Source organism: Amycolatopsis sp. 505 (genome assembly GCF_031625235.1).
Lineage (GTDB): Bacteria > Actinomycetota > Actinomycetes > Mycobacteriales > Pseudonocardiaceae > Amycolatopsis.
Genome location: NZ_JACKQP010000013.1, coordinates 55,021 through 168,708, shown reverse-complemented (window position 1 = coordinate 168,708; position 113,688 = coordinate 55,021). Strand labels below are relative to the sequence as shown.

Here is a 113,688-nt window from a genome sequence, read left to right as displayed (position 1 = left end):
TTCACCTTCCCGCTGTCCACATCGGACGGTGACTACACCGTTCCGCTGCGGCTGGCCGGGCAGGACGCCAAGTACCTGGTCGCGAACTTCGACGTCGCGGGCCAGCACCTGGTGTACTCGACGTCGGAGCTGATGGCCCGGGCCGCCGGCACCGTGCTGCTGCACGGCCGGCCGGGGGAGACCGGCGAGACGGTGCTGCGGTACGCGACGCGGCCGCGGGTGGACGTCCTCGCCGGAAATGTCACGAGCACCTGGTCGGGCCACGACCTGCGCCTGGACTACCGCCACGACGGCCTCGCGCGGGTCCGGATCAGCGGCGGCGGCCGCCCGGCCGTCACGCTGCTGCTCGCCGACGACGCGACCGCCGACACGTTCTGGCCGGTGGACGGCCTGCTCGTGCGGGGGCCGGACCTGGTGCGGACCGCCCACGCCGGGATCGTGCTGACCGGCGACACGAAGGCGCCGAGGGACCTCGAAGTGTGGGGCGCCCGCGGTCCGCTGCTGTGGTGGAACGGCGCCCCGGTGCCGGTGCGGCCCACCGCGTCGGGCAGCGTGGTCGCGTTCCGGCCGGTGCCGGGACCGGCCGGCCCGCGCCTGCCGGAGCTCACCGGCTGGCGCTCGGCCCCCGGCTCCCCGGAGGCCGAGCCGGGGTACGACGACTCGGCGTGGCCGCAGGCGGACCGGACGACGACGAACAGCACGACCCCGCCGCCGGCCGGGCAGCCGGTGCTGACCGCGGACGACTACGGCTTCGGCGTCGGCGACGTCTGGTACCGAGGGCGGTTCACCGGGACGCCGGGGGAGCAGCTCGGCCTCCGCTACGGCGGCGGGGGCGCCGGGATGCTCCAGGCGTGGCTGGACGGGCAGTACCTCGGCCAGCACGTCCTGCCGTCCGCGCTGGCCGCGCCGCCGACCACCGGCACCGCGGTGTTCACCGTGCCGGAGGGCCTGCGCGGCGACGGCTCGCACGTGCTGTCGGTGATGGTCCGCAACAACGGCCACAACGAAGACGGCGGCGTCAACGACGCGCACAAGGAAGGCCGGGGGCTGATCTCTTCGTCGCTGACCGGGGTGGCGTGGAAGCTGCAGGGCGGGACGGCGGACCCGGTGCGCGGCCCGCTGAACAACGGCGGGCTCGCGGGCGAACGCGCCGGCTGGCACCTGCCGGGCTTCCCGGACCGCGAGTGGACGCCGGCGGCGGTGCCCGCACCGGCGGCCGACCCGGGGACGACGTGGTACCGCACGACGTTCTCGTTGCGGATCCCGCGCGACCAGGACACCTCGGTGGGCCTGACGATCGGCGACCCGGCGAGGCCCCGCTCCGGCGGCCGCTACCGGGTGCTGGTGTTCCTCAACGGCTGGAACGTCGGCCAGTACATCGGGGACGTCGGCCCGCAGCACACGTTCGTGCTGCCGACCGGGATCCTCGACCCGCACGGCCGCAACACCCTGGCGCTGGCGGTGACCAGCGACGGCGGCCCGGGCAACGGCCTGGAGAAGGTCGCGCTGACCGACCTGGGCACGGCGCGCGGAGGGGTCGCGGTCCGGCCGGTGTCGTCACCGGGCCGGCGGCGGTGAAAGCGCTTTGCCGCGGGCGACGATGTGGCCCGCCTTGACGACCAGGTCGCGCGGCGGGCGGGTCACGACGGCGTGGGCCGGGGTCTCCGCGTCGACCACCACGAGGTCGGCCGGCGCGCCCTCGGCGAGGCCGTAGCCGGTCAGGCCGAGGGCTTTCGCGCCGCCGTAGGTGACGGCTTCCAGGGCCATTTCGATGTCCTCGTCCCGGCGGAAGGTGCTGCGGTAGGCCAGGTGCATCGCCCGGTCGAGGAGGTCGCCGCTGCCGTAGGGGCTCCACAGGTCCCGGATGTCGTCGTGCCCGCACGCCACGTTCACCCCGGCCGCGCGCAGCTTCTGCACCGGCGGGACCGGGAAGTCGAAGACGGCGGCCGTGGTGATCGTGATGCCCGCTTCGGCCAGCCCGGCGGCCAGCCGGTCCTGCGTCGCGGCGTCGGCCTGGCCGAGGGCGTAGGCGTGGCTGACCGTCACCCGCCCGGCGAGACCGGCCGCCCGGGTCCGGTCGATGATCAGCTCGAGCTCGAACACCCCGAGCGAGCCGGGGTCGTGCAGGTGCAGGTCGATCCGCACGCCATGGCGTTCGGCGAGGCCGAAGACGACGTCGAGGTGGCGGACCGGATCGCGGTCCATCCCGGCCGGGTCGATCCCGCCGACGGCGTGCACGCCGAGCTTGATCGCCTCTTCCAGCAGCGCGGCCGTGCCCGGGTTGCCGAGGATGCCGCTCTGCGGGAAGGCGACCTGCTCGACGCTGATCCGCCCGGCCAGCCGCGCGGCGGCATCGCGGACGACCTCGACCCCGGTGAGGCCGGTCCCGGCGTAGACGTCGGTGTGCGTGCGGACGTGCGTGGTCCCGGCGGCGGCCATGGTTTCCAGCAGCGCGCTGACCCGGGCGGGATCGGGCAGCCCGAGTTCGGTGCGGCGGAGGCGTTCGTCGGCGATCCGGTCGGCCAGCGCGGGCCCGGCGGAGTGCGGCCGCCAGGGGCCGCCGTAAAGGGTCTTGTCGAGGTGGCAGTGCGCTTCGACGAGTCCCGGCAGGACGAGCCGGCCGCCGAGCTCGACCACTTCGGCGTCCCCGGCGTCTTCGGCGCCGATACCGGGGCCGATGGCGGTGATGACGCCGTCGCGGACGAGGAGGTCCGCGGGGCCGGTGGTTCTCCAAGGACGGCCGTCGCGCAGCAGAAGTCCGGGCATCGTCGCTCCTCACAGTCGTTTCCGAGCTTCACACACTTCGGTCGGTTTGGGGGCCGCGGCCGCGGGGTAGAGGTGATCATCAACGCTGAACCCGTGGAAGGAGCACCCCGATGAGCGCCCCCGACCTGTCCGCCATGCTGCTGACGGCGACGACCGCGGAGCCCCGCCCGGGAACGCTGCGGGTCACGGTCACGGGCGAGATCGACATGGCCACCCGCCCCCGCCTCGACGAGGAACTCGACCGCGCGGTGGCGGCGGATCCCCGGCGGCTGGTGGTCGACCTCCTGGGCGTGGGGTTCTGCGGGGTGACGGGCGTGGCGTCACTGGGCCGCCTGCGGTCCCGCTGTGCGGAGCAGGGCATCGAGCTGGCGCTGAAGTGCTCGGTGGTGGTGCGGCGCGCCCTGGACCGGGCCGCGATCGCCCCGCTGTTCCGGATGGAGGGCCGGCCGGAGCAGCTCATCGCCCGGTAACGGCAACCGGCGGCACTCCCGGGCCTCTTCGGCAGCGGCGGAGCGCCCGGCCGGAGCACCTCACCGCCCGCCGAACGTCTTCGCCTCCTCGTCCGCCGCGGCCCACTCGCGGTCCGCCGCCGCCCGGTCGCCCGGTTCCCCGCGGCGGACCAGCGCCTCGGCGTGCCGGCGCCGCGAAAACACCACCGCCGGCCAGTGGGCGAGCGCCAGGTTGTGCCGCACCGCGGCGCGCAGGTGCGTCACCGCCCGGCCGGGGTCGCCGGCCGTCAACGCCGTCGTCCCGAGCGGGTGGTGGACCGAGCCGAAGCACGCGACGCCCAGGCTCGCCATCGCCGGCAACGGCCCGAACGGCGCCAGCAGTTCGTAGACCCGCGCTGCCGTCGCGCGGTCGTCGAGCAGGTACGCCGTTTCCGCGGCCCCCGACAACGACGTCAGCCAGGTGCTCGACCGCGGCAGCGCCCCCAGGTCTTCGCCGCACAGACGGGCCAGCGCGCCCGCGGCCGTGCGGCGGTCGCCGGCCGAGGCGGCCGCCACCGCGAGGGCGGCGTAGTACGAGTTGTCGATCGGGCTGAGCGTCGGGGAGTGCATCAGGCCGTCCAGCACCGGGACCAGCTCGCCGAGCCGGCCCTGGAACCACCGGATCGCCACCAGCTGCGCGCCGTACCAACCCAGCGCGTCGAAGTCGCCCGCGGCCTGGCCGACTTCGGCGCAGGCCTGCGCCCCGGCTTCGGCCTCGCGGAACCGGCCGGCGCGGATGGCCAGCATGACCTTGAGCGCGTCGGCCACGAACCCCGCAGCCAGGTGCTTGCGCTCGGCCAGGAGGTCGTCGAGCTCGCCGAGGCGCCGCTCGGCGTGCGGGTCGCCGGCCAGGAACCGGTCGACGGTGTCCCACAGCACGCCCATCACCAGGTCGGTGCGCCGGCCCGTGCGCACCCCGACGAGTTCGGTGGCCAGGGCCTGCCGCCGCGCGGTGTGGTCCGGGCCGAGCAGGCAGTGGTGGGCCAGGCTCAGCGCCTCGGCGTGCGCGACCGGGTCGCCCGCCGCCCGCGTTCGCGCGGCCGCCGCGAGGACGCGGTCGTGGGTGCCGGCCTCGTAGTCCAGTTCGGCTGCGAGCCGGGCCTGCAGCCGGAATTCCAGCGCCGAGCCGGGAGCCACCTGATCCAGGGCGTGCCGCAACCGGGTCAGCAGGGACGCCGCGGCGACGGCCGTCCGGTGTTCGTGCACCCACACCCCGCCCAGGCCGAGGGCCGCGCGGGCGAGGGCGGTCGCGTCCCCGGCCCGCTCGGCCCGCACGTAGGCGGTTTCGAAGTGCTCCCGGCTGGTCCGGAGGTCGCCGTCCTCGAGCAGGGCGTGCTCGCCCGCGGTGAGGGCGTCGTCGGTCACCACCGCGGCCGCCCGGGTGGCGAGCAGCGCCGGGTGGTGGGCGAGCACCCGGCGGTGCACCTGGGCCAGCACCGGGGACGGCTCCACCCCGGACGCGGTGATCAGCCCGTGCCGCGCCCGGCGGAACGCTTCCAGGGCGTCGCTCTGCCGCCCGGCCCGGTAGAGCGCCGTCATCAGCTGCCCCCATAGCCGTTCGTGGCCGGGGAACGCGGCGGTCAGCGCTTCCAGCTCGGCGATCAGCCCGGTGTCCTCGCCGAGCGCGAGGTCGGCGTCGATCCGGTCCTGGACGGCGTTGTGCCGCAGCCGGTCGAGCCGCATCCCCTCCGCCGCCAGGGTTTCGACGTCGCCGAACTCCTCGTAGGCGGCGTGGCCGCGCCACAGGTCCAGCGCGGCGGCCAGCCGCTGCCGGGCGGCCGCGGGCTCCCCGGCGGCCAGCTCCCGCCGTCCCTCGGCGGCGAGGTGTTCGAACCGCGCGGCGTCGAGGGCCTCCGGCGCGAGGTGCAGGGCGTACCCCGGCGGCCGGGTGCGGATCGCCTCCGCGCCGACCGTGCCGCGCAGCCGAGAGAGGTACGTCCGCACCGTGCGGTCCGCGTGTGCGGGAGCCTCCTCGCCCCACAGCGCGCGGCTCAGGGCGGGAACGCTGACCACACGGCCCGCCTCCGCCGTCAGCACGGCCAGCAGGGTCCGCAGGCGCGGGCCGCCGACGTCCCGCGGCTCGCCGTCCAGCCGCACTTCGAACGGTCCCAGCACCCCGAGGTCCACCCCGCCCATGCCCGCCCCTCCGCGACGCGGTTATCCCGCGCGCTCCGGCGTACAGGAGCGGGCCGGACGCCGTGGGATACATCCGACGCCCGAGTGAACCTGCGTCGACGAACTGTCGATGGATTGTCGACGGAGGCTGCGAAGCTCGGCAGGCGCGGACCGGGAGGGTCCGCGGCCACCGGTTCTTCGGGAGGAAGTCCATGAAACGCATGATTCGGGGTCTCGCACCGGTTTTCGCCCTCGCGGCGACGGGCGCGGCGGTGCTGGCGGGCGCGCCGGCGGCGAGCGCCGCGCCGGCGCACACCGCGGCGGTCCTCGAGGTGAAAAGTGCCACTTGGGGTCAGCTGCACGTCGGAGACTGCGAGCAGGACAACGGCACCATGATCATCCGGTCGGACGGCACGGGTGACTGGAGCGCGACGACGCTGACGTTCCAGACGCACTCCGGCGACGTTTGGCACTCCAGCTTCGACTTCAAGACCACGGCCGGGACGAAGCTGTTCTCGGCGGGCACGTTCGACAGCCCGCGGATGGACGACGGCAACCCGCCGCCGCGCTACTTCTGGACGAAGCACTTCACTTACGACGCGTCGCTCTTCAGCGCTGTCAACATCTTCAAGACCATCCAGCACTCGAGCTGCTGAACCACGGAACCGCCCCGGGTCACGGTCCGCCGGGGCCCAGGGCGGTGCCCGCCACGGCGCCGCCGGGGCGGGGCTCCTTGAGTTCGACGAACATCGCGTGCGTCGGCGTGGCGCCGACGTTCTCGCCCGCGTGCTCCTGGGCCGCGACCCAGCGCACCGCACCGGCGGGCAGTTCGACGCCGACCTCGCGGCCGCCGGCGGAGATCCGGCGGCTGAACGCGCTCAGCGTGACCATCACCGTGTCGGGGTGGCGGTGCGGGGCGGTCCGGTCGCCGGGGGTGTCCTGGTACTCCAGGACCCGCACCCGCTCGTTCTCGAAGACCACGCGGTACAGCTCGGGATTCGTTTCGGCCGGGTCACCGGTCATGGCCGCCTCCTTCGTGGGACGTGAGTACCATGATGGCATGGAGGTACCGTATGAGTCCACGGGCCGGAGCCGGCAGAAGGGCCGGACGCGCGCGGCACTGGTCGCGGCGGCGCACGAACTGCTCGCGAACGGCGTTTCCCCGACGGTCGAGGACGCCGCCGAGGCGGCCGGGATCTCCCGCACCACGGCCTACCGGTACTTCCCGAACCAGCGCGCGCTGCTGCTGGCCGCGTACCCGGAGATCTCCGGCGACGCGGGCCTGCTGCCCCCGGACGCGCCCGCCGACCCGGTCGCCCGCCTCGACCTGGTGATGCGGGCGTTCCTCGAGTTCACCCTGCGCTGGGAGCCCCAGCTGCGTGCACAGCTGAGGCTGTCCCTGGAGCCCGGCGCGCCGCAACCGGTGCTGCGGCGCGGCCGGGCGATCCGCTGGATCGAGGAGGCACTGGCCCCGCTGGCGGACACGCTGGACGTCCACGCGCTGGCGGTGGCCATCCGCTCGGCGACGGGCATCGAGTCCCTGGTGTGGCTCACCGACATCGGCGGCCTCGACCGCCCCCAGGCGGCCGCGGTCCTGGCCGGTTCGGCCCGCGCGATCCTGCGCGCGGCCCTCGAGCAGGCGGCTAGCTGATCGGCACCGTCGCGGTGCAGGAGCTCGTGCCGTTGTCGAAGGTCGCCGCCGCGGTGCCGGCGTACATGGTCGGCACGGCGGTGGTCGACGGCATCGTGAAGGTGGTGTTCCCGGTCGTCGCCGCCGTTTGGGAGTACACCGTGTGCGTCGCCGAGCCGGCGCGGTAGGAGATCCGCAGGGAGACCTTGCCCGCGACGTCACCGATGTACGGGCCCGACGTGGTGTACCCGCTGAGGATGCGGTGGTAGCTGCCGTCGGTCTCGTACCGGAGCGTGAACGTGCCGCTGAAGCCGCCCGCCTTGCAGATGGCCGTCCGCTGGACGATCGTCGCCGCCTCGGCCGGGGTTGCCAGCACCGTCGTGCCGGCCAGCAACGCGACCAGCCCGGCCTGTACCGCAGTCTTCATCTTTCTTCCTCCCTCTCGCATCTTGTGATCCTGCCCGGTGCCGCTTCCGTTCCGCTTCCCTTCAGGTGGTGGTGCGGACCAGGTGGACGGGGCAGGCGGCGTGGTGCAGCAGGGCCTGCCCGGTGGAGCCGAGCAGCAGCCCGGGGAAGCCACCGCGGCCGCGGTCGCCGACGACGACCAGCTGGGCGGCGCCGCTGCGTTCGAGCAGTTCCTTGCGCGGATGGGCGTGGACGACGATCTGCTCGACGGCGACGTCCCCGGTGTCGTGGGCGTCCACCCGTTCGCCGAGCAGCCGGCGCCCGGCCTCGGTGACGCACCGGGGATCCCGGTGCGGCGGCGGGCTGTCCGCCCAGGCGTGCAGGACGATCAGCGGAGCTCGCCGCGCCCGCGCTTCGGCGACGGCGGTCGCCAGGACGCGGCCACCGGCCTCGCTGCCGTCGATCCCGGTGACGACGGGCCGCGCGGAGGCGCCGGGCTCGTCCCAGCTGTCCCCGCGCACGACGACGGTGTCACACCGAGCATGCGTCCCGACGGCGGCGGCGACCGACCCGGCGAGCAGGCTGGTGAGCCTGCCGTGCCCGCTCGACCCGACGACGAGCAGCGCGGCGGACCGCGAGGCCTCGACCAAGGCCTGGGCCGCCCGGTCCGGATCGAGCCGCGTGGCGGCGTCGGACACCCCTTGCGCGGCGGCGAGTTCCCGGGCGGTCCGCAGCGCCCGCCGCCCGCGGGCCCGCAGGGCATCGACCATCTCCTCGGGCGGAGGCACAACACCCCCGGCGAGAAGCGCGGAGACATCGAGGGCGTGCACGATCTCGAGCGGAGCACCCCGAAGCCGGGCGGCCCGAGCACCCCACCGCACGGCATCAAGCGACTCGGCCGACCCGTCCACCCCGGCAACAACCTTCAACCCGGCAGCGGCGGTCATTTCCAAGACTGTAGGCCCGCACGCCCACCCCCGGGGCGCTTTTGCCGCGGCCGGCCCACCCAGCCTGCCGCCCACCCCGGCTCGCCGCCCGCCCCGGCCTGCCGAGCCCACCGCCACACGTGCCGGACCCGCCGCCGCACCTCCGGGCCTGCCACGGCGCCCCAACCTGCCGCCGCGCACCCCGCCTGCCGCCGCCAGCCGAGCCCACCGCCACACGGACCGGACCCGCCGCCGAGCCCATCGCCTCGTACCCGGCCTGCCACGGCGCTCCCAACTCGCCGCCGCACGGCGCGGCCAGCCCGCCGCCGCGCGGCCCATCGCCGCCCGCCCCACCACCGCCCCGCCCCAGGCCGCCGCTTCGCATACCCAGGCGGTCGGCTTGCGTACCTGCGCGGACGACACGCGTACTTGGATGGACGACTCGCGTACCTGCGCGGACGACACGCGTACTTGGATGGACGACACGCGTGATTGGAGGGTCGGCTCGCGTGATTGGAGGGTCGACACGGGCGGTCGGCGTGTCGTCCGGCTGGGTACGCGTGTCGTCCATCCAGGGCGGGTGGTGTCCGGTCGCGGGGCGGGGGTGGGTCCGGCAAGATCGGCGGCGGTCCCAACCCCGGAGGAGCCGATGGCGGTGCTGGTCGTGGCGGCGGCGGTGCTCGGCCTGGTCGTCGGGTCGTTCCTCAACGTCGTGGTCCACCGGGTGCCGCGCGGCGAGTCCGTGGTCCGCCCGCCGTCGCGCTGTCCCGGCTGCGGGCAGGCCGTCAAGGCCCGGCACAACGTCCCCGTCTTCGGCTGGCTCGTGCTGCGCGGCCGGTGCGCCGCCTGCGGTACCCGGATCAGCGTCCGGTACCCCCTCGTCGAGCTCGCCACCGCAGTCCTCTTCGCGCTCCTGGCCCTGCGGCTCGACCCACCGGACCTGCCCGCCTTCCTCTACTTCGGCGCGATCGGCATCGCGCTCGCCCTCATCGACCTCGACTGCCGCCGCCTGCCGAACGCGATCGTGCTGCCGTCCTACCCCGTCCTGGTGGTCCTGCTGACGGCGTCGGCCTGGTACCGCGGCGACTGGTGGTCGCTCGCCCGCGCCGGCATCGGCGGCGCCGCGCTGTTCGCCTTCTACCTCCTCCTCGCGCTGGCCTACCCGGCCGGCATGGGCTTCGGCGACGTCCGGCTCGCGGGCCTCCTCGGCGGGATCCTCGCCTACCTCTCCTGGGGCACCCTGCTGATCGGGGCGTTCGGCGGCTTCCTGCTCGGTGCCCTCGCCGGCGTCGTCGTGCTGGCCGCCGGCAAGGGCGGCCGCAAGACCGCGCTGCCGTTCGGGCCGTTCATGATCGCCGCCGCCCTCCTGGCGATCTTCGCGGCCGGCCCGCTCGGCGACGCCTACCAGCGGCTGACCGGCCTGGCCTGACCGGTCACCGGTTCCCCGACCAGCTCAGCACCGACACCTGACGCGCTCCCGGCACCGGATTCGTCGGATCACCGTCCACATAGGCCACCCGCGCCCGGGCGGCCGGAACACCACCCGGCGCACAGGTGGCCGACCCCGGGCACACGTACGCCGAGAGGTAGACCCCGAAGACGAACCCGGGCGAGTCGTCCGGCACCTCGATGACCGCCCCGGTGAACGTCACGCTCCCGGTCTCCTTCACCCACAACGACCGCGCGATGACGCCGAAGCGGAAGATCGGCTCGGTCGCGTTGTTCAGCGTGACGTCCAGGACGGCCTTGGGCGCGTACGTCGTTCCCTGCACGTAGAACCGGTTCCCGGAGTTGTTCACCGTCGTGACCAGCGCACACGCCGCGCTGCTGCTGTACGCCAGCTGGGTGCACCCGCTTTCCGCACGCAACGCGGGCGGGGTGTAGGTGAGCTCCAGCTGCAGCGCATCCACCAGTTCCGTGCCCTCGTGCTTCACGGTCACGCCGTAGCTCAGCTGCCCGCCGCTGAGGGTGCCGTCGTACACCGCCTGCGCCAGCTGGTTCGTCACGTCGGTGACGTCGGTCGCGGGCGTGCCATCGCTCGGCGTGGACAAGCTCAGCGTGATCGGCGAGCTGCCCGCGGGAGTGAACTGGGCGGTGCGGGTGTCCTTGTTCGCGCCCTGGTCGTTGCGGTGGGTGACGCGGATCTTCGCCGAGGTCAGGATCGTCCCGGCGGGCGGCACCGCGGCGGGGGCGAAGCCGGTCGCGGTCAGTGCGGCACTGCCGCCACCCTTGCCCGGCGAAACCCAGGCCGCACCGGTTCCGTCCACTGTGGACAGAGAGGCGGCCGTACCGGTGAAGCCGCCGGTCACCGAACCGGGAACGAGCGTCGCCGTCACCGGGGATTCCGCGCCCGAGGTCAGGCCGTACACGGCCACCGGCGGCCGGTCCGCACTGTAGGTCCCGCAGATCTCCGCCTGGCCCGCCTTCACCGCCAGCCGGCTGTCGCCGCCGAAGACGAACTGGACGCCGACCGCCTTCGCGTCGTCGATCGGGTTGTCACAGGCCCCGGGGATCTTCGCCGGGACCGGCGGCTTGGCGATGATCCGCCCGCTCTCGTCCACCGGCGTGCCCGCGACCACGTATCCGTTGTCGATCGTCCACACGTCCTCGCCGGCGAGCAGCGACGGCGGCCGGACCGGAGCACTGTTGCGGAAGTCGAAGTAGTACGTGCCGGGCGTGAACCAGAACGTGCTGTCCTTGCACTTGCTGCTGCTCGACATCATCGCCGACAGCCCGGCCGCGTCGTCGTAGAACCCGGGCTGGAATGTCACCAGCGAGCCGGACTTGGTGCACGGCGGCAATGCCTGGCGCGGCGGTACGGACGTCAACGCCGGCGCGTAGCCGGGGTCCGCGCCGAGGCTCGACCCGCCGTAGCCGCAGGACGCCGCGGGCGTGCTCCGGATCGTGCCCGAGCAGGCGCCGCGGGCGTACACCGCGGTGTTCGTGTCGAGCGCCCCGTTGACCACGCGGATGTTCGAGTTCGAGGACACGATGCCGTGCACCTTGAACGACGACCCGGTCGGCTGCTGGATGTTGAGCCCGTCCTCGCCGCCGGTCCCGAGGGTGAGGATCGCGTTGCCCGGCCGGTTGCACACGCTCAGGGACGGGCACTGGATCTGCACCTTCGCCGGATCGGCGGTGCACGACACGGCGGCCGAGCCGGCGCCGCCGAAGTTCGGCAGCGTCAGCGTGTCCGACGCGCCGAAGCAGTGTTCGCCGGCCGCGCCGGTGAACGTGCTGGTGCGGATCGCGTTGATCCCCGCCTGCAGCGCCCCGTCGGCCGTGTAGGCCGACGCTGCTTGGTCGCGCAGGTTCACCGTGGTGCGGACGCTGGTGTCGGCGAACGACAGCAGCGCGCCGAGCACCACCGCGATCACCGTGACCAGCACGAGCACCAGCGGCAGCGCGGCTCCGGTGTCGTCGCTCTTCCACCGGCGGGTCATGTCTGCCTCCGTTGCCCGAACAGGGTGATGGGGTAGGGGTCGGCGCGGGGCGCCACGGCGGTGAAGGTGAACTTCACCCACAGCGGGACGGCCGCGGCGGTGCACGGGCTCGAGCAGGTGATCGCGGGTGTGCCCGGGGCGACGTGGTGTGCGACGACCGAGTCCGACGAAGCCGCGGAATCCAGGCAGCGCAGGCGGTGCAGCTCGGTCCCGGCGAGGTAGTAGGCGACGATCGCGGTCCGCCGGGTCGCGACCGGCGTGCCGGTGTCCCAGTCGTCGGACAGCAGGCGCACCACCGAAACCGGCGTCGCGGCCGTGCCGCACACCTGCCCGCCGCTGTCGTAGGCGGCGCCGAGCTGGATCGACGGCGAGTACGGGACCTGGCCGTTCGCGACCTGGCCCGAGTAGTCGCGCAGCCCGACCGCGGCGACGTCCTGGGCGAAGAACGCCGAGCTCTGCTGGGCGTCGTGCGACACGGCCAAGCGAGCGGACGTCGCGTCGGTGTTGCGGATCGAGACGATCACCGCGTTGGCGATCGGCGCGGCGACCACCCCGAGGATCACGACGACGACCAGCAGCTCGATGAGCGTGAACCCGGCGTCGGACCGGCGGCTCAGCACAGCGCCTCCCCGAGCCCGCACCGCTTGCGCACCACGACCTCCAGGCGTTCGCTCGCCCGCCCGTCGACGCTGGCGACCTGGAGGGTCACCTGCTGCAGCCCGCTGTCGGTGCCGCAGGTCGCCGACCACGCCGAGCCGGTCCAGTACTTCACCGACGTCACCGAGCCGGTGAACCCGGACGGCACGGTGAACCCGGCGGGCGCGGCGTACTTCGCGGGCGCGGCGCACGGGAAGTACCCGCCCGCCAGGACGGCCTCGCCGAAGTCGCGCACCCCGGCCCCGGCCGTCGCCTGCTTGCGGTGGACGTCGGACATGAACACGCTCACCCCGATCCCGCCGACGACCGCGAGGACGGCGACCCCCAGGATCGCCACCGCGACCAGCAGTTCGAGGAGGCTCTCGCCCCGGTCGTCCGTGCTCATCGGAGGCCGCCCATCAGAGGTGCACCTGGCCGAAGATGCCGTACATCGCCGAGACGAGCGCGACCGCGACGAACCCGACGACCAGCCCCATCACGACGATGACGGCCGGCTCGAACAGCGCGGTGAGCTTCTTCAGCCGGTAGTCCAGCTCGCTCTCGTAGTACTGGGCGGTCACCTCGAGCTGGGTGTCGAGCGTGCCGGTGTCCTCGCCGACGCGGATCATCTGCGCGGCGGTCACCGGGAACAGCCCCGAGCCGGTGAGCGGGCGGGCCAGGCCCTCGCCGTTGAGCACCGCCTGCGCGACCCGGCCGAGCGCGCGCATGAACACGCGGTTGCGCAGCGAGTCCGTCGCGACCCGCAGGGCCTCCGGCAGCGGCACCCCGGCGCTCACCATCGACGACAGGATCCGGCAGAACCGCTCGACCAGCGCGTGCCGCACGGTCGGGCCGATCGCCGGGACGCCGAGCAGCGCGCGGTCGCGGGCGTACCGGCCGCCGGGCGTGCGCACGGCGACCAGGTACCCCGCGATGCCGGCGAACAGCCCGGCCAGCAGCGCCCACCACCACTGGCCGAGGAAGTCGGTGACGGCCAGCAGCATCCGCGTCGGCAGCGGCAGCCTCGCGTTCAGGCTGGCGAAGAACGACTTGAACCGGGGGAGGACGAAGGTGGCGAGCACGACGACGGTGACAACCGACATCAGCGCGATCATCGCCGGGTAGATCAGCGCGGCCTTGATCTTGCGCCGGGCTTCGAGGTCGCGCTCGAGGTAGCCGGCGAGCTGGTCGAGGACGACGTCGAGCTGCCCGGTGAGCTCCGCCGAGCGCAGGATCTCGCGGTAGAACTCGGGGAAGATCTTCGGGTGCCGGTCGATGCAGTCCGACAGCCGGTCGCCGCCGCGCAGGCCCTGCCCGACGTCCCGCAGCATCCGGGCCACCGAGGAGTTCGCGGCCTCCTCGCCGAGGATGTGGACCGCGTCGATCAGCGGGAGCCCGGCCCGGACGAACGCGCCGAGCTGGCGGGAGAGGTGCATGACGACCTCGCGCTTGACCCGTGGCGCGGTCAGCTCCAGGCTCAGCACGCTCTTCTTCTCGGTGATCTCGATGTCGCGCAGTTCGCGTTCGTACAGCGCGAGGACGGCGGAATCGGCGTCGGCGGCCTTCTGCACCCCGCGGGTGCGCTGCCCGTCCGGGCCGGTGGCGACGTAGGCGTACCGGTTCATCGCGCCCCTCCGGTGAGGTAGATCGACCGCAGGACCTCGGCCGGGGTGGTGACGCCCTCGGCCACCAGCCGCAGGGCCTCGTCCTGCAGCGTCCGCATGCCTTCCTTGCGGGCCAGCTCGTGCACCTCGCGGTGCGGCGCGCTCTCCAGCACCAGCGTGCGGATGCCTTCGCTGACCGGCATCAGCTCGTAGACGCCGGTGCGGTCGAGGAACCCGGTCTGCGCGCAGAAGTTGCAGCCGGCCCCGCGGACGAACCCGCCCGCCGGGCCGTCCGCACCCAGGGCGTCCAAAAAGGACATCTCCTCGGCGGACGGTTCGTAGTACTCGCTGCAGCGCGCGCAGATCCGCCGGACGAGCCGCTGGGCGAGCACCGCGGTGACCGAGGACGCCACGAGGAAGTTCTCGATCCCCATGTCCAGCAGCCGGTGCAGTGCCGACGCGGCGTCGGTGGCGTGCAGCGACGAGAGCACGAAGTGGCCGGTGAGCGCGGACTGGACGGCGATGCGCGCGGTGTCGACGTCCCGGACCTCGCCGACCAGGATGACGTCCGGGTCCTGGCGCAGGATCGACTTGAGGCCGTCGGCGAAGGTGACCCCGGTCTGCTCGTTGATCTGGATCTGGTTGATCGAGGACATGGTGTACTCCACCGGGTCCTCGATGGTCATGATGTTGCGCTCGCTGCTGTCGAGCTCGCTCAGCGAGCCGTAGAGCGTCGTGGTCTTGCCGCTGCCGGTGGGCCCGGCGCAGATCACCATTCCGTAGGGCGACTGCAACGCCGCCGTGTAGCGCGCGGCCATCTCCTCCGGCATCCCGAGCTGGCGCAGCCGGAACAGCGGGCGGCTCTTGTCCAGCAGCCGCAGCACGACCTTCTCGCCGCCGACGACCGGCGTGCTCGCCACCCGGATGTCCACCGGGCGGTCTTCGACGTCCATGCTGATCTGGCCGTCCTGCGGGCGGCGGCGCTCGACGATGTTCATGCCGGCGAGGATCTTGATCCGGCTGGTCACCGCGGGCCCCATCGAGCCGGGCAGGTCGAGGACGTCGTGGAGGACACCGTCGATGCGGTAGCGGACGCGGATCCGCTCGGCCTGCGGCTCGACGTGGATGTCGGACGCGCGGTCGCGCAGCGCCTGCTTGATCATCAGGGCGACGACGTGCACGACGGGCGCATCGTCGTTCGCGGTGGCCGGCGCTTCGGTGCGGGCCGCGTCGCGGCGGACGGCGTCGCGGGCTTCGAACGCTTTGACCTGCTGGTCGACGCCGGTGAGCGCGCGGTAGGTGCGGCCGATGGTGGCCAGGATGTCCGCGCGTTCGGCAACGGCGACGGTCACCGGCCGGCCGAGCGCCTGCTGCAGCGCCGGGGCGGTGGCGGCGTCGGCCACCGCGACCAGCACGGTGTCTTCGCGGACGGCCAGGGGGATGGCGCAGAGTTCGCGGGCCTGCGCCTCGCCGAGCAGGTCGGCGGCGGCGCGGTCCGGGGTCACCGTGCGGAGGTCGACGGTCCGGGTGCGGAGTCTCATGCCGGCACGCTCCGGGGCCGCGGGGCGATGTCCTGCGGGTGGAGGCTGCGCGCGGCGGCGTCGGCGGGGGTGACGAGCCCGGCGGCGACGAGCTGGGACAGCGACTGCTCCAGCGTCACCATGCCTTCGCGGCGCCCGGTCACCAGCGCGTTGCGCAGCTGGTGCGGCTTGCCCTCCTTGATGAGGTTGCGGACGGCGGTGTTGGCCACCAGGACCTCGAAGGCGGCGACGAGCCCGCCGCCGATGCGGGGGAGCAGCCGCTGGTACACGATCCCGGTGAGGGCGGCGGCGAGCTGCACGCGGACCTGCTCCTGCTGCCCGGCCGGGAAGACGTCGATCATCCGCGCGAGGGACTGCGCGGTGTCGTTGGTGTGCAAGGTGGCGAAGACGAGGTGCCCGGTCTCGGCGATGGTGAGGGCGAAGCGGATCGACTCGAGGTCGCGCATCTCGCCGACCAGCAGGACGTCGGGGTCCTCGCGCAGGGCGCTGCGCAGCGCCGCGGGGAAGGACTCGGTGTCGGTGCCGACCTCGCGCTGGTTGACCGCGGAGCGCCGGTGCTCGTGGACGTACTCGATCGGGTCCTCGACGGTGAGGATGTGGCAGGCGCGTTCGGAGTTGATCCGGTCGATGACGGCGGCGAGCGTGGTCGACTTCCCGGAGCCGGTCGGCCCGGTGACGAGCACGAGACCCTGGTGCCGGCGGGCGAAGTCGGCGAGGACGGGCGGCAGGCCGAGGTCGGCCATGCCGGGGATGCGGCGCGGGATCATCCGCAGCGCGACGACGGTCTCGCCGCGCTGGGTGAAGGCGTTCCCGCGGACGCGGGCTTCGTCGCGCCAGCCGAAGGAGAAGTCGAATTCGCGGGTGGCGCGCCAGGCGAGGGCCTGGTCGTCGGTGAGGAGCTCGGTGAGCAGGGCGCGGGTGTCCTCACCGGTGAGGACGGGCTGGCCGGGGACCGCGGAGAGGTCGCCGTGCACGCGCAGCTGGGGCGGCAGTCCGGCGGTGAGCAGCAGGTCGGTGCCACGCGCCTGCCACAAGGCCTCGAGCAGGCCGTCGACGCGGCTGCCGATCTGGGTGGGCATGGTTTCCCTCCGGGGCGAGGTGCGTCCGTGGGGGTGGGTCACCCACCCCCACGGAACGGTTCAGTGGGTGCAGGCACCGGCGGCCGTGACGACCCCGGCGGTGATGGAGATCGTGTAGCCGTTGGTGGTCGACGGCTCATCCTTCAGGTAACCGGCGGTCTTCAGCGCGGCCGGGCTGGCGGCGTAGCTGCCGGTCTTGGCGTAGTAGGCCTCGTTGGCGGTCTCGACGCTCTTCCAGTCCGCGTTGCACGCGGCGGCCTTGCCGTCGCCGTTGAACGCCTGCACGGCGAACACGACGACCCCGGCGAGCACGCCCAGGATCACGACGACGATGAGCAGTTCGATCAGGGTGAAGCCGTCTTCGTGGGCGCGGACGGCGCGCAGTCTTTCCAGCATGGTTCTTTCCTTTGCGTTGCAGGGTTCGAGGGGTGTTCCGGAATCAGCAGGCGGCCACCTCCGGAGATCGCGTCCCCTTCCAGGAACCGGCCGTGGCGCGCACGCTCACGTAGACCTTGTTGTTGCCGGGCAGGGGGATGGTGGCCGAAGTGGTCGTGGCGGTGCCCGCGGTGGAAACCGGGCCGCCCGCCGTGGTCGCGGTGAGGAGCTCGAACCCGGGCGGCAACGGGGTCGGGTAGGTCCAGTGGAGCGTGGCCGAGGGACCGCTGCCGTTGCCGTTGTTGCACTTCGCCGAGTCGACGACCGGCTGGCCGGGCGTCTGCAGCTTGAGCCCCGCCGCATACCCGGTGCCAGGGCCGGACTTCAGCCAGGCCGCCTCCGCTCGCGCCGCGCCGATCGCGGTCAAGCCGGTGATCACCGTGGTCCACGCGGCCGCCACCATCGCGGCCGCGAAGACCACCCTGGGCGCGCTCATCCGCTCACCACCGTGACCGTCACCGGGATCGTGAACACCGCGCCCTGGCAGCCGTCGTCGGAAGCCGTGATCATCGACACCGCACCCGTCAGCGTGAGGGTCGTGCTTCCGCCCGCGGGCACCGGCGCGTTGGGCGACTGCGCGGTCCAGCTCACGCCGGTCGTCGTGCAGGTGCCGGTGCCGTTGGCTCCCGTCGGCGTCCCGTTCGCCACGATCGTGCTGACCTTGACCGGGTACGGGTTCGGGTTGCCGACCAGGATCTTGGCGTCGCCCACCGGACCGCCGGGGTAGAGCGGGCCGGTCGTGAGGGCCGAGGCCGGCACCGTCCCGGTCGTCGGCGCGGCCGCCGTTCCGGCCTTCGCGTTCGCCGCCCCGGAACCGGAGCTCGTCCACGCCGCGACGGCGATCCCGCCGCCCAGCGTCGCGCCGACCACCGTGGTGACCACGAGCACGCGGCGCAGGGTCGGGTTCTTCATGGCTTGACCGCCGTTCCTGTGTACGTCAGGGGAAAGGTGAGCGATCGGCACGCCTCGGGGGTGCCGGGCAGCATGCGGGTGGTGAGGGCGACGTCGGCGGTGCCGTCACGGGGCACCGTCACCGGCCGGGCGAGCGGGTCGACCTGCACCGAGGCCGCCGGGCAGGCCGGGACCGGGCGGCCCCGGCTGTCGACGGGTTTGCCGACCGCGGCCGTCACGGTCTGGACGAGGATGGGGAAGTTCTCGGCGTTGGCCAGCCGGATCCACCGGGTCCCGGTCGCGCCGGGCACCAGCGCGGTGGCCCGGCCGGGCACGTCGGCGATGCCGAACTGCTTGATGCCGTTGCCGTTCGCGGTGTTCGCCACCGGCGCGGGGCCGATCGCGAACCACGTGACCACGACGGCCGCGAGCGCGCCCGCCGGAACACCGCTCCGCCACCTGGACATCGGGGTCCTTCCGGGGAAGGGCGGGGCGGTGGTTGGCGCACCGCCCCGCCGTGGATCAGGAGGCGTTCGAGGCGAGGGTGGCGGTGAGCGGCAGCACGAAGGTCTGGCTCTTGCAGGCGTCGGTGGCGTTGGCGTTCATCGTCGCGTGCAGGGTGTAGGTCTTGGAGCCACCGGCCGCGATGGTGCCGGTGGTGTCCGCGGGGACGGCGCTCGTGACGGTGCCCGCGGCGCAGCCGTTGACCGCGTTCGAGGAGCCGGCGCTGATCCCGGTGACCACGACGGGGTAGCTGTTCGGGTTGTCGACGGTCACGGTGAAGTCGGTGCCGCCGCCCGGGTAGAGGGCGCTGCCGGAGCCCGCGGGCGTGATCGTCGAATTGACCGACGTGGTCGACGACACCGAGCCGGTGCCGCTGCCGGTGCTCGTCCAGGCCGCGTAGGCGACACCGGCGACGACCACCGCTCCGGCGGCACCGAGGACGATCGCGGACCGCTTGCTGATCTTGCGCATGAGGTTCTCCTGGGAGCTGTTCCGTCGGGAAGGCCGGGCTCGGTCGCGGTCCGGCTGGTCCGGTGTGGACCGTCACGATGAGTGTGCGAACTCCCCGGCGATCTTCTCCCCGGGCGACCGGCCCGACTGCGAAGGTCCGAGGTCTCTTGTCCTCGAGGGCCCGTCGTGTTACGCGCGCAGGATGCGACGTCCTCCCCAGCGAGTAAAGCTCTGATGCAGGAGTGTGACCTGTGGTTATCCAAACCCGTTCGGCCGAATGGCGGAGACCTCCTCGTGATCTTCCGAAGGGGTCTTCGGTGGTCTTGGCGCCTCTTGGGGTGGTGGTTGAGGCTCGCATTGCGGTGATTACTCCCAGTCATAATTGAACATGTTCAACTCCTGCGGTACGGTCGAGAACATGAAGGTTGTGATTCCGGGCGGCACCGGCCACCTGGGCCGGGTACTGAGCCGCGCGCTGGTCGAGCAGGGGCACGAGACCGTGGTGCTGACCCGGCGGGAGGCCCGGCCGGAGCCGGGCGTGCGGCACGTCCTCTGGGACGGCCGCGGCCCGGGGCCCTGGACGGCGGAGGTCGACGGCAGCGACGTCGTCCTCAACCTGGCCGGCCGGTCGGTGAACTGCCGGTACACCCCGGCGAACCTGCGCGAGATGCGGAACTCCCGCGTCGACTCGGCGCGGGTGGTCGGCGGCGCGATCGCCCGCGCGGCCCGGCCGCCGCGGGTGTGGCTGCAGATGAGCACGGCCACGATCTACGCGCACCGGTTCGACGCGCCGAACGACGAAACCACCGGAGTGCTGGGCGGCGACGAGCCGGACGTGCCGGCCTACTGGTCGTACAGCGTCGACATCGCCAAGGCGTGGGAACGCGAGCAGCGCGAGGCGGAGACCCCGGGCACCCGCAAGGTGGCGCTGCGCACGGCGATGGTGATGAGCCCGGAGCCCGGCGGAGCGCTGGCGATGCTCCTGCGCCTGACGCGCCTGGGCCTCGGCGGCCCGGTCGCGGGCGGCGGCCAGTACATGTCGTGGATCCACGAGGACGACCTGGTCCGCGCGATCGGCTTCCTGATCGAGCGGGAGGAGATCAGCGGCCCGGTGAACGTGGCGGCCCCGCAACCGTTGCCGTACCGCGACTTCCTGCGCGCTCTGCGAGCGGCGGCGGGGATGCCGGTGGGATTGCCGGCGACGAAGTGGATGGCGGAGATCGGCGCGTTCGTCCTCCGCAGCGACACGGAACTGCTGCTGAAGAGCCGTCGCGTGATCCCGGGCCGGTTGACGGAGGCGGGATTCTCGTTCGGGTACCCGGAATGGCCGGCCGCTGCGGAGGACCTGGTGCGCCGGTCACGCCGGCCGTCGAGGGTGGGCTGAGTCCGGTGCGGACCGGTGGACGCCGGGTCGACGTTGTTCCAGAGCTCGCCGAGTCCACTCGGGACGGTCGGCCGAGGCGGGCGTTGTCCGGGTTGCCGGGTCCACTGAGGACGGTGCGGACCTGTCGGGGTGTCCTCCGGGGGTCTGGCGCGGGCGTTGTCCCGGAGCTGCCGGGTCCGCTCGGGGCGGGTCAGCCGAGGTCGGCGTTGTCCCGCAGGCGCCGCAGCACCAGGGCCAGGTGGAGGCGGAACCGTCCGGCCGGCGAGTCGACCTCGAAGCCCAGCACCGCTTCCGCGCGGGCGAGCCGGGCCGGCATCGTGCTGTGGTGGCGGTGCAGGGCCGCGGCGGCCTTGCGGGCCGAGCCCGTCGCGCACAAGGCGTCCAACGCCGCCAGTGTGTCCGCCCCGTGGGGTTCGGCCGCGAGGCGGTCGAGGGCCCGGACGTCGGCCAGCTCCGCGAGTTCCGCGGGGGCCAGCTTGTCCGCGAGCGCGGCCAGCCCGCCGAGCCGTTCCCACCACACGACCGGCTCCGCCGCGGAGGTGAACCGCAGCGCCGTCCGGGCGGCCGCCCACGAACGGGCGACCTCGATGGCCGGCCCCGCCGGCCCGACACCCGCGCGGGCGCCCTCCGGCAGCGAGGCGACCTCGCCCGGCAGCAGGACGGCACGCACCCCACCCAGCCGCGCCGAACGGCCCGCGAGCGCGTCGACGCCGGTGCCCGCGAGCACCCGCAGCCGGGTCGCGGGGCCGAAGCCGAGCAGGTGCAGGGCGCGGGACCGTTCGACGGTGCCGGTGTCCTCGGACAGCACCAGCTCGACCAGCGCCGGATCCCCGAGTTCGGGCCGCGGCACCCCGGAGTGCTCCAGCAGGATCGCGGCGGCGATGGCGAACCGTTCGAGCAGCATGTCATCGAGGGGGAGGGGCGCACCGTCCCGCGCCACCCACACGACGACGCCGCCTTCGAGCGTCCGCGCGGCGGCGCCCACCGGCGCCGCACCCAGGGTGACGACGTCGTGGCCCGGCGCCGCCCGCAGCGACAAGCCCCGGCCGGGAGCATGCACGCCGACGGGACACCCGGCGAGCTCGGCGGTGCTGCGCACCAGAGCATCGACTCCGGAGCGGCCGGTGATCAGGCGGTCGAAGAACCCGATCACCCGCACGGCGTTCTCGGCGTCGGCATCGAGCCCGGACAGCCGCAGCAGCAGGCCTTTCATCCCGCCACGATAGGCGCGCCCACCACCGGATGGCGAGCTCTGCCCAGGCAACGCACCGCGACGGCGAGCGAGGTCCGGCCGGGCAAGGCCTCCGCCCGCCAAGCGCCCCGCCGCCGGACCCGCCCGCCCGATCCACCAGCGCCCGGCCGACACCGCAAAGCCGCCCACCCCCGCCGGTCCGCTCACCAAGCGCCGCCGGACCCTGCGCGCCCAAGCCACCAGCGCCCGGCCGACACCGCAAAGCCGCCCACCCCCGCCGGTCCGCTCACCAAGCGCCGCCGGACCCCGCGCGCCCAACCCACCAGCGCCCGGCCAACCCCCGCGCGACTTCGGCCCATCAACCGCGTCGGCCTGCGCCGACCCCGCTCACCTGCCCCTCCGCCGGGTGGCGAGGTTCCTCCCCGCAACCCCCGCCGCGTGGCGGTGGCCCGGCCGGACGGCCGGCGCCGATGATCGGAGCATGACCTACGCCATCGATCCCGAGCTGCTGCCCTGGCTCGACATGCTCCCCGCCGTCACCCTCACCGACCACGCCTCGCTCGTGGCCGCGCGGTCCTCGATGGGGCAGCTCAGCGAAATCCTGCCGTCCTACGAACCCGCCAACCCCGTCGACGTGCAGGACATCGCCGTGCCCGGGCCGTCCGATGCGCCCGATGTCCCCGTGCGGATCTACTCTCCGGCGAACCGCACCTCCGCCGTGCCCGGGCTGCTCTACATCCACGGTGGCGGGTTCGTCATGGGCGATCTCGACATGTTCCACCCCGCCCTGCTGCGCCTCGTCGACGAGCTCGGCATCGTGATCGTCTCGGTCGACTACCGGCTGGCCCCCGAGCACCCCTTCCCGGCCCCCGTCGAGGACTGCTACGCCGCCCTGGCCTGGGTCGCGGCCAAGGCCGACGAGCTGGGCATCGATCCCGCCCGCCTCGGCGTGGCCGGCGAGAGTGCCGGCGGTGGCCTGTCGGCCGCGGTGGCGCTGCTGGCCCGCGACCGCGGTGGTCCCCAGCTCTGCTTCCAGTACCTCGGCATTCCGGAACTCGACGACCGCCTGGACACCCCGTCGATGCGGGACTACACCGACACGCCGATCTGGAACCGGCCCAACGCCATCCACAGCTGGACGAGCTACCTCGGCGCGGAACCGGGCGGCGCGGACGTCTCGCCCTACGCCGCCCCGGCGCGGGCCACCGACCTGGCCGGGCTGCCGCCCGCGTTCGTCACCACCTGCCAGTTCGACCCCCTCCGCGACGAAGGCATCGCCTACGCCCAGCGGCTCGCCCACGCGGGCGTGCCCGTCGACCTGAGGCACTACCCGGGCACCTTCCACGGTTCCTCGATGGTCGAAACGGCCGGGATCTCCCGGCGCATGTTCGCCGACGAGGTCGACGCCCTGCGCCGCGGCCTGCGCATCGACGGCTGAACTCGACGACCTGCCACCGGCCGTGGTCGCGGACCGGCGGCCGGCGGAGGCCGCAAAGTCCTGGCCGGCTTTCCGGTCTCGTGACAGGAAAGCCGGTCAGGACGCGTGCAGCCCGCCCGGCTCAGTCGGCCGGACCGACGTCGATCAGCACCTTCCCCGTGATCCCGTCCTCCGAGGCCGCGTGCGCCTTCGCCGTTTCCGCCAGCGGGAAGCGGTGGAGCGGCACCCCGCGGTCCTCACCGAGCCGCAACGCGCCCTCGGCCATGGCCGCCGTGATGTCCTCCGCGCCCGCGCGCAGCTTGTCCTCGCCCACCGTGTACAGCACCAGGAACTGGTACCGCGCGTTCAGCCACAGGTTCGTCCCGAAGTCGAGGCTCACCGTCCCGGTGCCCCGGTCGTCGCCGTACGTCGCGACCGTGCCCCTCGGCCGCAGCACCTCCGTGTGCAGCTTCGCGTTGACCCCCATCGCCACCTCGACCACCAGATCCACGCCATCGGGGGCGACCGAGCGGATTTGCGCGCCCAGCGAAGAGTCGGGGTAACGCAGCACGTGCTGCGCCCCGGCGGCCCGGGCCAGTGCCTCCTTCTCCGCGCTGCTGACCGTCGCGATCACCGTCGCCCCGGCCCAGCGGGCGAGCTGGATGGCCGCGTTGCCGACCGCACCCGCTCCGCCGCTGACCAGGACCGTGCGACCGGTCAACGCTCCGGGGGAGAGCCGGGCCGGGCCGTCCTCGGCGACCGTCAGCGCGCGGTGGGCCGTCAGGGCCGGGATGCCGAGGCCGGCGCCCTCGTCGAACCCGGCGCCGTCCGGCAGCCGGACCAGCTTCGAGGCCGGCAGCACCGTGTACTCCTGCGCCGTCCCCGACGCGGGCCCGTACGCCCCCGCGATGATCAGCCACACGCGGTCGCCGGGGGCGAACTCCGTCACGTCCGGGCCGACCGCGTCGACCACGCCCGCGCCGTCCTGGTTGGGCACGGTTTCCGGGATTTCGGCACCGGGCTCGGCGCGCAGCCCGCTGCGGGCCTTCCAGTCCGTGGGGTTGACCGCGGACACCACGACCCGGACCCGCACCTCGCCCGGTCCCGGGTCCGCGACGGCCCGCTCCGACAGTTCCAGCACCTCGGGTCCGCCGTGGCGGCGGTAGACGACTGCCTTCATACCCGGTGCAATCCGCGGACCGCCCGGGATATTCCCCGCATCTGCGGAAATGCGCGCGGGAAATCGTTTTTCGGCACTGGGAAAGCGCGAAAACAAGATCCCCCGGCCGGGCGATTTTCCGGGTTCGTTCCAGCGGAATCGGCGGTCGTCCCAGAAACTGGGCGCGTGGGAGAGGAAAAGAGTGACGAGCGGCCGAAGCGCGACGACGGTGAGCCGACGCCGATCTTCGACGCCGTGTTCAATGCGACGCGCGCGAAGGCGAATCCGCCGAATCCGCCGCGGGAACCGGACAAATCCGCGCGGTGACGTGCAGCAGGTTGTTCGCCGTCCGCGACGGACATGTAGCATCCCGGGTGCCCGAGCACCCGTGGCCGAGGAGGGGACCGTGGCCGGCGTCGTCAACAGCATGATCGCCGCCGAGTACGCGGCGGGAGCGTCGATCTCCGAGCTCGCCGAGCGCTGGGGGATCGACCCCCGGCAGGTCGTCGAGCGGATCTCGGCGGCCACCCGTTCCTGAGCGCGGCTCAGATCGCGCGTTCCCCCTTGCCCAGCACGACGATGCCGCCCTCGCTGACGTGGTAGTGGCCGCGGTCGCGGGCCAGGTCGACGCCGATGTGCGCCCCGGCGGGGACCACGACGTTCTTGTCCAGGATCGCCCGCCGCACCACCGCGCCGCGGCCGACGCGGGCGCCGTCGAGCAGCACCGAGCCCTGCACCACCGCGCCCTGCTCGACGATGACGTCGGGGGAGAGCACCGAGTCGACCACCTGGGCCCCGGAGATGATGCAGCCGTTGCTGACGATCGACTGGTTCGCCGAGCCGCCCTCGACGAACTTCGCCGCCGCCCGCTGGCCGGGGTGGGCCAGGATCGGCCACCGCCGGTTGTAGAGGTTGAAGATCGGGTGCGTCGAAATGAGGTCGGTGTGCGCCTCGTAGTAGCTGTCGATGGTCCCGACGTCGCGCCAGTAACCGTGGTCGCGTTCGGTTTCGCCGGGCACCACATTGGTGTTGAAGTCGTAGACGGCGGCTTCGCCCGATTTGACCAGCGCCGGGATGATGTCGCGGCCCATGTCGTGGTGCGAGGCGGCGTTTTCGGCGTCGGCGTAGAGCGCTTCCAGCATCACCTTCGTGGTGAAGATGTAGTTGCCCATGGACACGTACGCCTCTTCGGGCGAGTCCGGCAGGCCCGGCGGGTCCGCGGGCTTCTCCATGAACGCGTCGATCAGCAGGCCGTCGGTGGTCCGGATGACCCCGAACGAGCTCGCCTCCTTCCGCGGGACCCGGATGCCGGCGACGGTGACGCCCGCACCGGAGGCGATGTGCGCCTCCAGCATCTGCCGCGGGTCCATCCGGTAGATGTTGTCCGCGCCGAACACCGCGATGTACTCCGGGTTCTCGTCGTGGACGAGGTTGAGGCTCTGGTGGATGGCGTCGGCGCTGCCCTGGTACCAGCGCGGGCCCAGCCGCTGCTGCGCGGGCACCGGCGTGACGTACTCGCCGGTCAGCGACGACAGCCGCCACGTCGTCGAGATGTGCCGGTCGAGCGAGTGCGACTTGTACTGCGTCAGCACGCACAGCCGCCGGATGCCGCCGTGCACCAGGTTGGAAAGCACGAAGTCGATCAGCCGGTGGGTGCCGCCGAAGGGCACCGCCGGTTTCGCCCGGTCCGCCGTCAGCGGCATCAGGCGCTTGCCTTCCCCACCCGCGAGCACGATGCCCAGGACATGGCATTCGCTGTTCACAGCGACCTCCCGCACGCCTCGTAGAGGGCGACCGTCCGCTCGGCGATCGCCTTCCAGCCGAACTCGCCGACCGCGCGCTCGCGGCCGGCGGTGCCCATCGCGGCGGCCCGCTCCGGGGAGCCGACCACTTCGTTCAGCGCGGCGGCCAGCCCCGCCTCGAACCCCTGCGGGTCCTGTTCGTCGTAGTGCACCAGCAGCCCGGTGCGGCCGGCGTCGACGACCTCGGGGATGCCGCCGACGTCACTGGCCACCACCGGCGTGCCGCACGCCATCGCCTCCAGGTTCACGATGCCGAGCGGCTCGTAGACCGACGGGCAGGCGAACACGGCGGCGTGCGTGAGCAGCTGCACGACCTCGCCGCGCGGCAGCATCTCCGGGATCCAGCGGACGCCGGTGCGGGTCTTCTCCAGCTCGGCGACCAGCCCGCGGAACTCGGCGTCGAGCTCGGGCGTGTCGGCGCCGCCCGCGCACAGCACCAGCTGGACGCCGGGGTCCAGCGAAGCGCCGGCCCGGACGAGGTGCGGGACGCCCTTCTGCCGGGTGATCCGGCCGACGAACAGCACGTACGGCCGGTCCGGGTCGATGCCGTGCTTGGCCAGGGCCTCGGTGCCCGGGTCGGGGCGGTAGAGCGTGGTGTCGATGCCGTTGTGGATCACGTGCACGCGCTCGGGCGGCACCGCGGGGTAGGCGGCGAGCACGTCCCGGCGCATGCCGCCGCTGACCGCGACGATCGCGTCCGCGGCTTCGTAGGCCTCGCGCTCGATCCAGGAGGAGACGCGGTAGCCGCCGCCGAGCTGCTCGGCCTTCCACGGCCGCAGCGGCTCCAGCGAGTGGGCGGTGACGACGTGCGGGATGCCGTGCGTCATCTTCGCCAGGTGCCCGGCGAGGTTCGCGTACCAGGTGTGGCTGTGCGCGAGGTCGTGGCCTTCGAGCGCGTTCGCCATGGAGACCGCGATGTCCATGGTCGTGAACGCCGGCTGCCGGTAGCCGTGCGGATCGGTGTGCCCGGTGGCGTCGGGGCGGTCCGCGCCCCAGCAGTGCACGTCGAGGTCGACCAGCGGTCGCAACTCCCGGGCGAGGAACTCCACGTGGACCCCGGCGCCGCCGTAGACCTCCGGCGGGTATTCGCGGGTGAGCAGGCCGACCTTCATGATGCGAACCCTAGGGCCTCCCGGGCCCGTGGCGCAGTCTGGCGGACAGGGGAATTCGGCGAGTTTTCCGTCACTGCCGGGGTGATCGCGACGCCGGAGCGGCCGGCGCCCCCGGTGACCCGGCGCGCGGCCGGGCCACCGGGCGAGGTCAGCGCTGGTACCGGAGAGCCCAGTCTTCCCCGCAGTACCAACAGGTGCCGACGGTGACGGACGCGCCGTCCGCGCCGAACGGGCGCCAGCCGTCGATGCGCACGATGTACGGGCCGGCCGGGACGGTCCCGAAGGCCACGTGCCCCTGGGCGTCCGACACGGCGGTCGCGGTGACCGCGCCGTCGACCCGGTCGACCAGCTCGGCCGTCGCACCGGTGATCGCCTCACCCGGGTCGACCGCGTAATTGGCGTTGTCGTCGTGGTAGAGCACTCCACCGGTGGCGGCCGGCGGGGCCGCGACGTGGGCGTACAGGTCGACCTCGGGCCGCCCGTCGAGCGGACCGGGGTCGATCCCGAAGTCGCAGGCCGCGTAGAAGCCGCCGTAGGTGGGGGCGGCCGAGGGCACGGTGCCGGTTTCGGTGAACGTCCGCGTCTCGCCGGCGGCGAGGTCGAACGAGCCGGGGGCGGTGATGTCGTTCCAGCCGTCCCACCCGAGCAGGTGGTCGGGGCCTCCGAAGCGGTCGCACCCGAGGGTGATCCCGTGCAGGTCGCCGGCGCTGACGTTGGTCACCGTGAAGGTGACCTGGACGCTGTCGCCGACCTGGTAGGTACCGCGGTCGAACGAGCCGGTCGCGTGCAGCTTCTCGGAGAACGGCCGGACCGCGCGCAGCTGGACGACCGGCCCGGGGTCGCTGCCGTCGACGTCGAGGCGCTGCTCGGTGGCGGCCTCGTAGACCCAGCCGTCCGGCAGGTTCCGGCTGGAGATCCCGTAGCGCTGGGCGGGCAGGCCGGTGAAGGCGAACCGGCCGTCGGCGTCCGTGGTGACCTCGATCGGGTTGCCGGAGCTCGTGCCGTACAGGTAGGCGATGGCGCCGGGCAGGCCCTCGCCCGCGTCGAAGGCGCCGTTCTCGTTCCGGTCGCCGTAGAGCACACCGGATGCCGGGCCCTGCGTCGTCGTCGGGTCGACCATCGGGACGGCCAGCTCGCCACCCTCGGCGTCGGGCCCGCGGAACCGGTCCTGCGGCGCGCCGTTCCAGCTCCAGACGGCGGCGGTGATCGTGAACGTCCGGGTGGCCCCGGCGTCGATCGTGACACCGGCCTGCGGGCTGCCGCCGAGGCCGGCCCAGTCCTGGATCGACAGCCACGAGCCCGCGAGGTGCTCGTCCCAGAGCGTGACCTTGGTCAGCGGCTGGTCGGTCGTGTTGGTGAGCGTCAGCGTGATCGGGAACGGCTTGGCGACCAGCTGCGGCCCGGCGCCGACCGAGGCGGTGATGAGCAGCGACGGCCCGTCGGCGTGGGCGGCCGGCGCGACGAAGGCGCCGGCGGTGAGCACGGTGGCGAGCACGGCGCAGAGCCGTCTCACCCCGCGCAGGGGTGTTCTGGACACGGTGGATCCCCCTGGAAACGGCCGGACCGGCGGCTCCCCGCGGCGCCGCCCGGCGATGGCGCAGAAAAACTGCGATCACCGTCAAGCTAGCGAACGCGGAGGCCCCGGACCAGGGCCGACGGGGTGATCGCCACCCCTATGCGGTCTCCCGCGGCCGCAGCGGCCGCCCCGCGACGGCCGCCTGGGCGGCGTCGAGCCCGGGGTGCAGCGGCAGCAGCGCGTCCAGGCCGAGGATCTGCAGCGGCCGGTGGACCGCGGTCTCCTCCGCGGCGATGGCGTAGGGCACGTTCCGGGCAGTGGCCTCGCGGTGGGCCTCGACCAGCACGCTGAAGACGGTCGAGTCGCAGTAGGTCGTTTCGGTCAGGTCCGCGACGACCCCGCGGGCGCCGGCGCGGATGGGCCCCAGCAGGGCTTCCCGGAGCTCGGGCGTGCGAGCGAGGTCGAGCTCGCCCGCGCGACGGACGATCACCACTCCGGCGTCGGTCGGGCCGGTGGATTCGGTCATGGTTCACTCCTCATCGGGCACCGGGACAGAAATACCCAACCGCGGGCGAATTCACTCGTGACGTCCGGCGCCGGGGCCTGCGTGTCTTCGCCGTTCGGCCGCCGCGGGGATCGGTAAACTTCGGCAGTTCGCGGTCCGCGAGGCGAAGGGGCACGGTGGAACCCGACAACGACGCACCGCCCGGGGCCTGGGCGCCCGGCAAGGTCGCCGAGCTGCTCGGGGTGTCGCCGGTGACGCTGCGCAGCTGGAGCGCGCGGTACGGGATCGGGCCGCCCGCCGGCGCCGGGCGCCACCGCCGCTATTCGGACGCGGACGTCCGCCGCCTCCAGCACATGCAGCGCCTGGTCGCCCGCGGGATGCCGGTCCGGGAGGCGGCCGAGGCGGCGTTCGGCCACGCCCCGGCCGGGCTCGAGGTGCCGGCCTCGCGGCGCGCGCGCGAGCTGACGGATGCCGCGGACGAGCTCCGGTACGCGTCGGTGGCGGGCCTGCTGGACGAAACGCTGGGCACCTTGGGCCCGGCGGCGGCCTGGACCGACGTGCTGGCCCCGGTCCTGCGCGGCCTGGGCGACCGCTGGCAGCGCGGCGACGCGTGCTTCGCCTCGGAGTGGGCGCTGACGTCGGAGATTTCCCTGGCGTTCGAGCGGTTCAGCGGCCGCTTCCCGGCGGCGGTGCCGGGCCGCCCGGTGCTGCTGGCGTGCTGCCCGGCGGAGAGGCACTCGCTGCCGATCGAGGCCTTGCGGGCGACGCTGGCCGAGGCGGCGGTCCCGGTGACGTACCTGGGACAGCTGGTCCCGGCGGAGACGGTGGCGGACCTGGCGGCCCGGATCGACCCGGTCCTGGTGGTGCTGTGGTCGATGGCCCCGACAACGGCCGACGACCTCCTGGCGGCGCGGCTCCGGACCCTGGGGTGCGAAGTGGGCACGGCGGGCCCGGGCTGGGCGCACCTGGCGGACCGCGGCTTCCGGTGGGTGAACGACCTGGGGGCCGCGGTGGAGCTGGCCGTGGCGCACGCGGAGTTCTGAGTCGGCCGTTCGTCCGTGCTTGACCACCGGCCGGCGAGGTCGCGAATGACTCATTCGCGGCTTCTGGTGTCCCGAATGAGTCATTCGCGACGTCCGCCGCCGGGTGGGCCGGGGTTGCACGGGCCCGGCCCACCCGGCCAGGCCGGTCAGCCAGCCCGGGTCGAGGCGGCCCGGGCCAGGCTTGCGCCCGGCCTGGCTTCGGCCCTGGGGTCGAGGCGGTCCCGCCCGGCCTTGCGTCGGCTTAGCTGGCCCAGCCCGAGCCGGGGCCAGGCTTGCGCCCGGCTCGGCCTCGCTCTGGGCTCGCGGTGGCCCTTCCCGGCCTTGCGTCGGCTTAGCCCCAGCGCGGCCGGGCCAGGCTTGCGCCCAGCCCAGCCCAGCCCAGCTCAGCCAGCCGGGGTCAGCCCAGCCCAGCCCCGGGTCAGCCAGCCCAGCCCAGCTGGGGCCAGCCCAGCCGGGGCGAGCCCAGCCCGGGCCAGCCCGGGTCAGGCCAGGCCAGGCTTGCACCCGGCCCCGGACTCGCTTCGTCCCGGGCTCGCAACAGCCCGGCGTCGCACCGACCCTGCCCAGTCTGGCCTCGCGCCCGGCCCACCCCAGCCCTGCGCTACCGCGACCAGCCCGGCCAGCCCCGCCCCACCGCGGCCGGCCCCGGCCCCGCACAAGCCCATCCCGGGCGAAGCGCGGACATCGATGTCATTAATCCGAATTCTTGTCTTCCTTGTCTTCTTGACGCTCTCCAGGCCCACAGCGGAAGCTTCCTGGCAACGTTGTCAGCTTCCCGGCACCCCACCCCGCCAGGTCCTCGGTTGCCGCCTGAAGAACGGAGTCCGCATGGCGGAGGAGAACGCGCGCGCGGAGGTGTCGGCCATGTCCCGTCGGCACGTCCTGACGGCGGGAACCGGCTTGCTGGCCGGCTTCGGCCTCGCCGCCGTCCTGCCCGGGGTTGCCTCGGCGGCACCGGCCGCTCCCGAGAGCCGCAAGAGCGATCTCGCCCTGTTCCGGCCGGTCCAGGTGTCCTCGACCGCCTACGCCGCGACCCCGGCCGAGTTCGCCGTCGACGGGCTGGCCCAGGTCGGCGTCCGCGGCTCCGGCTGGCGCGCCGCCCAGGGGGACGGCCAGTGGATCGTCGTCGACCTGCAGGCGCCCTGCGCCATCGAATCCGTCGTCCTCACCTTCGAGGCGCAGCCCGGCGATCCGGCCTTCGACGCCGGTGCCTCCCGGTCCCGCACCAGCGGCTTCGAGGTCCAGTCCAGCTACGCGACGGCGTTCGACCTCGACGTCTCCGGCGACGGCAAAGCGTGGCGCACCGTCCACCACACCGACGCCGGCACCGGTGGTGTCGTCACGATCCCGGTGGCCGTCACCGCGCGCTGGGTCCGCTTCACCGCGAGCCGCCGCTCGACGAGCAACCCCCTGGGGCTCAACGGCTTCCAGGTCTTCGGCACCAGCCGTCCGGCCCGGCCCGCCGTCCGCGGCTGGACGAGCTTCCCGGTGCGGCCGAACGACGAGCCGCCGGCCCTCGCCGTGGCGGCCGACGGCACCGTGCCGCTCGAATCCGGCTGGGTGCTCACCATGGACGACTGGGCGCCCACCGGCGACGGCAAGGCCCTCTCGGCGACCACTGTGGACACCCGCGGCTGGCTGCCGGCGACCGTGCCCGGCACCGTGCTGGCCTCGCTCGTCGAGCAGGGGCAGCTGCCGGATCCGGTGGCCGGGATGAACAACCTGCACGTCCCGGAAGCGCTCTCCCGCCACGCGTGGTGGTACCGCCGCCGCTTCGCCCTCCCGCGCGGCCTGGACACCTCCCCGGGCCGGCACGTCTGGCTGGAGTTCGACGGCGTCAACCACGAAGCGCAGATCTGGCTCAACGGAGCCCAAATCGCCACCCAGAGCCACCCGTTCGGCCGCGGTGTCCACGACGTGACCGCCGCGCTGCGCCGGACCGGCGAGCAGGTCCTGGCCGTCAAGATCTCGCCGATGCCGCGGCCGGGCAGCCCCGGGGACAAGGGCGCCGACGGCAGCTCCTGGGTCGACGCGGGCGGCACGATGTTCGACAACTCGCCGACCTACCTCGCCGTCTCCGGCTGGGACTGGATGCCCGCGGTGCGCGACCGCGCGTCCGGCCTCTGGGACCACGTTCGCCTGCGCTCGACCGGCGCCGCCGTGCTCGGCGACGTCCGCGTCGACACGAAGGTGCCCGACGGAAAGACCGCCGAGGTGACGCTCACCGTCCCGGTGCGCAACGCCGCCGCGACCGCCCAGCGCGTCAAGGTCACCGCCGCGTTCGGCCCGGTCACCCTGGCGGCCACGGTGACCGTCCCGGCCGGGCAGAGCACCGACGTCGTGTTCCCGAAGCAGCGGGTCGAGAACGCGAAGCTGTGGTGGCCCAACGGCTACGGCGACCCGAACCTCTACGACCTGACGCTCACCGCGGCGATCGGCGCCGCCACGAGCGACCGCCGGACGGTCAAGATCGGCCTGCGCGAAATCGGCTACGTCTACGACCTGCCGATCGTCATCGCCGACGGCCGCGCCACCCAGACCGTCGACCTCGCGCCGCAGAACGCCCGGTTCGTCCGCATGCAGGGCCTCAAGCGCGCCACCGGCTGGGGGTTCTCGCTCTGGACGATGTCCGTGCTGAACGGCTCGGGCCCCGATCTGGCCCAGGGCAAGCCGTCGTCGTCCCAGTCGGTGGCCGACGGCAACCCGCCCGAGCGCGCCTTCGACGGCGACCCGAACACCCGCTGGACGTCGGAATACAGCGACAACCAGTGGCTCCAGGTCGACCTCGGCGCCCCGACGGCGTTCGACCGGGTCGTGCTGACCTGGGAAACCGCCTACGCGGCGACGTTCAAGATCCAGGTGTCGCAGGACGGCGACACCTGGACCGACGTCGCGTCGGTGGACAACAGCCCGAAGCCGCTGACCTTCCTGGTCAACGGCGTCAAGATCTTCGCCCGCGGCGGGAGCTGGGGCTGGGACGAGCTGCTGCGCCGGATGCCCGCCGAACGGGCCGACGCCGTCGTCGCGATGCACCGCGACATGAACTTCACGCTGATCCGCAACTGGGTCGGGTCGTCGTACCGGCCGGAACTGTTCGACGCCTGCGACAAGTACGGCATCCTGCTGTGGAACGAGTTCTGGGACGGCTGGTCGACCGACCCGGCCAACCACGACATCTTCCTGGCGCAGGCGAAGGACACCGTGCTGCGCTACCGCCACCACGCGTGCGCGACGGTCTGGTTCGGCTGCAACGAGGGCACCCCGCCGCCGGTGATCGACAACGCGCTGCGGGACATCGTGCACGGCAACACCGACCTGCTCTACCAGGGCAATTCGGCGGGCGGCGTGATCACCGGCGACGGGCCGTACTACTGGCAGGACCCGAAACGGTACTTCACCGGCGAGGCGACCGGCGGCAAAGCCGGGTTCTGGAGCGAGATCGGCCTCCCGACGGTGTCGGTCGTGGAGAGCATGCGCAACCTCGTCGGCAAGGACGACCCCGGCTGGCCGATCGGCGCGCCCTGGTTCCTGCACGACTGGTCCACGAACGGCAACCAGTCGCCGCAGAGCTACCTGGCGGCGATCGACGCGCGGCTGGCGCCGTCGACGAGCCTGGCCGAGTTCTGCCGCAAGGCGCAGTTCGTCAACTACGAGAGCATGCGCGCGATCTTCGAGGCGTGGAACGCGAAGCTGTGGAACGACGCCACCGGCGTGCTGCTGTGGATGTCGCACCCGGCGTGGCACAGCACGGTCTGGCAGACCTACGACTACGACCTCGACGTCAACGGCAGCTACTACGGCGCGCGCAAGGGCTGCGAGGCCCGGCACGTCCAGGCCGACCTGACGACGTGGCAGGTGCGCGTGGTCAACCACACGCCGGCCGCGCTCACCGGCGTGACCGCCACGGCCCGGCTGTACGGCCTCGACGGGACGGCACTCGGCCAGGCGCAGCAGCAGAAGCTCGACGTGGCGCCGGTTTCGGCCGCCGCGGCGTTCACGGTCCCGTTCGACGCCGGCCGGCCGGACCTGCACCTGCTCCGGCTGACCCTGACCGACGGCCGGGGGACGGTGCTGTCGGAGAACACGTACTGGCGCTACCGGACGGACACGGCGATGCGCGCGCTCAACCAGCTCGCGGGTGCGCGCCTCACGACGTCGCTGCGGTCCGACGGCGACGCGTACACGGCGACGGTCCGCAACGACGGCCGCACGGTGGCGGCGATGATCCGGCTGTCGCTGCGGGAGAAGAACGGCACCGACCGCGTGCTGCCGACCCGCTACGGCGACAACTACTTCTGGCTGCTGCCGGGGGAGAGCCGCACGGTCCGCGTCGAGCCACGCCGGCGGGTGCCGAACGCGAAACTGCTGGTGGAGGCGTACAACGTGGCGGCGAAGCTGATCTAGCCGCGGTTTGTCGGACCCCGTCGCTACGCTCGCGGGGCCTGCGAACGAGGAGTGCCGGTGCGGGGGAGGGGCGGCGGCCTTCGTGGCCGGCGGCTGGAGCGGGGCGAGCACGGGATGTCGCGGCAGGTGATCGCGTCGGTGCTGTGCCGTGCGGACGACCCGGGGCATCTGCTGGCGTACGACGACGGCGGGCACCACTTCGAGCTGGTTTCGTCCGGGGCGATCTCCCGCGGCACGGAAGCATCGGCACGCCCCGGCCCTTGCGGTTCGGCGCGGTGATCCGGCTCGTGCATCCGCGGGCCCGCGATCGGGCGCAGGGTGATCTGTTCCGGTACGCGCTGGCCCGGCGGCACGGAAAGGTCCGGACCTTGCCGCTGGTGCGCCGCCGGGCCGGGTACGGTGGCGCGGTCGGGCACCGGCCGCTCGCCGGCTCTCTGGATCCTCACCGGCACCGGCCCCCACCCGCGCAACGGCTCGCGCAGCTTCATCGCGTCGGGACCGGCCCGCACGCCGATACCGTTGTCGCCGCCCTGCCCCTGGTCGACCTGCTCACTCAGCCCGGCGGCCTTGCCCGCCTGGAACCCCTGATCCCGCACCTGCCCCTCTCCGTCCTCCTCGCCCACCGGATCGTCCCCGGCGGCGGGCGGTTCCCGCTCGACCCGGACGAATCCCCGCTGCACGCCCTGATCCGCTGGCATTCCGGGGAACCCCGCGCCGCCGGCGGCACAGCGTGCACGAACACGAGCCGGACTTCCCGCCCGGCTCGCGGCGCCTGTTCCCCCGCGGGCTCGGCGACGCCTCCTGCCGGATCATCCCCTGGTGGGAGGAGTTCGTCGGAGACGACCAAAGCAGATACTGAATTCGTCCGCCGCGACGAACTACGCTAGCGGCGTCGCGCCTAGCTTCGGGAGGTGCTCGTCTCCATGAACCTGCGCCCGCACGCCGGCCTCGGCCGCGTCCTCGACGACCTGGGCGGCACGCTCCTGGACCTCGTCCTCGGCGACGGTGAGCGCCCGGGCGGCATCGGCGGTGTCGCCATCCACGATCCGCTCGACGAGCCCGCGCTGCCGCAGCACGCCCTCGTGCTGGGCGTCGGCCTCGCCGACCCGGACGAGGTCGTGCGGCAGCTGCGGACGCTGGCCCGGCACGACGCGGCGGGGCTCGTGGTGCGCGCGCCGGTCAAGGTGACTCCGGCGATCACCGCCGCCGTCGACGAGACCGGCGTCGCCCTGCTGAGCCTCGCCCGGGGTGCGTCCTGGGCCCAGCTCGCCGCGATGCTGCGGTCGCTGCTGGCCGAGGGCGACGTCGGGGACGCGCAGCGCGAGACCCTGGCCGGGCTGCCGTCCGGCGACCTGTTCGCCGTGGCCAACGCGATCGCCGCGCTGATCGACGCGCCCGTCACCATCGAGGACCGGCGTTCCCGCGTGCTCGCCTTCTCCGGACGGCAGGACGAAGCCGACCCCTCGCGCGTCGAGACCATCCTGGGGCGGCGGGTACCCGAGCGGTTCGCGCGGATGCTCGCCGAGCGCGGGGTGTTCCGCGAGCTCTACCGCAGCGAGCAGCCGGTCTACGTCGACCGCCCGCCGGAAAGCCCGGAGGGGTTCATGATCCCGCGCGTCGCCGTCGCGGTCCGGGCGGGCGACGAGATCCTCGGCTCGATCTGGGCCGCGGTGAGCGCCCCGCTGACGCCCGACCGCGCGCAGGCCCTGCGCGACGCGGCCCGCCTGGTGGCCCTGCACCTGCTGCGCATCCGGGCCGGGGCCGACGTCGAACGGCGGCTGCGGGCGGACCTGCTGAGCACCGCCCTCGAAGGGGGGACCGGCGCGCGTGAGGCGCTGAGCCGGCTGGGCCTGGCCGATCAGCCCGTCGTCGTGCTGGCGCTCGCCGTGCTCGGGACCGGAGCCGCCGACGCCGAGCTCGCCGCCGACCGGCAGCGCCTCAGCGACGGGCTGGCGATGCACCTGAGCGCGGTCCACCCGCGGTGCGCCGCCGCGCTCGTCGGCGACACGGCCTACGGGCTGGTGCCGGTGACCCGCGACACCGACGCCGAGCAGCGCGCCCTGCGGATCGCCACCGATTTCCTCGACCGGGTCGGCGACCGGGCCCGCGCCGTGGTCGGCATCGGCCCGGTGGCCCGCAGCGCGGCCGAGCTGCCGGAAGCCCGCGGCAGCGCGGACCGGGCGTTGCGGGTGCTGCGCTCGGGCAGCGGCGCCGGCCGCCGGGTCGCCCTGCTGGCCGACGTGCACGTCGAGGCCCTCCTGCTGGAGCTGCAGGACCTGGTCGCCGCCCGCGGCGACCGCCCGACCGGCGTCGTCGCCCGCCTGCTCGACTACGACGCCCAGCACCACGCCCACCTCGTGGAGACGCTCCGAGCCTGGCTGGACGCCTTCGGCGACGTCATCGCCGCCTCCGCGGCGGTCCACGTCCACCCGAACACCTTCCGCTACCGTCTCCGCCGCCTCGCCGAGGTCGGCGGCTTCGACCTGACGGACCCGCAGGCCAGGTTCGCGGCCATGCTCCAGCTCCGCGTAGTCGCCCCACCCGCCCCCTGACACCGTGATTGAAGGGTCGACACGCGTGATTGAAGGGTCGACACGGCGGAACCCGCGGCCGGCCGGCGTGTCGACCTCCTGATCACGTGTGTCGGCTCCCTGATCACGCGTGTCGACCCTTCAGACACGCGGAAATTGCGTTGGCCGGCGGGCGGGGGGTCGTTACCCTTCGCGGGAACTCGCCTGCCGCGTCGATCGAAGGGAGCCGGCCGTGCGTTGTCGCGTCGCCGTCGCTGCCCGGTCGCGGTCCGAGGTGATCCTGGTGTCTTCGCGTCCCCGGTGCCTGCCGCGCGGCCTGCACCGGACTCCGTGACGCGTTCCTGACGACCGTCGCGGGGAATCGCGCCGCCCTGGTCACTTCGTCCACAAAGGACACCACTGTGCGCAACCTCCGCAACCTCGGCATCCTCGCCCACGTCGACGCGGGCAAGACCACCATCACCGAGCGGATCCTGCACCGCACCGGCGCCACCCACAAGACCGGCGAGGTCCACGACGGCACCACCGTCACCGACTTCGACCCGCAGGAACGCGACCGCGGCATCACCATCTTCGCCGCGGCCGTCAGCTGCACGTGGGACGGCCACCGGCTCACCCTGATCGACACGCCCGGCCACGTCGACTTCACCGCCGAGGTCGAGCGTTCCCTGCGGGTGCTCGACGGCGCCGTCGCCGTGTTCGACGCCGTCGCCGGGGTCGAGCCGCAGAGCGAAACCGTGTGGCGCCAAGCCGATCGGTACGGCGTGCCGCGGATCGCGTTCGTCAACAAACTCGACCGCGCGGGCGCCGACCTCGACACCGCCGTCGCGTCCATCCGGGCGCGGCTGCACCCGGCACCGCTGGTCGTGCAGCTGCCGATCGGCCGGGAGGACGGCTTCACCGGCGTCGTCGACCTGCTGCGCCCGCACGACGTGCCGGCCGAGCTCGTCGCCGAGGCCCACCGCCGTCGCCGGGAGCTGGAGGAGGCCGTCGCCGAACTGCACCCGGTGGCCCTCGACGAGTTCTGCGCCACCGGCCGGATCTCGGCGGAGACCCTGGAGAAGGCGCTGCGGGAGCTGACCCTCAGCGGCGACGGGCTCGTCGTGCTGTGCGGCGCGGCCTACCGCGATCGCGGGATCGAGCCTCTGCTCGACGCCGTCGTCGCGTACCTGCCGTCGCCGGCCGACGTCCCGCCGGTGCGGCCCGACCGGCCCGCCGACCCGGCGGCGCCCCTGGCCGCACTGGTGTTCAAGGTCGTCTCGACGACCACGGGACGGCTGACGTACCTGCGGGTGTACTCGGGAACGCTGCGGAAGGGAGATCGGGTGACGGACGCGGAACGCACCGAGCGCATCGCGCGCGTGCTGCGCGTGCAGGCCGACCGGCATTCCGAAGTGGACAGTGCGGTGGCCGGTGACATCGTCGCGGTCGCCGGGCCGAAGGCGGCGCGCGTCGGCGCCACCCTCTGCGCGCCCGGCGCTCCGGTGCTGCTGGAGCCGCCGGCGACGGCGGACCCGGTGGTCTCGGTGGCGGTCGAGGCCCGGCGCGACGGCGACCGGCTCACGGCGGGGCTGGCCTGGCTGGCCGAGGAGGACCCGTCGCTGGTCGTGCGGGTCGATCCGGAGACCGGCCAGACGGTGCTGTCCGGGCTGGGCGAGCTGCACCTGGAGGTGTCGGTGGAGAAGCTGCGGCGGGACCGCGGCCTCGAGGTCGCGGTGGGGCGTCCTTCGGTGGCCTACCGCGAGACGGTGGTCAGCGGGGTGACCGGGCTGGTCTACCGCCACGTCAAGCAGGACGGCGGGGCGGGCCAGTTCGCCCACGTGGTCCTCGACGTCGCCCCGGCGGCCGAGGGCTTCGAGTTCGCTTCGGCGGTCGTCGGCGGCCGGGTGCCGCGGGAGTACGTCCGCGCGGTCGAGGCCGGCTGCCGGGACGCGCTGGCCGAGGGACCGCTGGGCGGGCACCCGGTGACGGGCCTGCGCGTGACGCTGACCGACGGGGCGACGCACCCGAAGGACTCGTCGGACCTGGCGTTCCGCACGGCGGGCCGCCTCGGGCTGCGGGAAGCGCTGCGGTCGTCGGAGCTGCGGCTGCTCGAGCCGGTGGCCGAGGTGGCGGTGACGGTTCCGCCCGACGCCGTCGGTGGCGTGCTCGGCGACCTGGCGGCCCGCCGGGGCCGGGTGGCCGGTTCGGCGGTCCGGCAGGGGACGGCGGTGGTGACGGCGACGGTGCCGGTGGCGGAGCTGTTCGGCTACGCGACCCGGCTGCGCAGCCGCACGCAGGGCCGTGGCACGTTCACCGCCCGCCCGGTGGGCTTCGCGCCGGTGCCGTGAGCGCCGACGCCCCACCGCGGTGACGCCGCGAATGACTCATTCGGGACCTCTGGTGTCCCGAATGAGTCATTCGCGGCACGCCGCGGGGCGCCGGTCAGCCGCGCGGGAGGGACGCCACCCCGGCCAGCAGCCGGTCGACGTCGTCCTCCGTGGTGTACGGCGCGATCCCGGCCCGGACCGCTCCCGTGTCACCCAGCCCCAGGTGCCGTGAGCACTCCAGCGCGTAGAAACTCCCCGCCGGAGCGTTCACCCCGTGCGCGCCGAGGTGCTCGTACACCGCCTGCGACGCCACCCCGGCCACCGAGAACAGCACCGTCGGAGTCCGGTGCCGCTCCGGTGCCCCGTACCGCGTGACGTCCGGAAGCGCGGCCAGACCGGCGTCGAGCCGGGCCAGCAGCGCGTTCTCGTGCTCCTCCAGCCGCGCCATCGACTCCTGCAGCCGCGCCCGGCGCGTCCCCGTCCCCGGCACCAGCCCGGCGAGGAAACCGATCGCCGCGGTCGTGCCCGCCAACAGCTCGTAGGGCAGCGTGCCCAGCTCGAACCGCTCCGGGACGGCGTTGGTCGAGGGCAGCAGCTTGTCCGGGTGCAGCGTCTCGAGCAACGCCGGCGCCGCCGCGACCACGCCGAGGTGCGGCCCGAGGAACTTGTACGGCGAGCAGGCGTAGAAGTCAGCCCCGAGCGCCGTGATGTCCACCAGAGCGTGCGGGGTCAGGTGGACGCCGTCGACGTAGAGCAGCGCACCGGCGTCGTGCACCTGCGCCGCGATGGCCGGGATGTCCGGCCGGGTGCCGAGCAGGTTCGACGCCGCCGTCACCGCGACCAGCCGCGTCCGCTCCGACAGCAGCGCGCCGATCGGCGCGAGTTCTCCGGTGGCCGGGTCGAAGTCCGCCCAGCGCACGGTGGCCCCGGCCGCCGCCGCGGCCTGGACCCACGGGCGGATGTTGGCGTCGTGGTCGAGGCGGGTCACCACGACTTCGTCGCCGGGGCCCCACTTCTGGGACAGCGTCCGGGAGAAGTCGTACGTCAGCTGCGTCATGCTCCGGCCGAAGACGACGCCCGCCGGGTCGGCGGCGAGCAGGTCGGCGACGGCTTCGCGGGCTTCGGCGACGACCGAGCTCGCTCGCCGCTCGGCCGCGGTGACGACGCCGCGGTTGGCGATCGCCGCGCACAGCGTGCCGGCCACCGCTTCCCCGACGACGGCGGGGACCTGCGAACCACCCGGTCCGTCGAAGTGGGCCGCGCCGCCGTCGAGGGCGGGGAAGTGCGCTCGGATGGTCTGAACGTCGTAGGTCACGCCGCCAGCATGCCGAACGGCGGCCACCGGCCTCAAGATCCCCTGGTCGGGAAGTCAGCGCCCCCGGTTGCGCGGGTGCTCACGCGCCCGGCGTTCGTTGCCGTGCTTGTAGTTGCCCGTCACCTTGGCCATCAGCAGCTGCTGGTCATCGCCGCGGGCCACCGCGGCCAGGAAGCGGGCGGCCGCGGTCCCGCGCAGTGTCCCCGCGGGCCGGCCGTGGTGCGTGATGGTCACGGTGCCGTGCTCGTCGCGGTAGGCGAAGCCCTCCGGTGTCCCCATGCGCCCCAGGGTGACACGGGCGGCAACCGGTTTTCCCCGGGTCGGACCCGGGGGGTTCCCGGATGGTGCCCGGGCCCGGACCCGACAGAATGCGAGGATGACCGGAGGGGGAGCGGGGCTGCGGGCCCGGCTGGGGAACAGGTACGTGCTGCTCGGCGCGCAAGTGCTCGTGCTGGTGGCGGTGCTCGTGTCGTACAACGGCGGCCGGTGGCGGTTCCCCGCCTACCGCGTCGACCTCGACGTCTACCGGCTCGGCTCGTCGGCGCTGCTGCACGGCCAGGCGCTGTACGGCACGCTGCCGCCCACCGGCGACGGCCAGTTGCTGCTCTTCACCTACCCGCCGTTCGCGGCGATCGTGCTGGCCCCGCTGGCGGTGCTGCCGTACTGGGCCGGCTGCCTCGCGCTCACCCTGCTGACCCTCGGGGTCCTGGCGGCAGTCCTGGTGACCGTGCTGCGCGCCCTCGGCGCGCGCTGCGACTCGCGGCGCGTGGTGACGCTGCTGCTGGCCGCCGAAGTGCTGGAGCCGGTCCTGCGCACGCTGTACGCCGGTCAGATCGACCTGCTGCTGCTCGCGCTGGTCGTGCTGGACGTCCTGGTGGACCACCCGCGCTGGCCGCGCGGCCTGCTGATCGGCCTCGCCGCCGCGGTCAAGCTGACCCCGGCGGTGTTCCTCCTGTACTTCCTGCTCCGCCGCGACACCCGGGCCGCGGTGACCGCCGGGGTGACCTTCCTGGCCGCGACGGCGCTGGGGTTCCTGCTCGCCGGCACCGACTCGGTCCGGTACTGGACGGGTGCACTGTGGGACACCGGCCGCGTCGGCGAGCCGACCTACGCCGGCGACCAGTCGCTGCTCGGGCTGCTGGCCAGGGCCGGGGTGCCGCCGGAGGCGCGGACGGCGTGGTGGCTGCCGCTGGTGGCGGTGGTGCTCGTGCTGACGGCGTGGGGCGTGCGACGCGCGCTCGCGGCGGGGGAGCCGACCATCGCGCTCGGCCTGAACGCGCTCGGCGGACTGCTGGTCTCGCCCATTTCGTGGACCCACCACTGGGTGTGGGCCGTGGTGGTCCTGCTCGGCTGGGCGGAGCTGGCCCGCCGCACCCGGCGGCGGGGGTTCGCGGTCCTGGCCGGGACGGGCGCGGTGCTCTTCGTCGCCGGGCCGCAGTGGTGGTGGCCGCGTGGCGGGGAGGTGGAGCGGCACTGGAACTTCGTCCAGCAGCTCACCGGCAACGGCTATGTCCTGTTCGGACTGGCGGTGCTGCTCACCGCGGTGCTGGTGCGGTTCCCGCGCCGGGACGGCCTCGTCAGCGACGTCGTGCCGGCCCACGCCGGAGCCAGCCCGCTCCCAGGATGAGCATCGCCGTGCCGAGCGCCAGGTCGAAGCAGATGCCGGCGGTGTTCCACGGCAGCGTGTCGGTGACCGCGGACGGCAGCGGGAGCAGCCCGGCGAAGCCGGCCACGACGTAGCCGACACCGGCGGTGACCAGGAACCGCGCGGCCCAGCGCGACGAGCGCGTGCAGAACACCGCGGCGGCGCCGGTCAGCAGGTGCACCAGCGTCCACACCCCGGAGACGGCGAGCACACCGAACAGCACGCGCGGCCCGCCGCCGTCCGCGACCCCGGCCATCAGCTCCAGCGCGGCGAGGACGAGGAACAGCAGGCCGATCAGCATGCCCATGCCCTGCACGGGGGCGGGGCCCCGCCGGGGTGCCCGGGTCTCGGGTTCGGTGGCCGTCATGTTTCCGGGGTTCCCCGCGCGCACCCTTTTAATGCACCGCATCCGGGGTATCCGGGCACGATCCGGACGCCGACGAGGAGTGACACGATGACCGAGTACCGCCACAGCGCGACCGCCGACATCCCCGCGGACGAGCTGTTCGCCTTCCTGAGCCACCCGGAGAACCTGCCCCGGTACTTCCCGGAGATGAAGGTCGCCGAGCCGAAGGGCGGCGACAGCGTCCACGTCGAGGCCGAGGTGCACGGCGAACGGGTGGCCAGTGAGGCGTGGCTGCACACCGACCCGGCGACGAGGTCGCTGACGTGGGGTGCCGAGGGCCCCGACGACTACCACGGCGAACTCCGCATCCGCGACGACGGCCCGGCGTCCTCGGAGATCACGGTGACGCTGCACAGCGTCCGCGAAGCCGACGGCGACGAGGTCCAGCAGGGCCTGGAACGCACGATCGCGGCGATGACGCACGCCGCGTCGTCCGACGCCGACGTCGAAGCCGCCGAAGGCCAGGGCGGCTGGACCTCCTACGACGACAAGAGGGACACGTCCAGCTGAGGCGGTAGCGGCCCGTAGGCGTTGCCGCGGGCGCCGCGGGTGCGCACGGCCGGCACGGCGAACAGGTACTTGAGCAGCTTCGGCGGGGCGGCGCCGCGCCCGCGGGCCCGCGCGGCGGCCGCCCGCCGCTCGACGCGCACCTGGTCGGCCTGCACCCGCTCGATCGCCCGGATCCGGTCGGCCTGGACTCCCGCCAGGTCCGCGGGCGTGACACCGCCGCGGCGGAACGCGGGAACCAGCCGGTTCGCCGCGGCGACGGCGTCCTGGATCGCCATCAGGATGCCGTTGCCGCCGACCGGCGAGATGACGTGCGCGGCGTCGCCGAGCAGCAACAGGCCCGGCCGGGACCAGTGGTCCACCCGCGAGATGTCGACCGACAGGAGCGTCGTCTGCGCGAAGTCCGTGAGCAGGTGGGCGCGGTCGGCCAGCCACGGGACGCGCTCGCGCACGAACGCCCGGATCGGCTCCACCCCGCGTTCGCGCAACGCCGGGTACGAGCCCTTTTCAATGCTGTAGCCGACCTGCCAGTCGTGGACGCCGCCGAGGACTCCGACGTAGGCGTCGCGGCCGAAGTACAGGTCGAGGTCCGCGTCCGGCGGGTCGCCGGGGGAGCGGGGCAGCCGGAACCACAGCAGGTCGGTGGTCGCGCCGAGCGACCGGGCTTCGAGCCCGGCCAGGCGCCGCACGGTGGAAAACCGGCCGTCGGCGCCGACGACGACGGACGCGGCGAGCTCGCCGCCGCGGTGGCGGACGCCGGTCACCACGCCGTCGGCCTCGAGCAGCCCGGTGACCTTGGCGCCGGTGCGCAACGTGAAGGACGGCAGCACGCTCGCCCGCTCGGCGAGGAAGTCGAGGAACCGCACCTGGGGCATCAGGGCGATGTAGCCGAACGGCGTCCGGAGGCGGTCGTAGTCGGCGGCGCGGTAGACGCCGTCCGGGGTGTGGAAGCGGAACGAGCGCGCCTTGAAGTGGTCGAGCTCCAGCAGGTCGCCGGCCAGGCCGAGGCGGTCGAGCAGTTCGAGGGTGTAGGGGTGCAGCGAGTCGCCGCGGAAGTCGCGGTCGAAGTCGGACCGCGATTCGAGCACGGTGACCTCGATCCCGGCCCGGGCCAGGAGGTAGCCGAGCAACAGCCCGCCGGGCCCGCCGCCGGCGATCGCCACGCTCATGCCGTGTCCACAGTGGAGAGACGGAACACCGCCATGGTGGGCAGGTGCTCCAGGATCCGGGCCGGGGTCGCGTCCTGGGGGACCGGGAACGCCCGGATCGCCCACGGCACCGACATCGCGGCCAGGTAGGCGGCGACGACCGCGGCCGCTTCCTCGCCGCCGGTCTCGTCGGCTCGCCGGTCTTCGCGGTGGCCGTGGGACAGCAGCGCGCACACCGGCGTGGCCAGGAGGTTCTCCACCCAGTCGCGGTCGCGGACGGGGGAGACGAGGTACTGCCCGCCGTCGTGCGCGACCACGGCGAGGGGGACGCGCCTCGGCTCGCCGGTGCGGCGGCCGCGCGTCTCGACGACGCGCAGGGCGTACCCGCCGTCCGGTGGGGCCTCGGCGGGGGCGTCGATCAGCTTCGCGGTCATTTCGGCGTTCATCGCTCGGACATCCACGTTTCCACGGTAGCAAAACTAGCTAGATTGTCTAGCTAACTTAGAATGACCAGGTGGAAGACATCCCCGTCGCGCTCCGGGTGAACCTCGCGCTCCGCGAGCTCCTCGCGCTCGCCCACGACGTGCAGATCGCCCTGGCCCGGCGGCTCGGTCTCGGCGCGACCGACGTCCAGGCGCTGCAGCACCTGTCCGCCGGCACGCCGATGGGCACGGTCGACCTCGCACACGCGCTGAAGATCCGGTCCGCGTCGGCGACCGTGCTGGTCGACCGGCTCGAAGCGGCCGGTCACGTCCGTCGCGGCCCGCACCCGCGCGACGGGCGGCGGGTCACCCTCGTCGTCAGCGAGGCGGCCCGAGCCGAAGTCCGGGCCGCGCTGGCGCCGCTCGTCGACGCCATCACCCGGTTGACGGACGGCCTGCCGCCCGGGCAGGCGGAGGTCGTGGCGCAGTTCCTCGGGGACACCACGGAGATCCTCCGTGCTTACGCTGCGGAGCCGCCGGAGGCGGGTTAGCGTTCCGCGCATGCGAGACGAGCCCGCGCTGTGGCTGTTCGCCGACCAGCTCGGGCCCCACTTCCACAGCACACCCGAGCACCGCGGTCGTGACGTGCTGCTGATCCGGTCGGCCGCCGCCTTCGCCGCGAAACCGTTCCACCGGCAGAAACTGCACCTGGTCCAGGCGGCGCTGTACCGGCTCGCGGCCGACCTCGGCGACCGAGTCACCCTGATCGACGCGCCTGACTACCGCACCGGCCTGCGGCGCTTCGGGCGGCCGGTCGTGGTGCACGAGCCGACGTCGCACGCGGCCGACGCCTTCGTCCGGCGGCTGCGCGACGAAGGCGTCGTCACGGAGATCGTGCCCACGCCCGGCTTCTTGCTGTCCAAAGAGGACTTCGCCGCCTGGGCGGCCGGGCGGACGCGGTTCGTCATGGAGGACTTCTACCGCGACCAGCGCCGGAAGTTCGGCGTGCTGCTCGAAGCCGACGGCGAACCCGAAGGCGGGCACTGGAACTACGACCACGACAATCGGCAGCCGCCGCCGAAGACCACCCGGCTCGGCGTCCCGGCGCCGTGGCACCCGCGCGAAAACGAGCTCGACGACCGGGTCCGCGCCGAACTCGACGCGGCCGAGCGCGCCGGGAAGATCCGGCCGGTCGGCGTGGACGGGCCACGGCAGTTCGCCGTCGGGCACGACGAGGCGAACCGGGCGCTGCGCCGGTTCCTCGACCACCGGCTGTCGTTCTTCGGGCCACATCAGGACGCGATGCTCACCCACGACTGGGCGATGGCGCACGCCCTGCTGTCGGTGCCGCTGAACCTCGGGCTGCTCGACCCGCGCGACGTCGTCCGGCGGGCCGAGGACCGGTACCGGGCGGGGGAGGCGCCGCTGAGCAGCGTCGAGGGGTTCGTCCGGCAGGTGCTCGGCTGGCGCGAATGGGTGTGGCACCTCTACTGGCACCAAGGGCCGGACTACCTGCGCCGCAACGCGCTGCAAGCCCGCCGCGCCCTGCCGCAGTGGTGGCGCTCGCTCGACGCCGACGCGGTCGAAGCGGCGTGCCTGCGCACCGCGCTGGCCGGGGTCCGCGACCGCGGCTACGCCCACCACATCGAACGCCTGATGGTGCTCGGCAACCACGGGCTCCAGCGCGGCTACGACCCGGCCGCGCTGACCCGCTGGTTCGCGACGGCCTTCGTCGACGGCTTCCCCTGGGTGATGCCGGCGAACGTGATCGGCATGAGCCAGTACGCCGACGGCGGGCTCGTCGCGACCAAGCCGTACGCCGCCGGCGGCGCCTACATCAGCCGGATGAGCGACCACTGCGGCGGCTGCGTCTTCGACCCGAAGAAGCGGACCGGGCCGGACGCGTGCCCGTTCACCGCGGGGTACTGGGCGTTCCTGGACCGGAACGCCGAGCGGCTGCGCGGCAACCACCGGATGCGCCAGGCCCTCGGCGGGCTCGAACGGCTCGCCGATCGCGCCGAGGTCGTCGCCCACGAGGCCGGCCGCGAACACTTCTGATCGTATAACGACCTATACGGCGAGGGACGATCGAAACCATCGTCGCGAGGGTGAACAGACCACACGCAACGAGCGCGGCAGCCTGCACGCTCTCGGTGCAGGCTGCCCGAGCGGCCGCGAGAAGCTCGGCAGCTTGCGCCAGGCCGTGCGACGCCGTTTGCGCTTGGGCCGGTCCGGCGGAGGCCAGGCGCGTCACCGCTTCCGGCACGCCGGGTGGCACCACCAGGTGCGCCGCGTAGACGGCGGCCGCCAGGGAGCCGAACGCCGTCGTGCCCAGGCCCGCCCCCAGCTCGTAGCCGGTCTTCTCGACCGCGGCCGCGCCTCCGGCCCGGTCAGGGGGCGCGGCGGACAGCAGCGTGTCCGTGCTCGACGTCAGCGCGAGCGCCATGCCCAACCCCGAGCCGACGAGCGCACTGCCGAGCCACCACGGCGACGGCAGGCCGCCCACCGCCGGGATGCCGAGGGACGCTGCCGCCAGGGCGAATCCTGCGGTGCGAACGCGGGTGTTGCCGTACCGCTCCAAAAGTGCCGGAGCGACCACGCTGCCGGCCGCCGACGCGCCGAGGACGAGCAGCAGCCGCGCCGCCGCGGCCGTCGGGGAGAGGCCGAGCACCACCTGGAGGTACTGGGCGAGCAGCAGGCCCAGCCCGACGAGGGTGCTCATCACCAGCAGCACCCCGCCGACCGCGCCGGGTACGCCCGGCCGCCGGAACAGGGTGAGGTCCAGTAGGGGAGTGGCCGCACGCCGCTGGCGGCGCACGAAGAGCACGAGGAGGACGCACCCGGCCGCCCCCGCGACGAAGCCGCCCCCCGACGGCCCGACGGCGAAGGCGATGCCGAGCACGCCACCGGCCGCGAGCACCGCGCTGAGCGCGTCCCACGGCTCGCGCCCGGGCGGGCTGCGCGGCAGCCACCGCAGCGCCGCCACCAGGGCGGCCAGGATGACCGGCGGGTTGACCAGGAACGTCGCCCGCCACCCCCACGCTTCGACGAGCAGCCCGCCGAGGACCGGCCCGAACACCGAGCCGGTCCCGGCGATGCCGCTGCACACCGCGATCGCCGTGCGCCGCCGCCGTCGGTCCGGGAACAGCTCCCGCAGCAGCGACATCGTCACCGGCATGATCAGCGCGCCGCCGACGCCGAGCGCGGCGCGGGCGGCGAGCAGGGCCGGGACGCCGGGGGCGAGGGCACAGCCGAGCGACGCCACCCCGAACACCACGTAGCCGGTGACGAGCACGCGCCGCCGTCCGAAGCGGTCGCCGAGTGTGCCGGACGGCAGGAGCAGCGGGGCCGCGGTGAGCGGGTAGATCGCCACGATCCACACCTGGGCGGCCGCGCCGGGCCGCAGTTGCCGGACGAGGTCGGGCAGCGCGACGTGCAGCACGGTCGCGTCCACCGCGACCAGGAAGAGGCCGGCGCCGAGCACGGCCAGCAGCGGCGCGGTCCGGGTCACGGCCACAGCTCGTCCGCCAGGTGCCGTGCGACGACGTCGACGTGCGGCGGATCGACGATCGAGAGGTGGTGTGCCGGGACGGGGACGATCTCGAGCCGCGGGCACAGCCCGCCCCACCCGGCGTCGGGGTCGGTGCGGGAATAGCGCGGTTCCATCGCGAGCCCGGCGGCGTACGGTTCGGTGGCCCGGTACAGCACCACGCGGCCGGCGTAGGGCGGCGGCGTGGCGCGTTCGGCGGCCAGGGTGTCCAAAAAGGACTGGCGCTGGTGGCGGAGGACTCCGGGGCTCAGCAACCCGGCTTCGGCCACGCGCCGCATGGTGAGCTCGATCTGCTCTTCTTCGAGCAGGGGCGCGAGTTCGTCGTGGCCGAGCCGGACGGTCCGGCCGTAGGTGCCCTCGACGTAGCCGGTGAAGCGCAGGAACCGCCGGGCCGACGACGCGCGCGGGTCGAGGTCCGGTTCGGGCAGCGGCCGCATGGTGTCGATGAGGGCGACGAGCTCGACCGGTTCGCCCTCGTCGGCGAGCCGGGCGGCGAGGCCGTAGGCGAGGGCACCGCCGAAGGACCAGCCGGCGAGGCGGTAGGGGCCGTGGGGAAGGCGGGCGCGCACGAGCGGGAGGAGCCGGTCGACGCGGTCTTCGATGGTGGTGCCGGGCACGCGTTCGAAGCCGAGGCAGGGGATCCCGGCGGGAAGCCGGTCCAGCAGCGGGCGGTAGACGGTGCAGGTGCTGCCGCCGGGGTGGAACAGCAGGAGAGGGGTGGTGCCGGCGTCGCCGGGCTTGAGCAGGTGCACGTCTTCGCGCGTGTCGAGCAGGGCCCGCGCGACGTCGGCGACGGCGGCGAGCGAGTCGTGCCGGAGGAGGTCCGCGGCGTCGACGGGAGTGTCGAGTTCAGTGGTGAGGCTGCCGGCGAGCAGCCGCGCGAGGCGGTGCGGGTCGGCGGTTCCGGTGAGGCGGACGTGCGGGCCGGCGGCGTCGGTACCGGTGTGCTGCCGCCAGAGCCGCAGGACGAGCCGGTCGGCGGCGTCCCAGGCCCGGCCGCGGGCCGGAGGTTCGTCGCCCCGCGGGACGAGGTCCCGGGTGAGATCGGCGAGGGTGGCCCCGCGCAGCACGGCGGCGGCGTCGGGTTCGGTGCCGAGCTCCCGGCGGACGGCTTCGCGGATCCGGTTCGCCATGAGCGAGTCGAGCCCGAGGTCGACGAGCGGCACATCGGGGTCCAGGCGGTCGGGGGCGAGCCCCATGACGGCCGCGACGATCCGGGTGAGCCGACCACCGGCGGCTTCGGGTCCGGGTCCGGCCGACGGCTGGGTGGCTCGGCCTGCAGTGGGCCGGGTCCCGTCGGGCGTTGCCGCGGGCCGGGACTCCCCGGCCGGGGCGGGGTGCTCGTCCCCGTCGGTGTACCAGTGCCGCTCGTGGCGCCAGGGCATCGGCGGGACGTCCGTGATGCGGGCGTCGTCGTCCGGGGTGGTCAGCGTGATGCGGGTGCCCGCGCAGTACAGCGTTGCCGCCGCGGCCGCGAACGCCCGGACCTCGTCCTGGCCGCGGCGCAGGGTGCCGGTCACCACCGCTTCGGGGATTCCGCCCGCTTCGAGCGTCTTCGCCAGCGACCCCCGCAGGATCGGGTGCGGGGAGACCTCGACGAACACGCGGTGCCCGTCCGCGGCCGCCGCGGCGACCGCCTGCCGGAAGCGGACGGGGCGGCGCAGGTGCGCGGCCCAATAGCCGGCGTCGAAGTCCGGGAGCTCGCGCGGGTCCGTCAGCACCGTGTCGTACCAGGGCACCAACGGCCGCCGTCCGCCCAGCTCGGCGAGTGCGGCACGCAGGGCGCCGAGGACGGGCTCGACCCCCGCCGAATGCCCGGCGACCCCGACCGGCAGCCGCCGCGCGCTCCGCCCGATGGCCTCGAGGCCGGCGACTAGCCGGTCGAGCACCACCGCGTCCCCGGCGACCGTCACCTGCCCCGGAGCGGAATCCACGGCCAGTTCGACGCCGGGGTGCGAGGCGAGCTCGCCGGGCGTCAGCTCGACCGCGGCCATCGCGCCGCCGGAGCCGATCGTGCCCAGCAGGCGGGCGCGGGTGGCGACCAGGTGGACGGCCTCGTCGGCGGTCAGCACCCCACCCACGACGGCGGCCGCGGCGGACCCGAGCGAGTGCCCGAGGACGGCGCCGGGCCGCACCCCGAGCGCCTCCCACCGCGCGGCCAGCGCAACCTGCGTCCCGAAGATGGCCAGCTGCGTCTCGGCGAGGGACGCCGGGGCGGCGCCGGCGAGCAGCGACCGCAGCGATCGCCCGGCGTGTTCGGTGAAGGGATCGCCGAGCTTGTCGACCTGGGCGGCGAAGGTGGGTTCGGCGGCGAGCAGCCGGCGGCCCATCCCGGCCCACTGGGACCCGTGCCCGGAGAAGACGAAGACCGGCCCCTCCCCGCCGACGGCGCAACCGGCGAAGGCGCCGGCGGGCAGCGGATCGGCCCCGTCCCCGACGGCCCGCAGCAACGCGGCGAGTTCCCCGTGACCGGCGGCGACGAAGGCGGCCCGGTGCGGTCCGGAGTTGTCACGCCGGAAGAGGGTGTGCGTGACGTCGGCCAGGGAGCTCCGCCGCCCGGAGGGGGAGTCCAGCCAGGCGGCGAGCTGGGTGGCGCGCTCGGTGAGCCGGTCGCGGGTCCGCGCCGACAGCAGCCCGATCCGGACACCGCCGCTGCCCGGCGGCCGGTCACCGGCTCGCCCGGCGGGGAGCCCGCCGTCCGGCCGGGGAGAGGCGCTGCCGAGCGAGCGCCCGCCCGTCGTGGAAGCGGCGCTCGTCGGCTCGTGGCCGCGCCGGGTCGCGGCACCACCACTTTCGCGAGCCGGGCCCGCCGCCTCTGCGAGCACCACGTGCGCGCCCGTCGCGGCACCGGCGCTCGCAACCTCGCCGCCGCGCCGGGTCGCGGCACCACCACTTTCGCGAGCCGGAGCCGCCGCCTCTTCCAGCACCACGTGCGCGTTCGTCCCGCCGAACCCGAAAGCCGACACCCCCGCCGTCGCGCGGCCGGTGTGGCGGGGCCACGGTGTCGGCTCCGTGACCACCTTCAACCCCAACGGGCCGAACGCGATGTGCGGGTTCGGCGCGCCGAAGTGCAGCTGTGGCGGCAGCACCCCGTGCGTCATCGCCAGGACCACCTTGATCAGCCCGGCGATCCCCGCCGCCGCCTCGGCGTGGGCGATGTTCGTCTTCACCGAGCCGATCAGCAGCGGCGCACCCGCCGCGCGGCCCGCGCCCAGCACCGCACCCAGCGCACCCGCCTCGATCGGGTCGCCCAGCAGCGTCCCCGTCCCGTGCGCCTCCACGTAGTCCACAGTGGACGGCTCGACGCCGCGGTAGGCGTCCCGCAGCATCGCCTGCTGCGCCAGCGGGTTCGGTGCGGCCAGGCCGTGGGACCGGCCGTCGGAGTTGACCGCCGAGGCGCGGATCACCGCGAGCACGCGGTCGCCGTCGCATTCGGCGTCCGCCAGGCGCTTGAGCACCACGACGCCGCAGCCCTCCGCTCGCGCGATGCCGTCCGCGGCCGCCGAGAACGTCTTGCAGCGGCCGTCGCCCGCGAGCAGGCCCGCCGCCGCGAACGCCGCCGTCGGGCCGGGGAGCAGCATGAGGTTGACCCCCGCCGCCAGCGCCAGGTCCGCGTCGCCGTCGCGCAGGGCGCGCACCGCGTGGTGCACCGCGACCAGCGACGACGAGCACGCCGTGTCCACCGCCATGCTCGGCCCGCGCAGGTCGTAGACGTACGACAGCCGGTTGGCCGCGATGCTGCCCGCCGCACCCGTGGCCGTCCACAGGTCCGGCGCGCCGCCGGTCATCGTGAGGTGGCCGTAGTCGTGGGTCGAAATCCCGGTGAACACGCCGGTCCGGCTGCCGCGCAGCGACGCCGGGGCGAGGCCGGCGTGCTCCAGCGCCGCCCACGTGACCTCCAGGAGCATGCGCTGCTGCGGGTCCATCGTCGCCGCTTCGCGGGGGGTGATGCCGAAGTGCTCGGCGTCGAACCCGGCGACGTCGTCGAGGAATCCGCCGAGCACCGGCGCGGCCTCGGCGCTCCAGCGGCCGGGCGGCGCGGTGCGGACGGCGTCCCGCCCGCTGCTCAGCAGGTCCCAGAACGCCTCGGGCCCGTCCGCGCCGGGGAACCGGCAGCCCAGGCCGATGACGGCGACCGGATCGGTCCGACGGCGGTCGGTGCTCGGCCGGGCCTCGGGCTCGGCCTCGCCGGTGAGGCTGCGGACGAGGTGGTCGATGGTCGGGCTTTCCCACAGCAGCGTCGCCGGCAGCCGGCGGCCGAGCCGGTCTTCGAGGTCGGCGGCGATGCCGACGGCCTGGCGGGAGGACAGGCCGTAGTCGCCGAGCGGCCGGTCGGGCTCGGCCGGGACGCCGGTGTGCTCGGCGACGGTGTCCAGGAGCCAACGGCGGAGGGTGTCGCTCATCGCGCCAGTGCCTTTCCGTAGTCGCCGGCGAGGTAGCGGTCGCGGCAGGCGGCGCGGGCGATCTTGCCGCTGGACGTGCGCGGGACCCGCCCGGGTGGCACGAGCAGCACGTCCCGCAGCGCGAGGCCGTGCGCGTCGGAGACCAGCCGCCGGATCGCGGCGGCCAGCGCGCGTTCGGCGGGCTCGGCCAGGTCCGCGTGGCCGCGGTGTTCGGCGACCACGACGACGGCCTCGGTGTCGGTGCCCGCCACGGCGAAGGCGGCGACGCTGCCCGGGCGGATCCCGGGGTCGGTCGACGCGGCGGTCGCTTCGACGTCCTGCGGGTAGTGGTTGCGGCCGTCGACGATGATCAGGTCCTTGATCCGGCCCGCGATGTAGAGCTCGCCGTCGTGGCGGACGCCGAGGTCGCCGGTCCGCAGCCAGGGCCCCTCGGGCAGGCCGCCGGCCAGCCGGGCGCCGAAGGTTTCGGTGCTCTCCAGGGGTTTCTGCCAGTATCCGTCGCCGACGTTCGGCCCGTGCACCCAGATTTCGCCGACCGAGCCGTCCGGCAGCACGACGGCGTTGTCCGGGTCGACGAGGGCGACGAGCTGCCCGGCCGGGGTGCCGCAGGCGACGAGCCGGACGCCGTCCGCGGCCGGCCGGGCGGCGCCCGTCGCAAGGGCGTCGCGGTCGAACGTGGTGACGCGCGGGGCCGCGGCGGGGCCGGTGGTGACGAACACGGTGGCCTCGGCCAGGCCGTACGCCGGGCGGGTCATCTCCGGCCGGTACCCGGCGGCCGCGAAGGCGGTGTGGAACCGGTCGAGGACGTCCGGGTTGATCGGCTCGGCGCCGTTGACGATCGCGGTGACCCGCCCGAGCCGCAGCCGCGCGCGGTCGGTGTCGCGGATCCGGCTCGCGCAGTAGTGGAAGGCGAAGTTCGGGGCCGCGCTCCAGCTGCCCGCGTGGTCGCCGAGCAGTTCCAGCCAGCGGACCGGCCGCTCGATGAAGGCCAGCGGGTCCATCAGCACCGAGCGCAGGCCGAGCGCCAGCGGCGTGATCAGGCCGAGGACCAGCCCCATGTCGTGGAACAGCGGCAGCCACGAAACCGTGGTCGCCGCGGCCGGGTCGAGGCCGAGCCCGCGCACCGCCTGGGTGACGTTGGCGAGCACGTTCGCGTGGGTCAGCACCACGCCGGCCGGGCTGCGGGTCGAACCGGAGGTGTACTGCAGGTAGGCGACGTCGCCCGGGGCCGCGGCCGGAACCGGCCGGGTCCGCGCCGGTTCCGGGCGGTCGACCGCGACGACGGTGACGTCGTTGCCGACGAACGCTTCGACACCCGCGCGGGCGGTCGCGGTGGTCACGACGGCCGACGGCGCGCAGTCGGCGAGGACCGCGGCGAGCCGCCCCGCGTGACCCGGCAGGTCCGGGTCGAACAGCGGCACCGCGATCGCGCCCGCGGCGATCGCGGCCAGGAACCCGACGACGTAGTCCGGGCCCTGCGGGCAGAGCACGGCGACCCGGTCGCCCGGCGCCACCGGCAGCGCGCCCGCGGCGGCGTCGACGCGCTCGGCCAGCTGCCGCCAGGTCAGGCTGCGGCGCCGTCCGGCGGGGTCGGCGGCGAAGTCGGCGAAGGTGAGGGCGGGCGCGTCGGGGGTGGTCGCCGCCCAGTGGCGCAGGCACGCGGTCAGGGTGTCGCCGCCCACCGCCGGGAAGTTCTGCTGGGACATGGGGTTCTCCTTGCTAGCGGCCCAGCCGTGGCGCGGCGTGCTGCCACGCGGCGACGGCCAGGGTGTCGAGGTCGAGGCCGGTCGCTCCGGCGTCGCGGAGCAGGACCAGCACGCCGTCGGCGGCGATGGCGACGGTGCGCAGGCGCAGGCCGGGTTCCGGCCGGCCGGGCAGGGTCAGGACCTGCTGGTAGGACAGGGATTGCGCGCCGGGAACGGCAGGGCCGGTCCCGACGGTGGTGGTCGACTCCGTGGGGAGCTCCCCGTCGTCGACGGTGATGCGGGCGCAACGGCGGGCCTGCGCGGCCCAGGCGGTCAGGTCGGGTGGGTGCGGGGTGCGCGCGACGAGTTCGGACAGCTGCCCGCCGGGTACCGCCGTCTGGAAGCCCTGGCCGGTGCCCGCGCCGGGGCGCAGCAGGCGGCCGTGGACGACGTCGGCGCAGTCCCCGGTGTCGCTGCGGTCCGAAGTGGACAGTGCGGTGGCGAGGTCGAACACGTCGCGTGCCGCGGGCCGTCCGGGGATCGTCTCGGCGGGCAGGAGCGCGGCCGGCGGGACGGCGGTTGGCGGGGGAGCCGGGACCGCCGTCGCGGGTTTGGCCGGGGAAATGGTGACCACGGCGGCCGCGGCGATCAGCAGCGCGGCCGGGGGAAAGCGAATTCGGGCAGCCATGAACAACCCTTCCGGGAGCATTCTCGGGGGAGGTGCGGCCCCTGCGCTGGAACCCTTCGCCGGGAGCACGTCGAGCGACGGCCGATCCGGCGGCACGGCGAAGGCTACGCCGGGAAATCGGTTACCGGAAGCACCTCAAGACGGCGTAAACATCGTCGTGCACAGCGGGTGAGCTGCTGGATTGCAGGTTACTGGCGAGTTCGGCAAGCGCTTGTGGCACGGCCGTCCGGGATTGGTCACGCTGCGCGACCGTCGCCTCACCCCCGCGGGGGAGTTTGTTTTCCTGCCATTCACATTGTCCGCTCACATAGTGGGCAGGACAATTGCGCTCGTGGGCGCAATTCCTTTAGCTTGGCCGCACCTTCGACGATCGGGGAAAGGAAACGCATGCGCCCTTCGGTGAGGTGGTTCACCGCCCTGGCGGCCGCGGTGTGCGTGCTGCCCGGCACCCCCGCGCCGGCCGCGGCCGACGTCCCGGACGCCCGGGCCGACGACGGCTCGCACGTCGTCGCCCAGACCACTGTGGACGGTGACGCGCGGGTGCTCGACCTGACCGTGCGCTCGACCGGCGTCGGGGCGTACGCGATGGTCCGGCTGATCCTGCCGCAGAACTGGGCCGGCGGCCGCTGGCCGGCGGTCTACCTGCTGGCCGGCGAGACGCGGCTGCAGGACTACCGCGGCTGGAGCGCGAACACCGACGTCCGGCAGCTCGCCGACGACGCCGGCGTCCTGGTCGTGATGCCCGGCTCGGGCTCCGCCGGGTTCTTCAGCGACTGGTGGAACTACGGCAAGGACATCGCGCTCAACCAGTGGGAGACGTTCACCGCCGTCGAACTCCCGCAGCTGATCGACCGCGGCTACCGCGGCGACGGCCGGCGCGCGGCCGCCGGGCTGTCCCTCGGCGGCTACGGCGCGTTCGAACTCGCCGCCCGGCGGCCGGGCGTGTTCCGGTACGCGGCCTCCTTCAGCGGCAACCTCAACCCGTCCGCAGCGGGCGGCGACCTGCTGACCAGCGCGATCGTCACGTCGGCCCACCTCGACCCCGAAGCCCTGTGGGGCGACCGGCGCCGGGAGTCCGCGCGCTGGGAAGCGCACGACCCGCTGGTGAACGCGGACCGCCTGCGCGGCACCGAGCTGTACCTTTCGGCGGGCAACGGGCTGCCGGGCCCGCTGGACGCCAAGCTCCCGATCGACGTCCTGCCCGGCGCGATGCTCCTCGAGTTCCTCTGCGGCGCCCAGACGACGGCGATGGCCGGCCGGCTGCGCGCCCTCGGCGTCCCGGCGACGGTGGACCTCTACGGGCCGGGCACGCACCAGTGGGCGTACTGGCAGGAGCAGCTGCACAAGACGTGGCCGCGGATGCTGCAGGTGCTGGCGTCGTGAAACCGTCCTATGTGGTCACGGGCGCGGCGGGCGGCATCGGCCGCGCGTGCGTGGCGGAGCTGGTCCGGCGGGGCGCCCACGTGTGGGCGAGCGTGCGGTCCGACGCGGACGAAGCGGACCTCGGGCGCGCGTACGGCGACGCGGTCACGGTGCTGCGGATGGACCTGCGTGACGAGGCGTCGATCGCCCGTTGCGGCGAGCGCGTTGCGGCGGCCGGACCGTTGCGGGGACTGGTGAACAACGCCGGCCTGGCCCGGCCGGGACCGCTCGAGCACGTGCCCCTGGCCGCGTTCCGGGAGCAGCTGGAGGTGAACGTGACGGGCCAGCTGGCGGTGACGCGCGCGATGCTGCCGGCGCTGCGGCGCACGGAGTCGGCGCGCGTGGTGACGATCGGCTCGATCGGCGGCCGGATCGCGGGACCGATGGTCGGGCCGTACCACACGTCGAAGTTCGCGCTGGTGGGGTTGACCGACAGCCTGCGCGCGGAGCTGGCCCCGGAGGGGATCCGCGTGGTGCTGGTCGAGCCGGGAGCGGTGGCGACGCCGATCTGGCCCCGGGCCCGCGCGGCGGCCGAGGAGGTGAGGGCGGCCCTGTCGCGGGCGGCGTTGGAGAGGTATGGGGAGCAGCTGGCCGCGGCGGAGAGGAGCGCGGCCCGGTCGGCCCGGACGGGAGTACCCCCGCGCCGTGCGGCGGAGACGGTGGTCCGCGCGCTCACGACCCGCCGTCCGGCGCCGAGGTACCTGGTGGGCCGGGACGCCCGGCTGGCCGCGGTGCTGGCGAACTTGCCGTTCCGGGTGAGGTACCACCTGACGGCGGCGAAGCGATGAGCCGCCTGGTCGTGATCGTCGCGCCCGGCTCGCGGGGTGACGTCCAACCGTGCGTCGCCCTCGGGCGGGGCCTTGCCGCGCACGGCGATCGCGTTCGCGTTCTGGCCGCGTCCGCGTTCCGGGGGCTCGTCGAATCCCACGGCCTCGGCTTCGCGCCCCTCTCGGCGGACCCGGCCGCCCTGCTCGGCTCGGCCGTCGGGCAAGCGTGGACCGGCGGCAGGCGGTTCCTCTCCGGGCTGCGGGCCGTCCTCCGGCCGGTGCTCGACACGCTCCTCGCCGACGTCCACGCCGGGGCTGCCGGCGCCGACCTCGTGCTCGCTCCTTCGCTCGGCTTCCTCGGCGCGCACCTGGGCGCCCACCTCGGCGTCCCCGACGTCGAACTGCACTACCAGCCCAGCGTGCCGACGCGCGCCTTCGCCCACCCGCTCCTGCCCCGGGCCACCCGGCTCGGCCCCTGGGCACGGCACCTCAGCTTCACCGCCGTCGACGCCGTCGCCTGGCAAGTCCTCCGGCCGGAAATCGACCGCTGGCGCGCCGAGACGCTCGGCCTGCCCAGAACCGGACGAAGAGGCCCGCGGCGGCGGTCGGCCGTCCTGTGCGGATTCTCCGACGCCGTCGTGCCGCGGCCACCCGACTGGCCCGCCCGCGTGCACCTCACCGGGTACTGGTTCCTCGACACCGCCACCCCGCGGCCGGACCCGCGGCTGCGTGACTTCCTCGCCGCCGGTCCACCACCGGTCTACGTCGGCTTCGGCAGCATGCGGCCCGCCGACGCCGCGCGGACGTCCGACGTCGTCCGCGCGGCGTTGCGCCGGGCCCGGCTGCGCGGCGTCCTCAGTACCGGGGCGGACGCCGATGACGTGCTGGTCGTCGGCGATGTCCCGCACGATTGGCTGTTCCCGCGCACCGCCGCGGTCGTCCACCACGGTGGCGCCGGGACCACCGCCGCCGGGCTGCGGGCCGGGGTGCCGGCACTCGTCTGCCCCGTCTTCTCCGACCAGCCCTACTGGGGCGACCGGGTGTCGAAGCTGAGCGCCGGCCCGAAACCCGTGCCGCTCGAGGAGCTGGACGTCGACACCCTGACCGCGCGACTCCGGGAGCTGACCGGAAACCCGCTGTTCCGGCGCGGCGCCCAGTACGTCGGCGCACGCCTGCGGGCCGAGGACGGCGTGGCCCGCGCGTGCTCGCTGCTGCGTGCGGGCTAGGCGGTCGCGAAGACGGCCAGGAGCAGGCCGGTGCCGATGATCAGCACGCACGCCGCGATCGTCGTGCGGCGGTAGTGCAGGATCAGCGCCGCGAACTCGCGCAGCAGCGCGCTCGGCAGGAAGTACCGGGCCGTCGGGGAGCCCGTCGCGTGGAACGGCAGGCCGAGCCGCCGGCACTCGACCGCCGTCCGGAACACGTGGTAGTTGCTGGTCACCGCCACCACCCGGCGTGCGCCGGCGGGGAGCAGTTCCGCCGAGAACCGGAGGTTTTCCTCGGTCGTGCGGGCCTGGTCCTCGCGCCGGATGCGGTCGTCGGGGACACCGCGGTCGCGCAGGTACGCCTCCATCGCTTCGGCTTCGGTGACGGTCTCGCCGGGACCCCGCCCGCCGGAGACGACGAGCAGCGGCGGCGTCGCTTCCCGGGCGTGGAGCCGGATCGCGCGGTCGAGCCGCCCGGCGAGCAGCGGCGGCACGCGCTCGCCGTCCAGGCCGCAGCCGAGCACGATGATCGCGTCGAACCCGCCGCGGCGCCCGATCCGGCTGTACACCACGGAGTAGACCAGCAGCGACAGGAAGAGGAAGCCGAAGTACCCGGCCAGCACGGCGGCGACGGCCACCAGCGCCGAACCCCACCGGCCCAGTGGCGCGAACGCCAGCGCTTCGAGCGTGACCAGCCCGGCGCCCAGGCCGAGCGACAGCAGGTTTCCCGCGCTGCGCCCTTCTCGCTGCCACATCCGCACCCCGTTGGCGATGAGCGCGGTCGGCAGCACGAGGGCGACGAGCACCGCGACGACGCCGAGCAACCCGAGCAGCACCGGCATCAACCACTCGAGGTGCAGTGCGGCGCGCAGCAGCCACAACGAAGTCAGCAGCAGCGCCAAGCCGAGCCACACGGCGTTGCCCAGCCGCCGCGGCTCGCGCGCCACCCGGACCGCGAACACGACGAGGGCCACCCCGGCGGCAACCGGCAGCACCGCACCGGCGACGTTCACCCGGCCTCCCCTGGAATCACCGGAGAGCCTAGCCGCCGTGGCCAGGACGGGTGATCTGGCAGGGTGGACGCCGTGACCGATCGGCATCCGGCGTTCGTGCTCCACGAGCACTTCCGCCCCCGGCACCACTTCGACCTCCGCCTGGAGGAGGACGGCGTGCTGCGGTCCTGGGCCGTCCCGCGCGGCCTCCCGCCGGACCCGGGAAGCGACCGGCTCGCGGTGGCGGTGCCCGACCACGCGCTCGACCACCTGGCGTACGAGGACGACACGAAGAAGATCGCCGACACGGGCTGGTGGGAGGAACACGACCGGACGGCCAAGCGCATCCTGTTCACGCTGCACGGCCGGGCTGGTGCGGTGCGGTACGCGTTGATCCGCACCGCCCGCGACTGGCTCCTGCACCGCACCCGCGACCAGCCGGGTGAGGCGGCGTAGCGACCCGGCGGCACGACGCCGCCCGTGCTCGGTCAGGCGGGCGAAACACCGGGGCCGGCATGAGACCGCCGCGCCGGGTGCATCGCTCGGTGGGCCCAATACCCCAGCACGCCCAGCAGCGTGATCTCCAGGAGCATCATCAACCGCTCGACCAGGCCCGTCGCCACTGTCGGCAGGTGGCCGCCGAACACGACGTTCACCGCGAACGGGACGATGAACGGCAGGTAGAACGGGATCGCCCCCAGGGCCAGGCGCCGGGACCAGGTCGCGAACCGGCGCCAGCGCGGGTCGTCGCGGTGGCGGCGGCCCAGCGCCCAGCCGACCACCGGCAAGCTCAGGCACGTCACCGCCGAGGCGTACAGGTGGATCTTGCCCGTCGCCGTGATCGCGCCACCCTGCGGGTCCTTCGCGAACACCACCACCGCCAGCAGGCTCACGCACCACAGCACCTTCGCCGCGACGAGCCCCGGATCGGCCAGGAGGCCACGGCGGTAGAGCGCGACCAGCAGCAGCGCCGATCCCGTGCTCGTCAGCAGCAACGCGCTGTCCCACAGCCACCGGCCCGGGCTCAGCGCGTAGTCGCTGAGCATCGTGCTGACCGGGTCGAGGGGCGCGAGCCTGCGGTCGATGTGCAGCACGGCGAGCAGGACGAGGGCGCCGGCGAAGGCGGCGAGCGCCCCGGGGACGAGCAGGCGGGCGCGCAGGCGGGGACGGACGGGTGCGGGACACAGCATGTAGGGAGACACTCCGGGGCGGTTCGGCTGGTTCAGGCGCAGCCGCGCACGCTACCCGTGACCTTTCCGTGACCATTGCCGACGCGCCCGCGCTGTGACGCAGGACACCGTCAGTGGTCGCCGTCCTGGGGGATTTCGGCCGAGTCCGTGAGCCGCAGCTTGCGCCGGGCCCGCTGGTAGAACGTCGTCATCCCGAGCCGGACCACCCGCGCCGCGCTCGGCCGGGCGCGCAGGTCGAGGCGCTCGCCGGGGGAGACGTACCCCTCGACCTGGCCGTCGACCTCCACCGCCAGCCGGCCGCTGGTCGGCAGCAGCTCCAGCGTCACCTCGTCGTGCACCGAGAGCACCACGCCCCGGCTGTACGCCGAGTGCGGCGCCGCCGGCGTCACCAGCAGGGCTTCCACCGACGGGCTGGTGATCGGGCCGCCCGCGGAGAAGCTGTAGGCCGTCGAGCCGGTCGGCGTCGCCACCACCACCGCGTCGGCCGAGTAGCTCACGAACGGCTGGCCGCCGACCCGGACCGCGACCACCGCGCTGCCGTCGCCGGGCACGCGCACCACCGCGATGTCGTTGAACGCCGTGATCCGCCGCCCCTGCAGCACCGCGTCCACGGCCAGCCGCGGCTCCACCGTGAACTCGTGGTCGTCGATCGCGGACAGCGCGCCGGGCAGGTCGGGCACGTCGACCTCGGCCAGGAAGCCGAGCTTGCCGAGGTTCACCCCCAGCACCGGCGCGCGCTGCCCGTCGGCCAGCCGCATGGCCCGCAGCATCGTGCCGTCGCCGCCCAGGCTGACCAGCAGGTCGGCCCGCCGCCCGAGCTCCTCGGCCGACACCCCCTCCGCCGCGCAGTTGAGCCGCACGATCTCGTCTTCGATGCCGAGGATTTCGATGTTCCGGTTGTCCGCCCAGCCGAGCACGGCTTCGACGGCGGCCGCGGAGTCGCGGCGGGGGTGCAGCACGAGTCCCGCGGAGTGCATGTCAGCGGCCCCGGACGGGCGAAGAGAGCGTCATGCGCTCAGTCTGCCCCCTCCCGCCGCCGGTCGCCGCGAGAAGCGCAGCGCGCCGTCGTCGATTCGCCCGTGCCGGAGCTTGACGACGTCGTGCGCGTAGCTCATGCCCAGCTGCCACGGTGCCCGCGAACCCGCCTTCGGGAACTCGTCGATCGACCGCTGGACGTACCCGGCGTCGAAGTCCAGCAGCGGCCGCTCGGTGACCGCCGGGTCGTCGTTGACCGGCACGGCCTGGTCGTAGCCGTTCCGGTCGAGGTGGCGCAGCAGCCGGACGACGTACTCGCCGACCAGGTCGGCCTTGAGCGTCCACGACGCGTTCGTGTAGCCGATCGTGAAGGCGAAGTTCGGCACGCCGCTGAGCATCATGCCCTTGTAGGCCATGGTCTCCGGCAGCTTCACCGGTTCGCCGTCCACCGACAGCTCGATGCCGCCGAAGGCCAGCAGCCGCAGCCCGGTCGCGGTGACGACGACGTCCGCCTCCAGCTCGCCGCCCGATTCGAGCCGGATGCCGTGCTCGGTGAAGGACGCGATCCGGTCGGTGACGATCGAGGCGTCGCCGCGCTTGATGGACCGGAACAGGTCGCCGTCCGGGACCAGGCACAGCCGCTGGTCCCAGGGCTGGTACCGCGGCTTGAAGTGGGTGTCGACGGCGTACCCGGGCGGCAGCTGCTTCACCGTGGCCTTGCGGATCAGCCTCTTCACCACGCCGGGGCGGCGCCGGCTGAGCTGGTAGATCAGCGTGCTGACCGCGACGTTCTTCCAGCGCGCGATCGGGTACGCCAGCCGCGGGCCGAGCAGCCGGCGCAGCCGGTTGGCCAGTGCGTCCTCCGACGGCAGCGAAAGGATGTAGGTGGGGGAGCGCTGCAGCATCGTCACGTGCGCCGCGCGGTCGGTCATCGCCGGGACGAGGGTCACCGCGGTCGCGCCGCTGCCGATGACGACGACCTTCTTGCCGGCGTAGTCGAGGTCCTCGGGCCAGTGCTGCGGGTGGACGACCGTGCCGCCGAAGTCCTCCAGACCGGGGAACTCGGGCGTGTGCCCGGCCGCGTAGTCGTAATAGCCGCTGCACAGGTACAGGAACTTCGCGGTGAACTCCACCGGCTTCCCGTCGTGCTCGGCCTCGACCGTCCACAAGGCGTCCTCGGTGGACCAGGCGGCCCGGACGACTTTGTGCCCGAAGCGGATGTGCCGGTCGATCCCCGCGTCGGCCGCGGTGTCGCGGACGTACTCGAGGATCGACGGGCCGTCCGCGATGGCCTTCGCGTCGGTCCACGGGCGGAACCGGTAACCGAGGGTCTGCATGTCCGAGTCGGACCGCACGCCGGGGTAGCGGAACAGGTCCCAGGTGCCGCCGATCGCGGCACGGGCTTCGAGGATCGCGTAGCTCTTGCGCGGGAACGCGGTGCGCAAGTGGTGGGCGGCGCCGACGCCGGACAGCCCGGCGCCGACGATGAGGACGTCGAGGTGTTCGGTCATGTCAGACGGTCTCCGTCCGCCGGGCGCGCTGCAGCACGCGGGTCAGCACGGCGTTGTAGTGGGTGGGGGTGATCCGGGCTAGCGCGTCGAACAGGTAGGCGTCCGGGCCGACCAGGATCCGGGCCTTCCCGCGGTCGACGCCGGCGTGGATGATCGCCGCCGCCTTGTCCGGCGACGTCATGGTCATGGCCTCGAACTGCGCGGCCATCTGCTCGTGGCTGCGGCCCCGGCCCTCGGGATCGCGGCGCACCCGGGCGTTGCGGGCGATGTTGGTCGTGATGCCGCCGGGGTGGACGGTCACCGCGCGGACGTCGGTGCCGCGCAGCTCCTGCCGCAGCGACTCGGTGAAGCCGCGGACGGCGAACTTCGCCGCGCAGTACGCGCTCTGGTACGGCACCCCGAGCAGGCCGTACACGCTGGAGGTGTTCACGATCGCGCCTTCGCCCTGCTCGACGAGGATCGGCAGGAACGCCCGCGTGCCGTGCACGACCCCGTGGAAGTTGATGTCGTGCAGCCAGTCGTCGTCCTCGGGGACCGCGTCGAGCACCGACGAGGTGACCGCGACGCCGGCGTTGTTGAACACCGCGGCCAGCGGCGCCGGGAGCCAGTCGCGGACCTCGGCGGCGAACCGCAGCTGGTCGGCCGCGTCGCGGACGTCGAGGACGCGGGTCAGCACCTTGCCGGGCAGCGTGGCCGCGGTGGCCTTGAGGCCGTCTTCGTCGACGTCGGCGAGGGCGACCGGCGAGCCGAGCCGGGACAGCCGGCCGGCCAGCGCGCGGCCGATGCCGGACGCCGCGCCGGTGATGACCACCGGGCGGCCGGTGAGACTACGAGGTCGTGACATCGCTGCTCCTCGCGTGCTGGTCGATCAGGTCGAGGATCGTGGGCCAGGCGCCTTCGGGCAGGTCGTGGCCCATGCCGCGGACGGTCTCCAGCCGCGCGCCGCGGATGGCCCGGGCGGTGGCGGCCCCGCCGGTGGGGTGCACCATCCGGTCGCGGTCGCCGTGGATCACCAGCGTCGGCGCGGTGATCTTCCGCAGCAGCGGGGTCCGGTTGCCGGACTTCATGATCGCGGCGAGCTGGCGGCCGACGCCGCCGGACGTCGGATCGCGGTCCCAGCCCGTCCCGGCCAGCTCGCGCACGAACGCCTCGTCGAACGGGAAGCCGTGCGAGCCGATGTGCCGGAACATCCGGACGGCGCTCTCGACCGCCTCTTCGCGTGACTTCGGCGGCTTCGCGCCCATCATCCGCAACGTCGAGAGCGCGGGCCGGCCGAGCAGGCGCGACCCGGTCGTCGACATGATCGACGTGAGGGTGCGGATCCGCTCGGGGTACAGCGCGGCGGTGGTCTGGGAGATCATGCCGCCCATCGAGACGCCCGCGATGTGGGCGGTCTCGATGTCCAGCGCGTCGAACAGGCCGGCGGTGTCGGCGGCCATGTCCGTCAGGTCGTACTGCTGTGCGGGGAACCGGCCGGCGAGCATGCCGAGCAGGCTCGGCGGCCGGAACCGCGGGTGCGTCGAGCGGCCGGCGTCGCGGTTGTCGAACCGGATGACTTCGTACCCGCGCTCGGCGAGCCGTGCGCAGAAGGCGTCCGGCCAGCTGTGCAGCTGCTGGCCCAGCCCGGCGACGAGGACCAGCGGCTCGGCGCCGGTGTCCCCGATCCGTTCGCACGCCAGGGAAATCCCGCGTCCGACCTCGGCGATCTGCTCGGTCAAGAAACACCTCCGATGGTGGTCCGGCGGCGCACGACCGCGCGGCCGCCCTTGGCCGGGGCGTAGGCGACGCCCCGCGAGTGCCAGCGTTCGCCGGGTTCGGTCGTCGGTACCAGCGTGAAGTCCCGCAGCAGGGTCCTCAGCACGACGGTCATCTCCATGGTGGCGAAGGCGGCGCCGAGGCAGCGGCGGGTGCCGCCGCCGAACGGGATCCACTGGTAGAGGTCCGGGCGCGTGCCTTCGAAGCGGTGCGGGTCGAAGGCGGCCGCGTGCGGGAAGACGGCGTCGTCGTCGTGGATCAGGGCGATGCTGACGAGGACCGCGTACCCCTTCGGCAGCGTCCACCGGCCGAGCCGGAAGCCGTCCTGCTTGACCTGCCGGGCGGTGAGGTCGATGACCGGGCGGGTGCGCTGGACCTCGAGGATGGTGGCGTCGAGGAGCTTCGGGTCTTCGGACAGCTCGGCGAGCAGCGCGGGATGGCGGCGGAGGCGCTCCACGGCCCAGGCCAGCGTGGTCGCGGTCGTTTCGTGGCCGGCGGTGAGGAGGGTGAGGAGCTGGTCGGAGATCTCTTCGCGGCTCAGCCCGGACCCGTCGTCGTAGCGGGTCTGCAGCATCATCGAGAGGACGTCGTCCTTTTCTTCGGCGCGCGCCTTGGCGATCAGCCGGTCGACGATGGCGTCGTACTCGCGGCGCATCCGTTCGAACCGGCGCCACGGGTTGAAGCGGCCCTTCTTCGGGATGGGCAGCACGGCCAGCCGCGAGCCGAGGGTGACGAACGGCGGAAGCAGTTCGCGCAGCTCGGCGAACTCGGCCCCTTCGGCGCCGAAGACCGCGCGGAGGATGGCGTTGAGGGTGATCCGCATCATCGACGGCAGCGTGGCGAACGCGCGGTTTTCGGGCCAGCTCGCCAGTTCCCGCACGGTTTCTTCCTCGACGATCCGCTCGTACGCGGCGAGCCGCCGGCCGTGGAAGTGCGGGACCAGGAGCTTGCGCTGCCGTTTGTGCTCGTCACCGGAGAGGGCGAACATCGACCGCGGCCCGAGCACGCGCCCGAGGTTGACCTCGAGGTTGTCGACGAGTTCGGGTCCGGAGGTGAACAGCTGCTTGATCTCCGCGGGGCTGCTGATCACCACGGCGTTGCCGAAGATCGGCACGTTGACCGTGAACGCGTCCCCGTAACGGTCCTTGAGCCGCCGCATGCCGCGCAGGGGCTGGGTGAGCGCATAGGCGCCCTGGACGGCGCGTGGCGCGGTGGGCCCCGGTGGCAGCGTCGCGGGGCGTGTCATGGTCGTCATCGACCCTCCCGGAAGGTGGTACGCGAACGTACCGTCGGTACGGTACGCCGGTGTACCATCCCGTTTCAAGGGAGGGGTATAGCGTGACTTCCGTGGACGTCGACACCCGCCGGCACCGGCAGCGCCTCTTGGACGGGCTGGCCGGGTCGATCACCGAGGTGGGCTTCCGCGACACGACGGTCGCCGACGTCGTCCGCCGCGCCCGCACGTCCCGCCGGACGTTCTACGAGCACTTCTCCAGTCGCGAAGAGTGCCTGATCGCGCTCCTGGCGGAGGCGAACCGCTCGATGATCCAGCAGATCTCCGAGGCGGTGGATCCACAGGCGCCGTGGAAAGCCCAGGTGCGCCAGGCGATCGAGACGTGGATCGCCTGTGCCGAAGCCGAGCCGGCGATCACGCTGAGCTGGATCCGCGACGTACCGGCGCTGGGCGCCGCGGCCCGCGAACTGCAGCGCGACGTGATGGAAGCGTTCATCACGATGACCCAGCAGCTGACCGACACACCTGCACTGCGCGCGGCGGGGATCAGCCCGCCTTCGCGGCAGCTGTCGATCATGCTCCTGGGCGGGTTGCGCGAGCTGATCGCCACGACAGTGGAGGACGGCGGCCGGGCCGGGGACGTCACCGAGGTCGCGGTGCGCGCGTCGATCGCGTTGCTCGGCCCGGCCTGAGCATCAAACCTTTCTGTATAACGTCATATATGGCGGTTTACTTGATGATTTTTCGAGCCACTCCGCCGTAGAGCTGGGTGTTGGTATACGGATCATTGGAAATGTCACCTGGACCGCCCGGGCGCCACAGGGCGCAGCCGACCAGGCCGGGTTCGACGAGCTCGAAGTCGCCGAACATCGTCTCGACTTCCTCGTACGTGCGGGTGGTCGCCTGGTCCTGGCCGCGGGCCTGGTTGAAGTTGCCCACGGCGGTGTTGATCCGGTTGCCTTCCTGGTCGCTGATCATGTGCGAGATGGCCAGGTAGCTGCCGGCCGGGACGCGGCGGCGGTACTCGGCGAGCAGGGTGTGCGGGTCGCTGGCGTCGGGGATCCAGTGCAGCATGGCGACCATCAGCAGCCCGATCGGTTCGGTGAAGTCGAGGCGGCGCACGTCCGGGTCGGCGAAGAGGTCGTCGGGGCCGGTGAAGTCGGCGTGCGCGATGGTGGCGTTTTCGCTGGTGCGCAGGAGCATCTTGCTGTGCGCGACGGCGATCGGGTCGCGGTCGACGTAGACGACCCGGCAGCGCGGGTCGATTTCGCCGGCGATCTGGTGGACGTTGCCCACGGTCGGGATTCCCGAGCCGATGTCGAGGAACTGGCGGATGCCCAGGTCCATCAGGGTGCGCACGACCCGGCCGAGGAACGCGCGGTTGAGCCGGGCGACGTCCCGGATGCCGGGCATGATCTTTTCGGCCTGTTCCGCGGCGGCGCGGTCGGCCTGGAAATTGTGGGCGCCGCCCAGGAGGTAGTCGTAGGTCCGGGAACTGCTGGGTTTCGTCGTGTCGATACCCGGAGGGACCCATTCCTCTTCTTGATGTTGTGTCATCGTGCACCTCGCTCACCGTCGAACGAAGAACATACTCACTCACGCGGCGTCCGCGATTACGCCATAGGTGTGACGGCAATTCAGCCGATGGGTGCTGTCGCGTGCCGCCGATCGGGCCTAGGGTGGCAGTCCTCTTCCGGACTGCCAAGGAGAGGAAATGACCGTCCCGGTCGCACCAGGCCGCCGGCTCCTGCTGGGACACACTCCGTCGTTGTTGCGGCGGCGCGTCGGGTTCACGTCTTCCCTGCGTGCGCACGGCGATATGGTGCGCTTGTTCCTCGGTCCGCTGGAGACGTATTTCCTGACGAGCCCGGAGTTGGTCAATCACGTTCTCGTCACCCAGGCGACGAGCTTCTCGAAAGGGATCATCTTCGACCGTTTCCGGCCGTTCATGGGAAACGGGCTGGTGATGTCGGAAGGTGCGTTCCACCTGCGGCAGCGCCGGCTGGTGCAGCCCGCCTTCCACGCGGCGCGGCTGGCGGCGTATGCGGACACGATGGTGCGGGCCACCGATGAGCTGACCGGTACTTGGCGGGCGGGTGAGGTGCGCCGGCTGGACGCCGACATGCAGCGGTTGGCCATCACCGTGGTCGGGGAGACGCTGTTCGCGACCGAGCTCGGGCGGAGGGCGGTCGCGGAGGCCCGCCGGTCGATCCCGGTGGTGCTCAAGGCGGGGATGGTGCGGGCGTTGTCGCCGCGGGTGCTCGAACACGTGCCGGTCGTGCCCGCGAACCGGCGGTTCGACCAGGCCGTGGACCGGCTCCGGGGGATCGTGCACGAGGTCATCGCCGGGTGGCGGGTCACCGGGGAAGACCACGGGGATCTGTTGTCCATGCTGATGCTGGCCCGGGATCCGGACACCGGTGAGGGCATGACCGACGACCAGGTCTACGACGAGGTGGTCACGCTGCTCACCGCGGGCAGCGAGACCAGTGCGGTGGCGTTGACCTGGCTGTTCCACGAGCTGGCGCGGCACCCGGAGGTGGCGGGTCGGGTGCGGGCCGAGGTGGACGAGGTCCTGGCCGGCCGGGCGGCCACGTTCGCCGACGTCGGGAAGCTGCCGTACCTGCGCCGGGTGGTCGGCGAGGTGCTGCGGATGTACCCGATCTGGATCCTGATGCGGCGGGCGCTGCGGGACGTCGAGCTCGGCGGGGTGCGGCTGCCCGCCGGGACGGAGGTCATGTTCAGCCCGTTTTCGCTGCACTTCGATCCGCGGTTCCACGAAGACCCGGAGCGGTTCGATCCCGATCGCTGGCTGCCCGAGCGGGCGGCGCGCGTCCCGAGGGGGGCGTACATCCCGTTCGGTGCGGGTGGCCGTCAGTGCCTCGGGCAGGCCTTCGCGCACACCGAGATCACGCTGGTCGCGGCGACCGTGCTGGCCGGGTGGGAGCTGTTCCCGGTGCCGGGGGTGCCGGTGCGCCTGACGGTGACGTCGGCGGCTTATCCCGATCGGATGCCGATGACCGTGCGGCCCCGGCGCGCGGTCTGATCCGTTTTTTCGATCGTTTTGTTCGTCTGATTTCCTTCGGAGGTATGTTCCCGTGTCCGAAATCCGTGGTGGGATGACGCGCGCCGCCGGTCGTCGCCGGCGGGGCATCGTGCTCGTGCTGGTGGCTCTGGGCTTCCTGCTCCTGCCCGTTTCCGCGAGAGCGGAGGGCGCGAGCTGCCGGGACGTGTTTTTCCCGGTGACGCTCGTGGCGCTCCCGCAGACGATGCACGGCACCCTGTGCGTGCCCGCGGGGGGTGCGAACACGGTGCAGGTGCTGATTCCCGGCGGCACGTACAACAGTTCGTACTGGGACATCGGGTACCAGCCGGAGATCCGGTCGTACCGGCTGGCGATGAACAACGCCGGGTACGCGACGCTGGCGCTCGACCGGCTGGGTACCGGGGGCAGCACGACTCCGCCGAGTGCGGTGCTGACGACGGTCACCGAGGCCGCGGTGGTGCACCAGGTGATCCAGGCGGTCCGGTCCGGTTCGCAGGGTGCGCGGTTCGGCAAGGTGATCCTGGCCGGGCATTCGTTCGGGTCGGGTACCGCGAGCATCGAGGCGGGGACGTTCCGGGACGTCGACGCGGTGCTGGTGACCGGGCTGGCCCACAAGCTGAACCTGACCGGGACGGCGGCGGTGTTCGCCGCGACCTATCCGGCCCTGCTCGACCCGCGGTTCGCCACGGGCGGCTACGACCCCGGTTACCTGACGACGACGCCGGGCAGCCGGTACGCGATCTTCCACGCGCCGGGGCCCAAGGTCGACGGCGCGATCGCCTTCGACGAGGCGACCAAGGACACCTCGGCCTACGAGCAGGCGGCCGATCTCTTCCCGATCGGCATCATCGCGCCGTATTCGCTGCTGATCAATCGCCCGGTGATGGTCGTGCTGGGCCAGGACACGGTGTTCTGCGGGCTGCTGGCGACCGATTGTGCGTCGGCGGGCGGGATCAAGACGTCGGAGGCGCCGTACTACGCGGCCGGAGTGGATCTGACGACGTATGCGCTGCAGGGCTACGGGCACGCGATCAACTACGCGCCCAACGCGCCGGACTACTTCCGGGCGGTGATCGGCTGGGCCGATCGCAAGGTCGGCCGCTGAGGCCGTGACCAGCGGTCTCGAAAGTTTCGACGGGCGGCGAGCCGTGTAAGTTTCACGGTTCGGTTGTCCTTTGTGGACCGCGGACAGTGGTCCTGAGGAGGCAAAGCGTCCCGGTCCGGCGCCGGAAGCGGCTGGGCCGGTGCGCGTGCATTGACAATCACGCTGCCGGAAGTTCAGGCTTGCCCGACGCATGTTAGCGATAACAGTCTTGCTTGGACGAATACCGATCTGGCCGTCCAACGGCGGGTAGCTGACCGGGAGAAGATCGTCATGAACAGAAGAAGCATCAGCCGCAGGAGCCGGCACCTGATGGCCGTGTCCGCCGCCGCGGCGACGGTCGCGGTGACGGCGTTGTTCGGGGCCGGCGCCGCGGAAGCCGACGCCACCGGCGCCCTGCGCGGCGTCGGTTCGGGCCGCTGCCTGGACGTCCAGAACGCCAACCAGGCCGACGGCACGGGGGTACAGATCTACGACTGCTCGGGCGGTGCCGGCCAGCAGTGGACGTCGACCGCCAGCGGCCAGCTGACGGTGTTCGGCAACAAGTGCCTGGACGTGGCCGGCAGCGGGACCACCGCCGGCACCAAGGTGCAGATCTGGACCTGTCACGGCGGGGCCAACCAGCAGTGGCGGGTGAACTCCGACGGCTCGGTCGTCGGAGTCCAGTCCGGGCTCTGCCTGGACGTCACCGGCGCCGGCACGGCCAACGGCACCGCGGTCGCCATGTGGACCTGCCACGGCGGCAGCAACCAGCAGTGGACCGGCCTGTCCGGCACCACGCCGACCACCACCACGACGACGACCGGCGGCGGCACCGGCTGCTCCCTGCCCTCGACCTACCGCTGGTCCTCCTCGGGTGCGCTGGCGCAGCCGAAGAACGGGTGGCTGTCGCTCAAGGACTTCACCAACGTCGTCTACAACGGCAAGCACCTGGTCTACGGCTCGACGGTCAACTCGTCCGGGTCGTACGGCTCGATGGCCTTCAGCCCGTTCACGAACTGGTCGGACATGGCTTCGGCCGGCCAGAACGGGATGAACTCCGGCACGGTCGCCCCGACGCTGTTCTACTTCGCGCCCAAGAACATCTGGGTGCTGGCCTACCAGTGGGGGCAGTGGCCGTTCATCTACCGCACGTCGAGCGACCCGACCAACCCCAACGGGTGGTCCGCGCCGCAGCCGCTGTTCACCGGCAGCATCTCCGGCTCCGGCACCGGCCCGATCGACCAGACCCTGATCGCCGACGGCTCGAACATGTACCTGTTCTTCGCCGGTGACAACGGCAAGATCTACCGGGCGAGCATGCCGATCGGGAACTTCCCGGGCAGCTTCGGGTCGAACTACACGACGATCATGAGCGACACGCAGGCCAACCTGTTCGAGGCCGTCGAGGTCTACAAGGTCCAGGGCCAGAACCAGTACCTGATGATCGTCGAGGCGATGGGCTCGGGCGGCCGCTACTTCCGGTCGTTCACCTCGAACAGCCTGAGCGGTTCGTGGACCCCGCAGGCGGCCAGTGAGAGCCGGCCGTTCGCGGGCAAGGCCAACAGCGGTGCGAGCTGGACCAACGACATCAGCCACGGCGACCTGGTCCGCACCAACCCCGACCAGACCAAGACCATCGACCCCTGCAACCTCCAGTTCCTCTACCAGGGCAAGGACCCGGCAGCGGGCGGCGACTACAACCGCCTCCCGTGGCGCCCGGGCGTGCTGACGCTGCAGCGCTAGCACCTGAGTGATCCGAGAGGAGCCCCAGCCGAGCACCGGCTGGGGCTCCTCCTCGTTTTCGTGAATCACCGGAAATGGCGCCGAGACCCGTTTTCCGCGACGTCCGTGCCACCCGGTCGGGTTGAAAAGGTTTATGCGGCGAATACCGGGTCCCGGCGCCGGGTTCACTCATCAAGGCGATCATGATCTTGTTCCGGTGGCCGGTTCGCCGAACCGTCGGTTAGCGTGATCCCGGCCCGGGAAACGGCGCGCCACAAGCGCTTCGCCGACCGGCTTCCCCGAAGGCGTCCGATCACGAGAGCCTTCGTTTTCGATCAAGGGCAGGGTTGGCTGCTGAACCGGAGAAGGTTATGTCATTCGGCAATGGCGCGACGACGATTCCGCGGGCGCGACGCCCCCGCGCCGGGCGGGCCGGCGGGGTACTGGCGGCGCTGCTGCTGGCCGCCGCCTCGCTCGGCCCGGACGCGCACGCCTATCCCGCGCGGGTGCAGGTGTTCGTGGCCAACAGCGGTTCGGACAACGTCACCGTGTACGACACCCGGATGCAGGAGGTGGTCGCCACCGTCCGGGTCGGCCGGTCACCGGTCGGCGTCGGCGCGGCCCCCGGCGGGGACCGGGTCTACGTCACCAACGAGCTCTCCGACACCGTTTCGGTGATCGACGCCCGCACGTACTCCACCGTGGCCACGGTGCCGGTGGGCCTGCACCCGTTCGGTGCGGCGGTCGCGGGTTCGCACGCCTACGTGACGAACTTCGGGGCCGACACGGTCTCGGTGCTCGACACCGCGACGAACACGGTCGTGCGGCAGATCCCGGTGGGCCGGTTCCCGCACAGCCCGGCCGCCAGCCCGGACGGGCGCCGGGTGTACGTCACCAACAACGGTGCGGCCACTGTGTCGGTCATCGACGCCGGGACCGACCGGGTCGTGGCCACGCTGCCGGTGGGCCGGTTCCCGGCCGGGATCGCGACCAGCCCGGTCGGCGACCGCGTCTACGTGGCCGCGACCGGCGCCAACAGCGTGAACGCCATCAACGCCGCCGGGCCGACGCTGATGACGACGCAACCGGTCGGGGAGGTGCCGATGGGGGTCGCGGTCACCCCGCGCGGGCAGGTCTACGTCGCCAACGCCGGCTCCGGCACGGTGTCCCTGCTCGGCCGGAACCCGCCGGTGACGATCCCGGTGCAGGGCGAGCCCGAAGGCGTGGCGGCGGCCCCCGACACCAGCTACGTCTTCGTCACGAATTCGGCGTCGGGCTCGATGTCGGTGATCGACATCGCGACGAACACGGTCGTCGCGACCGTGCCCGTCGGCAGCGAACCCGAGGGCCTCGCCGTGACGTCCTGACCCCGGTTCACCGCGGCCGGCCGGACGGCGACGGTGAGTACGTCACGGTCGTTCCCCCGCGCACGCAAGTCGCCGCCGGAGACGCCGGAGACGTCGGTGCGACTGTGAGTGCGACGACGTCGGCGCCGCACACCGGCGGTGGCGCCGCACCGCCGGAGGCGAACCCCACCACCGCGGCCACCGCGCCCGCCGCCACCAGCCCGCCGGCGCCCGCCCACGCGAGGCCGCGCCGGGACCGCACCGGCGCTTCGGCCGGCGACACGCGCGGGCGCGCCACCACGTCGATCGCGAACGGCTCCGAACGCTCCGCCCGGAAGTCCTCTTCGCCGGCGAGGAACCGGCCGTACACCGTGAGCGCGACGGCCCGCGTCCGGGACAACGCGCCCGCGACGGTCGCGGGATCGCCGTCGGGGCAGAGGAACCCGTGCAGCAGCACGAGCGGGCGGCCGTACTCGTCGCGGGGTTCGCCGCCGGATTCCACCTCGGTCACGGCGTGCTCGGCCCAGACCAGCACCCCGTACGGTGTCGGCGCGGCACGCGATGGCACGTCGTCCAGCGGTGTCGCGGTGGCTTCGAGGAACCCGTGCTCCGGCAGGAAGCCCGGCACCAGCAGGGCCGAGTAGCCGCGCCGCCGTCCGCGGGCGATCAGGAACGGCCACGCCCGGCCGGTCACCAGTCGCCCCAGCGGTCGCCGCCGAGGCGGGACACCGGCAGTTTCGCTTCGAGCACCGCGACCTGCCGCTGCAGCTCGCCGACCACGCGCCGGCGGGCCTGGACGTAGTGCTCGGCCAGCTGGTCGGCCTCGCCGAGCCGGGCCATCCGGGCGCCGCGCTCGGCCGGGTCGTCGTGCGGGCGCAGGGTGTCCAGCAGCAGCATCAGGCTCGACTCGGCGACCAGGCCCGCGCCGACCGCGGAGGCCAGCACCCGCGCGGCGTGCGCGGTGAGGTAGCCGCCGAGGGTTCGCAGTGCCTCGGCCGGGCCCATCCGCAGCCGCCGTTGCGCGGCCTCGAGCAGCTCCGCGCGGGTGGCCCGGTCGAGGGCGAGTTCGGTCTGGCGCAGGATGTCCGGCACGACCACCGACAACGCGGCTTCGACGTTGCCGGGCCGGAACTGCCCGTCGGGCTTCTTCCGGACCATGCCGTCCGAGAAGACGGCGAAGTCGTGCCCGACCGCGGTCACCGGGATCAGCCGCACGATCCGGCGGGCGCTGTGCACCTTGACCAGGTCGGCGAACCCCGGCGTCCGCATCAGCCGGTCGCGGACGATCCGCAGCCGCTCGTTCTCGTCCGGGTGCAGGTGGTCGAGCAGGTCCCACTTGGTGATGACGAAGACGATCGGGCTGCGCACCGGCAGCATCGCGTTGATCATCGCGTCGAGGGACGCCTCGAGCATCAGCATGCCCCGCTGGTCGCCCTGTTCGGCCTGCAGCAGGCGGAAGCCGTCGATGATGCCGACGAGCGCGTCGGCGTCGGCGATCGCTTCCAGCAGCGTCGCCTGCGCGGTCGAGCCCGGCGCGTCCGGGTCGGTCAGCAGTTCGCCCGGGTACTCGAGGTAGCCGAGCTTGACGACGGGTTCGGCCGCGCCGGCGACGTCGGTCAGCACGCTGAACTCGAACTCGCGCAGTTCCCCGCGGGTGGTGCCGCGCGGCCACTCTTCGTGGACGTCGGCCGCCTTGCGGTACCACCGGTTCAGCTCGATCAGCTGCTCGTGCGGCACGCGCAGGTAGAAGCCGCGGTCACCCGGGGTCTGCAGCCGGCGGTAGATCCCGGTCAGCAGCAGCGTCTTGCCCGAGCCCTGCAGCCCGAGTGTGACGATCCGGAACGCCGGGATCCCGCCGGGCGGGCCGGCGAGGAGCGCCGCGGGCCGGTCCGCGCGGCGGCGGCGTCGTCGCCAGAGCAGCACGGCCACCAGCGACAACGCGAGAAGGATCAGCAGGACGCTCACGGTTTGTCCCCTTCCGTCATCGAGACGGAGCCGCGAGCCGCCGGGGAAATACGCCGGGAACGCCGGTGTATCTGCCGGACGTTTCCGGGCTCTGTCCGGCACAGCTCCCACTGCGGAAGGAACGACCATGCCGGAACCGAAGACCCACCACGCCCGCGCCGACGCCGAACGCGCCCGGCTGCTGACGGGCACCACTTCGCCGTTCACCATCACCGTCGAGTTCGCCGGCGGGCTGACCCAGGTCCAGCAGGACGCCTTCGCCGCGGCCGCCGACCGCTGGGCGACGGTGATCGTCGGCGACCTGCCGGACGTCGTGTTCGAGGGCGAACCGATCGACGACGTGCTGATCGTCGCCAAGGGCGCCGACATCGACGGCGAGGGCCACATCCTCGGCCAGGCGCGCATCACCCACGTGCGGCCGGCGGGCCCCGAACCGTGGGCGCTGCTGCCGGTCCGCGGGGAAATGACGTTCGACCGGGCCGACCTGGCCAAGATGGAGGCCACCGGCATTCTCGAGGACGTGATCACCCACGAGATGGGCCACGTCCTCGGCGTCGGCTCGCTCTGGGGCCCCAAGGGCCTGCTGGTCGGCAAGGGCACCAGCGACCCGGTGTTCGCCGGCCCGGCGGCGATGGCCGAGTACCACAAGCTGCTGCTCGGGGCCGGCGAGCCGGTGCGGGTGCCGGTGGAGGACACCGGCGGGCCGGGCACCCGGGACGTGCACTGGCGGGACCGCACCTTCGGCAACGAGCTGATGACCGGCTTCGTCGGCCACGCCCCGAACCCGCTCAGCCGGGTCACCGTCGCTTCCCTCGGCGACCTCGGCTACCAGGTCGACATCGACGCGGCGGACGCCTACGAGCTGCCGGCGGACCTGGCGCCGACGGCGGCGGGCGTGGCGGTGCACGCGCTGGCGGTCACGCCGGCTCCGGTCGAGCTGTCCCGGCAGGACGTGCGCGGCTGAGAAGGCGGGTCCCGTGGGCCGGTTCCGCCACCGCGGAACCGGCCACCGGCCGGTCAGCAGCTCGAATGCATCTTGAGGTGGACGATGTCGTCCCAGAGGCCGGTGTCGAAGGTCGCCCAGGCCCGGAACCGGTAGCGTTCGGCGCTGCTCGGCATGTTCTGCACGAACTTGCGCCAGTCGCCGCCGACCGGGTGTTCGGTGGCCAGCGACCCCAGGATCGCCCGGTTGGCGTCGAGCAGGTCGACGTGCCAGATGACCCAGGCGTCATCGTCGTCCCCGCTGGTCACCGTGGCGTCGAAGGCGGCGGTCCCGTCGGGGAACAGGGTCCACTTGGCGCCCTCGAACATCGTGCAGTCCCCCTTCCGGATCAGCCCCCAGGTGAATTCCCACGGCGTCCAGCCGCTGAGCCGTTTCGCTGAGGCGTTCGCCGCCTCCATGATGACCGACGGGTCCATGTCGAGTGCCTTTCCGCTCGTGCGCAGTGCTACCGCCGGACAGAGCCGCGGGGGAGGCGCTTGATACGGGTCACCGGCCGGGTGTCGCGGGCAGGGCGAGGGAGAGGGCGAGGTTCCCGTCGAGGAACATCAGCCCCCGCGCCCCGAACTGCCGGAAGGCGGCTTCGACCGCGGGCACGCCCACGGTGAGGCCGAGTTCGCGGTGCACGGCCGCGGCGGTGCGGGGCCGGTCCACACAGGCGAGATAGAGCTCGGCGAGCGTGTCGCGGAAGGTGTGGGTGCCGCGGCTGCCGGGGTGGCGGCCGTCGTAGATCTGCAGGAACCCCGGGGCGCAGCGGTACACCAGCACCGGTTCCGGGGCCGCCCGCCAGGCCGCCGACCACGCCGAAACCGCCTCCCGCAGCGGCGCGTAGACCTCCGCGGGCAACTCGTCCTCGGGTTCGTACTCGAAGAAGTAGGCGACCCGGCGGACGTCCACCGCGGGTGGGTAGACCTGCCGGTAGCTGGGCTCGGGTTCCCGCGCCCGCAGCGGGAACCGGCCGGGCCGGGTGAACAGCGGGCTGAACCGCTCGAGCCAGAGCCGGGACGCGCCGGCGGGTGGCTGGAGGTGGACCAGGTGCGGGATGACCGCCGCCTGTTCGGCGTACGCCCCGGCCGGTTCGCCCGGGAACCCCCAGAGGATGTTCCAGGCGACGGAGATGCCGTAGTAGCGGGCCCAGCGCAGGAGGTTGACGTTCTGCGCCGCCCGGACCCCCTTGTCCATCAGCCGGAGCACTTCGGAGCTCAGCGACTCCAAGCCGGGCTGCAGCTGCGTGACGCCGGCCGCGGCGAGCAGCTTCAGCTGGGCGCGGGACAGGTTCGCCTTGACCTCGTAGAAGAGCTGGTACTCCCGGCCGGCCTCGGCCAGGGCCGGGACCAGCGTCTTGAGGTAGCCGGGCTCCATGATGTTGTCGACCGCGTCGAACCGGAACGTCCGGTACCGCCGCGCCTGCCGGTCCAGTTCGCCGAGCACCCGGGACGGCGACTTGGCGCGGAACCGCATGGTGGTGCCGTTGAGCCCGCAGAACGTGCAGTGGTGCTTGGCGCCCCACCAGCACCCGCGCGCCGACTCGAACGGCAGGGCGACGTGCCCGGTGGGCAGCCCCAGCCGGCCGGCCCGCTCGAAGTACTCGTCGTAGTCCGGCACCGGCAGGTCGTCGAGCCGGTCGTGCGGCGCCTCGCCGGGAGCCGAGACGACCTCGCCGCCGGAGCCGCCGGCCCGGCGGGCGACCCCGGGGACGGTTGCCGGGTCCGTGCCGGTCGTCAGCGCCTCCAGCAGGCGCGGGAACGCGACGTCCCCTTCGCCGAGCACGGCGAAGTCGATGCAGTCGACGGACCGGACCAGCTCCAGGCCCATCTCGCCGTCGAAGTTGGCCCCGCCGAACACGGTGACGACCCCGGGATCGCGCTCCTTGAGCCGGCGGGCCAGCGCGAACGACGCCACGTTCTGCTGGAAGGTGCAGCTGAAGCCGACGATCCGGGCTCCGGCGAGCTCGTCGGCGACGGCGTCGAGGAACGCGGGCACGTCCCGGTCCCGGACGGCCGCCAGCCAGTCCGGTGCCGCCCCGGCGGGGTCGTCCAGGTAGGACAGTTCGGCGCCGACCTCGGCGAGCAGCTTGCCGTCCGGGTCCGGTGCGGCGTCGCCGAAGGCCGCGACGGAGAAGAGCCAGTCGCCGAGCTGCCGGCCGCGGTGGTCGGCGAGCTTCCGGTACCGCTCGAGGCCGATCCGGACGGCGAAGTCGAGGTTCAGGTGCAGCGTGCGGACGGGGAACCCGTGCCGTTCCCCGATCGCCTTGAGCAGCCCGAGCTGGATGGACGGCCGATCGGCGTCGAGGAACGGCATCGAAACGAGGACAACGGGTGACGTGGTCATGGCCGGGCTCCAACCCCGCACGCGGCGGCTTCGGGTGCTACCGGATGAAGGCCTTGATGAACCGCGGCACCACGAACGCCGCCGAGGAGTCGGATTGGTAGTTCACCAGCAACTCCTGCTGCTCCGGCGTGAAGGACTCGTGGAACTCGGAACCGAAAGCCTCCGCGATCCGGCGCTCGACCGCGTCCTCTTTTGCCGTCGCGAGCCAGGCGAACCAGAGCACCGCGGAAAGGAATTTTTGCTGCTCCTCCGGGAGCGCCTTGGCCAGTTTCTTCAGATTCGGCCAGAAATCGGTGAGGCCCGTCGGCTGGTCCTTTTTGGACATTGTTTCCTCCGGTTCGGTGACTATCCACTGTGTACTTCGGCCAATCTCATCCGTACTTCGTCCGCCTCCGGGTGCGCGAGGTGGACGAGGATGTCGTGCGCCTGTTGCCAGCCGGCCCGGGCGGCCTCGACCTCGCCCAGTTCGTGGCGGAGGTTGGCGAGCTCGATCAGCACCCGCGCCTCCGTCACGAGGTTTCCGTTGCGGTGCACGATCTCCAGCGCCCGCTCGTAGCAGGCGATCGCCCGGGGGTGGTCCCCGAGCTGCTTGTGGGCGTAGCCGATGCTGTGCCAGCTCTGGGTGGCGCCCATCTGGTCGCCGAGCTGCGTCTGCAGGTCGAGGGCCTGCTGGCAGAACCCGATGGCCTTGGCGTGCGCGCCGAGCAGGGTGTGGAACCAGCCGACGGCGTTGAGCGCCGTCGCCTCGCCTGCTCGGTGCCCGGCCGCCTGGAACAGCTCGAGGGCCTGTTCGGCGTGCGGGAGCGCGTCCGCGGCGAGGCCTTGCTTGTCGAGCAGCCAGGCGAACTGGCGGTGGGCGTGGGCTTGCCCGACGACGTCGGCGCTCGCGCGGTACAACTCGAGGGCCGCTCCGAGGTCGGTGCCGGCTTCGGCGTGCCGGCCGAACCTGGCGTGCGTGCCGCCCAGGTGCAGGTGGGCGAAGGCCTGCTTGCGCCGGTCACCGAGCCGGCGCGCGGCGGCCAGTGCGGTGGTGAGCACTTCCTTCTCGTCGTGCCAGTACCCGCGCATGTTCAGGAACCGCTGCATCGACCAGGCGAGCTCCCAGACCCGGGCGTCGAACTCCGCGTCCGCGTGGACGGCCTGCAGCAGCACCCGGTGCTCGGCCTCGAACCACGCCAGCGCCCGCCGGTGGTCGGTGATCCGGTCCGGCTCGGCTCCCTCGGGCAGCGGGGTCAGCTCGGGCGGCACTTCCAGCCGCGGGTCGAGGAAGCCGTCGGCGAGGTAGGCGGTGTGGGCGTAGTGGCCGAGCAGCCGGTGCGCCGCCCCGGCCCGCCCGGCGGGGGACTCCTCCTCGAACGCCAGCTCCGCGGCGTAGGCGCGCAGCAGGTCGTGCAGGGTGTAGCGGCCGGGGGCCGGCTCGGCGATCAGGTGCGCGTGCGCCAGCTCGGTCAGCAGCACCCGGGTCCGTCCCGCGGGCAGCCCGGCCAGGCTCGCCGCCGCCGGTGTGCCGAGGTCCGGGCCGGGGTGCAGGCCGAGGAGGCGGAACAGCCGGGCCGCCGCGGGATCCAGGCGCAGGTACGACCAGGAGAACACCGCCCGGGGGTCGGTCGCCGGGTCGGCGGCGGCGAACTCGTCGAGGCCACGCGCGTCCCGCAGCTGGCCGGCCAGCGCGGCCAGCCCGAAACCGGGGTGGATCGCCGCGCGCGCCGCCACCACCGCCAGGGCCAGCGGCAGGTGGGCGCACAGGGTGATGATCTCGTCCGCCGCCGCGGGCTCGGCCGCGATCCGGTCCGCGCCCAGCCGGCCGCGCAGCAGCTCCCGCGCCTCCGCTGTGTCCAGGAGGTCGACGGCGAGGGGACGGGCGCCGGCCGTGACCAGACCGGTGAGCTGGTCGCGGCTGGTCACCAGCACCACGCTGCCCGGTGCGCCGGGCAGCAGCGGCCGCACCTGCCCGGCGTCCCGGGCGTTGTCCAGCACGACCAGGACGCGCCGGTTCGCCAGGAGCGTCCGGTACAGGCCGGCCTGCGCGTCGAGGGTGCGGGGGATCCGGTTGTCGGGGACGTCGAGGGCTTCGAGGAACCCGCGCACCGCGTCGGCCGGAGCCACCGGCGACCCGGTCGGATCGAAACCGCGCAGGTTCACGTACAGCTGGCCGTCGGGGAACTCGTCGGCCACCGAGTGGGCCCAGTGCAACGCCAGGGCCGTCTTGCCGACGCCGGCGGTGCCCGACAGCACGACGATCCGCGGGGCGGGGGACCGCTCGCTCTCGATCTCGCCGAGGCGGCGCAGCGCCCGCTCCCGGCCCGCGAACCCCGGCGTGTCCGGGGGCAGCTGCGCGGGGATGGAAGCCGGTGCGGCGCGCGGGCCGGGCGGCAACTCGCCCCGCAGGATCTCGCCGTGCAGGGCCCGCAGCTCGGCGCCGGGGTCGGTGCCGAGCGCGTCGGCGAGCCGGGTGCGGACGGCGGCGTAGCGCTCGATCGCCTCCGCGTCCCGTCCCGCGGCGTGCAGCGCGCGCATGAGCAACGCTTCGAGCGGCTCCGCGAGCGGGTACTCCGCGGCCAGCTCGGGCAGCGCGCCGATGACCGCGCCGGGCCGGCCGAGCCGCAGTTCCAGCTCGCCCCAGGCGACGGCCGCGTCGAGCCGGCGGCGGTGCCAGGCCGTGCGGACCTGCTCGGCCCAATCACCGTGGAGGCCGGCCAGCGGCGCACCCCGCCAGCCGCGCAGGGCCTCCGACAACGCGGCGGCCCGGTCGGCGTCGGTGGCGCGAAGATCGTTGCCCCGGTCGACCAGGTGGGCGAACCGGTGCAGGTCGACGACGCCGGGGTCGATTTCCAGCAGGTAACCCGCGGTTTTCCGGGTGACCCCGGCCGGCGTGCCGGTCAGTTCCGTCACCCGATCGAGGAGCCGGCGTATTCGGCTCAGGTGGGAATAGACGACATTGCGCGCCTCTTCCGGCGGGTTTTCACCCCAAACCCGATCGATCAGCGTCTCCATCGGAACCGGGCGCCCGGCATCGACCGCCAATGCCGCGAGAATGGCCTGCTGTCGTGGGGTCCCGACGTCCAGCGGCTCTCCCGCGACGCGCAGCTGCACCGCCCCGAACAGCAGAAACTCCATGCGGCGGACTCCCCGTGGTCGACGCGTCCGGACCGGCCACGTCGATGCTGCCCGCACCGCAAGGTCTCTGCAAGGTCGGCGTCCAGGGCGTGGCGGAATCGTGAACCCGGGAACAGCCGAGTTCGAGGAGGGACCATGCGGGACGAGTCGCCGGGACGATTGCTGGAAAATGCGGCCCGAGGTGCGGAATGGGCTTGGCGGGAGCTGGTCGCCCGCTATTCTTCGCTGATCCACGCGGTGTGCCGGCAACACCGGATCGGCGATGCCGACGCCCAGGACATCAGCGGCGCGGTGTGGCTGCAGCTGGTGGCCAACCTGGCGCAGATCCGCGAACCGGACGCGCTGCCCGGCTGGCTGCGCACCACCGCCCGGCACGAGTGCCTGCGGCTGCTGCGCCACCGGAACCGGCAGATCCCCACCGAGAGCACGATGTTCGCCGACCCCGAAGGGCCCGCGCCCGACGCCACGGTGATCGGAGCCGAGCGGCTGGTCGCCGCCCGCAACGCCTGCGCCCAGCTGTCGCGGCAGGACCGGGAACTGCTCTCGCTGCTGTTCGACGACCCACCCAGGTCCTACCGGGAAATCAGCACGACGCTGGGGATTCCGGTCGGCTCGATCGGCCCGTCGCGCGCCCGGTGCCTGGCGAGGGTGCGCAACACGCCGGCGATCGTCGCGCTGCTGGCCGCGGAGCGGCCGGATTTCCCTGGGCACACTTCCCGGAGCGGGCGGGCCACCGCTTGATACACGCGGCCGCGGCGGAGGCCACCCGGTCGGCAGCGCACATGTCACCGGCCGTTGAAGACATCCACCTGAGCCGGCGGGCGTTTCGGGCCGCGCCACCACCGTAGCCCCGCGCGGCCCGTGCGGTGACCGGAAAAACGGCGTCGTTTCCTGCCACCCGGGTTACGCCGATCGGGCCATCCGCGGCGGCCCGATTTCCCTTTGTATCTGTGGTAAAGCTCGTTGCCCCTTTAGCAATGAGCTCAGGCAGAGGGAGATGGCATGGGTCGGCCGGAACGCCCGCTGGACCTCACCGCCGGACCGATCGCCGCCTTCGCTCACGAACTGCGGGCGTTGCGGAGCCGGGCCGGGAACGCCAGTTACCGGGAACTCGCCAGGGCCGCGCACTTCGCGCCGTCCGTGTTGTCCAGTGCCGCCAGCGGCCGCCGGCTGCCGACCCTGGCCGTGACACTGGCCTTCGTGTCCGCCTGCGGCGGGGACCGCCTCGCGTGGGAACAGCGCTGGCGGAGCATCGCCGGCCAGAAGGGAGACGACGAACCACCGAAGGCCCGCGGCAAAACCGTCCGGCCGGCGCAACTACCACCCGGCTCGAGAACCTTCGTCGGCCGGCAACCGGAGCTCGCGGACGCCGTCGCGGCGAGCGGACCGGGGACGGCGCCGGTGCTCGTCACCGGGCCGATCGGAACCGGCAAAGCCACCTTCGCCCTGCGGCTGGCCGAAGAGATCACCGCGGGCTTCCCGGACGGGCAGCTCTACGCCGACCTCGGTGAAGGCCGCTCGACCGACGGCATCGTGCGGGGCTTCCTGCGCGCCCTGGGCGTGGCGGCCCACCTCGTGCCCGACGACCCGGCGCACCGGATCGACCTGTACCGGTCGCTGCTGGCCGAACACCGGCTGTTCGTCCTGCTCACCGGCGCCGGCACCGAGGCGCAGGTGCGCCCCCTGCTCGGCCGGTCGGCACACAGCCAGGTCGTCGTGACCAGCCGCGCCCGGCTGCCGGCCCTGGAGGACGCCCACCGGGTCGAGCTGACCGCGTTCACCCGCCCGGACTCGCTGGCGCTGCTCGGGAAGATCGCCGGCGAACGCCGGATCCACGCCGAACACGCCGCCGCGGACGCCATCGCCGCGCGCTGCGGCGATCTGCCGCTGGCCGTCAGCATCATCGGACGCAGGATCGCCGCGCGCCCGGAACGGGCGATCGCCGCCACGACCGGCCGGGACCGGCTCCTGGACAGCCTCAGCGTCGGGGACGTCAACGTCCGCGACCGCTTCACCGCGGCGTACGAAAGCCTTCCCGCCGCAGGACGCGCGGCCGTCCGCCACTTCGCCACCGGCAGCGTGACACCGGCGCGCATCGCCGCGGCCATCGGTGTCACCATCGAGACCGCCGACGAGCTGTTGGAGTCCATTGTGGACTCCGGGCTCATCCGGCGTGCCGACGCCGCCGGTCGCTACGCGATTCCCGAACTGGTCAAGGTGTTCGCCGCGGAAGCGACGGCGAGATTCCCGGGTCGCCGGGAATAGTTCCCCTACCCTCCGGGAACCGGCCGAACCTAGCCTTCGTGCACCGGGCCGGCGGCGCTCACAGTCCACTGTGTACTCACTGGACGCCCGCGCGCCGCCGGCCGTCGTGAGTTCGTGACCACGGAGGTGACTGTGCGACCGACCAAGGAGGTGGCCGGGTGACCGGCAGTACGCGGACCGGCGTCTTCGCGGTGCTGCGGGCGACCCCCGCCCCGGTCAGGTACCTGCTGGCCGGCATGCTCGTCAACCAGCTGGGCGCGTTCGTCCAGACGTTCCTGGTGCTGTATCTGACCTTCCGGGGCAGTTCGCCCGGTTTCGCCGGGGTCTGCCTCGCCGCCTACAGCGTGGGCGCGATCTTCGGCGCCATGCTGGGCGGCGAGCTGACCCACCGGTTCGGCGGCCGGACGACGATCGTGGCCGTGATGACCTGCGCGGCGCCGCTCGTCGCGTCGATCCCGCTGGTGCGAGGCGTGCCCGCGGCCCTGCTCGCGGTGGTCGCGCTGTCCGGGCTGGCCATCCAGGCGTACCGGCCGGCGGCCGCGGTGCTGCTCGCGGAGTCCATGCCCGAAGAGCACAAGGTCATGGGCTTCTCGATGATGCGCATCGCGCTGAACATCGGCGCCGCCGTGGCGCCGCTGCTGGCGGCCGTGCTCATCCTGGTGAACTGGGACCTGCTGTTCTGGCTGGACGGCGCGACCGCGGCGGCGTGGGCGCTGCTGGCCTTCACCCTGCTCCCGCGGCGCACCGCGGACCGGCACCGGACCGAACCCGGCAGCGCTCCGGCGAGGGCCGCGAGCGCCCGTGCGGTGTACGGGACGATGCTGCGCGACACCCGGTTCCTCTGCTACCTGGTGGCCGGCGTGTTCGGCATGATGGTCTACGCCGGTTCGGTCGCGGTGCTGCCGCTGAACATCGTCTCCGCCGGCTACCCGGTCGGGCTGTACAGCACGGTGCTGGTGATCTCCTCGGTCGTGCTGATCACCTGCGAACTGAAGATCACCACCTACATCGTCCGCATCCCGAAGTACGTCGCCGGCCTGACCGGCAACCTGGTCAGCGGGCTGGGGTTCACCCTCTACGGGCTGATCGCGCAGTCCCCGTTCTTCGTGCTCGCCGGCGCGCTGTTCGCGGTGTCCGGGCTGATGATCCACGGCCCGAGCACGGCTGCGCACCCGGCCACCTTCCCGGCGCGGGTGCGCAGCCGGTACATCGCGACGAAGGAGACGCTGTCCGGCCTGGCCGCGACGGTCGGCCCGGTGCTCGCGCTGTTCGTCTTCAGCCGCTACGGCGGCCCGGTGTTCTGGGCCTGCTGCGCGCTGCTGTCCGTCGCCGCCGGCTCGATGCACATCTACGGTCTCCGGACGCCCCCGGCGCCGGCGCCCGTCCCCGAACCGGAAGCCGTGGGAGAGCGAGCATGAACGAACCCCAGAGTGTCCTGCTGGTCATCGGCAGCGGACTGCGGACCTACCGCGAATACCTGGTCGAGTCGATCCACCGGTGCGCCCGCCGGGCCGGGCTCGGGCTGGTGCTGCTGAACAACCTCAAGCCCACCTGGCAGCGCGCCTACTTCGACGACATCGTCCACGTCGACGTGTTCGACGCCGGCGAGATGCTCGCCGCCGCCCGCGAGGTCGCCGCCCGGCACCACGTCGTCGGCCTGATGTGCTGGGACGAACCCGTCGTGCTCGCCGCCGGTGAGCTCGCCGCCGAGCTGGGCGTGCCCGGGCTGAGCGTGGCCGGGGTGCGCGGCTGCCGGGACAAGAACCGCACCCGGACCGTGCTGACCGCCGAAGGACTGCCGCAGCCGGGGTACGCCCTGACCACCGGCCTCGACGAAGCCCGCGCGGCGGCCGCCCGGATCGGCTACCCGGTCGTGCTCAAGCCGCGGGCCATGGGCGCGAGCATCGGCGTGGTGTTCGCCGGCGACGAATCCGAGCTGGACGCCGCGTTCGCGGTCGCGATGGGAGCGGCCACCGTCGACCAGAGCCGCTACGGCGGGGCGGCGATCGTCGAAGGTTTCGTCCGCGGGCCGGAGATCAGCATCGACGCCGCCGTCCACAAGGGCGAATACCGGCCGATGTTCGTGGCCCGCAAGCGCACCGGCGACCAGCCCTACTTCGAAGAGGTCGGCCACGTCGTCGACGCCGGCGACCCGCTGCTGCACGACCCCGAGCTGCTGGACGTCCTGGTGCGGGCGCACCGCGCGCTCGGCGTGGAAGACGGCATCACCCACACCGAGGTCCGGCTGACCGACCGCGGCCCGGTGATCATCGAGGTGAACGGGCGCCTCGGCGGCGACCTGATCCCCTTCCTCGGCAAGACGGCCACCGGCATCGACCCCGGCGAAGTCCTCTTCGCCGTCGCCACCGGGAACCGGCCGGTCATCACCCGCAGCCGGAACGCGGTGGCCGGCATCCGGTTCGGCTACCCGGAACACGACTGCCGGGTCCGCGAAATCACCGTCCCCACCGATCGCGCACAGGTGCCCGGGCTGGTCCTCGCGGCACCGATGACCGCACCCGGCACCACCCTGCGGCTGCCACCCGGCGGCTACCTCGCCCGCCACTCGTTCGTGGTGTGCGAGGCCGACGACCCCGAAACCTGCGACCGGCGCCTGGACACGGCCGCCGCCGCGGTGCGGGTCGACGCCGTCCCGGTCGGCCCACCGGAACCCGGAACCGCGTTCGAAATGCCCGCCGGGCTGCTCGACGTCGACGAACACGAGGGAGTTTCCGCATGACCATGACCGAGCCCGCCCGCACCGATGTGCCGCTGACCGGCGCGCAGATCCTCGAGAACGCGAAGGCGCTCGCGCCGGTCCTGCGCGAACGGGCCGCCGAGATCGAGGCGAACCGCAGCCTGCCCGAGGACGTCGTGCAGCTGCTGCGCGACGCCGGCGTCTTCCGGATCGGCTTCAGCCGGTCCTGGGGCGGCCCCGAAATGACCTCCATGGAGCAGACCGAAGTGATCGAGGCACTGTCCTACGGCGACGCCTCGGTGGGCTGGTGCGCCAAGCTCGGCTCGGACATCGGCCTGCACGCGAACTTCCTCGACCAGGACGAAGCCCGCCGGATGTTCACCAGCATCGACATGCACTCCGCCGGGGTGCTCCCGGTGACCGGGCACGCCGAACGCGTCCCCGGCGGCTACATGCTCAGCGGCCGGTGGGGCTTCGGCAGCGGTTCGACCCACGCCGACTGGGTGGCCTCCGGCGCCATGGTGTTCGAAAACGGCGAACCCTACGCCAGCCCCGACGGCAGCAACCCGCACGAATCCCGCCTGTTCATGGTGCCGCAGGAGCAGATCCGCTCGCTCGACAACTGGTACACCCTCGGCCTGTGCGGCTCCGGCAGCAGCGACTACACGATCACCGACGTGTTCGTCCCGGAGAACCACACCCTGACCTTCGACAACCCGAAGGTCCCCAACGGGCCGCTGGTGCAGCCCGACGTCATCCAGCGCAGCATGTGCGGCGCCCCGCTCGGCGTCGCGCGCGCCGCCCTGGACTACGTCCGCGACCTCACCATCGAGCGCGTCGACATGCTGAAGGGCTCGCCGTGGCGGATGAGCGGCCTCGCCTGGAAGGACAACGAGCACATCCAGATCACCCTGGCCGAGTGCGAGGCCGACTACAGCACCACCCGGGCCGGGGTGTACCGGGCCCTGGAGCGGCAGTGGGAGGTCACCGCGGACGGCACCGGCACGCTGGACGACCTCACCCCCGACGAGCGGGTCGCCCCGGCCCTGACCGGCTGGCAGGCGTTCCAGATGGCCAAGCGGGTCGTGCTGCGGCTGTGCGACCTGCTCGGCACAGCCGCGATCCGCTCCGGTGACCCGATGAACCGGTGGCTCCGCGACGCGGTGACCATGGCCATGCACCCGACCGCCCGCGACCGCGTCACCCAGACGGTCGGGGCGCACCTGGTCGGGGCCCGGCCCTCCATGCGGTTCATGCTCGGCATCGTGGACAAGCCCAAGACGGAGCCCGAGGCCGATGCGTGAGCGGCCCGTCCTGGTCGTCGGGTTCGTGACGCCGGTGCTGCTGGCCCTCACCGGCGCCGAACCCGACGGCTCGGTGGTCCTCGTCGAAGAGCCGGACGTGGTCCGCAAGCGCGACCTGCGCGCGCGGCTGGCCGGCTCCGCGCTGGTGCGGGACCTGGTCGAGTGGGAGCACGCCCGGCCCGGCTCGGCCGACGAGTTCCACGCCGCCCATCCGGACCTGGACCCGGTCGCGGTGATCCCGCTGATCGAATACGCCACGCCGTTCGCCGCCCGGCTCGCCGAACGCTACGGCCTGCCGGGCGCGAGCCTCGGCGCCGCGCTCATCCTGCGGGACAAGGCCGTGCTGCGCCGGGTCAGCGCGGCGGCCGGGCTGGCCAACCCCGAGAGCACCACGGTGACCGGCCCGGCGGACGTGCTCGAGTTCATGCGCGCCTGCCCGGGGCCGGTGGTGCTCAAGCCGGCGAACCGGCAGGCCTCCGTCGGTACCCAGATCGTCCGCGACCCGGCCGAGGCCGAGCGGGCCTGGGCGAACTGCGTCGAGCAGGACGAGGGCATCTTCGTCCCGGACCGGCCGATGGACCTGCGGATGCTGGCCGAGCGGTACGTGCCCGGCGCCGAGTACAGCGTCGAGATGCTCGTCCGCGGCGGCCGGCAGCTGTTCGCCAACGTCACGGGCAAGCAGCTCTACCCCGGCCCGTACCCGGTGGAGCTGGCCCACATCGTGCCGGCCGACATCCCCGGCGAGCTCACCGAAACACTGGCCGAGGTGACCCGCCGGGTCGTCACGGCCACCGGGTTCGCCGACGGGATCGTCCACTGCGAGTGGATCGTCGGCGCCGACGGCGTGCCGTACCTGGTGGAGTGCGCGGGCCGGATCGCCGGGGACGGCATCATGGAGATCATCGACCGCGCTTACTCGATCGAGCTGCTGCGCGTCTACTTCGCCGTGATGCGCGGCGAAACCCCGCCCGAGCTGCCGGCGCGGGCGACCGGCGGTGCCGCGGTCCGGTTCGTCCCGATGGAGCCCGGCGTGATCGAGGCCGTGGTGGGACTGGAGCAGGCCCGCCGGGTGGAGGGCGTGTTCCTCGTCGACCTCCAGGTCGGCCCCGGGCACCGGTTCGCCGGCCTGCGCAGCTCCTGGGACCGCTCGGGCCTGGTCATGGCCCAGGCGGACAGCCCGGCCGAAGCCCTGCAGCGCGCGGAGAAAGCCGCCGGGCTGGTGCGGATCGAGGTCCGTCCCGGGTAAGGGCATTCCCGCAAACGGAAAGAGGCCTTCGCCGCTGGTTCGGCGAAGGCCTCTTTCCGTGGTGTGGGTCAGCGGCGGAGCCGGCGACCCGCGGCGAGGGCAGCGGCCGAGAGGGCGGTCGCGCCGAGGAACGTCAGGAGGCGGTGCTGGCGGCCGGCCCGGTGCTGGGCCTGCAGGTAGGGGATCGTGGTGTTGGTGACCATGGCGTGCAACGGCATCCAGCGGTGGCGCAGCAGCTTCTCCAGCAGCGTGTCGCAGGCCCGCTCCAGGCGGACCGCCGGGGACCGGACCGTGTCGCGGAGCTCGGCGAAGTTGCGGTGGGACATGGTGGCGAGCGCGTCGGTGTTCGGCTTGCGGCGGGCGTAGTACCGGGCCAGCGCCGCCGCCGGATCGGCCGGGTGCGCGGCCAGGCTGTCGGTCAGCTCCAGCGCGTCCTCGAAGGCCGAGTTCATGCCCTGGGCCAAGAAGGGGTAGACGGCGTGGCAGGCGTCGCCGATCAGCACCACCTTGCCTTCGTAGGTCCACGGGGCGGTGCTGACGGTGACGAGGTTGAAGGTGGGCCGGCGCAGGAAGGCCTCGCCGAGGTCGGGGACCAGCGCCAGGACGTCGGGGAATTCCCGGCGGAACAACGCCTCCACGTCCGACGCCGTCCGCAGCGAGTCGAAACCGGCCGGGCCGTGGAACGGCAGGACGCACGAGCAGGTGAAGGACCCGTCGCGGTTGGGATGGGCGAACATCATGGTGTCGCCGCGGGGCCAGAGGTGGAAGACGTCGTCGGCCATCCGGTGGCTGCCGTCGGCGGCGGCCGGGATGTGCAGTTCGCGCCAGCCCCACTCCAGGTAGCTCTGCGAGAACTCCGCGCGCAGCTCGTGGTGCATGAACCGGCGGACGGCCGAGAACGCGCCGTCCGCGCCCACCACGACGTCCGGTTCCACCGTGAAGGACTTCCCGTCCGGGCCTTCGAAGGTCGCCGACGGCCGGTCGCGGTCCACGCCGGTGCACCGCGTGTCGAAGACGAACCGCACCCCGGGTTCCCGGAGGGCGGCGTCCACCAGCACCGCACTGAGGTCCTGGCGCTGGATGGCGAGGATGCCGCCGTCGCCGTAGGGCGAGAACCGCAGGCCGGCGTCGGTGTTGTGCAGCAGCCGCCCGCGCATCGGCACGACGAACCGCTTCACCTCGTCCTGCAGCCCCAGGCGGTCCAGGGCGGCCAGGCCGCGCCGGGACAGGCCCAGGTTCATCGACGTCGCCGCGACGGTCGTCCCGCGCGGGTCCGGCCGGCGGTCGTACACCGTCACGACGTGTCCCTGCCTGCCCAGCGAGAGCGCGAGGAACGCGCCGGCCATGCCGGCACCCACGATCGTGAACTCCACTACGCACACTCCTTGTCGGTCACTTCTTCGATGGCGCCGAGGATTTCCCGGGCGACGAGCGGAGCGGCGCCGAACCCGGAGCCGCCGCAGGCGGAGCGGGCCCACACCGACGGGCGGATCCGGGCGAGGACGGGCCCGCCGGTGACGGCATCGGCCGCGTAGTGGCAGTCCTTGGTCGCCACCACGGTGTGGTCCCCGGCGAGGAGCCGCTCGGAAAGCAGCCGGCCGGTCCACGGTTCGCGGTCGGGATCCTCGGTGGTGGCGACTTCCCGGCACACCGCGTCCGAACTGATCTTGAGCAGGGTCCCGCCCCCGGGCGGCAGCAGCCAGGCCCGGCGGTCGGCCCCGATCCGGCCGACCCCGGGCGCCGACGCCCACCAGGCCGCCAGGTGCGGCGGCGGGCGCAGGTAGGCCATGGTCTGCCGGTACAGCACGACGGGCGGCCCGCCCAGGGCGCTGGTCCACGGCCCGCCCGCGAGCAGGATGACGTCCGCGCCGAACTCTTCGCCGTCGGCGATGACGAGGTGGTCCTGGACGCCGGTGACGGCGCACCGCGGCCGCAGGGTCACGCCCGGGTGCGCGGCGAGCCAGCCGACGGCCGCGCGGAGGAACCGGTCGGCCAGCAGCACGGCGCCACCGGGGTCGAAGACGCCGCTGGTCCCGTGGGGGAACAGCACGGGCGGCAGGGTTTCCGGTGCGAGGGCGGTGGCGGGGACCCCGGCCTGGCGGGCGGTGTCGAAGGCCCGCTCGAGCTCGTCCGGGGTGCCCGCGGTGACGACCCCGACGGGCCGGACGAAACCGGCCCGCAGGAGCGTCTCCAGCTCCGCCCACCGGCGGCGGGCCTCGGCCATCCGCGCGGTGCCGTCGAGATCGTCCGGGCGCAGGACGCGCAAGGCCCGGTGCTGGTCGGACGAGGTGGCGGCGGGGTTCGGGACGGGACCGCGGTCGAAGACGACGACGCGGTGCCCGTCCCGAGCGCACCCGATCGCGGTGACGAGCCCGGTGACCCCGGCCCCGACGACGGCGACCGTGGCCATCAGCGCACCGTCGCCCCGGCCGGATCGGTGCGCGCCCTGGCCACTCCGGCCGGCCCCGTCGCGATCACCGGCCCGGCCGGCTCGGTCACGCCGGACGCCTCGGCCGCCTTCACCGTCACCGACACCCGCGGCAGCCGCTTCGGGGTCACCGTGTCCGCGTCCGGGTGGCCCGGCAGCATCGTGTCCGGCAGGGCCGCCGCCGCGAGGTCGATCAGGATCGGCGCCGCGCACCTCAGGAACACGTCCACCTGATGACACAGGTCGCCGGCCGTCTCCGACGTCACCGTCGCGGCCAGCCGGTCCAACCGGGCCAGCTGCTCGGCGAGCGTCGAGGCCGCCGCCGTCAGGCTGAACCGCCGCAGCTCGTAGCCGTCGGCGAACCGCTCCGCCATCCGCCGGGCCGTCCGCCTCGCCGAGGCCGACACCGGCAGGGGACCGCGGTCCACCCACCGGTCGACCGCCGCCGCGACCCGGTTCCACGGCCCCGTCAGCCGCGTCTCGCCGACGCGCAGCAGCGCCTCGCGGGTGAAGTCCGTGCGCTGGTACTCCGGGCTCGTGGCGCACAGGTGGAACCGGATCAGGTCGCGCGGCACCTCGGCGGCCAGCTCCCGGCCGGACACGACGTGCCCCCGGCTGGTCGAGAACTTCTCGCTCGCCAGCTCGTAGAACTCGTTGGTGAGGTACTGCGCCGGCAGCACGTGCTCGCCGAGCGCGGTCAGCAACGCCGTGCCCACGATCGCGAACGGGTAGGTCGCGTCCAGGCCGAGGAAGTACACCACCGTCGTGCCGGCGCCGGACCGCCAGAGCTCGTCGTCGGCCGCCAGCACCGCACCGCGCCGCTCGGCGCCCAGCGCGGTGGTGAACATGCTCCACGGCATGCCTTCCATGTGCGCGTAGAACACCTGCCCGGCCACCTCCGGGAACGGCGCCGGGATGCCCCATGACGCCGGCTGGGTGATCGGGAAGTCCGGCAGCGGCCGCGCCAGTGCGGCCTCGATCAGCCGGGCCATGCCGGGCCGCATCGGCGTCCGGGCGAAGTAGGCCTCCAGCGCGGCGCGGTAGCGTTCCACCGGGAACACGAGGATGGCCACCTCGCGCCGCTCCAGCGGCTCGTCCGGACGCGTGGTCGAACGCGGCCCGATCAGCTCCCCGGGCGCGATCGGCAGGCCGCAGCTTTCGCAGATCCCGGCGCACCCCTCGGCGAGGCAGAACGGGCACCCGCCGGTGACGTAGGCGTCCATCAGGTACTCGCCCGTGCTGGGCAGGTACGGGAACGACACCGTCCGCAGCTCCAGCAGGCCCCGGGCGTGCAGGCGCTCGTAGAAGCGGGTCACCATCGCGGTGAACCGGTCGCCGAGGCAGCCGAACCCGTCGATCTCGACGCCCATCGCGGAAAACGTCTGCCGGACCTGCTCGGCCGAGCGCTCGCGCAGGTCCTCCGGGTCCACGCCGAGGCGCTCGGCCGCGGCGACGACGTAGTTCTGCGTGAAGTGCATGCCGGTGCCGTACAAGGCTTCCCGGCCGGTCGCGCGGGCGTAGCGGGTACAGACGTCCGCGGCCAGGAACGGCCCCGCGAGGTGGCCCAGGTGCAGGTCCCCGTTCGCCGTCGGCGCGGGTGAGATCACCACGAGGCGGTCCATCAGACGGCCTCGCGCTCGCCGCCGCCGCGGCGGGCGAGCAGGTCGTCGACGATGTCGTGGGACCGGTGGGCCAGCACGCTGATCAGCGAGTCCGCGATCCCGTGCGTGGCCTCGTTGACGCCCTGCAGGTACACCGCGCCCCAGGCGGACTCGCCGAGGTCGACCCGGTAGCAGCGGCTGACCGAGATCTCCGCCAGGCCCACATGTTCGGCCAGATCGCGCACCAGCGCGGGCATCCGGCTGTCGAACCCGGTGCCCAGCAGCACCAGGTCGCAGTGCAGCGGTTCCACCTTGCCGCTGGTGCGGTCGCGCAGGTCGAGCACGACCTCGTCGCCGGTCACCCGGGCGCCGACCACCTCGGTCAGGGTCCGCACCTCCGACCGGTGCTGCCCGATGCCGCGCTGCTGGTAGAGCGTGGTGTACATGTGGTCGAGGAACGGCGGGGCCGCGCCGGCGTAGTTGGTCAGGCGCATCTCGTCGAGCACCTGCTGGCGGACCTCGGGCGGGCTGTCGTAGAACCGGTCGACGAACGACGGGAAGAACAGCTCGTTGACGAACTTGCTCGTCTGGTAGTTCTGCGGGCCCACCGACCGCACGATCATCGTGCGGGTGCTGTTGGGCAGGTTGTCGTGCAGTGCCATGAACATCTCGGCCGCGCTCTGCGCCCCGCCCACCACGACGGCGCGCAGCGGCGCGTCCGCGGGCAGCTGCGCGATCCGGCGGCGGTACTGGGCGCTGTGGATGAGCCGGTCTTCCGGCAGGTCGGCGAAGACGTCCGGCACGTGCGTGTCCCGGCCGCCGCCGACGACCAGGTCGCGGCAGCGGATGGTGTCCCCGCCGGCGAGGGTGGCGACCCAGCCGACGATGGACCCGTCGGCGTCGCGCGCGGGCTCGATGCTCCGCACCTTCGCGTCGTACCGGATCCGCACCTCCTCCAGTGACTTCGCAACCCACTGCAGGTAGTCGGAGAACTCCCACCGGAAGGGGTGGAACGTCCCGAGGTTGACGAACTCGTCGAGGCGCCGCTGGTCGTGGAGGAAGTTGAGGAACGAGAACTTGCTGCGCGGGTTGCGCAGGGTCACCAGGTCCTTGAGGAAGGAGACCTGGCTGCGCGCCCACGGCATCAGCAGGTCGCGCTGCCACTTGATGTCCGGTCCCTGCTCCAGCAGCAGTGTCTGCCGGGCGAGTTCCGGGTGCCCGGACTCCTCGATGGCCACCGCGAGCGCGAGGTTCGCCGGTCCGGCGCCGATCGCGAGCAAACCCACCTGTACTTCGGTCACAGATACACTCCGATTTCTGGGAATAGGTCGGCGTGCCGCGTGCCGCCGGAGGTGATCGTAAGGAGCGCTCTTTCCCGGGTGGTAGGGACGGCTTTCCCCGGCTTCCGGGAATCTCACCGAGATCGTTTGCGTCCCGGTCGCCGGCCCCGGCGAATTGATTGCGATCAAGGAAATTGATTGCGATCAATTATCCCTTACGGAGAGACTCTCCTGTCGGATATGGAAGGCGCGGCGCGCGCTTTCACCGGAGGAGCCGATCGGCGACGGATCGGCAGCAGTTCACTTTGGGGGAACGATGAGTCACGCCACCGGTTTCGGCTACACCGCCCGGCTGTGGCCGGTCGAACACCCCGACCTCGCCCCGCTGACCGTGCTGCTCGCCGACCCGCAGCCGTCGGTCCGCCACTGGGTCCGGGCCGCGCTCGAGCACGCCGGCGGCGTGTTCGTGGTGGGCGAGGCGGCCACGGCGAACGGGGCGATCGCGGAAACCGCCCGGCACCGGCCGGACGTGCTGGTGGTCGATCCGCAGCTCGGCGGGGCCGGGCCGGTCGATGTCATCGGCCGAGTGGCCATGGTGTCGCCGGAAACGAAAGTCCTCGTGCTGAGCGCGGCCGACGACGACACCGCCGTCCGGTCGGCCATCCACGCCGGGGCGCGCGGGTACCTGGTCAAGGGCGCCGACGCCGAGCAGATCGTGCGCGGGGTGCGGGTCGTGGCGGCCGGCGAGGCGATCGTCGGCCGGGCCATCGCCGCCCGGTTCAGCACTTTGGTGCGCACCGCCGGTCCCGAACCGTATCCCTTTCCGCAACTGACGACCCGGGAACGGCAGGTGCTCGATCGCATCGCCGCGGGCCGCTCGAATGCGGTGATCGCCCGCGATCTCGGCCTCGCGTCCAAGACCATCAGCAATCGTGTGTCGGCCATTTTCACGAAACTCGGTGTAGCCGATCGGGCACAGGCGATAGTGCTGGCGCGGGACGCGGGCCTCGGGCGGGGCGAATTCACCGGCGATCGGGAACAGTTCCCCTATCGCCGGGAAACGGGCCGCACCTAGCGTCGGTCGGCGTCGGACCACGCTGATCGGAGTGGGATGTGACTGACCAAGACCTTGCCCTCCTCGACATCCGCAGGCTGGAGCCCGAGAACCTGACGCGGGCCTACGGACTGGACATGAAGCTGCTGTACCCGTGGGACGGGCTGACCGCCCCCTTCCGCGGGGCCTGGTGCGTGCTGCGCCCGGGTGACGCCTCGGTCGCCCACGCCCACCACGAACACGAGATCTTCATCGGCATGGCCGGGCGGGCCGAGGTGGTCACCGGCGACGGGCGGCGGCACGCGTTCGCCGCCGGGGACCTCGTGTTCCTGCGGCCGGGCCTCGAACACCACCTCTTCAACGACCCCGCCCACGGCGAAGACTTCTCCTACTACGCGATCTGGTGGGACCGCGAGATGTCGGCCGAGTTCGTCGCGCACGACACCGGTGAGGCGGGACCGGCGTGATCGACTACGACGGGCGGAAGTTCCGCAAGCCCGGCGCCGAGGCCGTGGCCGTGTACCGGCAGGAGGACGACGTCGTCTGGGCGGAGTTCGCCGGGGGAGAGGTGCGGCGCGGCGCGCTCACCGGCACCCAGCGCGAGAACGGCGTCCTCCACCTGGGGTACACGCTGGTGCTCGCCACCGGCGAGGTGATCTGCGGGCACACGGTGAACACCCCGGAGGTGGCGGAAGACGGTCACCTCCGGCTGCGCGAGGTGTGGGAGCGCTACGGCCCGCACGCCGCCACCGGTGTCTCCTACCTCGACGAGGTGAGCTAGTGTCCCGGCGCCCCTCCGACGAGGACTGGCGACGCCTCGAGCGCGCGGTCACCGGCCGCGTCCGGCGGCCCGGCGACGCCGGGTTCCGCGCGGCGAGCACGCCCTTCAACAAACGGTTCGCCGGCATCACCCCCGCCGGCGTCGTGTCCGTGGCCGACGCGACGGACGTGCAGCGCGCCATCGCGTGGGCGCGCGACACCGGCGTCGGCGTCGTCGCCCGCGGTGGCGGGCACAGCTTCGCGGGCCACTCGGTCGGCACCGGGCTCGTCCTCGACCTCGGCGCCCTGAACACGGTGACCGCCGACGGCTCGACCGGGCTCGTGACCGCCGCGGGCGGCGCGCTGATGGCGGACGTCTACGCCGCCATCGAACCCCACGAGATGGCCTTCGCGCTGGGCAACAGCGACACGGTCGGGATCGGCGGGCTCACCCTCGGCGGCGGGTGCGGCGCCACTTCACGCGTGTACGGGCTCACCGCGGACGCGCTCGTCGCGACCACGATCGTCACCGCGGACGGGCAGCTGCTGCACTGCGACGCCGGCACCAACGCCGACCTGTTCTGGGCCTGCCGCGGCGGAGGCGGCGGAAACTTCGGCGTCAACGTGTCCTTCACCTTCCAGGCGCGACCGGTGGCCGGCTGCGCCACCTACGTCCTGCTGTGGGACAGCGCGGACGCGGCGAAGGTCTTCTCCGTCCTCCAGGACACCGTGCGGCAGGCCCCGGACGAGTTCGCGGCCCGGATCGGCATCAGCAAGGCCGGCGGCGACCCGGTCGTCTCGGCCGTCGGGCAGCACTTCGGGTCCGCCGCGGAACTGCGCGAGATCCTCGACCCCGTGCTGTCGGTCGCCGCGCCGGTCCGCACGGCCATCGCGGACCGGACCTTCTGGCAGGCCAAGGACGACCTGCGGCACGAGACCGCCGAGGGCGCGTTCGCCTCCCGGACGAACATCGCCACCCGGCCGCTGCCCGACGAGGCGATCGCCACGATGCTGTCGTTCGTCGAACGCCGTCCCGGCAGCGGCAACCCGGACGGCGGCGGGGCCGCGCTGTTCTCCTGGGGCGGCGCGATCAACCGCGTGGACCCGACGGAGACCGCGTTCGTCCACCGCGACACGATGTTCCTGCTGGCCATGGACACCTCGTGGGCCGAAGACGACGAACCGGCCGTGGTCGAGGCCAACCTCCGCTGGCTGGGCGAGCTGGGGGAGGCGATGGCGCCGCACGTGTCCGGCCGCGCGTTCCAGAACTTCACCGACCCGGACCTCGCGGACTGGCGCACCGCCTACTACGGCGTGAACTACCCCCGGCTGAAGGAGATCAAGGAGCGGGTCGATCCGGACGGGTTCTTCACCTTCGCGCAAAGCATCGGCTCATGATCGGCGACGACAAGGTGGGCATCTGGACGGCGGCCGAGGTGAGCACCGGTGCCGTGCCGGCCGAGCACCTCCCGCCCCTGCGCGAGATCCTCGCCTGGGCGTGGCGGTACCTGGTGTCCGCCCACCCGGATCTCGGCCGCAACGGCCCGGTGTGCCCCTACACCCAGCCGTCGCTCCACAAAGGACTCTTCCATCTGGCCGCGCTGACCGCCCCGAGCGGCGACGTCGACGCGCACGCCGCGATCGAGAGCCTGCGCGCGTGGTACGAGCGGCTTTCGGCCGGCTTCCCGCCGGAGCACCGGGAGCTGCTGACGATCCTGCTCGTGCTGCCGCAGCTGGACCACCACGACGCGACCCCGCTGGACGACCTGCAGCGCGAGGCCAAGGACGGGTTCGTCGCCGACGGGCTGATGATCGGGCAGTTCCACCCGGTCTGCGACCAGCCCGGCCTGTGGAACGACGAGTTCAAGGCGCTGCGCGCGCCGGTCCCGCTGCTGGCCGTGCGCAAGCTGGTCGTGTTCGACCTGCCGTTCCTGATGGACAGCCCGGCGCACGCCGAGAGCTACTTCCGGCGGTTCGCCCCGGACATCCCGCCCCGCATCCGCGACCAGCTGGTCAAGCGGCTGGTGGGCACCACGAAGTCGTTGCAGACGGCCTGATCACCCGAGGAGAACAGTGCGGCACTACCTGATGGTCAGACCGGGCCACTTCGACGTCGAGTACTCGATCAACCCGTGGATGGACCCCGGCAAACCGACCGACACCGGGCTGGCGGTCACGCAGTGGGAGTGGCTGCGTGACCTCTACCTCGACCTGGGCCACCGGGTGGACCTGCTCGACCCGCGGCCCGGGCTGCCGGACATGGTGTACGCGGCCAACGGGGCCACCGTCGTCGACGGCCGGGTGCTGGTCGCGCGCTTCCGCCACCGGCAGCGGCGCCCGGAGTCCGCGGCGTACGCGGAGTGGTTCGCCGGGCGCGGGTACCGCGACGTCCGCCAGGCGCGGTGGCACAACGAAGGCGAAGGCGACTTCCTGGTCGCCGGCCCCCGGATCCTGGCCGGATCGGGGTTCCGGACCGACCCCCGGGCCCACGAAGAGGCCGCGGCGTTCTTCGGCCTGCCCGTGGTCGGGCTGACACTGGTCAATCCGCGGCACTACCACCTGGACACCGCGCTGGCCGTGCTCGACGACGAGACGATCACCTATTGGCCGGAGGCGTTCGCCGAAGACAGCCGGCGGCGGCTCGAGCGGCTGTACCCGGACGCCGTCATCGCTTCCGCCGCCGACGCCGCGGCGTTCGGCCTGAACGCCGTCTCCGACGGGCAGCACGTCGTCCTGCCCCAGGCCGCCACGCGGCTGAGCGCGCAGCTGCGGGAGCGGGGCTTCGAGCCGATCGGCGCCGACCTGTCGGAACTGCTCAAAGGGGGCGGCAGCGTCAAGTGCTGCACGCTGGAATTGCGTCATCCAGGAGAACAGCCGTGAAAAGATCTCTCGCACTGGCCCTCGCGGTGCCGCTGCTGGGCGCGCTCGCCGTGCCCAGCTCGGCGCAGCCGCGGTTGTCCGGCCCCACCACCGAGTTCTCCGTCCTGGCCCGGGAGAAGGCCGGCGGCTACGACGTGGCCGCGGCCGAGAAGGCCATCCGCGCGGCGGGCGGCACGGTCGTCACGAGCAACGCCGCGGCCGGCCTGATCACCGCGAGCGCGCCCGCCGGTGGGTTCCTCGAACGGGTCACGGGCGACCGCGCGGTGTTCGGCGCCGGCCGGTCGAGGTCGATCGGCACCGTGCCCAAAGCCGGGCGGACCGCGCCGAAACCCGACGTCGCCGAGCCGGACGCCGGCCGCGGCGTGGCCAAGCCGAAAGGCTCGTCCGCCGGTCTCGACCCGCTCGACGACCGGCTCTGGGGCCTCAAGTCCGTGCGCTCGGACCTGGCGCGCACGGTCCAGCCGGGCGACAAGCGGGTCAAGGTCGGGGTGATCGACTCCGGGATCGACGCCACCCACCCGGACCTCGCGCCGAACCTCGACCTGGCCGGCTCGCGCAACTTCACCAAGGACATCGTCGCCGACGAGAACGGCGTGCCGGTCGACGGGCCGTGCGAGTACCGCGGCTGCGTCGACCCGGTCGACGTCGACGGCACCGGGCACGGCACGCACCTGGCGGGCACCATCGCGGCGGCCGCGAACGGCTTCGGGGTCTCCGGGGTCGCGCCGAACGTGACCCTGGTGAGCCTGCGCGCCGCCCAGGACTCGGGCTTCTACTTCCTGCAGCCGACGGTCGACGCGCTGACCTACGCCGGCGACGCGGGCATCGACGTCGTGAACATGTCGTTCTACATCGACCCGTGGCTGTTCAACTGCCCGGCGAACCCGGCGGATTCCCCCTCCGAGCAGGCCGAGCAGCGCACCGTCATCGAGGCGACGAAGCGCGCGCTGGACTACGCCCACCGCAAGGGCGTCACGATCGTGGTGGCCCTGGGCAACCAGCACAGCGATCTGGGCGCGCCGCAGCCGGACGCGACGAGCCCCGACTACCCGTCCAACCGGGCGCACCTGCGCACGGTGGACAACGCGACCTGCTTGACGTTGCCGCTCGAGGGGCCGCACACGATCGGTGTGGCCGGGTTCGGCCCGTCGCAGGCGAAGGCGGACTACTCGAACTACGGCCTCGAACGGATCTCGGTGTCCGCCCCCGGCGGGTACAAACGCGACTACTTCGGGACGCCGTGGTACGACAGCCGCGACAACGAGATCTTCTCGACTTACGCCCGCAGTGTCGGATTGGCGGCCGGTTACATCGACGCCGCCGGCGACATCACCCCGGCGGGTGCTTCGGTCGGCATCGAGAAGCAGACGGCCGCCGACGGCCGGGTCGGCTACTTCCGGTGGCTGCAGGGAACGTCGATGGCGGCCCCGCACGCGGCCGGCGTCGCGGCGCTGATCGTGTCGCAGTACGGCCACCCGGTCCGCGGCGGGGGACTGGGCCTCGACCCGGACGTCGTGCAGCGGATCCTCGAGAGGACGGCGTCGAAGATCCCCTGCCCGGTCCCGCGCACGGTCGACTACCTCGACGAAGGCCGCGACGCTTCGTACACGGCAACGTGCGCGGGCGACCCGTCCTTCAACGGCTTCTACGGACACGGCGCGGTCGACGCCTGGTCGGCGGTGACCCACGGCCGACCGTGAGCCGGGAGGAACGCCACCACTTGTCGACGAACAACGCGAGGACGAGCGCGGGCCCGGCGAGCACGACCGCCGTGCCCGCGACGAGACCGACGCCGGCGTCGGTCAGCGCGATCAGCAGGAGACCGCAGACGCCACCCACCGGCGTCGTCCCGACGGCGAAGAAGAGCGAGATCAGCGGCACGGACGGGACACCCACCTTGGTGAAGCGAGCCCGAACCAGGTACTCGGCCAAGCTCACGAAGAACGCCACGACGTTCACCACGGCGATACCCCACAAGATCCACAACACTCTCACAACGCCTCCCCGGGCTCGTCCGCCCAGCATGTGCCTCCTCGGACACTCCGTCAAGACATAATGTCCGGACAAGGTGTCCGGATATCCTGTCCCGCTATGATCCGGACGTGCCCTCAGTCACCCGGCCCGCCGGCCGCAAACGGCAGGACCGCCGCGAAGAGCTGGAACGACGGCTCTTCGCGGCCACCGAGGAACTCGTCGGCCGAGGCGAGAGCTTCACCGAGCTCAGCGTCGAGCGGCTGGCCGCGGCGGCCGGGATCTCCCGCTCCACCTTCTACGTCCACTTCGAAGACAAGGGCGACCTGGTCCGGCGGCTCGCCGGCTCCGTGCTGACCGAGCTGCGCGAGGTCTCGAGCACCTGGTGGGAGACGGCGGACCAGGCCGGTCTCGCGGAGGCCGTCACCGCGATCGTGGCGGTCTACCGCCGTCGCGCGGCCGCCTTCACCGTCATCTCCGAAACCGCGGCCTACGACCCGGCCGTCGCCGCCGAGGTGCAGGCGCTGATGCAGGCGATCATCGACGCCACCCGGGACGCGATCGAACGCGGCCAGGCCGCCGGCGTGATGCGGCCGGTCCGCCCGGCCGAGACCGCCGCCGTCCTCACCTGGATGGTCGAACGCGCGGGCAGCCACCTCGTCCGCGGCACCGAGCCGGAGCACGACGAGAACGTCGTCGAGGTCCTGACCGACATCATCCGGACGACGCTCTACGCGACCGGGGCCTGATCGAGAAGTTCCTCAAATCGGCGGTGTACGACATCCGCGTCACCCGGACCTACCGCGCGGGGGTCACCGTCGGCCCGCCCGGCTCGGGGGCGATGCCCCTCAGCCCACCCGTCCTCGTGCCCTGAAACCGGACTGTCGACGGATTGTCGACGGGCCGTGCGACCGTCGGCGCCATGAAACTTCGACGGCTCCGGCCGCTCACCGTCCTCGCGGCGGTCGCGGTCGTGTTCAGCGCCGGGGCCGCGGCACCCGCGAGCGCCGCGAGCACCCCCCTCGGACACGCCGGTCCGGCCCGGCACTCCGGCCTGTCTCCCTCGGTCGCCGGCCCGCTGGTCGACGCCACCTCGCGCAACTGGGCCGGTTACGCCATCACCTCGCTGTCCACCCCCGCTGCCACGTTCACCCACGTGCACGCCTCGTGGACGCAGCGGCCGGTCACCTGCCCGGCGTCGGACGCCTGGGCGGTGTTCTGGGCCGGCTTCGACGGGTGGACCAACGGCACGGTCGAACAGGGCGGCAGCTCGGCCCGGTGCGTCAACGGCACCCCGGTCTACCAGCTGTGGTGGGAGATGTTCCCCACCAACGCCATCCAGCCCGTCCTGACCATCGACGCCGGTGACTCCGTCAGCGCCGACGTCGCCTACGACGCGGCGACCGCGCAGTTCACCATCACCGTCGCCGACGCCACCAAACACACGAGCTTCTCCACCACCCAGACGTGCGCCGCCGGTCTCGTCTGCGCCCGCACCAGCGCCGAATGGATCGTCGAGGTCCCGGGCCGGTTCGGGACGAGCGACCTGTTCCCGCTGGCGAACTACGGCCGGGCGCTGATGGGCAACGCGGTCGCCTCCGACGACGCGGGACACGGCGGGTCGATGACCGCCAGCTCGACCTGGCAGCGGACGAAGATCCAGGAGCAGGACGCGACCACCACCTACGCCACGACCGAAAACGCCAGCCGAAACGGGCAGAACTTCGCGGTCACCTGGGCGCACCAATGAGCCCGGTCCGTCGCGTGGCCCTGGCGGCGTGCACCATCCTGACGTTCGCGGCCACGGCCGGGACACCGGCGGCGGCCGCGGACCCGATCACCATTTCCCCCGGCCTGTTCACCAACAGCGCCGCGCTGGCCTGGTCCTCGGCGCCGGCCACCACGATGGCCGACCGGACCGTCACCAGGACCACCACCGGCTTGACGGGGCTGGTCGTCAGCGGCCCGACCGGGTCGGTGTTCCACCAGACCCTCGGCGTGTCGCGGTACATGTTCATCGGCACCCGCAACCACGTCCTGATCCTGGAGTCCTCGACCGGCGGCGGCCCCGGCAGCCGCTCGGTGTCCCTGGTGGACTTCACCACCACGCCGCCCACCGAGCGGCCGATCCTCACCGTCCTCGCGCCCTCGGCGGCGGTGAGCCCACCGGGCGTCCAGTTCAGCACCGGGACCGGCGACGCGTTCTTCGTCTTCGCGTCCACCGGCACCGCGGTCGCCGGGCTCGGCATCTACCGCAGTGACAACGGCACCGTCCTCTGTCCCGGACCGCCGCCACTGACACCGACCGGGCAGCTGTTCGGCGAGGCCACTTCGACCCAGCTGCGGATCAAGATGGGCGGCACCGTGCTGGCCGCGTGCGCCCGGCCGCCCGGCTCCGGCGGATGACCGGTTCACGACACCGTCGCCGCGATCCGCAGGGCGTCCTCGAGGGTGAACGCGCCTTCGAGCCGGTAGGTGACGGTGCCGCGCTGCCAGATCAGCGACTGGGCGGCGAGGCGGGCCGTTTCGGTACGCCACTGCCCGGCCCGGTCGACGTATATGAGCTCGTGGGGCCGGTCGAGCCAGATCGCCGGTGCTCCGGTGACGCTGACCCGCTGCCCGCCGGACATGCCGAGGAACTTCTCGAAGACCGGGCCGAGCCGGCCGTCGAACTCGTCGAGCCGGACGGCGACCGGCTCGACCGCGGCGGGCGGCCGGCCCGGTTCGGTCTGGTAGAGCAGCGAGACGACGCGCGCCGGGTCGTCGGCGATCCGGACGTCGTCCGGCCCGCCGAGAGCGGCCGGAACCCCGATCGGAAACGGGACCAGGCGGCGCGCTTCGGCGAGGTCGACCGAGCGTTCACCGGGGAGCAGTCCCTGGCCGCGCACGGCGGGGCCGGGTTGGCTGCGCAGCTCGATGCCGGCGAACCGCAGCAGGTCGGTCACGGTCGCGCGGACCGCGGGCGACAGCGTGACCGCGGCGGCGAACACCAGCAGGAGCACCGCGGCGACCGTGGCCCAGCGCGGGATCGCGCGTCGCGGCCGGGCGGGCAGCCGGGCCAGGACGGCCGCGCGCACATCGGGTGCGGGCGGCACGTCGAGGCGGTCGCCGAGCTCGCGCAGCGCGGCGGCGAGCCGGGCGTCCCGGGGATCAGTCACCGACCGCCTCCTTGTCCGGCTCGGCCAGCTGCGCCCGCAGCCGGGCGAACGCGCGGTGCGCCCGCGACTTCACCGAACCGCGCGGGCAGCCGAGCACCTCCGCGTTTTCCCCTTCCGTGAGGTCGAGGAAGTAGCGGCAGATCACCACGGCCCGGTGCTTCTCGGGCAGGGCCCGCACCGCCTCCAGCAACTCCTCGCCGGCGGCGTCGGTCAGCGCCCGGGCCGCCGGATCGTCGTCCCGGACCAGTTCCAGGCGCATGGCGCGCAGTTCGGTCGCGGCGCGCCGGCGCCGGGAGCGGACGAGGTTGTGCGTCTCGTTCGCGACGATGCGCAGCAGCCAGGCGCGGAACGACGCGCCGCCGCGAAACGACGGCAGCGCCCGGAACGCCTTCACGAACGCTTCCTGGACGACGTCCTCGGCCTCGTGCCCGGCGCCCAGCAGGTAGGCCGTGCGGTGGGCGAGCGCGGTGTACCGGTCGACCAGCGTCCCGTAGGACGCCGGGTCGCCGTCGCGGATCCGGGCCACCACTGCGTCGTCGTCCGTCACCCGCCCCCTTCCTGCCGGTGTTCCACCTTCCTCTACACCGGCCGCGGCCGGGAGGTTCCCGCGGAACCGGCGGGACTCCCGCTGTGTAGAGCGGGCATGAAGCTACGAGCAGTCTCGGTGCCGGCCGCCGTTCTGACGGCCGTGCTGGTGGCGGCGCCCGCGGCCGTGGCGGGCAACTGGGCGGTCACCTACCTCGACCCGCTGCCGGACACCTTCCGGGCCGGCCAGCCCTACACCGTCGGCTATTGGGTGCTGCAGCACGGTTCCCACCCCAGCTACGGAGACCTGGGCGCGACCGCGCTGGTGTTCACGCCCGCGCAGGGCGACCCCGTCGCGTTCCCCGGAGTCGCCCTGCGCGAGCCGGCGCACTACGCGGCCGCGATCGCCCTGCCCCACGACGGTGACTGGCGCGTGTCGGCCCGCCAGGGCGTCTTCGCCGACTACGCAATCGGCACGCTGACGCTGCCCGGAAGGCTGGTGATCACCCCGCCACCGGACCCGATGGGAACCGGCGAGAAGCAGCCGTGGGGCGCGATCCGGCCCCCGGCGATCGCGCTGGACGGCGGCGGTGCGGTGCAGGCGCAGCCGGATGTCCCGGTCGCCGCGGCACCCACGCCGGACCCGCCGCCGTCACTGGGGGCGGTGCTGACGGTCGCCGGTCTCGTGGTGGTCGTGGGTGCGGCGCTCCTGGTGGGCGGGCGGCGCATGCGGGCTCGGCTGCGAAGGCGGTGAACACCGGTCACGCCCGACCGTGATCACGGGCGGACGTCAGCACCTCCAGCCCCAGCGGGGTGATGCAGTGCGTCGCGAAGTTTTCGTGCCGGTCGGTTGTGATGAGCCCGGCGTCCCGCAGCACGGTCGTGTGGTGGCTGACGGTCGCCGGGGTCACGCCGATCCGCCGGGCCAGCGTGGTGGTGGTGCTGCCGTCGACGACCGAGCGCAGGATCGTGGCCCGGGTGGTGCCCAGCAGCGCGCTCACGTGATCACCGCCGCAGGCGCCGGCGAGCAGCCGGGACTCGGTCCGGAGCGGCACCACGAGGACCGGGCGCAGCAGCGGGTCCGCGAGGGCCACGGGGTGGTAGAGGCAGAAGTAGCCGGGAATCAGCAGCAGGCCGCGGCCGTCGAGGTGCAGGTCCCGATCGACGGGGTAGTCGACGGTCAGGACCGGCCGCTGCCAGTTCGCGCCCGGTCCGAGCCGCCCCAGCAGTCCCTCGGGGCCGGCCCGCAGGTAGCGCTGGATCCAGCCGGCGCACTCCGTTCGCAGCCCGTGGTCGATCACCTGCAGGTACGGCTCGACGAGAGCCTCGAAGTACAGGCGCACGGCACATCGCAGGTGCCGCAGCGCTGCCGGCTTCCCGCGGCCGAGGTCGCCCAGCCACCGCGCCGCCGGACTCCCGGTCGGCCGGAGGCGGCGGATCTCGGCACCGAGCCGGCCGGCCGGCGTCGACAGAACCGCGTCGACACTCTCGCCGATATCGCACACATCCACGGCGGGAGTGAGGAAATCCGGGAAGTAGGCCGCGTGCGGCGCCACCGTCACCAGGGTCGACACGGCCGCCCGCAGATCGCGGTCCCGGCTCATGCCCCCGCACACGCGGCGGCGCCAGGAGTCGAAGGACAGCCCGCCGTCCGCGTGCTGCAGGACCTGGACGCTGCCGACGATCTCCCACATGAGGTCGATCTCGAGTTTCAGCCGGGTCCGCGCGATGTCGGAGTCGGTGAAGTGAATGCGCAACCGAGCCACGTCGCTCCCCCCGTCGGCGTTTTATCCGTAACCAATCCGCCGGGACCGGCGACTTGGATGGCACTCACGTCCCGAGGAGGCCTGATGAAACCGTTCTTCTTCCACCGGAATCGTCGGATCGGCGTTGTTCTCAAGGTCGCGATCGTCGCCGGATCGGCGGTGATCGGCGTGCTGAATGGTACGCCCGCTCAGGCGGCTCCCGGTCGCACCAGCCGTGGCGACGCGGAAGCCGTCCTGCACGCCGGCGGCACCGGTGGGGCAGCCGGCCGGATCCACGGCACCGCCGGCAGAGGCTCTCCGGCCGACATCGACGGGCGGGTGGCCATTCGCGTATTGCCGCCGGTCGACGGCCGGCACTTCTGCCAGGACGACTGGCACGTCATCCTGGTGGCGGAAATCGCCGGGGGAGACAAATCCCTCACCATGCAGGAAGCCAAGGCGGAATTGAACGCCGTGCGGCTGGAGTTCTTCCTCGACGGCTCCCCGCTGGCCACCCAGCGCACGTCGATCAAGCGGTTCCTGGACCCGGGCTTCTTCGACTTCGAAGAGGCGTACCTTTTCCAGCAAGGCGCGATCATGGCACCCGATGCTCTGACCGTCGGCGCGCATTCGCTGCGGGTGGTGGAAACCACCCCGGCCGGCACCGGGGAGAACGACATCACCGTCTGGATCGACGCCACCGGCACCGGCGCCTGCCGGTAACCCCGGTGGCCCGGCGGGACGCCGCGGCAGACCCACGTCGATCCGGTGCGGCACGGCATCTCCTCCTGTGACAACGGCGAAATCAGTTGCGGCACGCATGGGAACGGACACCGCCGGACGCGGGAAAGGTTCCGTTGTGCTGGTAGCGGTTCGGAAGCCACCCTGCCCGGCCACCCGTGTCGATCTCTTGCCAGACTTCTGCATGTGCCTGGTCACCGCGCTGTTGCTGGGGGAGCACCGATCCGGATCGCCTTGCTCGGCGAGGTGACGGCCCAGGTCGGTGTCCGGCCGGTCGACCTCGGGACCCCGCGGCAGCGGTGTGTGCTGGCGGCCTTGGCCGTCGACGCCGGACAGCTCGTGCCGGCCGATCGCCTCCTGCGCCGGGTCTGGGGCGCCGACACACCGCGGCGTGGCCGTGCGACGCTGCACAGCCACCTTTCCCGCCTGCGCGGGGCGTTCGACGGCGCCTTGACCATCGCCCACCGCTCCGGCGGCTACGCCTTGGAAATCGACCAGGAAGAACCCGCGGTCGACCTGCTTCGCTTCCGCGCGCTGAGAGACCAAGCCGAGGCCGACGACGCTCGCACCGTGGCTCTGCTGACCGAGGCGGTCGCGCTCTGGCGCGGAACCCCGCTGACCGGCCTGAGCGGCGATTGGGTGGAGGCCGAGCGCGACCGGTGGCAGCAGGAGCTGTGGGCGGTCGAGCAGGATCTGGTCGACGCGCGGCTGCGCGCCGGCCACGGGGAGGAGCTGGTGGCCGGCCTGCTGGCCCGGGCCGCGCGGCATCCGCTCGACGAGCGCGTCGCCGGCCAGTGCATGCTGGCGCTGCACCGCGCCGGTCGTTCGGCCGACGCCCTGGCCCACTTCCGGCGGCTGCGGGACCGCTTGATCGGGGAGCTGGGCACCGAACCGCGTGGCGAGGTGCAGGAGCTGCACCGCCGGATCCTCGCCGCCGACCCCGGCCTGATCGCGGCACCCGGGCCCGGGGTGGCGGTGACGCCGCTGCCTCCCCGGCAGCTCCCGGCCGCGCCCGCGCCGTTCGTCGGCCGCCAGGAGGAGCTGGACCGGCTCGACGCCGTCCTCGCGCCCGCCGACGGCGTGGCGCTCATTTCCGCGATCGGCGGTGCCGGTGGGATCGGCAAGACCTGGCTGGCCCTGCGCTGGGCGCACCGCAACCTCGACCGGTTCCCCGACGGGCAGTTGTTCGTCGACCTGCACGGGTTCAGCCCGGCCGGGCAACCGGCGCGCCCGGTCGACGTGCTCGGCGGGTTCCTCGAGGCCTTGGGGGTCGGCCGGGACCAGCAGCCCGCCGACGTCGAACGCCGCGCCGGCCTGTACCGGACGCTGGTCGCCGACCGGCGCCTGCTGGTGGTGCTCGACAACGCCGCCACGACCGAGCAGGTCTCCGCGCTGCTGCCCGGCGGCCGCCGCTGCACCGTGCTCGTCACCGGCCGCACCCGGCTGCGCGGGCTCATCGCCCGCCACGGCGCCCGTCCGGTGCCCCTCGACGTGCTCACCGACGCCGAAGCACGCACCCTGCTCGCCACCGCCCTCGGTCCGGGCCGCGCGAGGACGGCCGCGCCGGCGATCGCGGAGCTGGCCGAGCTGTGCGGCGGGCTTCCCTTGGCGCTGGCGCTCGTCGCCGCCCGCGCCGTCGCCGACCCGCGCCTGCCCGTCGACGACGTCGTCGCCGATCTCCGGGCCCTCGGCTTGGCGGTCTTCGACTCCGAAGACCCCGCTGACCCCACGGCGAGCCTGCCGACCGTGCTGTCGTGGTCGCTGCGGCACCTCACCGAGCAGCAGCGCACCGCGTTCGCCCTGCTGGGCATCGCGCCCGGTCCCGACATCGGCTTGTCCGCCGCCGCCCGCCTCCTCGGCCTGCCCGAGCGGGAAGCGCATACGACGATGCGTGCACTGGCCGACGCGTCACTCCTCGAGCGCACCCCCGGCAGCCGGTACGGCATGCACGACCTCGTGCGCGCTTACGCCACCACCGTCGCCGCCGAACTGCCGGCCGAGGTGCGGGAAACGGCGTTGCGCCGGGTCCTGGACTTCTACACCGGCACGGTGAACGCCGCCGACCGGCTGCTGAACCCCCACCGCGACCCGATCCCGCTCGCCCTGCCCGACGCCGACGCGCACCCGCACGCCGACGCGGCGGCGGCCCTGGCGTGGTGCGACGCCGAGCACGCGAACCTGCTCGCCGCGCAGCACACCGCGGCCCGCCTCCACCGGCACGCCACGGTCTGGCACCTGGCCTGGGGCCTGCACACGTTCCACTACCGGCGCGGTCACCGCCACGAGCACCTCGCCGCGTGGCAGGCCGCCGCCGGTGCCGCCGGGCACCTGCCCGGCCCGGACCTCGTCATCGTCACCCACCAGGTCCTCGGTCTGACCCACAGCCACCTCGATCACCACGAGGACGCCCTGCGCCACTTGCACCAGGCCCTCACCGCCGCCGAGGAACACCGGGCCACCGGCCACCAGGCCCACACCCACCGGTTGCTCGCGCGGGCGTGGAGCCGGCAGGGCGACGACCTCAAGGCCCTCGACCACGCGCGCCGGGCCCTCGACCTCTACCGCGGCCTCGACCAGCCGATCGGAGAAGCCGACGCGCTGAACTCGGTCGGCTGGCGCGCGGCCCGCCTCGGCGACTACGAAACCGCCCGGGAGCACTGCCGGGCCGCCTTGGCGTTGCACCGGCGTCTGGACGACCCCACCGGCGAGGCGGCCACCGAGGACAGCCTGGGCTACATCGAGCACCACAGCGGTCACCACGAGCGCGCCATCGCCCACTACGAGCGGTCCATCACCATGCTCCGCGATCTGGGCAACACGCACGAAACCCCGGGCGTGCTGGAATCATCCGGCCACCCGCACCTCGCCCTCGGCGACGTCGATCGGGCGCGGGCGATCTGGCGGGAGGCCCGGGAAATGTTCCGGGAGCAAGGCCGCACCGACGACGTCCGCCGCGTGCAACAGCGGCTCGACGACCTCTGATCGCCCATTCCGGGAATTGCCCGACCTGTTTCCGGTAAGCGGCCCGTGGCCGGATACGCTGCCGCGGCCGAGCACACGAACCGATGGGGGACAAGGCATGGACGGCACTTCCGGCGCGGGCGGAGTCCGCGTGCACGAACCCCTTCCGAATGTGCCGTCCGGGGCCGAACCGCTGTTTGCCGGGTTTGTCCGCGAATTGACCGGGCTGACCATTGTCCGAATGGGACTCAGCGGCGCGCTCGTCCTGCTGGGTGTGCTGCTCGTGGTCGTCGAAGGGTGGGGAAGCGCGCTGCCCTACCTCTACTTCGGCACGTTCGGTGGCCTGCTTCTGATGTGGACGTACGTCCTGGTCCTGTACCGGCGCATCCGGAGCCTCTTCGGCGAGCCCTACCACCGGCTCGACGTCGCTCCCGATGGGTTGCGCACCAAGGGTTCGCGGGTCTCGGTGCGGTTGCCGGACGGCCGGTGGCTGCGGACCCGCCTGCCCGGCGGGCCGCGGGTCCAGCTGGCCGGCGAGCGCCGGCTGTGGGTGCTCGGCACGGGCCCGCGGGTGTTCGTCCGCCCGCCGGGGGCGATGTGGGTGCGGTCCGGGCGGATCGAAGACGCCCCGCCCGCCGCGGCGGTCCCTGCCGGGTTCGTCCCGCGCTACGCGACGCCGCCGTCGCGTGATCCGGTGCTCGCCGCGCACCGCGCGTTCCAGGCCCGGCGGTCGGCCGTCACCGGGGTGACGCTCCTGGTGCTGGGCGCGGCGGGACTCGCGCTCGTGTCGTCGCTGGAGGACGAATCCGGTGGCATCGCGGACGCGGCCGGGTTGGGCGGCGTCGCCGGCGGCAGCGCGGTCTTCCTGATGCTGGGCGTGCTGATGGCCGTCGGCAGCCTGCGGATCCGCCGTCCGCTCACCGAGGACGGCTGGGTGGAACTGCGGATCGCGCTCGACACGCCGTTCGTGCCGCGAGCGCGCACCGCGGTCCGGCTGACGGGCTGGGCGTGGTACCCGGACGGGCGGCAGACGCGCTTCAAGCTCGTCGCCGACGTCTCGCTGGCCGCGAACGTCGCGGTGACCGGGCAGCTGTGGCTGCTGGGCTACCCACCGGCGGGCAAACCGGCGAAGGCCGGTCTTCCGGGCTACCCCTGCCTGGGCAGCTTCCGGCCGGCCTGAGCCTTCCTGGCCAGGTCCAGCAGTTCGTCGAACACCTCGGTCGCGATGGCGGCGAGGGAGCGTTCCTCGCCGTCGCGGAGCCACCGGGTGAACGAGATCCCGAAGACGGTCGCCCCCGACTCGGCCGCCAGGGTGGCCGCGAGATCCCCGACACCCCGGGCGCGCAACGCGTCGGCGACCGAGGTGGCCAGCGCGGTGAGTTTGTGCTGTTCCCGTTCCTGCAGCGCCGGGTTCCGGTCGATCACCGACTGCCGGGTGCGGGAGTGCGAGCGCCGTTCGTCCGGGAAGAAGGCCGACGCCGACCGCAGCGCGGAGGCGACGACCTCGAGCGGGGACGCGTCGGGCGGGGCGGCGATCACGCCGTCGAGGAACGCCCGCTCGAGGCGTTCTTGGCCGGCGAAGAGGACTTCGCGCTTGTCGCTGAAGTGGCGGAAGAAGGTCCGCTCGGTCAGGCCGACGGCCTCGGCGATCTCGGCCGCGGTCGTCTGCTCGTACCCGCGGGTGGCGAACAGCTCGAGCGCGGCCTTCTGCAGCCGTTCCGCGGCTCCGGGTTCCCAGCGCACCATGCGGCCGAGTCTAGTGATGACAGGAGCTGACATACAGGCGTACGGTGTCGATGTCAGCGACTGACGTCGGTCACTGACATCAACCGTGAGAAGGAGTCACGCAATGCGCGTTTTCGTCACCGGAGCGTCCGGCTGGATCGGCTCCGCCGTCGTCGACGAGCTGCTCGCGACCGGCCACGAGGTCACCGGGCTGGCCCGGTCGGCCGCGTCCGCCGCGAAGCTCGAGGCCAAGGGCGCCCACGTCCGGCGCGGCGACCTCGACGACCTCGGCAGCCTCCGCGCGGGTGCGGAAGCGGCCGAAGCCGTCATCCACCTGGCGAACAAGCACGACTTCGCCAACCCGGCCGTGTCGAACGCCGCCGAGCGGGCCGCCGTGGAGACGATCGGCGCGGCGCTCGCGAACAGCGGCCGCCCGTTCCTGCTGGCCTCGGGGATCGCCGCCCTCGCCAAGGGCCGGCCCGCCACCGAAGCCGACGCTTCCCCGTTCCACGGCCCGGACTCCCCGCGCGGCGGCTCCGAGAACCTCGCGCTCGAGTTCGCCGCCCGCGGCGTGCACCCGGTGAGCCTGCGGTTCTCGCCGACCACGCACGGCACCGGCGACCACGGGTTCATCGCGGTCCTCGCCGCGATCGCCCGCGAGAAGGGCGTCTCGGGCTACCCGGGCGACGGCACCAACCGCTGGGCCGGCGTGCACGTGACCGACGCCGCCCGCATGGTCCGCCTCGGCCTGGAGAAGGCACCCGCCGGCGCGCGCCTGCACGCCGTCGCCGAGGAGGGCGTGCCGACCCGCAAGATCGCCGAGGCGATCGGCCGTGCGTTCGACCTGCCGACCGCGTCGATCCCGGAAGCCGGCGTCCAGGACCACTTCGGCTGGATCGGCGGCTTCTTCGCCATGGACCTCGCGGCGACCAGCGAGCGCACGCGGGAGCTGCTCGGCTGGACACCCACCGGGCCGACCCTCATCGAAGACCTCGACGCGGGCGCCTACTCGGCACGTCAGTAAGGGTTGCCCGGCACGTTGAGGCGCGTCTGGTAGAGGCCGAACGCACCCGAAACCCCGGAGGTGAGGTACAGGGTCTTCCCGTCCGCTCCGCCGAACGCCGCGTTGGTGGTGTTGCGGCCGGCGGAGATGGTGCCGAGCGGGGCACCCGACGGCGAGAAGACGTGGACGAGCCCTTCGTCGAAGGAGGCCCAGTACAGGTTGCCCGCGCAGTCGATGGTCGCGCCATCGGGGGTCCGCATGGTCGCGAACGTCGTGCGGTTGCCGGTGCTGCCGTCGGGGAAGACGGTGTACTTCACGATCGTGTCGGCGCCGGTGGCCCCCACGTAGAGGGTCTTGCCGTCGGGGGACAGGACGACGCCGTTCGGCTGCGGCAGCGTGTCGTCGACGAGGCTGACCACCCCGTCGCGGACGCGGAAGACGCTCGTCCGGCCGCCCTGCTCGTCGGCGCGGTTGCCGCGCTGGTAGTTCGGGTCGCTGAAGTAGGTGGTGCCGTCCTGGCCGGTGGTCAGGTCGTTCGGCGAGTTGAACGCGTGGCCGGGGTCGCCGGCGGCGACGGTCGTCCGGCTGCGGTCGGCCAGGTCGTAGGCCGAAACGGTGCGGTTGTC

At 73.2% G+C, this 113,688-nt stretch carries 102 protein-coding genes and 2 pseudogenes (2 of these 104 cut by a window edge); 48 read left to right on the top strand and 56 right to left on the bottom strand.

The window, feature by feature from the left end:
* Positions 1–1,578 carry the 3' portion of a beta-galactosidase gene (locus H5965_RS39650; protein ID WP_310976202.1) on the top strand. Its footprint begins 1,311 nt before the window's first position, so the window shows 1,578 of its 2,889 coding nt (coding positions 1,312–2,889); its start codon lies off the left edge, out of view; it ends in the stop codon at positions 1,576–1,578.
* On the opposite strand, the gene H5965_RS39645 is transcribed toward H5965_RS39650, so the two are convergent.
* Positions 1,558–2,766: an amidohydrolase family protein gene (locus H5965_RS39645; protein ID WP_310976201.1), complete on the bottom strand. Its 1,209-nt coding sequence runs from the start codon at positions 2,764–2,766 to the stop codon at positions 1,558–1,560. The genes H5965_RS39650 and H5965_RS39645 overlap by 21 nt on opposite strands.
* A 110-nt stretch (positions 2,767–2,876) precedes the next feature.
* Here H5965_RS39645 and H5965_RS39640 point away from each other — a divergent pair, with 110 nt between their 5' ends.
* The gene (locus H5965_RS39640) at positions 2,877–3,236 is read left to right on the top strand and encodes an STAS domain-containing protein (RefSeq protein ID WP_310976200.1); all 360 of its coding nucleotides are present in this window, start codon (positions 2,877–2,879) and stop codon (positions 3,234–3,236) included.
* Positions 3,237–3,296: 60 nt separating this feature from the next.
* Here H5965_RS39640 and H5965_RS39635 read toward each other — a convergent pair whose 3' ends face one another.
* Entirely contained in the window at positions 3,297–5,390 is a 2,094-nt protein-coding gene (locus H5965_RS39635; protein ID WP_310976199.1) for an AfsR/SARP family transcriptional regulator, read from the bottom strand.
* A 191-nt stretch (positions 5,391–5,581) separates the two neighbouring features.
* Here H5965_RS39635 and H5965_RS39630 point away from each other — a divergent pair, with 191 nt between their 5' ends.
* On the top strand, positions 5,582–6,025 hold the full coding sequence (locus H5965_RS39630; protein ID WP_310976198.1) for a DUF6294 family protein: 444 nt from the start codon (positions 5,582–5,584) through the stop codon (positions 6,023–6,025).
* Positions 6,026–6,044: 19 nt separating this feature from the next.
* Here the strand turns inward: H5965_RS39630 and H5965_RS39625 are convergent, their stop codons facing one another.
* Positions 6,045–6,392 carry a cytoplasmic protein gene (locus H5965_RS39625; RefSeq protein WP_310976197.1) on the bottom strand — a complete coding sequence of 116 codons (348 nt, stop codon included), beginning with the start codon at positions 6,390–6,392 and terminating at the stop codon, positions 6,045–6,047.
* Between the two features lie 37 nt (positions 6,393–6,429).
* On the opposite strand from H5965_RS39625, the gene H5965_RS39620 reads away from it, so the two are divergent.
* Positions 6,430–7,020, top strand: coding sequence for a TetR/AcrR family transcriptional regulator (locus H5965_RS39620; RefSeq protein WP_310976196.1), 591 nt, complete (start codon positions 6,430–6,432; stop codon positions 7,018–7,020).
* Here H5965_RS39620 and H5965_RS39615 read toward each other — a convergent pair.
* Positions 7,013–7,426 carry a hypothetical protein gene (locus H5965_RS39615; protein WP_310976195.1) on the bottom strand — a complete coding sequence of 138 codons (414 nt, stop codon included), beginning with the start codon at positions 7,424–7,426 and terminating at the stop codon, positions 7,013–7,015. The two genes, H5965_RS39620 and H5965_RS39615, sit on opposite strands and share 8 nt — an antisense overlap.
* A 61-nt stretch (positions 7,427–7,487) precedes the next feature.
* Entirely contained in the window at positions 7,488–8,351 is an 864-nt protein-coding gene (locus H5965_RS39610) for a universal stress protein (protein ID WP_310976194.1), read from the bottom strand.
* 628 nt (positions 8,352–8,979) lie between these two features.
* Here H5965_RS39610 and H5965_RS39605 point away from each other — a divergent pair.
* Complete coding sequence (locus H5965_RS39605; protein WP_310976193.1) at positions 8,980–9,759, top strand: prepilin peptidase; 780 nt, start codon at positions 8,980–8,982, stop codon at positions 9,757–9,759.
* A gap of 4 nt (positions 9,760–9,763) precedes the next feature.
* On the opposite strand, the gene H5965_RS39600 is transcribed toward H5965_RS39605, so the two are convergent.
* Genes H5965_RS39600 through H5965_RS39550 form a run of 11 tightly spaced genes read right to left on the bottom strand, consistent with a single transcriptional unit; the run spans position 9,764 to position 18,934 of the window.
* A complete protein-coding gene (locus tag H5965_RS39600; RefSeq protein ID WP_310976192.1) occupies positions 9,764–11,773 on the bottom strand; it encodes a hypothetical protein in 2,010 nt (669 codons plus the stop codon).
* Positions 11,770–12,393, bottom strand: a complete 624-nt coding sequence (locus H5965_RS39595; RefSeq protein ID WP_310976191.1) for a prepilin-type N-terminal cleavage/methylation domain-containing protein — start codon at positions 12,391–12,393, stop codon at positions 11,770–11,772. The genes H5965_RS39600 and H5965_RS39595 overlap by 4 nt, the downstream gene beginning before the upstream one ends.
* A complete protein-coding gene (locus tag H5965_RS39590; RefSeq protein ID WP_310976190.1) occupies positions 12,387–12,815 on the bottom strand; it encodes a prepilin-type N-terminal cleavage/methylation domain-containing protein in 429 nt (142 codons plus the stop codon). The genes H5965_RS39595 and H5965_RS39590 overlap by 7 nt, the downstream gene beginning before the upstream one ends.
* A gap of 13 nt (positions 12,816–12,828) precedes the next feature.
* Positions 12,829–14,034 carry a type II secretion system F family protein gene (locus tag H5965_RS39585; RefSeq protein WP_310976189.1) on the bottom strand — a complete coding sequence of 402 codons (1,206 nt, stop codon included), beginning with the start codon at positions 14,032–14,034 and terminating at the stop codon, positions 12,829–12,831.
* Positions 14,031–15,554, bottom strand: a complete 1,524-nt coding sequence (locus H5965_RS39580) for a GspE/PulE family protein (protein WP_310976188.1) — start codon at positions 15,552–15,554, stop codon at positions 14,031–14,033. The genes H5965_RS39585 and H5965_RS39580 overlap by 4 nt, the downstream gene beginning before the upstream one ends.
* Complete coding sequence (locus tag H5965_RS39575) at positions 15,551–16,633, bottom strand: type IV pilus twitching motility protein PilT (protein WP_310976187.1); 1,083 nt, start codon at positions 16,631–16,633, stop codon at positions 15,551–15,553. Before H5965_RS39575 ends, H5965_RS39580 begins: the two co-directional genes overlap by 4 nt.
* Before the next feature lie 60 nt (positions 16,634–16,693).
* Positions 16,694–17,029 carry a prepilin-type N-terminal cleavage/methylation domain-containing protein gene (locus H5965_RS39570; protein ID WP_310976186.1) on the bottom strand — a complete coding sequence of 112 codons (336 nt, stop codon included), beginning with the start codon at positions 17,027–17,029 and terminating at the stop codon, positions 16,694–16,696.
* Between the two features lie 43 nt (positions 17,030–17,072).
* The gene (locus tag H5965_RS39565) at positions 17,073–17,504 is read right to left on the bottom strand and encodes a hypothetical protein (RefSeq protein ID WP_310976185.1); all 432 of its coding nucleotides are present in this window, start codon (positions 17,502–17,504) and stop codon (positions 17,073–17,075) included.
* On the bottom strand, positions 17,501–17,980 hold the full coding sequence (locus H5965_RS39560; protein ID WP_310976184.1) for a hypothetical protein: 480 nt from the start codon (positions 17,978–17,980) through the stop codon (positions 17,501–17,503). The genes H5965_RS39565 and H5965_RS39560 overlap by 4 nt, the downstream gene beginning before the upstream one ends.
* Entirely contained in the window at positions 17,977–18,426 is a 450-nt protein-coding gene (locus H5965_RS39555) for a hypothetical protein (RefSeq protein ID WP_310976183.1), read from the bottom strand. The genes H5965_RS39560 and H5965_RS39555 overlap by 4 nt, the downstream gene beginning before the upstream one ends.
* A 55-nt stretch (positions 18,427–18,481) precedes the next feature.
* A complete protein-coding gene (locus H5965_RS39550) occupies positions 18,482–18,934 on the bottom strand; it encodes a hypothetical protein (RefSeq protein ID WP_310976182.1) in 453 nt (150 codons plus the stop codon).
* 397 nt (positions 18,935–19,331) lie between these two features.
* Here H5965_RS39550 and H5965_RS39545 point away from each other — a divergent pair, with 397 nt between their 5' ends.
* Positions 19,332–20,297, top strand: a complete 966-nt coding sequence (locus H5965_RS39545; RefSeq protein WP_310976181.1) for a TIGR01777 family oxidoreductase — start codon at positions 19,332–19,334, stop codon at positions 20,295–20,297.
* Positions 20,298–20,487: 190 nt separating this feature from the next.
* On the opposite strand, the gene H5965_RS39540 is transcribed toward H5965_RS39545, so the two are convergent.
* A complete protein-coding gene (locus H5965_RS39540; protein ID WP_310976180.1) occupies positions 20,488–21,510 on the bottom strand; it encodes a helix-turn-helix domain-containing protein in 1,023 nt (340 codons plus the stop codon).
* Between the two features lie 460 nt (positions 21,511–21,970).
* On the opposite strand from H5965_RS39540, the gene H5965_RS39535 reads away from it, so the two are divergent.
* A complete protein-coding gene (locus H5965_RS39535) occupies positions 21,971–22,927 on the top strand; it encodes an alpha/beta hydrolase (protein ID WP_310976179.1) in 957 nt (318 codons plus the stop codon).
* Positions 22,928–23,048: 121 nt separating this feature from the next.
* Here the strand turns inward: H5965_RS39535 and H5965_RS39530 are convergent, their stop codons facing one another.
* On the bottom strand, positions 23,049–24,086 hold the full coding sequence (locus H5965_RS39530; protein ID WP_310976178.1) for an NADPH:quinone reductase: 1,038 nt from the start codon (positions 24,084–24,086) through the stop codon (positions 23,049–23,051).
* A 165-nt stretch (positions 24,087–24,251) separates the two neighbouring features.
* On the opposite strand from H5965_RS39530, the gene H5965_RS39525 reads away from it, so the two are divergent.
* Positions 24,252–24,392 (top strand): hypothetical protein, encoded by a 141-nt coding sequence (locus H5965_RS39525; protein WP_310976177.1) that lies wholly within the window; start codon positions 24,252–24,254, stop codon positions 24,390–24,392.
* A 79-nt stretch (positions 24,393–24,471) separates the two neighbouring features.
* Complete coding sequence (locus tag H5965_RS39520) at positions 24,472–24,603, top strand: hypothetical protein (RefSeq protein WP_257920605.1); 132 nt, start codon at positions 24,472–24,474, stop codon at positions 24,601–24,603.
* Between the two features lie 7 nt (positions 24,604–24,610).
* Here H5965_RS39520 and glgC read toward each other — a convergent pair whose 3' ends face one another.
* The 4 genes from glgC to H5965_RS39500 all read right to left on the bottom strand — a co-directional run bounded on the left by glgC (position 24,611) and on the right by H5965_RS39500 (position 29,021).
* Positions 24,611–25,828: a glucose-1-phosphate adenylyltransferase gene (gene glgC, locus H5965_RS39515; protein ID WP_310976176.1), complete on the bottom strand. Its 1,218-nt coding sequence runs from the start codon at positions 25,826–25,828 to the stop codon at positions 24,611–24,613.
* Entirely contained in the window at positions 25,825–26,979 is a 1,155-nt protein-coding gene (gene glgA / locus H5965_RS39510; RefSeq protein ID WP_310976175.1) for a glycogen synthase, read from the bottom strand. The genes glgC and glgA overlap by 4 nt, the downstream gene beginning before the upstream one ends.
* 148 nt (positions 26,980–27,127) lie before the next feature.
* Positions 27,128–28,516 carry an SdrD B-like domain-containing protein gene (locus H5965_RS39505; RefSeq protein WP_310976174.1) on the bottom strand — a complete coding sequence of 463 codons (1,389 nt, stop codon included), beginning with the start codon at positions 28,514–28,516 and terminating at the stop codon, positions 27,128–27,130.
* A gap of 136 nt (positions 28,517–28,652) precedes the next feature.
* Complete coding sequence (locus H5965_RS39500) at positions 28,653–29,021, bottom strand: STAS domain-containing protein (protein ID WP_310976173.1); 369 nt, start codon at positions 29,019–29,021, stop codon at positions 28,653–28,655.
* A gap of 155 nt (positions 29,022–29,176) precedes the next feature.
* Here H5965_RS39500 and H5965_RS39495 point away from each other — a divergent pair, with 155 nt between their 5' ends.
* Together H5965_RS39495 and H5965_RS39490 are read left to right on the top strand one after the other, a co-directional pair.
* A complete protein-coding gene (locus tag H5965_RS39495; protein WP_310976172.1) occupies positions 29,177–30,043 on the top strand; it encodes a MerR family transcriptional regulator in 867 nt (288 codons plus the stop codon).
* Positions 30,044–30,871: 828 nt separating this feature from the next.
* Positions 30,872–34,447: a discoidin domain-containing protein gene (locus tag H5965_RS39490; protein ID WP_310976171.1), complete on the top strand. Its 3,576-nt coding sequence runs from the start codon at positions 30,872–30,874 to the stop codon at positions 34,445–34,447.
* Positions 34,448–34,470: 23 nt separating this feature from the next.
* Here H5965_RS39490 and H5965_RS39485 read toward each other — a convergent pair whose 3' ends face one another.
* Positions 34,471–35,127, bottom strand: coding sequence for a hypothetical protein (locus H5965_RS39485; protein WP_310976170.1), 657 nt, complete (start codon positions 35,125–35,127; stop codon positions 34,471–34,473).
* 243 nt (positions 35,128–35,370) lie between these two features.
* On the opposite strand from H5965_RS39485, the gene H5965_RS39480 reads away from it, so the two are divergent.
* Both H5965_RS39480 and fusA read left to right on the top strand, forming a co-directional pair.
* Complete coding sequence (locus tag H5965_RS39480; protein WP_310976301.1) at positions 35,371–36,999, top strand: helix-turn-helix domain-containing protein; 1,629 nt, start codon at positions 35,371–35,373, stop codon at positions 36,997–36,999.
* Between the two features lie 380 nt (positions 37,000–37,379).
* Complete coding sequence (gene fusA, locus H5965_RS39475) at positions 37,380–39,308, top strand: elongation factor G (RefSeq protein WP_310976169.1); 1,929 nt, start codon at positions 37,380–37,382, stop codon at positions 39,306–39,308.
* Between the two features lie 94 nt (positions 39,309–39,402).
* On the opposite strand, the gene H5965_RS39470 is transcribed toward fusA, so the two are convergent.
* Positions 39,403–40,602: a cysteine desulfurase-like protein gene (locus H5965_RS39470; RefSeq protein ID WP_310976168.1), complete on the bottom strand. Its 1,200-nt coding sequence runs from the start codon at positions 40,600–40,602 to the stop codon at positions 39,403–39,405.
* A 54-nt stretch (positions 40,603–40,656) separates the two neighbouring features.
* Entirely contained in the window at positions 40,657–40,881 is a 225-nt protein-coding gene (locus tag H5965_RS39465) for a hypothetical protein (protein WP_310976167.1), read from the bottom strand.
* 97 nt (positions 40,882–40,978) lie between these two features.
* On the opposite strand from H5965_RS39465, the gene H5965_RS39460 reads away from it, so the two are divergent.
* A complete protein-coding gene (locus tag H5965_RS39460; protein ID WP_310976166.1) occupies positions 40,979–42,229 on the top strand; it encodes a glycosyltransferase 87 family protein in 1,251 nt (416 codons plus the stop codon).
* On the opposite strand, the gene H5965_RS39455 is transcribed toward H5965_RS39460, so the two are convergent.
* On the bottom strand, positions 42,180–42,614 hold the full coding sequence (locus H5965_RS39455; RefSeq protein WP_310976165.1) for a DUF4383 domain-containing protein: 435 nt from the start codon (positions 42,612–42,614) through the stop codon (positions 42,180–42,182). The genes H5965_RS39460 and H5965_RS39455 overlap by 50 nt on opposite strands.
* 87 nt (positions 42,615–42,701) lie before the next feature.
* On the opposite strand from H5965_RS39455, the gene H5965_RS39450 reads away from it, so the two are divergent.
* Positions 42,702–43,163 (top strand): SRPBCC family protein, encoded by a 462-nt coding sequence (locus H5965_RS39450; protein WP_310976164.1) that lies wholly within the window; start codon positions 42,702–42,704, stop codon positions 43,161–43,163.
* Here H5965_RS39450 and H5965_RS39445 read toward each other — a convergent pair.
* On the bottom strand, positions 43,133–44,329 hold the full coding sequence (locus H5965_RS39445; protein WP_310976163.1) for an FAD-dependent oxidoreductase: 1,197 nt from the start codon (positions 44,327–44,329) through the stop codon (positions 43,133–43,135). The genes H5965_RS39450 and H5965_RS39445 overlap by 31 nt on opposite strands.
* The gene (locus H5965_RS39440) at positions 44,326–44,769 is read right to left on the bottom strand and encodes a nitroreductase family deazaflavin-dependent oxidoreductase (protein ID WP_310976162.1); all 444 of its coding nucleotides are present in this window, start codon (positions 44,767–44,769) and stop codon (positions 44,326–44,328) included. Before H5965_RS39440 ends, H5965_RS39445 begins: the two co-directional genes overlap by 4 nt.
* A gap of 53 nt (positions 44,770–44,822) precedes the next feature.
* On the opposite strand from H5965_RS39440, the gene H5965_RS39435 reads away from it, so the two are divergent.
* Positions 44,823–45,281, top strand: a complete 459-nt coding sequence (locus H5965_RS39435) for a MarR family winged helix-turn-helix transcriptional regulator (RefSeq protein WP_310976161.1) — start codon at positions 44,823–44,825, stop codon at positions 45,279–45,281.
* A 10-nt stretch (positions 45,282–45,291) separates the two neighbouring features.
* Positions 45,292–45,885: pseudogene (locus H5965_RS39430) on the top strand (cryptochrome/photolyase family protein); the annotation flags it as partial.
* Positions 45,886–46,642: 757 nt separating this feature from the next.
* Here the strand turns inward: H5965_RS39430 and H5965_RS39425 are convergent.
* Genes H5965_RS39425 through H5965_RS39410 form a run of 4 tightly spaced genes read right to left on the bottom strand, consistent with a single transcriptional unit; the run spans position 46,643 to position 55,056 of the window.
* Positions 46,643–48,247, bottom strand: coding sequence for an MFS transporter (locus H5965_RS39425; RefSeq protein WP_310976160.1), 1,605 nt, complete (start codon positions 48,245–48,247; stop codon positions 46,643–46,645).
* A complete protein-coding gene (locus tag H5965_RS39420) occupies positions 48,238–52,683 on the bottom strand; it encodes a beta-ketoacyl synthase N-terminal-like domain-containing protein (protein ID WP_310976159.1) in 4,446 nt (1,481 codons plus the stop codon). Before H5965_RS39420 ends, H5965_RS39425 begins: the two co-directional genes overlap by 10 nt.
* Positions 52,680–54,389, bottom strand: coding sequence for a fatty acyl-AMP ligase (locus H5965_RS39415; RefSeq protein WP_310976157.1), 1,710 nt, complete (start codon positions 54,387–54,389; stop codon positions 52,680–52,682). Before H5965_RS39415 ends, H5965_RS39420 begins: the two co-directional genes overlap by 4 nt.
* Positions 54,390–54,402: 13 nt before the next feature.
* Positions 54,403–55,056, bottom strand: a complete 654-nt coding sequence (locus H5965_RS39410) for a hypothetical protein (RefSeq protein WP_310976156.1) — start codon at positions 55,054–55,056, stop codon at positions 54,403–54,405.
* Between the two features lie 387 nt (positions 55,057–55,443).
* On the opposite strand from H5965_RS39410, the gene H5965_RS39405 reads away from it, so the two are divergent.
* From H5965_RS39405 to H5965_RS39395, 3 genes are read left to right on the top strand one after another with little or no spacing between them, the layout of a single operon-like run.
* Positions 55,444–56,439 (top strand): alpha/beta hydrolase family protein, encoded by a 996-nt coding sequence (locus H5965_RS39405; protein ID WP_310976154.1) that lies wholly within the window; start codon positions 55,444–55,446, stop codon positions 56,437–56,439.
* Entirely contained in the window at positions 56,436–57,266 is an 831-nt protein-coding gene (locus tag H5965_RS39400; protein ID WP_310976153.1) for an SDR family NAD(P)-dependent oxidoreductase, read from the top strand. The genes H5965_RS39405 and H5965_RS39400 overlap by 4 nt, the downstream gene beginning before the upstream one ends.
* Complete coding sequence (locus H5965_RS39395) at positions 57,263–58,471, top strand: glycosyltransferase (RefSeq protein WP_310976152.1); 1,209 nt, start codon at positions 57,263–57,265, stop codon at positions 58,469–58,471. Before H5965_RS39400 ends, H5965_RS39395 begins: the two co-directional genes overlap by 4 nt.
* Here the strand turns inward: H5965_RS39395 and H5965_RS39390 are convergent.
* Positions 58,468–59,463 carry a YdcF family protein gene (locus H5965_RS39390; RefSeq protein ID WP_310976151.1) on the bottom strand — a complete coding sequence of 332 codons (996 nt, stop codon included), beginning with the start codon at positions 59,461–59,463 and terminating at the stop codon, positions 58,468–58,470. The two genes, H5965_RS39395 and H5965_RS39390, sit on opposite strands and share 4 nt — an antisense overlap.
* 72 nt (positions 59,464–59,535) lie before the next feature.
* Between H5965_RS39390 and H5965_RS39385 the strand changes: the two genes are divergently transcribed.
* Positions 59,536–59,898: a DNA polymerase ligase N-terminal domain-containing protein gene (locus tag H5965_RS39385; protein WP_310976150.1), complete on the top strand. Its 363-nt coding sequence runs from the start codon at positions 59,536–59,538 to the stop codon at positions 59,896–59,898.
* Between the two features lie 32 nt (positions 59,899–59,930).
* On the opposite strand, the gene H5965_RS39380 is transcribed toward H5965_RS39385, so the two are convergent.
* The 6 genes from H5965_RS39380 to H5965_RS39355 all read right to left on the bottom strand — a co-directional run bounded on the left by H5965_RS39380 (position 59,931) and on the right by H5965_RS39355 (position 66,128).
* Positions 59,931–60,632 carry a DUF998 domain-containing protein gene (locus H5965_RS39380; RefSeq protein WP_310976149.1) on the bottom strand — a complete coding sequence of 234 codons (702 nt, stop codon included), beginning with the start codon at positions 60,630–60,632 and terminating at the stop codon, positions 59,931–59,933.
* 110 nt (positions 60,633–60,742) lie between these two features.
* Positions 60,743–61,609, bottom strand: coding sequence for an NAD(+)/NADH kinase (locus H5965_RS39375; protein WP_310976148.1), 867 nt, complete (start codon positions 61,607–61,609; stop codon positions 60,743–60,745).
* A 30-nt stretch (positions 61,610–61,639) separates the two neighbouring features.
* The gene (locus H5965_RS39370) at positions 61,640–63,118 is read right to left on the bottom strand and encodes an NAD(P)/FAD-dependent oxidoreductase (protein ID WP_310976147.1); all 1,479 of its coding nucleotides are present in this window, start codon (positions 63,116–63,118) and stop codon (positions 61,640–61,642) included.
* Between the two features lies 1 nt (position 63,119).
* Complete coding sequence (locus H5965_RS39365; RefSeq protein WP_310976146.1) at positions 63,120–63,962, bottom strand: SDR family NAD(P)-dependent oxidoreductase; 843 nt, start codon at positions 63,960–63,962, stop codon at positions 63,120–63,122.
* Positions 63,946–64,836 (bottom strand): alpha/beta hydrolase, encoded by an 891-nt coding sequence (locus H5965_RS39360; protein WP_310976145.1) that lies wholly within the window; start codon positions 64,834–64,836, stop codon positions 63,946–63,948. The genes H5965_RS39365 and H5965_RS39360 overlap by 17 nt, the downstream gene beginning before the upstream one ends.
* Positions 64,833–66,128 (bottom strand): cytochrome P450, encoded by a 1,296-nt coding sequence (locus H5965_RS39355; RefSeq protein ID WP_310976144.1) that lies wholly within the window; start codon positions 66,126–66,128, stop codon positions 64,833–64,835. Before H5965_RS39355 ends, H5965_RS39360 begins: the two co-directional genes overlap by 4 nt.
* A gap of 83 nt (positions 66,129–66,211) precedes the next feature.
* Between H5965_RS39355 and H5965_RS39350 the strand changes: the two genes are divergently transcribed.
* Complete coding sequence (locus H5965_RS39350) at positions 66,212–66,799, top strand: TetR/AcrR family transcriptional regulator (protein ID WP_310976143.1); 588 nt, start codon at positions 66,212–66,214, stop codon at positions 66,797–66,799.
* Positions 66,800–66,836: 37 nt separating this feature from the next.
* Here the strand turns inward: H5965_RS39350 and H5965_RS39345 are convergent, their stop codons facing one another.
* On the bottom strand, positions 66,837–67,664 hold the full coding sequence (locus H5965_RS39345; protein WP_310976142.1) for an SAM-dependent methyltransferase: 828 nt from the start codon (positions 67,662–67,664) through the stop codon (positions 66,837–66,839).
* Between the two features lie 157 nt (positions 67,665–67,821).
* Between H5965_RS39345 and H5965_RS39340 the strand changes: the two genes are divergently transcribed.
* The 4 genes from H5965_RS39340 (at position 67,822) to H5965_RS39325 (ending at position 73,326) form a co-directional block, all read left to right on the top strand.
* Positions 67,822–69,153 (top strand): cytochrome P450, encoded by a 1,332-nt coding sequence (locus H5965_RS39340; RefSeq protein ID WP_310976141.1) that lies wholly within the window; start codon positions 67,822–67,824, stop codon positions 69,151–69,153.
* A 52-nt stretch (positions 69,154–69,205) separates the two neighbouring features.
* The gene (locus H5965_RS39335) at positions 69,206–70,258 is read left to right on the top strand and encodes an alpha/beta hydrolase (RefSeq protein WP_310976140.1); all 1,053 of its coding nucleotides are present in this window, start codon (positions 69,206–69,208) and stop codon (positions 70,256–70,258) included.
* A 270-nt stretch (positions 70,259–70,528) separates the two neighbouring features.
* Positions 70,529–71,980: a non-reducing end alpha-L-arabinofuranosidase family hydrolase gene (locus H5965_RS39330; RefSeq protein ID WP_310976139.1), complete on the top strand. Its 1,452-nt coding sequence runs from the start codon at positions 70,529–70,531 to the stop codon at positions 71,978–71,980.
* A 350-nt stretch (positions 71,981–72,330) separates the two neighbouring features.
* The gene (locus H5965_RS39325) at positions 72,331–73,326 is read left to right on the top strand and encodes a YncE family protein (protein ID WP_310976138.1); all 996 of its coding nucleotides are present in this window, start codon (positions 72,331–72,333) and stop codon (positions 73,324–73,326) included.
* 7 nt (positions 73,327–73,333) lie between these two features.
* Here the strand turns inward: H5965_RS39325 and H5965_RS39320 are convergent, their stop codons facing one another.
* Complete coding sequence (locus tag H5965_RS39320; protein WP_310976137.1) at positions 73,334–73,999, bottom strand: hypothetical protein; 666 nt, start codon at positions 73,997–73,999, stop codon at positions 73,334–73,336.
* Entirely contained in the window at positions 73,996–75,270 is a 1,275-nt protein-coding gene (locus tag H5965_RS39315; protein WP_310976136.1) for a hypothetical protein, read from the bottom strand. Before H5965_RS39315 ends, H5965_RS39320 begins: the two co-directional genes overlap by 4 nt.
* Before the next feature lie 127 nt (positions 75,271–75,397).
* On the opposite strand from H5965_RS39315, the gene H5965_RS39310 reads away from it, so the two are divergent.
* Positions 75,398–76,234 carry a leishmanolysin-related zinc metalloendopeptidase gene (locus H5965_RS39310; RefSeq protein ID WP_310976135.1) on the top strand — a complete coding sequence of 279 codons (837 nt, stop codon included), beginning with the start codon at positions 75,398–75,400 and terminating at the stop codon, positions 76,232–76,234.
* Positions 76,235–76,287: 53 nt separating this feature from the next.
* Here the strand turns inward: H5965_RS39310 and H5965_RS39305 are convergent, their stop codons facing one another.
* The 4 genes from H5965_RS39305 to H5965_RS39290 all read right to left on the bottom strand — a co-directional run bounded on the left by H5965_RS39305 (position 76,288) and on the right by H5965_RS39290 (position 81,718).
* Positions 76,288–76,689, bottom strand: coding sequence for a DUF6294 family protein (locus tag H5965_RS39305; RefSeq protein WP_310976134.1), 402 nt, complete (start codon positions 76,687–76,689; stop codon positions 76,288–76,290).
* A gap of 70 nt (positions 76,690–76,759) precedes the next feature.
* Positions 76,760–78,601, bottom strand: coding sequence for a RiPP maturation radical SAM C-methyltransferase (locus tag H5965_RS39300; protein ID WP_310976133.1), 1,842 nt, complete (start codon positions 78,599–78,601; stop codon positions 76,760–76,762).
* A 37-nt stretch (positions 78,602–78,638) separates the two neighbouring features.
* Positions 78,639–78,926, bottom strand: a complete 288-nt coding sequence (locus H5965_RS39295) for a hypothetical protein (RefSeq protein WP_310976132.1) — start codon at positions 78,924–78,926, stop codon at positions 78,639–78,641.
* 20 nt (positions 78,927–78,946) lie between these two features.
* On the bottom strand, positions 78,947–81,718 hold the full coding sequence (locus H5965_RS39290) for a BTAD domain-containing putative transcriptional regulator (protein ID WP_310976131.1): 2,772 nt from the start codon (positions 81,716–81,718) through the stop codon (positions 78,947–78,949).
* Positions 81,719–81,853: 135 nt separating this feature from the next.
* Between H5965_RS39290 and H5965_RS39285 the strand changes: the two genes are divergently transcribed.
* From H5965_RS39285 to H5965_RS39260, 6 genes are all read left to right on the top strand, one after another.
* Positions 81,854–82,459, top strand: a complete 606-nt coding sequence (locus H5965_RS39285; RefSeq protein ID WP_310976130.1) for a sigma-70 family RNA polymerase sigma factor — start codon at positions 81,854–81,856, stop codon at positions 82,457–82,459.
* 261 nt (positions 82,460–82,720) lie between these two features.
* Positions 82,721–83,983, top strand: coding sequence for a helix-turn-helix domain-containing protein (locus tag H5965_RS39280; protein WP_310976129.1), 1,263 nt, complete (start codon positions 82,721–82,723; stop codon positions 83,981–83,983).
* A gap of 158 nt (positions 83,984–84,141) precedes the next feature.
* A complete protein-coding gene (locus H5965_RS39275; protein ID WP_310976128.1) occupies positions 84,142–85,401 on the top strand; it encodes an MFS transporter in 1,260 nt (419 codons plus the stop codon).
* A complete protein-coding gene (locus H5965_RS39270; RefSeq protein ID WP_310976127.1) occupies positions 85,398–86,723 on the top strand; it encodes an ATP-grasp domain-containing protein in 1,326 nt (441 codons plus the stop codon). Before H5965_RS39275 ends, H5965_RS39270 begins: the two co-directional genes overlap by 4 nt.
* Positions 86,720–87,985: an acyl-CoA dehydrogenase family protein gene (locus tag H5965_RS39265; protein WP_310976126.1), complete on the top strand. Its 1,266-nt coding sequence runs from the start codon at positions 86,720–86,722 to the stop codon at positions 87,983–87,985. Before H5965_RS39270 ends, H5965_RS39265 begins: the two co-directional genes overlap by 4 nt.
* Positions 87,978–89,231 (top strand): ATP-grasp domain-containing protein, encoded by a 1,254-nt coding sequence (locus H5965_RS39260; RefSeq protein ID WP_310976125.1) that lies wholly within the window; start codon positions 87,978–87,980, stop codon positions 89,229–89,231. The genes H5965_RS39265 and H5965_RS39260 overlap by 8 nt, the downstream gene beginning before the upstream one ends.
* Positions 89,232–89,299: 68 nt before the next feature.
* Here H5965_RS39260 and H5965_RS39255 read toward each other — a convergent pair whose 3' ends face one another.
* From H5965_RS39255 to H5965_RS39240, 4 genes are read right to left on the bottom strand one after another with little or no spacing between them, the layout of a single operon-like run.
* Positions 89,300–90,604, bottom strand: coding sequence for an NAD(P)/FAD-dependent oxidoreductase (locus H5965_RS39255; protein WP_310976124.1), 1,305 nt, complete (start codon positions 90,602–90,604; stop codon positions 89,300–89,302).
* A complete protein-coding gene (locus H5965_RS39250; RefSeq protein ID WP_310976123.1) occupies positions 90,604–91,641 on the bottom strand; it encodes an FAD-dependent oxidoreductase in 1,038 nt (345 codons plus the stop codon). The genes H5965_RS39255 and H5965_RS39250 overlap by 1 nt, the downstream gene beginning before the upstream one ends.
* A complete protein-coding gene (locus tag H5965_RS39245; RefSeq protein WP_310976122.1) occupies positions 91,641–93,269 on the bottom strand; it encodes a class I tRNA ligase family protein in 1,629 nt (542 codons plus the stop codon). Before H5965_RS39245 ends, H5965_RS39250 begins: the two co-directional genes overlap by 1 nt.
* A gap of 11 nt (positions 93,270–93,280) precedes the next feature.
* Entirely contained in the window at positions 93,281–94,561 is a 1,281-nt protein-coding gene (locus H5965_RS39240) for a SidA/IucD/PvdA family monooxygenase (protein ID WP_310976121.1), read from the bottom strand.
* Positions 94,562–94,715: 154 nt separating this feature from the next.
* Here H5965_RS39240 and H5965_RS39235 point away from each other — a divergent pair, with 154 nt between their 5' ends.
* From H5965_RS39235 to H5965_RS39205, 7 genes and pseudogenes are all read left to right on the top strand, one after another.
* Positions 94,716–95,615, top strand: coding sequence for a response regulator transcription factor (locus tag H5965_RS39235; protein ID WP_310976120.1), 900 nt, complete (start codon positions 94,716–94,718; stop codon positions 95,613–95,615).
* A gap of 38 nt (positions 95,616–95,653) precedes the next feature.
* Positions 95,654–96,061, top strand: a complete 408-nt coding sequence (locus H5965_RS39230; RefSeq protein WP_310976119.1) for a cupin domain-containing protein — start codon at positions 95,654–95,656, stop codon at positions 96,059–96,061.
* Positions 96,058–96,375 carry a hypothetical protein gene (locus tag H5965_RS39225; RefSeq protein WP_086837841.1) on the top strand — a complete coding sequence of 106 codons (318 nt, stop codon included), beginning with the start codon at positions 96,058–96,060 and terminating at the stop codon, positions 96,373–96,375. Before H5965_RS39230 ends, H5965_RS39225 begins: the two co-directional genes overlap by 4 nt.
* Entirely contained in the window at positions 96,375–97,751 is a 1,377-nt protein-coding gene (locus H5965_RS39220; RefSeq protein ID WP_310976118.1) for an FAD-binding protein, read from the top strand. Before H5965_RS39225 ends, H5965_RS39220 begins: the two co-directional genes overlap by 1 nt.
* Entirely contained in the window at positions 97,748–98,410 is a 663-nt protein-coding gene (locus tag H5965_RS39215; protein WP_310976117.1) for a DUF6875 domain-containing protein, read from the top strand. Before H5965_RS39220 ends, H5965_RS39215 begins: the two co-directional genes overlap by 4 nt.
* 13 nt (positions 98,411–98,423) lie before the next feature.
* A pseudogene (gene ddaH, locus H5965_RS39210) lies at positions 98,424–99,233 on the top strand (dimethylargininase); the annotation flags it as partial.
* The gene (locus H5965_RS39205) at positions 99,230–100,933 is read left to right on the top strand and encodes a S8 family serine peptidase (RefSeq protein WP_310976116.1); all 1,704 of its coding nucleotides are present in this window, start codon (positions 99,230–99,232) and stop codon (positions 100,931–100,933) included. The pseudogene ddaH and the gene H5965_RS39205, both read left to right, overlap by 4 nt.
* Here H5965_RS39205 and H5965_RS39200 read toward each other — a convergent pair.
* Positions 100,869–101,228, bottom strand: coding sequence for a hypothetical protein (locus tag H5965_RS39200; protein ID WP_310976115.1), 360 nt, complete (start codon positions 101,226–101,228; stop codon positions 100,869–100,871). The two genes, H5965_RS39205 and H5965_RS39200, sit on opposite strands and share 65 nt — an antisense overlap.
* Before the next feature lie 107 nt (positions 101,229–101,335).
* Here H5965_RS39200 and H5965_RS39195 point away from each other — a divergent pair, with 107 nt between their 5' ends.
* The 3 genes from H5965_RS39195 (at position 101,336) to H5965_RS39185 (ending at position 103,610) form a co-directional block, all read left to right on the top strand.
* Positions 101,336–101,953: a TetR/AcrR family transcriptional regulator gene (locus H5965_RS39195; protein WP_310976114.1), complete on the top strand. Its 618-nt coding sequence runs from the start codon at positions 101,336–101,338 to the stop codon at positions 101,951–101,953.
* Positions 101,954–102,126: 173 nt separating this feature from the next.
* Complete coding sequence (locus H5965_RS39190; protein ID WP_310976113.1) at positions 102,127–102,954, top strand: G1 family glutamic endopeptidase; 828 nt, start codon at positions 102,127–102,129, stop codon at positions 102,952–102,954.
* Complete coding sequence (locus tag H5965_RS39185; protein WP_310976112.1) at positions 102,951–103,610, top strand: hypothetical protein; 660 nt, start codon at positions 102,951–102,953, stop codon at positions 103,608–103,610. The genes H5965_RS39190 and H5965_RS39185 overlap by 4 nt, the downstream gene beginning before the upstream one ends.
* A gap of 5 nt (positions 103,611–103,615) precedes the next feature.
* Here H5965_RS39185 and H5965_RS39180 read toward each other — a convergent pair whose 3' ends face one another.
* Positions 103,616–104,362 (bottom strand): hypothetical protein, encoded by a 747-nt coding sequence (locus H5965_RS39180; RefSeq protein ID WP_310976111.1) that lies wholly within the window; start codon positions 104,360–104,362, stop codon positions 103,616–103,618.
* The gene (locus H5965_RS39175; protein WP_310976110.1) at positions 104,355–104,909 is read right to left on the bottom strand and encodes a sigma-70 family RNA polymerase sigma factor; all 555 of its coding nucleotides are present in this window, start codon (positions 104,907–104,909) and stop codon (positions 104,355–104,357) included. The genes H5965_RS39180 and H5965_RS39175 overlap by 8 nt, the downstream gene beginning before the upstream one ends.
* 96 nt (positions 104,910–105,005) lie before the next feature.
* On the opposite strand from H5965_RS39175, the gene H5965_RS39170 reads away from it, so the two are divergent.
* Positions 105,006–105,641: a hypothetical protein gene (locus H5965_RS39170; protein WP_310976109.1), complete on the top strand. Its 636-nt coding sequence runs from the start codon at positions 105,006–105,008 to the stop codon at positions 105,639–105,641.
* 7 nt (positions 105,642–105,648) lie between these two features.
* On the opposite strand, the gene H5965_RS39165 is transcribed toward H5965_RS39170, so the two are convergent.
* Positions 105,649–106,653, bottom strand: a complete 1,005-nt coding sequence (locus tag H5965_RS39165) for a winged helix-turn-helix domain-containing protein (protein WP_310976108.1) — start codon at positions 106,651–106,653, stop codon at positions 105,649–105,651.
* Positions 106,654–106,737: 84 nt separating this feature from the next.
* Between H5965_RS39165 and H5965_RS39160 the strand changes: the two genes are divergently transcribed.
* From H5965_RS39160 to H5965_RS39150, 3 genes are all read left to right on the top strand, one after another.
* Positions 106,738–107,355 carry a hypothetical protein gene (locus H5965_RS39160; protein ID WP_310976107.1) on the top strand — a complete coding sequence of 206 codons (618 nt, stop codon included), beginning with the start codon at positions 106,738–106,740 and terminating at the stop codon, positions 107,353–107,355.
* 204 nt (positions 107,356–107,559) lie between these two features.
* Positions 107,560–110,355: a BTAD domain-containing putative transcriptional regulator gene (locus tag H5965_RS39155; RefSeq protein WP_310976106.1), complete on the top strand. Its 2,796-nt coding sequence runs from the start codon at positions 107,560–107,562 to the stop codon at positions 110,353–110,355.
* A 220-nt stretch (positions 110,356–110,575) separates the two neighbouring features.
* Positions 110,576–111,514 carry a hypothetical protein gene (locus tag H5965_RS39150; RefSeq protein WP_310976105.1) on the top strand — a complete coding sequence of 313 codons (939 nt, stop codon included), beginning with the start codon at positions 110,576–110,578 and terminating at the stop codon, positions 111,512–111,514.
* Here the strand turns inward: H5965_RS39150 and H5965_RS39145 are convergent.
* Positions 111,481–112,080, bottom strand: coding sequence for a TetR family transcriptional regulator (locus H5965_RS39145; RefSeq protein WP_310976104.1), 600 nt, complete (start codon positions 112,078–112,080; stop codon positions 111,481–111,483). The two genes, H5965_RS39150 and H5965_RS39145, sit on opposite strands and share 34 nt — an antisense overlap.
* 103 nt (positions 112,081–112,183) lie before the next feature.
* Between H5965_RS39145 and H5965_RS39140 the strand changes: the two genes are divergently transcribed.
* Entirely contained in the window at positions 112,184–113,083 is a 900-nt protein-coding gene (locus tag H5965_RS39140) for an SDR family oxidoreductase (protein WP_310976103.1), read from the top strand.
* On the opposite strand, the gene H5965_RS39135 is transcribed toward H5965_RS39140, so the two are convergent.
* On the bottom strand, positions 113,077–113,688 hold the 3' portion of the coding sequence (locus tag H5965_RS39135) for an SMP-30/gluconolactonase/LRE family protein (RefSeq protein WP_310976102.1). Its footprint extends 396 nt past the window's final position; the window shows 612 of its 1,008 coding nt (coding positions 397–1,008); the start codon falls outside the window, past its right edge; the stop codon is at positions 113,077–113,079. The genes H5965_RS39140 and H5965_RS39135 overlap by 7 nt on opposite strands.

What these genes read in the sequence shown, in the direction of transcription:
- glgA (WP_310976175.1), bottom strand. Translation starts at nt 26,979, where the DNA reads ATGAAGGTCGGCCTGCTCACCCGCGAATACCCGCCGGAGGTCTACGGC.
- H5965_RS39535 (WP_310976179.1), top strand. Translation starts at nt 21,971, where the DNA reads ATGACCTACGCCATCGATCCCGAGCTGCTGCCCTGGCTCGACATGCTC.
- H5965_RS39290 (WP_310976131.1), bottom strand. Translation starts at nt 81,718, where the DNA reads ATGGAGTTTCTGCTGTTCGGGGCGGTGCAGCTGCGCGTCGCGGGAGAG.
- H5965_RS39285 (WP_310976130.1), top strand. Translation starts at nt 81,854, where the DNA reads ATGCGGGACGAGTCGCCGGGACGATTGCTGGAAAATGCGGCCCGAGGT.
- H5965_RS39545 (WP_310976181.1), top strand. Translation starts at nt 19,332, where the DNA reads ATGAAGGTTGTGATTCCGGGCGGCACCGGCCACCTGGGCCGGGTACTG.
- H5965_RS39355 (WP_310976144.1), bottom strand. Translation starts at nt 66,128, where the DNA reads ATGACGACCATGACACGCCCCGCGACGCTGCCACCGGGGCCCACCGCG.
- H5965_RS39215 (WP_310976117.1), top strand. Translation starts at nt 97,748, where the DNA reads ATGATCGGCGACGACAAGGTGGGCATCTGGACGGCGGCCGAGGTGAGC.
- H5965_RS39340 (WP_310976141.1), top strand. Translation starts at nt 67,822, where the DNA reads ATGACCGTCCCGGTCGCACCAGGCCGCCGGCTCCTGCTGGGACACACT.
- H5965_RS39460 (WP_310976166.1), top strand. Translation starts at nt 40,979, where the DNA reads ATGACCGGAGGGGGAGCGGGGCTGCGGGCCCGGCTGGGGAACAGGTAC.
- H5965_RS39145 (WP_310976104.1), bottom strand. Translation starts at nt 112,080, where the DNA reads ATGGTGCGCTGGGAACCCGGAGCCGCGGAACGGCTGCAGAAGGCCGCG.
- H5965_RS39265 (WP_310976126.1), top strand. Translation starts at nt 86,720, where the DNA reads ATGACCATGACCGAGCCCGCCCGCACCGATGTGCCGCTGACCGGCGCG.
- H5965_RS39370 (WP_310976147.1), bottom strand. Translation starts at nt 63,118, where the DNA reads ATGACCGAACACCTCGACGTCCTCATCGTCGGCGCCGGGCTGTCCGGC.
- H5965_RS39640 (WP_310976200.1), top strand. Translation starts at nt 2,877, where the DNA reads ATGAGCGCCCCCGACCTGTCCGCCATGCTGCTGACGGCGACGACCGCG.
- H5965_RS39330 (WP_310976139.1), top strand. Translation starts at nt 70,529, where the DNA reads ATGAACAGAAGAAGCATCAGCCGCAGGAGCCGGCACCTGATGGCCGTG.
- H5965_RS39295 (WP_310976132.1), bottom strand. Translation starts at nt 78,926, where the DNA reads ATGTCCAAAAAGGACCAGCCGACGGGCCTCACCGATTTCTGGCCGAAT.
- H5965_RS39250 (WP_310976123.1), bottom strand. Translation starts at nt 91,641, where the DNA reads ATGGCCACGGTCGCCGTCGTCGGGGCCGGGGTCACCGGGCTCGTCACC.
- H5965_RS39280 (WP_310976129.1), top strand. Translation starts at nt 82,721, where the DNA reads ATGGGTCGGCCGGAACGCCCGCTGGACCTCACCGCCGGACCGATCGCC.
- H5965_RS39345 (WP_310976142.1), bottom strand. Translation starts at nt 67,664, where the DNA reads ATGACACAACATCAAGAAGAGGAATGGGTCCCTCCGGGTATCGACACG.
- H5965_RS39590 (WP_310976190.1), bottom strand. Translation starts at nt 12,815, where the DNA reads ATGAGCACGGACGACCGGGGCGAGAGCCTCCTCGAACTGCTGGTCGCG.
- H5965_RS39465 (WP_310976167.1), bottom strand. Translation starts at nt 40,881, where the DNA reads ATGGGGACACCGGAGGGCTTCGCCTACCGCGACGAGCACGGCACCGTG.
- H5965_RS39420 (WP_310976159.1), bottom strand. Translation starts at nt 52,683, where the DNA reads ATGAGCGACACCCTCCGCCGTTGGCTCCTGGACACCGTCGCCGAGCAC.
- H5965_RS39565 (WP_310976185.1), bottom strand. Translation starts at nt 17,504, where the DNA reads ATGAGCGCGCCCAGGGTGGTCTTCGCGGCCGCGATGGTGGCGGCCGCG.
- H5965_RS39605 (WP_310976193.1), top strand. Translation starts at nt 8,980, where the DNA reads ATGGCGGTGCTGGTCGTGGCGGCGGCGGTGCTCGGCCTGGTCGTCGGG.
- H5965_RS39395 (WP_310976152.1), top strand. Translation starts at nt 57,263, where the DNA reads ATGAGCCGCCTGGTCGTGATCGTCGCGCCCGGCTCGCGGGGTGACGTC.
- H5965_RS39550 (WP_310976182.1), bottom strand. Translation starts at nt 18,934, where the DNA reads ATGCGCAAGATCAGCAAGCGGTCCGCGATCGTCCTCGGTGCCGCCGGA.
- H5965_RS39645 (WP_310976201.1), bottom strand. Translation starts at nt 2,766, where the DNA reads ATGCCCGGACTTCTGCTGCGCGACGGCCGTCCTTGGAGAACCACCGGC.
- H5965_RS39615 (WP_310976195.1), bottom strand. Translation starts at nt 7,426, where the DNA reads ATGAAGACTGCGGTACAGGCCGGGCTGGTCGCGTTGCTGGCCGGCACG.
- H5965_RS39630 (WP_310976198.1), top strand. Translation starts at nt 5,582, where the DNA reads ATGAAACGCATGATTCGGGGTCTCGCACCGGTTTTCGCCCTCGCGGCG.
- H5965_RS39600 (WP_310976192.1), bottom strand. Translation starts at nt 11,773, where the DNA reads ATGACCCGCCGGTGGAAGAGCGACGACACCGGAGCCGCGCTGCCGCTG.
- H5965_RS39580 (WP_310976188.1), bottom strand. Translation starts at nt 15,554, where the DNA reads ATGAGACTCCGCACCCGGACCGTCGACCTCCGCACGGTGACCCCGGAC.
- H5965_RS39445 (WP_310976163.1), bottom strand. Translation starts at nt 44,329, where the DNA reads ATGAGCGTGGCGATCGCCGGCGGCGGGCCCGGCGGGCTGTTGCTCGGC.
- H5965_RS39185 (WP_310976112.1), top strand. Translation starts at nt 102,951, where the DNA reads ATGAGCCCGGTCCGTCGCGTGGCCCTGGCGGCGTGCACCATCCTGACG.
- H5965_RS39325 (WP_310976138.1), top strand. Translation starts at nt 72,331, where the DNA reads ATGTCATTCGGCAATGGCGCGACGACGATTCCGCGGGCGCGACGCCCC.
- H5965_RS39405 (WP_310976154.1), top strand. Translation starts at nt 55,444, where the DNA reads ATGCGCCCTTCGGTGAGGTGGTTCACCGCCCTGGCGGCCGCGGTGTGC.
- H5965_RS39575 (WP_310976187.1), bottom strand. Translation starts at nt 16,633, where the DNA reads ATGCCCACCCAGATCGGCAGCCGCGTCGACGGCCTGCTCGAGGCCTTG.
- H5965_RS39455 (WP_310976165.1), bottom strand. Translation starts at nt 42,614, where the DNA reads ATGACGGCCACCGAACCCGAGACCCGGGCACCCCGGCGGGGCCCCGCC.
- H5965_RS39270 (WP_310976127.1), top strand. Translation starts at nt 85,398, where the DNA reads ATGAACGAACCCCAGAGTGTCCTGCTGGTCATCGGCAGCGGACTGCGG.
- H5965_RS39560 (WP_310976184.1), bottom strand. Translation starts at nt 17,980, where the DNA reads ATGAAGAACCCGACCCTGCGCCGCGTGCTCGTGGTCACCACGGTGGTC.
- H5965_RS39490 (WP_310976171.1), top strand. Translation starts at nt 30,872, where the DNA reads ATGGCGGAGGAGAACGCGCGCGCGGAGGTGTCGGCCATGTCCCGTCGG.
- H5965_RS39500 (WP_310976173.1), bottom strand. Translation starts at nt 29,021, where the DNA reads ATGACCGAATCCACCGGCCCGACCGACGCCGGAGTGGTGATCGTCCGT.
- H5965_RS39610 (WP_310976194.1), bottom strand. Translation starts at nt 8,351, where the DNA reads ATGACCGCCGCTGCCGGGTTGAAGGTTGTTGCCGGGGTGGACGGGTCG.
- H5965_RS39635 (WP_310976199.1), bottom strand. Translation starts at nt 5,390, where the DNA reads ATGGGCGGGGTGGACCTCGGGGTGCTGGGACCGTTCGAAGTGCGGCTG.
- H5965_RS39410 (WP_310976156.1), bottom strand. Translation starts at nt 55,056, where the DNA reads ATGGCTGCCCGAATTCGCTTTCCCCCGGCCGCGCTGCTGATCGCCGCG.
- H5965_RS39305 (WP_310976134.1), bottom strand. Translation starts at nt 76,689, where the DNA reads ATGGACCCGTCGGTCATCATGGAGGCGGCGAACGCCTCAGCGAAACGG.
- H5965_RS39530 (WP_310976178.1), bottom strand. Translation starts at nt 24,086, where the DNA reads ATGAAGGCAGTCGTCTACCGCCGCCACGGCGGACCCGAGGTGCTGGAA.
- H5965_RS39540 (WP_310976180.1), bottom strand. Translation starts at nt 21,510, where the DNA reads ATGAAAGGCCTGCTGCTGCGGCTGTCCGGGCTCGATGCCGACGCCGAG.
- H5965_RS39570 (WP_310976186.1), bottom strand. Translation starts at nt 17,029, where the DNA reads ATGCTGGAAAGACTGCGCGCCGTCCGCGCCCACGAAGACGGCTTCACC.
- H5965_RS39170 (WP_310976109.1), top strand. Translation starts at nt 105,006, where the DNA reads ATGAAGCTACGAGCAGTCTCGGTGCCGGCCGCCGTTCTGACGGCCGTG.
- H5965_RS39375 (WP_310976148.1), bottom strand. Translation starts at nt 61,609, where the DNA reads ATGCACTCCGCGGGACTCGTGCTGCACCCCCGCCGCGACTCCGCGGCC.
- H5965_RS39140 (WP_310976103.1), top strand. Translation starts at nt 112,184, where the DNA reads ATGCGCGTTTTCGTCACCGGAGCGTCCGGCTGGATCGGCTCCGCCGTC.
- H5965_RS39625 (WP_310976197.1), bottom strand. Translation starts at nt 6,392, where the DNA reads ATGACCGGTGACCCGGCCGAAACGAATCCCGAGCTGTACCGCGTGGTC.
- H5965_RS39160 (WP_310976107.1), top strand. Translation starts at nt 106,738, where the DNA reads ATGAAACCGTTCTTCTTCCACCGGAATCGTCGGATCGGCGTTGTTCTC.
- H5965_RS39300 (WP_310976133.1), bottom strand. Translation starts at nt 78,601, where the DNA reads ATGACCACGTCACCCGTTGTCCTCGTTTCGATGCCGTTCCTCGACGCC.
- H5965_RS39620 (WP_310976196.1), top strand. Translation starts at nt 6,430, where the DNA reads ATGGAGGTACCGTATGAGTCCACGGGCCGGAGCCGGCAGAAGGGCCGG.
- H5965_RS39150 (WP_310976105.1), top strand. Translation starts at nt 110,576, where the DNA reads ATGGGACTCAGCGGCGCGCTCGTCCTGCTGGGTGTGCTGCTCGTGGTC.
- H5965_RS39190 (WP_310976113.1), top strand. Translation starts at nt 102,127, where the DNA reads ATGAAACTTCGACGGCTCCGGCCGCTCACCGTCCTCGCGGCGGTCGCG.
- H5965_RS39380 (WP_310976149.1), bottom strand. Translation starts at nt 60,632, where the DNA reads ATGCTGTGTCCCGCACCCGTCCGTCCCCGCCTGCGCGCCCGCCTGCTC.
- H5965_RS39450 (WP_310976164.1), top strand. Translation starts at nt 42,702, where the DNA reads ATGACCGAGTACCGCCACAGCGCGACCGCCGACATCCCCGCGGACGAG.
- H5965_RS39480 (WP_310976301.1), top strand. Translation starts at nt 35,371, where the DNA reads ATGAACCTGCGCCCGCACGCCGGCCTCGGCCGCGTCCTCGACGACCTG.
- H5965_RS39415 (WP_310976157.1), bottom strand. Translation starts at nt 54,389, where the DNA reads ATGTCCCAGCAGAACTTCCCGGCGGTGGGCGGCGACACCCTGACCGCG.
- H5965_RS39310 (WP_310976135.1), top strand. Translation starts at nt 75,398, where the DNA reads ATGCCGGAACCGAAGACCCACCACGCCCGCGCCGACGCCGAACGCGCC.
- H5965_RS39365 (WP_310976146.1), bottom strand. Translation starts at nt 63,962, where the DNA reads ATGTCACGACCTCGTAGTCTCACCGGCCGCCCGGTGGTCATCACCGGC.
- H5965_RS39585 (WP_310976189.1), bottom strand. Translation starts at nt 14,034, where the DNA reads ATGAACCGGTACGCCTACGTCGCCACCGGCCCGGACGGGCAGCGCACC.
- H5965_RS39260 (WP_310976125.1), top strand. Translation starts at nt 87,978, where the DNA reads ATGCGTGAGCGGCCCGTCCTGGTCGTCGGGTTCGTGACGCCGGTGCTG.
- H5965_RS39555 (WP_310976183.1), bottom strand. Translation starts at nt 18,426, where the DNA reads ATGTCCAGGTGGCGGAGCGGTGTTCCGGCGGGCGCGCTCGCGGCCGTC.